The organism is Vibrio intestinalis (assembly GCF_025195085.2).
GTDB lineage: Bacteria > Pseudomonadota > Gammaproteobacteria > Enterobacterales > Vibrionaceae > Vibrio > Vibrio intestinalis.
In genome coordinates this window covers 114,590-201,657 of record NZ_JANAVY020000006.1, presented here as the reverse complement: position 1 = coordinate 201,657, position 87,068 = coordinate 114,590, and the positions used below count along the sequence as shown (strand labels likewise).

At 45.0% G+C, this 87,068-nt stretch carries 76 protein-coding genes; 35 read left to right on the top strand and 41 right to left on the bottom strand.

What is annotated here, in order from left to right; translation table 11 throughout:
- Positions 1-92: 92 nt before the first annotated feature.
- Complete coding sequence (locus MU515_RS11425) at positions 93-416, bottom strand: hypothetical protein (RefSeq protein ID WP_260260549.1); 324 nt, start codon at positions 414-416, stop codon at positions 93-95.
- 264 nt (positions 417-680) lie between these two features.
- Here MU515_RS11425 and MU515_RS11420 point away from each other — a divergent pair, with 264 nt between their 5' ends.
- The 5 genes from MU515_RS11420 (at position 681) to MU515_RS11400 (ending at position 4,601) form a co-directional block, all read left to right on the top strand.
- The gene (locus MU515_RS11420; RefSeq protein ID WP_260260548.1) at positions 681-1,262 is read left to right on the top strand and encodes an MptD family putative ECF transporter S component; all 582 of its coding nucleotides are present in this window, start codon (positions 681-683) and stop codon (positions 1,260-1,262) included.
- Between the two features lie 8 nt (positions 1,263-1,270).
- Positions 1,271-2,050, top strand: coding sequence for an energy-coupling factor transporter transmembrane component T (locus MU515_RS11415; RefSeq protein ID WP_260260547.1), 780 nt, complete (start codon positions 1,271-1,273; stop codon positions 2,048-2,050).
- Positions 2,047-3,549 (top strand): ABC transporter ATP-binding protein, encoded by a 1,503-nt coding sequence (locus MU515_RS11410; protein ID WP_260260546.1) that lies wholly within the window; start codon positions 2,047-2,049, stop codon positions 3,547-3,549. Before MU515_RS11415 ends, MU515_RS11410 begins: the two co-directional genes overlap by 4 nt.
- A gap of 102 nt (positions 3,550-3,651) precedes the next feature.
- Entirely contained in the window at positions 3,652-4,173 is a 522-nt protein-coding gene (locus MU515_RS11405; RefSeq protein ID WP_260260545.1) for a DUF2058 domain-containing protein, read from the top strand.
- Positions 4,174-4,361: 188 nt separating this feature from the next.
- Positions 4,362-4,601, top strand: a complete 240-nt coding sequence (locus MU515_RS11400) for an RNA recognition motif domain-containing protein (protein WP_260260544.1) — start codon at positions 4,362-4,364, stop codon at positions 4,599-4,601.
- Positions 4,602-4,690: 89 nt separating this feature from the next.
- Here MU515_RS11400 and MU515_RS11395 read toward each other — a convergent pair whose 3' ends face one another.
- The 5 genes from MU515_RS11395 to MU515_RS11375 all read right to left on the bottom strand — a co-directional run bounded on the left by MU515_RS11395 (position 4,691) and on the right by MU515_RS11375 (position 10,886).
- Positions 4,691-5,938 (bottom strand): quaternary amine ABC transporter ATP-binding protein, encoded by a 1,248-nt coding sequence (locus tag MU515_RS11395; protein ID WP_260260543.1) that lies wholly within the window; start codon positions 5,936-5,938, stop codon positions 4,691-4,693.
- On the bottom strand, positions 5,931-6,830 hold the full coding sequence (locus MU515_RS11390; RefSeq protein WP_260260542.1) for an ABC transporter permease: 900 nt from the start codon (positions 6,828-6,830) through the stop codon (positions 5,931-5,933). The genes MU515_RS11395 and MU515_RS11390 overlap by 8 nt, the downstream gene beginning before the upstream one ends.
- A 133-nt stretch (positions 6,831-6,963) precedes the next feature.
- Positions 6,964-7,953 (bottom strand): ABC transporter substrate-binding protein, encoded by a 990-nt coding sequence (locus MU515_RS11385; protein WP_260260541.1) that lies wholly within the window; start codon positions 7,951-7,953, stop codon positions 6,964-6,966.
- 280 nt (positions 7,954-8,233) lie between these two features.
- On the bottom strand, positions 8,234-10,000 hold the full coding sequence (locus MU515_RS11380; RefSeq protein ID WP_260260540.1) for an SgrR family transcriptional regulator: 1,767 nt from the start codon (positions 9,998-10,000) through the stop codon (positions 8,234-8,236).
- Between the two features lie 364 nt (positions 10,001-10,364).
- The gene (locus MU515_RS11375; RefSeq protein ID WP_260260539.1) at positions 10,365-10,886 is read right to left on the bottom strand and encodes an NADPH-dependent FMN reductase; all 522 of its coding nucleotides are present in this window, start codon (positions 10,884-10,886) and stop codon (positions 10,365-10,367) included.
- 124 nt (positions 10,887-11,010) lie between these two features.
- Between MU515_RS11375 and MU515_RS11370 the strand changes: the two genes are divergently transcribed.
- From MU515_RS11370 to MU515_RS11360, 3 genes are all read left to right on the top strand, one after another.
- Complete coding sequence (locus tag MU515_RS11370; protein WP_432816142.1) at positions 11,011-11,913, top strand: LysR family transcriptional regulator; 903 nt, start codon at positions 11,011-11,013, stop codon at positions 11,911-11,913.
- Positions 11,914-12,022: 109 nt separating this feature from the next.
- Positions 12,023-12,466, top strand: a complete 444-nt coding sequence (locus tag MU515_RS11365; RefSeq protein WP_260260538.1) for a hypothetical protein — start codon at positions 12,023-12,025, stop codon at positions 12,464-12,466.
- Positions 12,467-12,542: 76 nt separating this feature from the next.
- Positions 12,543-13,979 (top strand): coniferyl aldehyde dehydrogenase, encoded by a 1,437-nt coding sequence (locus tag MU515_RS11360; RefSeq protein WP_260260561.1) that lies wholly within the window; start codon positions 12,543-12,545, stop codon positions 13,977-13,979.
- Positions 13,980-14,077: 98 nt separating this feature from the next.
- Here MU515_RS11360 and secF read toward each other — a convergent pair whose 3' ends face one another.
- From secF to MU515_RS11340, 4 genes are all read right to left on the bottom strand, one after another.
- Positions 14,078-14,989: a protein translocase subunit SecF gene (secF, locus tag MU515_RS11355; RefSeq protein ID WP_260260560.1), complete on the bottom strand. Its 912-nt coding sequence runs from the start codon at positions 14,987-14,989 to the stop codon at positions 14,078-14,080.
- A gap of 2 nt (positions 14,990-14,991) precedes the next feature.
- On the bottom strand, positions 14,992-16,806 hold the full coding sequence (secD, locus tag MU515_RS11350) for a protein translocase subunit SecD (RefSeq protein ID WP_260260537.1): 1,815 nt from the start codon (positions 16,804-16,806) through the stop codon (positions 14,992-14,994).
- Between the two features lie 134 nt (positions 16,807-16,940).
- Positions 16,941-17,468 carry a hypothetical protein gene (locus tag MU515_RS11345; protein WP_260260536.1) on the bottom strand — a complete coding sequence of 176 codons (528 nt, stop codon included), beginning with the start codon at positions 17,466-17,468 and terminating at the stop codon, positions 16,941-16,943.
- Positions 17,469-17,579: 111 nt separating this feature from the next.
- On the bottom strand, positions 17,580-18,551 hold the full coding sequence (locus MU515_RS11340) for a GlxA family transcriptional regulator (protein ID WP_260260535.1): 972 nt from the start codon (positions 18,549-18,551) through the stop codon (positions 17,580-17,582).
- Between the two features lie 78 nt (positions 18,552-18,629).
- On the opposite strand from MU515_RS11340, the gene MU515_RS11335 reads away from it, so the two are divergent.
- Positions 18,630-19,148, top strand: coding sequence for a cysteine hydrolase family protein (locus MU515_RS11335; protein WP_260260534.1), 519 nt, complete (start codon positions 18,630-18,632; stop codon positions 19,146-19,148).
- A 171-nt stretch (positions 19,149-19,319) separates the two neighbouring features.
- Here MU515_RS11335 and MU515_RS11330 read toward each other — a convergent pair whose 3' ends face one another.
- From MU515_RS11330 to MU515_RS11320, 3 genes are all read right to left on the bottom strand, one after another.
- Positions 19,320-21,359, bottom strand: coding sequence for a type VI secretion system Vgr family protein (locus tag MU515_RS11330; RefSeq protein ID WP_260260533.1), 2,040 nt, complete (start codon positions 21,357-21,359; stop codon positions 19,320-19,322).
- A gap of 186 nt (positions 21,360-21,545) precedes the next feature.
- Positions 21,546-22,064 carry an Hcp family type VI secretion system effector gene (locus MU515_RS11325; RefSeq protein WP_260260532.1) on the bottom strand — a complete coding sequence of 173 codons (519 nt, stop codon included), beginning with the start codon at positions 22,062-22,064 and terminating at the stop codon, positions 21,546-21,548.
- Positions 22,065-22,274: 210 nt separating this feature from the next.
- Entirely contained in the window at positions 22,275-23,402 is a 1,128-nt protein-coding gene (locus tag MU515_RS11320; protein ID WP_260260531.1) for a permease, read from the bottom strand.
- 185 nt (positions 23,403-23,587) lie between these two features.
- Between MU515_RS11320 and MU515_RS11315 the strand changes: the two genes are divergently transcribed.
- From MU515_RS11315 to MU515_RS11305, 3 genes are all read left to right on the top strand, one after another.
- The gene (locus tag MU515_RS11315; protein WP_260260530.1) at positions 23,588-23,884 is read left to right on the top strand and encodes an ArsR/SmtB family transcription factor; all 297 of its coding nucleotides are present in this window, start codon (positions 23,588-23,590) and stop codon (positions 23,882-23,884) included.
- The gene (gene sigZ / locus MU515_RS11310; protein ID WP_260260529.1) at positions 23,868-24,437 is read left to right on the top strand and encodes an RNA polymerase sigma factor SigZ; all 570 of its coding nucleotides are present in this window, start codon (positions 23,868-23,870) and stop codon (positions 24,435-24,437) included. Before MU515_RS11315 ends, sigZ begins: the two co-directional genes overlap by 17 nt.
- Positions 24,438-24,559: 122 nt before the next feature.
- The gene (locus MU515_RS11305) at positions 24,560-25,252 is read left to right on the top strand and encodes a glutathione S-transferase family protein (RefSeq protein WP_260260528.1); all 693 of its coding nucleotides are present in this window, start codon (positions 24,560-24,562) and stop codon (positions 25,250-25,252) included.
- 120 nt (positions 25,253-25,372) lie between these two features.
- Here MU515_RS11305 and nhaD read toward each other — a convergent pair whose 3' ends face one another.
- The gene (nhaD, locus tag MU515_RS11300; RefSeq protein ID WP_260260527.1) at positions 25,373-26,815 is read right to left on the bottom strand and encodes a sodium:proton antiporter NhaD; all 1,443 of its coding nucleotides are present in this window, start codon (positions 26,813-26,815) and stop codon (positions 25,373-25,375) included.
- A gap of 684 nt (positions 26,816-27,499) precedes the next feature.
- Here nhaD and MU515_RS11295 point away from each other — a divergent pair.
- From MU515_RS11295 to MU515_RS11285, 3 genes are read left to right on the top strand one after another with little or no spacing between them, the layout of a single operon-like run.
- Positions 27,500-28,228 carry a nucleoside recognition domain-containing protein gene (locus tag MU515_RS11295; protein ID WP_260260526.1) on the top strand — a complete coding sequence of 243 codons (729 nt, stop codon included), beginning with the start codon at positions 27,500-27,502 and terminating at the stop codon, positions 28,226-28,228.
- Entirely contained in the window at positions 28,228-28,695 is a 468-nt protein-coding gene (locus MU515_RS11290) for a YjiG family protein (protein ID WP_260260525.1), read from the top strand. Before MU515_RS11295 ends, MU515_RS11290 begins: the two co-directional genes overlap by 1 nt.
- 9 nt (positions 28,696-28,704) lie before the next feature.
- The gene (locus tag MU515_RS11285; protein ID WP_260260524.1) at positions 28,705-29,829 is read left to right on the top strand and encodes a M20 family metallopeptidase; all 1,125 of its coding nucleotides are present in this window, start codon (positions 28,705-28,707) and stop codon (positions 29,827-29,829) included.
- Positions 29,830-29,928: 99 nt separating this feature from the next.
- Here MU515_RS11285 and MU515_RS11280 read toward each other — a convergent pair whose 3' ends face one another.
- From MU515_RS11280 to trhO, 3 genes are all read right to left on the bottom strand, one after another.
- Positions 29,929-30,456 carry a hypothetical protein gene (locus MU515_RS11280; RefSeq protein WP_260260523.1) on the bottom strand — a complete coding sequence of 176 codons (528 nt, stop codon included), beginning with the start codon at positions 30,454-30,456 and terminating at the stop codon, positions 29,929-29,931.
- Positions 30,457-30,554: 98 nt separating this feature from the next.
- Complete coding sequence (locus tag MU515_RS11275) at positions 30,555-34,703, bottom strand: DUF3859 domain-containing protein (protein WP_260260522.1); 4,149 nt, start codon at positions 34,701-34,703, stop codon at positions 30,555-30,557.
- Positions 34,704-34,831: 128 nt separating this feature from the next.
- On the bottom strand, positions 34,832-35,812 hold the full coding sequence (gene trhO / locus MU515_RS11270) for an oxygen-dependent tRNA uridine(34) hydroxylase TrhO (protein ID WP_260260521.1): 981 nt from the start codon (positions 35,810-35,812) through the stop codon (positions 34,832-34,834).
- Positions 35,813-36,289: 477 nt separating this feature from the next.
- Between trhO and MU515_RS11265 the strand changes: the two genes are divergently transcribed.
- From MU515_RS11265 to MU515_RS11255, 3 genes are read left to right on the top strand one after another with little or no spacing between them, the layout of a single operon-like run.
- Positions 36,290-38,548: a ribonucleoside-diphosphate reductase subunit alpha gene (locus tag MU515_RS11265; RefSeq protein WP_260260520.1), complete on the top strand. Its 2,259-nt coding sequence runs from the start codon at positions 36,290-36,292 to the stop codon at positions 38,546-38,548.
- A gap of 31 nt (positions 38,549-38,579) precedes the next feature.
- Positions 38,580-39,512 carry a ribonucleotide-diphosphate reductase subunit beta gene (locus tag MU515_RS11260; RefSeq protein WP_260260519.1) on the top strand — a complete coding sequence of 311 codons (933 nt, stop codon included), beginning with the start codon at positions 38,580-38,582 and terminating at the stop codon, positions 39,510-39,512.
- Between the two features lies 1 nt (position 39,513).
- Positions 39,514-39,756: a glutaredoxin family protein gene (locus MU515_RS11255; protein ID WP_260260518.1), complete on the top strand. Its 243-nt coding sequence runs from the start codon at positions 39,514-39,516 to the stop codon at positions 39,754-39,756.
- 68 nt (positions 39,757-39,824) lie between these two features.
- Here the strand turns inward: MU515_RS11255 and arfB are convergent, their stop codons facing one another.
- The 3 genes from arfB to MU515_RS11240 all read right to left on the bottom strand — a co-directional run bounded on the left by arfB (position 39,825) and on the right by MU515_RS11240 (position 43,542).
- A complete protein-coding gene (gene arfB, locus MU515_RS11250) occupies positions 39,825-40,238 on the bottom strand; it encodes an alternative ribosome rescue aminoacyl-tRNA hydrolase ArfB (RefSeq protein WP_260260517.1) in 414 nt (137 codons plus the stop codon).
- An 86-nt stretch (positions 40,239-40,324) separates the two neighbouring features.
- Positions 40,325-41,620 carry an alpha/beta hydrolase gene (locus MU515_RS11245; protein WP_260260516.1) on the bottom strand — a complete coding sequence of 432 codons (1,296 nt, stop codon included), beginning with the start codon at positions 41,618-41,620 and terminating at the stop codon, positions 40,325-40,327.
- A gap of 215 nt (positions 41,621-41,835) precedes the next feature.
- On the bottom strand, positions 41,836-43,542 hold the full coding sequence (locus MU515_RS11240) for an ankyrin repeat domain-containing protein (protein ID WP_260260515.1): 1,707 nt from the start codon (positions 43,540-43,542) through the stop codon (positions 41,836-41,838).
- Positions 43,543-43,858: 316 nt separating this feature from the next.
- Here MU515_RS11240 and MU515_RS11235 point away from each other — a divergent pair, with 316 nt between their 5' ends.
- Complete coding sequence (locus MU515_RS11235) at positions 43,859-44,629, top strand: ferredoxin--NADP reductase (RefSeq protein ID WP_260260514.1); 771 nt, start codon at positions 43,859-43,861, stop codon at positions 44,627-44,629.
- Between the two features lie 15 nt (positions 44,630-44,644).
- Here the strand turns inward: MU515_RS11235 and MU515_RS11230 are convergent, their stop codons facing one another.
- Positions 44,645-44,980: a hypothetical protein gene (locus MU515_RS11230; RefSeq protein WP_260260513.1), complete on the bottom strand. Its 336-nt coding sequence runs from the start codon at positions 44,978-44,980 to the stop codon at positions 44,645-44,647.
- 64 nt (positions 44,981-45,044) lie between these two features.
- Positions 45,045-45,929 (bottom strand): DMT family transporter, encoded by an 885-nt coding sequence (locus tag MU515_RS11225; protein WP_260260512.1) that lies wholly within the window; start codon positions 45,927-45,929, stop codon positions 45,045-45,047.
- 200 nt (positions 45,930-46,129) lie between these two features.
- Between MU515_RS11225 and MU515_RS11220 the strand changes: the two genes are divergently transcribed.
- Entirely contained in the window at positions 46,130-46,486 is a 357-nt protein-coding gene (locus tag MU515_RS11220; RefSeq protein WP_260260511.1) for an acyl-CoA synthetase, read from the top strand.
- Between the two features lie 53 nt (positions 46,487-46,539).
- On the opposite strand, the gene nagB is transcribed toward MU515_RS11220, so the two are convergent.
- Positions 46,540-47,340, bottom strand: a complete 801-nt coding sequence (nagB, locus tag MU515_RS11215) for a glucosamine-6-phosphate deaminase (protein ID WP_260260510.1) — start codon at positions 47,338-47,340, stop codon at positions 46,540-46,542.
- 344 nt (positions 47,341-47,684) lie between these two features.
- Between nagB and MU515_RS11210 the strand changes: the two genes are divergently transcribed.
- Positions 47,685-48,911, top strand: a complete 1,227-nt coding sequence (locus tag MU515_RS11210; protein WP_260260509.1) for a tetratricopeptide repeat protein — start codon at positions 47,685-47,687, stop codon at positions 48,909-48,911.
- Between the two features lie 78 nt (positions 48,912-48,989).
- Here MU515_RS11210 and sstT read toward each other — a convergent pair whose 3' ends face one another.
- The 6 genes from sstT to MU515_RS11180 all read right to left on the bottom strand — a co-directional run bounded on the left by sstT (position 48,990) and on the right by MU515_RS11180 (position 53,931).
- Positions 48,990-50,219, bottom strand: coding sequence for a serine/threonine transporter SstT (sstT, locus tag MU515_RS11205; protein ID WP_260260508.1), 1,230 nt, complete (start codon positions 50,217-50,219; stop codon positions 48,990-48,992).
- Positions 50,220-50,556: 337 nt separating this feature from the next.
- Positions 50,557-51,612, bottom strand: a complete 1,056-nt coding sequence (gene rsgA, locus MU515_RS11200; RefSeq protein ID WP_260260507.1) for a ribosome small subunit-dependent GTPase A — start codon at positions 51,610-51,612, stop codon at positions 50,557-50,559.
- Positions 51,613-51,837: 225 nt separating this feature from the next.
- On the bottom strand, positions 51,838-52,284 hold the full coding sequence (locus MU515_RS11195; protein WP_260260506.1) for a copper chaperone PCu(A)C: 447 nt from the start codon (positions 52,282-52,284) through the stop codon (positions 51,838-51,840).
- Between the two features lie 2 nt (positions 52,285-52,286).
- On the bottom strand, positions 52,287-52,877 hold the full coding sequence (locus MU515_RS11190) for an SCO family protein (protein ID WP_260260505.1): 591 nt from the start codon (positions 52,875-52,877) through the stop codon (positions 52,287-52,289).
- On the bottom strand, positions 52,874-53,296 hold the full coding sequence (locus MU515_RS11185) for a hypothetical protein (RefSeq protein WP_260260504.1): 423 nt from the start codon (positions 53,294-53,296) through the stop codon (positions 52,874-52,876). The genes MU515_RS11190 and MU515_RS11185 overlap by 4 nt, the downstream gene beginning before the upstream one ends.
- 158 nt (positions 53,297-53,454) lie before the next feature.
- Positions 53,455-53,931 carry a YgiW/YdeI family stress tolerance OB fold protein gene (locus tag MU515_RS11180; RefSeq protein WP_260260503.1) on the bottom strand — a complete coding sequence of 159 codons (477 nt, stop codon included), beginning with the start codon at positions 53,929-53,931 and terminating at the stop codon, positions 53,455-53,457.
- A 382-nt stretch (positions 53,932-54,313) separates the two neighbouring features.
- Here MU515_RS11180 and MU515_RS11175 point away from each other — a divergent pair, with 382 nt between their 5' ends.
- On the top strand, positions 54,314-56,842 hold the full coding sequence (locus tag MU515_RS11175) for a glycosyl hydrolase family 18 protein (RefSeq protein ID WP_432816141.1): 2,529 nt from the start codon (positions 54,314-54,316) through the stop codon (positions 56,840-56,842).
- 80 nt (positions 56,843-56,922) lie between these two features.
- Here MU515_RS11175 and MU515_RS11170 read toward each other — a convergent pair whose 3' ends face one another.
- From MU515_RS11170 to MU515_RS11155, 4 genes are read right to left on the bottom strand one after another with little or no spacing between them, the layout of a single operon-like run.
- On the bottom strand, positions 56,923-59,040 hold the full coding sequence (locus tag MU515_RS11170; protein WP_260260502.1) for a type I secretion system permease/ATPase: 2,118 nt from the start codon (positions 59,038-59,040) through the stop codon (positions 56,923-56,925).
- Positions 59,041-59,055: 15 nt separating this feature from the next.
- Positions 59,056-60,966, bottom strand: a complete 1,911-nt coding sequence (locus MU515_RS11165; protein WP_260260501.1) for a bifunctional diguanylate cyclase/phosphodiesterase — start codon at positions 60,964-60,966, stop codon at positions 59,056-59,058.
- A 5-nt stretch (positions 60,967-60,971) separates the two neighbouring features.
- Positions 60,972-61,634, bottom strand: a complete 663-nt coding sequence (locus MU515_RS11160; protein WP_260260558.1) for a transglutaminase-like cysteine peptidase — start codon at positions 61,632-61,634, stop codon at positions 60,972-60,974.
- A gap of 46 nt (positions 61,635-61,680) precedes the next feature.
- Entirely contained in the window at positions 61,681-63,072 is a 1,392-nt protein-coding gene (locus tag MU515_RS11155) for an HlyD family type I secretion periplasmic adaptor subunit (protein WP_260260500.1), read from the bottom strand.
- Positions 63,073-63,298: 226 nt separating this feature from the next.
- On the opposite strand from MU515_RS11155, the gene pdxH reads away from it, so the two are divergent.
- Positions 63,299-63,934, top strand: coding sequence for a pyridoxamine 5'-phosphate oxidase (gene pdxH, locus MU515_RS11150; RefSeq protein ID WP_260260499.1), 636 nt, complete (start codon positions 63,299-63,301; stop codon positions 63,932-63,934).
- A 76-nt stretch (positions 63,935-64,010) separates the two neighbouring features.
- Here the strand turns inward: pdxH and MU515_RS11145 are convergent, their stop codons facing one another.
- From MU515_RS11145 to MU515_RS11135, 3 genes are all read right to left on the bottom strand, one after another.
- The gene (locus MU515_RS11145; protein ID WP_260260498.1) at positions 64,011-64,721 is read right to left on the bottom strand and encodes a helix-turn-helix transcriptional regulator; all 711 of its coding nucleotides are present in this window, start codon (positions 64,719-64,721) and stop codon (positions 64,011-64,013) included.
- Positions 64,722-65,031: 310 nt separating this feature from the next.
- Positions 65,032-66,858: an SUMF1/EgtB/PvdO family nonheme iron enzyme gene (locus tag MU515_RS11140; protein WP_260260497.1), complete on the bottom strand. Its 1,827-nt coding sequence runs from the start codon at positions 66,856-66,858 to the stop codon at positions 65,032-65,034.
- 153 nt (positions 66,859-67,011) lie between these two features.
- Positions 67,012-68,118, bottom strand: a complete 1,107-nt coding sequence (locus MU515_RS11135; RefSeq protein WP_260260496.1) for a PEGA domain-containing protein — start codon at positions 68,116-68,118, stop codon at positions 67,012-67,014.
- 438 nt (positions 68,119-68,556) lie between these two features.
- Between MU515_RS11135 and MU515_RS11130 the strand changes: the two genes are divergently transcribed.
- From MU515_RS11130 to MU515_RS11105, 6 genes are all read left to right on the top strand, one after another.
- Positions 68,557-69,372, top strand: coding sequence for a helix-turn-helix domain-containing protein (locus MU515_RS11130; protein WP_260260495.1), 816 nt, complete (start codon positions 68,557-68,559; stop codon positions 69,370-69,372).
- Positions 69,373-69,559: 187 nt separating this feature from the next.
- Positions 69,560-72,691 carry a bifunctional proline dehydrogenase/L-glutamate gamma-semialdehyde dehydrogenase PutA gene (gene putA / locus MU515_RS11125; RefSeq protein ID WP_260260494.1) on the top strand — a complete coding sequence of 1,044 codons (3,132 nt, stop codon included), beginning with the start codon at positions 69,560-69,562 and terminating at the stop codon, positions 72,689-72,691.
- A 1-nt stretch (position 72,692) separates the two neighbouring features.
- Positions 72,693-73,391, top strand: coding sequence for a 1-pyrroline-5-carboxylate dehydrogenase (locus MU515_RS11120; protein ID WP_260260493.1), 699 nt, complete (start codon positions 72,693-72,695; stop codon positions 73,389-73,391).
- Positions 73,392-73,459: 68 nt separating this feature from the next.
- Entirely contained in the window at positions 73,460-74,950 is a 1,491-nt protein-coding gene (gene putP, locus MU515_RS11115; RefSeq protein WP_260260492.1) for a sodium/proline symporter PutP, read from the top strand.
- A gap of 166 nt (positions 74,951-75,116) precedes the next feature.
- Positions 75,117-75,344, top strand: coding sequence for a hypothetical protein (locus tag MU515_RS11110; RefSeq protein ID WP_260260491.1), 228 nt, complete (start codon positions 75,117-75,119; stop codon positions 75,342-75,344).
- A gap of 105 nt (positions 75,345-75,449) precedes the next feature.
- Positions 75,450-75,917 (top strand): Lrp/AsnC family transcriptional regulator, encoded by a 468-nt coding sequence (locus MU515_RS11105; RefSeq protein ID WP_260260490.1) that lies wholly within the window; start codon positions 75,450-75,452, stop codon positions 75,915-75,917.
- A 58-nt stretch (positions 75,918-75,975) separates the two neighbouring features.
- Here MU515_RS11105 and MU515_RS11100 read toward each other — a convergent pair whose 3' ends face one another.
- Positions 75,976-76,680, bottom strand: coding sequence for a DUF445 domain-containing protein (locus MU515_RS11100; RefSeq protein WP_260260489.1), 705 nt, complete (start codon positions 76,678-76,680; stop codon positions 75,976-75,978).
- Between the two features lie 209 nt (positions 76,681-76,889).
- Between MU515_RS11100 and MU515_RS11095 the strand changes: the two genes are divergently transcribed.
- From MU515_RS11095 to MU515_RS11070, 6 genes are all read left to right on the top strand, one after another.
- On the top strand, positions 76,890-77,717 hold the full coding sequence (locus tag MU515_RS11095) for a GNAT family N-acetyltransferase (RefSeq protein WP_260260488.1): 828 nt from the start codon (positions 76,890-76,892) through the stop codon (positions 77,715-77,717).
- Between the two features lie 101 nt (positions 77,718-77,818).
- Positions 77,819-78,652, top strand: a complete 834-nt coding sequence (locus tag MU515_RS11090; protein WP_260260487.1) for a helix-turn-helix domain-containing protein — start codon at positions 77,819-77,821, stop codon at positions 78,650-78,652.
- Positions 78,653-78,767: 115 nt separating this feature from the next.
- Complete coding sequence (locus MU515_RS11085) at positions 78,768-79,175, top strand: hypothetical protein (RefSeq protein WP_260260486.1); 408 nt, start codon at positions 78,768-78,770, stop codon at positions 79,173-79,175.
- Between the two features lie 207 nt (positions 79,176-79,382).
- On the top strand, positions 79,383-79,769 hold the full coding sequence (locus MU515_RS11080; protein WP_260260485.1) for a VOC family protein: 387 nt from the start codon (positions 79,383-79,385) through the stop codon (positions 79,767-79,769).
- 114 nt (positions 79,770-79,883) lie between these two features.
- Positions 79,884-80,282, top strand: a complete 399-nt coding sequence (locus tag MU515_RS11075; RefSeq protein WP_260260484.1) for a helix-turn-helix transcriptional regulator — start codon at positions 79,884-79,886, stop codon at positions 80,280-80,282.
- Between the two features lie 309 nt (positions 80,283-80,591).
- On the top strand, positions 80,592-81,383 hold the full coding sequence (locus MU515_RS11070) for an oxalate:formate antiporter (RefSeq protein WP_260260483.1): 792 nt from the start codon (positions 80,592-80,594) through the stop codon (positions 81,381-81,383).
- A gap of 201 nt (positions 81,384-81,584) precedes the next feature.
- Here the strand turns inward: MU515_RS11070 and MU515_RS11065 are convergent, their stop codons facing one another.
- From MU515_RS11065 to MU515_RS11050, 4 genes are all read right to left on the bottom strand, one after another.
- Positions 81,585-82,280: a VC0807 family protein gene (locus MU515_RS11065; RefSeq protein ID WP_260260482.1), complete on the bottom strand. Its 696-nt coding sequence runs from the start codon at positions 82,278-82,280 to the stop codon at positions 81,585-81,587.
- A gap of 236 nt (positions 82,281-82,516) precedes the next feature.
- Positions 82,517-83,656 carry an iron-containing alcohol dehydrogenase gene (locus MU515_RS11060; RefSeq protein ID WP_260260481.1) on the bottom strand — a complete coding sequence of 380 codons (1,140 nt, stop codon included), beginning with the start codon at positions 83,654-83,656 and terminating at the stop codon, positions 82,517-82,519.
- 314 nt (positions 83,657-83,970) lie between these two features.
- Positions 83,971-85,473: a glycosyltransferase family 2 protein gene (locus MU515_RS11055; protein ID WP_260260480.1), complete on the bottom strand. Its 1,503-nt coding sequence runs from the start codon at positions 85,471-85,473 to the stop codon at positions 83,971-83,973.
- Positions 85,470-87,029 carry a PilZ domain-containing protein gene (locus MU515_RS11050; protein WP_260260479.1) on the bottom strand — a complete coding sequence of 520 codons (1,560 nt, stop codon included), beginning with the start codon at positions 87,027-87,029 and terminating at the stop codon, positions 85,470-85,472. Before MU515_RS11050 ends, MU515_RS11055 begins: the two co-directional genes overlap by 4 nt.
- Positions 87,030-87,068: the final 39 nt, after the last annotated feature.

The window sequence follows — 87,068 nt, the reverse complement described above, 5'->3', positions numbered from 1 at the left end:
TCTTCAGGAAGTCAGAAGGGAGCGTGTCTGTACCAAGGAAGATGAATAAGGCTACGTGGGACAAAGATTATAGAGCAAAAGTTCTCTTTACATCAGCTTAACAAAGTACGTTCGCGCCCTTTACCGCGATAAACAAAATAAGCGGTATGGTTATCCGCTTTTAAATAGTTCATTCCGGGTGTGAGTTGAGCAATATCTGTCGTTTGTTTGATATTCAGCTCTTCTAAATCAGTATCAGAGTAAATATTTAACGAAGCGGGGATATCTTGTTTACTCTGTTCGATTTTTTGTGCCGAAACTATGATGGTTTCCATCACGCTAGCGTCAGGCTCAGCCGATGAGTGAGCGTAAGTTGTTGCTAGTAATAAGCTGATTGATATTGCTTGTGCGAGTCCTGTCTTGCGTAGATTGGTCACTTCTGATTCCCTCTTCACAGGCTAGTTCGGCCTGTATAACCACTGTTTAGGTGCATGTGTATGTGAAAATATTCTTTTCTAAATTCTCCAATAGGCGATGAATTGACGACTACCCCAAAACGGATATCAATACCCGCTTCGGAACTAATATTTATTTTGTCAACAAATAGGGTTCTTTTTATTCTTAGAAGTTAATAAGCTGCTGGAACTTAATATGTTGATAAAGGTAATTAATATTACCGATTAAATTACCAAGGAAATGGCATGACATTTAACTTGAGTGTGAAAGATCTGAGTACTGTGGCGATTTACTCAGTGTTATTTTTTGTATTAATGATTGCAATTGGTTTTGTAGGATTTATCCCAGTATTTATCCCTCTTTTAGCGGCTTTAGCTCCCCTGTTTGGCGGGGTGATCTTTATGCTGTTTCTCACACGGGTCGATAAGTTTGGCATGGTTGCACTATTAGGCTTTGTGAATGGCCTATTAATGTTTGTCGCGGGTATGGGGTATTGGGTAGTACTGACTGGTGCAGTGTTTGGTTTGCTGGCCGATTTATTATTAAAGAGTTCAGATTACCGAGAACTTAAGCGTGGTATCACCGCATACAGTGTCTTTAGTTTGTGGGTGATTGGAAACTTTTTACCTTTCTATCTTTCACGAGAAAGCTATTTTTCAATGATCTCCGAGGGCTATGGGCAAGAGTATGCTCAAAGCTTAAGTGTGTTGATGCCATATTGGCTTCTGCCTGTATTGGTTGTTGGGGCAATGGTTTGCGGCTTTATCGGTGCAAAGGTAGGCTCGCAACTACTTAACAAGCAGTTAAGCCGTGCAGGCGTGGTGTAGGTTTACCAATGGCTGAAATACCAACTTTAGAGCCAAGAGATAATCAACTTCCTCACTCAAAATCTGCTTTGGTTATACCGCAAGAGAAAAGTAGTCGAGTCGATCCCCGTAGTAAAATTTTGTTATTACTGTGTGTCAGTATCATCTTGGTGGGTGGGGCTGGTGGAGGCCAAGTGGCTAAAAGCGCTTATTTCTTATTAGCAGCACTGCCTATGTTGGTACTCATGTTAGAAGGCTACTGGAAGAGTGGCTTAATGCTATCGTTGCTATTTGGCTTTTTTGCGTGGATTGCAATCACAGTTGTGCCAAGTCTTGAAGGAGATAGCCAAATCGCCGTAATGGGTATGGTTGTGTTCTGTACTCGCATTTTGCCAGCCGTCGCTAGCTTTAGTTTATTGATGACCATCCCCGTTTCTGAACTGGTTTCAGCCTTGTATCGGTTTAGGTTACCTTCAGCTTTGATAGCTGTATTGGTCATCATATCGCGATTTTTCCCTTGTGTATTAAGTGAGTTTATCGCTATAGAGCGTAGTGTGCGCATGCGAGGCCTCGCGTTGGGTAATGGCAGTTTGAAAACGGCATTGCTTTGTCGATTAGTGCCTTTTCTTAACAATACTTTACGTATAGGTGATGAGCTTTCTGCTGCTGCGATCAGTCGTGGTTTAGGTGCGGAAAAGTGTCGTACTCATTATTACCAAACACGCTTTTCTTGGTTCGATTTACCTATCTTGGCTGTCATCGTGGCTAACGTAATATTGGCCATTCTATCGCTGTGGGTGATGCCATGAGTAAATTATGCTTTGAAAATTTCAGTTTTCGTTATGCGGAAAATTCAAATGGTAGTCCGACATTGCAAGCCATTACCTTGACCATATATTCAGGTGAATGCCTGCTGTTAACTGGCGGGTCTGGATCAGGAAAAAGCACTCTAATTCGAGCGATGAGTGGTCTTATTCCTAACTTTTACAATGGCGACACTGGTGGGCACCTTTATCTTGATGGTGAAGAGCTATCGAGTATTCCTGAAACCTCTTTATATCGGAAAATTGCAACGGTTTATCAAAATCCGCGTAGCCAGTTTTTTACTAATAAAATTGGTAGTGAACTGGTATTCAGTGCGGAAAACTTCGCAGTAGAGAGGGCAACAATAGAGAAACGGCTTCAACAAACCTTGGCGCATTTTCAGTTAGAAGGTCGGGAGCATAACAAGCTCGACTTATTATCGAGTGGAGAAAAGCAGCGCGTAGCTTGTGCGGGTGCCAGTTTGATGCGGCCAGAGATCATTTTGCTGGATGAGCCAAGCGCTAATTTAGATGCTAAGGCAGCCCACATGTTGGCTAAGGCCATTACATATTGGAAACAACAAGGTATGACGGTGATCGTGGCAGAGCATCGGAGTGCCTACTTAGATGGTTTAGTCGATAGGCAAGTTCACCTCGATAAGGGGCGAATTTCTGAGGTTACTAGCGATAGTTTTTATCAGGCTCCAGAATCAAATATGTTTATGGGCGAACGATCCAATAAGTTATCGGCTACTGGCTCGGCGTTTGTATCACCTGATGAGAACTGGTTGATTAGCCCTCGTACGAGTTTGTTTTCAAGAGTGTCGAAACAGGTTAAAGCTCATTGTATTGCCAAATCTGCCATCGTTGCTGTAGTCGGTGAAAATGGCGCCGGAAAAAGTAGCTTATTTCGTCAGTTGTGCGGCCTAGATAAAGGGGCATTTCAACTTGGGGATGAGCATGGTCTGCTGAAAGGTAAAGATCTTCGTCGTCGCTGCTTCTTCGTCGATCAGGAAGTAAATCGTCAACTGCTGTGTGATTCAGTGTTAGAGGAAGTGATGCTCAATATGCCCAGCGATGATGAATCGCAAGCGGTATCGATTTTAAACGAGTTGGACCTAGGTGATTTGTTAGAGGCTCATCCACTGGCTATTTCGGGTGGTCAAAAGCAGCGATTGGCATTAGCGATAGCCGTTGCAGCCAATCGAGAATTTACTGTTTTAGATGAACCAACCAGCGGGTTAGACAGAGCTAACGTAGCTAGGGTGATTAAGCAAATTGCTAAGCTACGTGAAAATGGCAGCACAGTAATCATCATCAGTCATGAGCCAGAATTATTGTTGAGATGTTGTGATTGGGCGATACATATCAGCAAGCGCAATATTGACCAAATCTATCGTCTTGATGACACTGGCAACAAGCGTTTATTGCGCTTTATGCAACGTGGCGAAACAGAAGAAACGGAAGGCATTCGAACGCACCAAAATGCTTTGGTTGTTAATTAATTCTTCTTGTTTTGCTGAGCAGGTCATTTTTGCACGCTGATTGCTTTATTTGCTTGGGTTGTCCCGATAAAATAAGCACAAATTTTTAAGATCGGAATCATCATGGCAAAACTAACACTGCAAGAGCAAATGCTAAAAGCGGGCTTGGTTAACGAGAAAAAGCTAAAGAAAGCCAAGAAAGGCTCTAAGAAATCACGTGTACAAGCGCGTGAAGTAAAGGCGGCGGTAGAAGAGAACAAGCGTCAGCAGCAAGAGCGTGACAAAGAGCTGAGCACGCAACAAAAAGAGCAGCGTTTGAGCAAAGAGATCAAAGCGCAAATCAAGCAGTTGATTGAGATGAACAAGATCGATCTGAAAGATGGTGAGATCAAATACAACTTTACCGACGGCACTTTGGTTAAAGCGCTGTATGTAGAAGAGTTAGTTCAGACTCAACTGGCAAAGGGTATCCTTTCGATTGCGCGTTACGAAGAAGGCTATGTGGTGATCCCTAGCGTAGTAGCGAATAAGATTTCCCAACGTGATGAAGAGACCATCATTGAGCTTAATACGTCATCTTCTGATGAGGTTGATGAAGACGATCCGTATGCAGATTTCGTCGTGCCTGATGACTTAATGTGGTAAATCATCTCAAATAGCGTAATGTCGTTTCAGACGTTCAAGGGCCTCCATTACTGGAGGCTTTTTTGATGGCCGTTTTGGGCTGCTGGAAATGGTCTCAAAGTGCCGTCACCGAAGTAATATAATATATTACTTGGTTTGTGGTTACTTACCTGACACACTTAGCGGGCATTTTAAATTAGGCAATCATTATGAAACTTTTAGTTCGCAATCTAGAGCGTGCAACGACAGAGCAAGATATTCGTGTTTTGTTCTCAACTTACGGCAAAGTGACCGAGTGCAACTTGGTGTTAGATCAAGAAACAGGCCTTTCAAAAGGCTTTGCATTTGTTGAAATGCCTGACGAAAATGAAGCAAAAGCTGCCGTTGAAGCGTTAAATTTATCAACGCTAGCTAAGAGCAAAATTCGAGTTAAATACGCTCAAAATTGATCGTATAGAGAAAGGGCAGATTCAATATTTTGAATCTGCCCTTTTTGATGTTGTGGGTCACTTAGTGAGCTAAGAGAGCTGCTTTTTGCCTAACTGACCTTTTCCAGCTTTCGCTCTTCTGCTTTCTCCTTTTGCTCATCGAATAAATCTTCACTACTCGATTCAGAGAAAATTTCAGCGACGGCGCTTCTTTCTAGCTCGCCTTGCAAGTTACCTTCATCATCGACCACTGGTAGAGAAAAGTCGCAAGACATGGTTTCAGTAAGGACTTCTTCAATCGCTGAGCTTGGCGATACCGCAGGCACTTCTTCGTAGATTTCATCAAATAAACCTTCGTGATCCGCTTCTTTAGCCGCGTCCAACAAGCCCTCTTTGGTAACAAGCCCTTGATAGCCATCTTCGGTGACGTGGTAGCCGTAATCTTGCTTAGAGCGTTTCATTTGCTGCAAAGCGTCATCGATGGTGAGTGCCGTAATACGAAGCGCTGGAGGCTGCATAACCGTCTCTACCGTTAAAGCGCGAGCACGATTGACGTCTTTGACGAACGCTTCGACATAATCATCCGCAGGATTAAGTAGAATCTCATCGGGCTTACCTTGCTGTACCAGTGCGCCATCTTTCAAGATCGCAATGCGATCGCCAAGGCGTAGAGCTTCATCTAAATCATGAGTGATGAAGATGATGGTTTTGTGCAAGGTCTCTTGTAGCTCGATCAATTGATCCTGCATTTCACTGCGAATAAGTGGGTCAAGTGCTGAGAAGGCTTCGTCCATCAGCAGTATTTCTGCATCTGTTGCCAAGGCCCGTGCTAAACCCACACGCTGTTGTTGGCCGCCAGATAGCTGGCTTGGGTATTGTTTTTCGTAGCCTTTTAGGCCAACAGTATTGAGCCATTCTGTAGCTTTTTCGTTGCGCTGCTCTTTCTCGATACCTTGTATTTCAAGGCCGTAGGCAACATTTTCTAGCACAGTTCGGTGAGGAAGAAGACCAAAACGTTGGAATACCATCGACATCTTATGGCGACGAAACTGTTCCAACTCGGTGTTAGACAGTTGCATAACGTCGATGCCTTCCACCATGATCTTACCTTCGGTTGGGTCAATCAAACGGTTGAAATGGCGAATCATGGTCGATTTACCAGAGCCAGATAAGCCCATGATAACGAAGATTTCACCTTGTTTGATGCTCAGGTTGATGTCTTTGAGGCCAACGGTATGCCCAGTTTCCTCTAAGACTTGTTCTTTACTCGCCCCTTGTTTGACTTGGTCCATCACTGAGTGCGGATTTGGGCCAAACACCTTATATAAGCCACTAATCTCAATTAAGGTATCAGTCATGCTTTAGTCCTCCAAGGTGCGCTTGAGTACGCTTTGCATACGCTTGTGAAGCGCGGTCGAATAGAATGGCTAGAGCGACAATAGCAAAGCCATTGAGAAGACCTAGGGTGAAATATTGGTTAGTGATGGATTTTAGTACCGGTTGGCCTAAGCCTTTTACGCCAATCATCGAAGCGATAACCACCATAGACAGTGCCATCATAATGGTTTGGTTGATACCTGCCATTATGGTTGGCATGGCTAGCGGTAGCTGCACACCGAACAATCTTTGTTTATTGCTGGCACCAAATGCGGTGGCAGCTTCAAGCACCTCTTTGTCTACCAAACGAATGCCAAGGTTGGTTAAGCGGATAACCGGAGGAATAGCGTAAATGACAACGGCAATTAGTCCTGGAATTTTACCGATACCTAATAGCATCACTACGGGGATCAGATAAACAAAAGCTGGCATGGTTTGCATCACATCAAGCAGAGGCGTGACGATTGATTGCACGCGGTTTGAGCGAGCCATAGCAATACCAATCGGGATGCCAAGAGCAATGGAGAGCAAAGTACAGACCGTGATGATACTTAAAGTCCGCATTGTGTCTTCCCACATGCCAAAGTAGCCGATCAGCAGCATCGATACCACGCAGCCTACAGTGAGCTTCCATGAGCGGCTTGCCACGTAAACCAATCCAGTACAGACAGCCAATACGATGAACCATGGGGTGGAGATGAGCAGTTTTTCAAACCAGACTAGAAATGAAAGCAGTGGGTCGAAAATGGATTCAATCAGCTCGCCATATTCGCGAGAGAAATTACGGTAGGCTCCGTCGAGGGTTTTTCTTATGGCTCGTAAGTCTGCGCGATCCATCTCTGGAAATTCGCTGAGCCAACTTAAGTCAGACATTATTACTTCCTTATCAATGCCAAAACTTTCGATGAGCTTTGGCCTACAACTTTGACGATTGAGTTGTTTGTCCTGAGTAGAGGTTGCGCACTACTACTCATAATAGTGTAGCAGCACGCAATAAAAGAGGTGATTACAAGGCTTTAGTTACTTTGTCAGCCACGTCTTGTGGAACCCATTGTTGCCAAATTTTTGGGTAGGTTTCGAGGAAGTAGTGCATCGCCTCTTCACCATCTGCTTGGTTATCTTCCATCCATGCAAGCAGTTGGTTCATATCTGCGTTGGTGAAACCACGTTTGGTGAAGTATTGGTAAGCCTCTGGAGCGCGACTAGCAAATTGTTCGGTAGTAATCGTGTGAACCGGTGATGGTGGGTACATTGTTGCTTTTGGTGATTCACATTCAGCTTGAGTGGTACAGTTAATGAATTCATCTACATCAATACCGCTGCCGAAATCGACTTTGACCATTTCATATTTACCTAATACAGCAGTTGGTGCCCAGTAGTAACCAAACCAAGCTTCTTCTCGCTCGTAAGCCTTGGCGATAGAGCCAGAAAGGCCTGCACTTGAGCCAGGGTCGACAACAGTGAATCCTGATTCATCTAGCTTCATGGCTTTGAATAGGTTGCCTGCGCTGATTTGACAGTTCCAACCCGCAGGGCAAGAGTAAAAGGCGGATTGGTCAGGGTCTTCTGGGTGGCTAAAGAGTTTAGCGTGCTTTTTGACCCCTTCAATGTTGGCTAATTCAGGGTATTTAGTGACCAAATATTTAGGTACCCAGAATCCTTCTTCACCGCCATCGACAAGGACTTTGCCTGCATAGCGTAGGCGTTTTTCCTCTACGCCTTTATCTAATGCATCTTTTAAGCTGTTGCTCCATAGTTCAGGTGCGATATCAGGTTGCCCTTTTTCGATCATCGAGGTGCCAGTTGGCATGGTATCGCCTGGTATTAATTCAGCTTCACAGCCGTAGCCGTGTTCGAGAATAAATTGGTCAACGTGCGCAATTAGGCTTGCAGAATTCCAGTTCATGTCTGCAATGGTGACCTCGCCACATTCATTCGCAGAAGCGTGAGTCGCGGTCGCACCAAGCAGTAAAAGCGCTGCTTTTTTGAGTTTCATCTCGATTTCCCTTTCTAATGAATACCTTATTAGGGTAGCGAAACAATATTTAGAGTTCAAATCAATCTACTGGGCTTATATCTAGCACAATTTCGATATTAAAGGGCATGACAATGAAATAAATACAATAAATAGCGTATTGTGTCAGGTTTGAGAGAAGGATTAGTGATTTTATGGAAGAATAGAATGTTTTGTTGTCTAAGCTTTTTGCTGCGCAACAAGAGGCATTGAGACCCTCTTGTTGCAGCAACATTAGCTAAAGCGCTGAGCTTCTATCGTACTAGTCGGCTGACCACACGTTGCGAATATCTGGCCATCCCCAGTTGGTTAGGGCGACATCTTTTAATACACCGTGGAATCGCAATGTTTGACGGTGGTGGAACAGAGGCAACAACCAGAACTGGTTGATAAGTGCCGAAGCGATGGGTTCAAGGGCTGATAAATACTGCTCGAGTGGGGTAACGCGGCGCATGTTTCGTAGCGCTTGGCTAAGCCATTGTTCGGCCTCTGCACCAATCGCGCCATGAAGAATTGAGTTATTGTACAGTGAATTAAAGGCCGAGGCGTGTCGGTTGTCATCAAGGTTGATGTTGGTGATCACTAAGGTTTCTTTGAGTTCATGATTGCGGGATAAATCATTTAGCTCTCTAAAGGCGTAACTGTTTACAGTGACGTTGATACCAAATTCTTCCAACTGTTTTTTTACTGCATTTGCGCAGTTCTTCAGCGCGGCATAGTCGTATACCGCAATGGATATTTCACTTGGAAGCGTTGTTGGTTCTCCTGCGGGCCTCATCACTGAATGCCACATCGGTAAGACGTTGTAAGCGTATTCACTGCCAAAGTTTTTGCCTTCATGCAGCAGTTGCTGGTGGACGCTTTCCGGCGTGACAAGGAAAGAAAAATAACGTTTTTGCTGCTCAGTAAGTGGGGACTCACTTCTTTGATTGAACAAAATGAACATACAACCATCTTCAATACGCGTTTGCTGAACATCCTGTTCTTCTTGGTCGTTTTCTTCTCCGGTTAGATAGTAATTGCACGACCTCTCACCCTTGTGCTCGGGGTGATTGGTCGCAATCTGGTTGGTATCGATTTGCTTGTTTCGCAGTCCGCCTTCATCCAGCTGCCAAATTGTGACCAAATCAGTCAGCGCGCGACAAGCGTAGTAGTGCTCAAAAGCGCGCAGGCCAAGCTTAGTATTGGAGTGCTCGCTTACTTCAAACACGCCACTGCCTATCACAGCGCCTTGATAATTGTCTTGCAGTTGCTGTAATGGCTGTATGGAGTATTTGATGCCAGAGAGTAAGCCGCCAAAGCCCAAATCAGGCTCTGAAAGATGGAATACGACCTTATTGGCCATTGGCGCTTCGGCTTTGGCTAAATGGCCGATTTCTCTTTGATAGTTAGGCAATTGTGCGAGGCGATTAAAGAGATCGGCGACACTACGTGCATCAATGGCTGAACCGTCGTGGAAAGTAATGCCAGGGCGTAAATAGAATGTCCATTCAGTGGCTTGCTCATTATGTTGCCAATGATGCGCTAATTGGGGTTCTAATTGCCCATGCCAGTCACTACTTACAAGGCAGCAGTATATTTGACGAATCAAATAGCGTTCACTTGAGCGGTGAAGTTGATGGGGTACTAAGCGCTGGAATGGACGTTTATAGGTTAGCTGAATGTGCAACCGACCTTCACGCATTGATGCACCTGAAGTGGATTGAAGCAGTTGGCCAAATACGCGCTGATCGTTATCGAGGATTGAGAGGGCTTTTTCGTATTTGCCTTGTTGAATACGCTCAGTGGCTAGCTGTGCTTTCAATTCGGACAACTCTAGATTGAGGATCAGAGTGGAGCGCTGATTTCGTCCTACTTTGGGTTGCCACTGTAGCCAACCGAGCTTTTGCATATCACCGAGTAAGTTTCGGGCATGACGTGCACTGGTAAACAGTAAGTCAGCCACATCGGACAGAGCCGTTTTTACTTCTTGTCTTACTCCAAGCGGAGTCAAACGAGCGTAGTAGCGTAACAGATTGAGATCAGACATTTATTTCCCTTATATCCGTGAAACTAAGCACTTTATGCAAAGTTGACTTCCGCATTTTAACCTATTGTGGTCGTAAAACGCTTAATTTCAATCAAATAAGTGGAATTAGGGAACAATAAAAATCTAATTGTTCAGTTTTTGTTTCCTTTCAAGTCAAGCAGAATAGATCATGGAGAACACATCCAAAGCGGCAGTAGATAGCACCCTGCTCCTGTCACCCCCGGAATTAAGCCGCTGTTTACTGCTGCTCTGCGTGTCTTCTTCACTGAGCTTTTCCAAGGTGATGTTTATCACCTTGGAAAAGGCTTGAATAACGAAGTTTGAGCGATGAATTCCAACGGGTGATTGTGAAAATTTGTGTTATTTACAGAGTTTCAATCACATTCAGTAGTTGGCTATTGAACTCTTCATTTGTCACTTTTTGCTCTGCCATATCGAAGTTATCGAAAAAGCTTGGTAGTGAAATACTGCCTTTTACATCTGCTGCAAAGTATGGCGCTGAGCCTGATGCCGCAGCGAGCACACTGCTTGCACCGCCTGGGCCAGGGGAAGTCGCTAGCATAATCACTGGCTTGTTTTGGAATACCTGCATGTTGATGCGCGATGTCCAGTCAAAGACGTTTTTATATGCAGCTGTATAAGAGCCGTTATGTTCAGCAAATGAGATGATCACTAAATCAGCTTCACCAATGGCCTTGTAGAATGCTTGAGCCTGTTCTGGTTGGCCTAGTTGCTTTTCGCGTTCATCGCTGAAAATCGGCATTTCTAGGCTATCAATATCTAACATTGTGATGTCAGCATTAGGTACTTGTTTCGCTGCGTATTGAGCAAGTTGCTGGTTGATAGATTGCTTGTTATTGCTGGCTCCAAAAGCGAGTACTTTCATGATTCATTCCTCAAATTCGTTTTTCATTTCAGTGGATGGGTATAGATTACTTTGATTCTATTTATTGATTAATAACCTATCTGTGTAATGATTGTTTCCATATGACTCTTAATAGGGCTAGGCAATGAGTGAGATGAATTTGTTGGATGGAATGGTGATCTTTGCCACTGTGGTGGATGAGGGGAGTTTTACCAATGCAGCAAACAGTACGGGGCATTCGACTTCTTACATCAGTAAAGAGATTTCTAAACTGGAAGAGCGTTTAGGGGTTCGATTACTTCACCGCACGACGCGCACGCTGAGTTTGACGCCAGAGGGTGAGCACTACTTTCGCCACTGTAAGCAAATTATCGAGAGTGCTCAAGAGCTAGAAGATGCAATAAATGGTAAGCAAAGTGAGCCGAAAGGTTTATTGCGGATTAGCTGTCCGGCAGGATTCGGCGCTGTGCAGCTAAGCCCAATTCTCGCTAAATATATGGACCAATACCCAAAAGTGAAACTGGAAGTCAATGCCAGCGATCATAAGGTGGATTTGATAGGTGAAGGCTACGACGTGGTATTGCGCTCTTCACATAAAGCCCAAGACTCGACATTGATCAGCCGCCGTGTTCAACGTTCATGTACTCGAACGGTTGCCTCGCCAGAGTATGTGGCAAAGCACGGTTTGCCAAAGCATCCCTGTGAGTTAGCCAATCACCGCACTATGAGTTACTCCAATCATAAGCAGCCTTTTGTTTGGGATTATATTGGTAAGCAAGGTGAGCAAATAAAAGTCGATTTAGACAGCGTTATTCTAACCAACAGCCCAGAGGTTGAACTGAGCTTGTGCTTGTTGGGTAAGGGCATTTGTCGTTTACCTGATGGTCATGTGAGAGAAGGGCTAGCCTCTGGCAAGTTGGTTGAACTATTTGCTGATTATCCTCGCCACGATATTGAGTTGTGTTTGGTTTATCCAAGCCGCAAGCATATGTCAGCCAAAGTACGAACCTTCATTGATTTTGTCGTGGAAGAGTTAGGCCAACATTAAGGTTAGCTTAATCTTTTGATGGATGAGTGGCGGATCACATCATAGGTTGCCAGTCATGGAAACTTACTTGTTAAAGTAATTAATACCGTTATTGAGCAAAAGGAATGGCATGAAAAAAGGTATGTTGGTTGGCTTAACTGTCGGCTTTGTTGTGTTCGTTGGAGTTGGCAGTAAATTACAGTGGTTTGGTTCGAATAACTCAGAGTCTTTCCCTAAGTTGCCGGCAGAACCCGGTTTTGCTGTTTCTACTGAGTTTGATGGCGAATGGGCGGGTAGGCGAGTCGATGTCACGAACAATAATTTGTGTGAGAAAACCACCATTACTGGCAAAGTTGTTGATGGATTCGTCACCCTCACCTTAACCTACAACGGCACTCCGTTAAGAGGCTGGATAGATGAGGCGGGTAATTTACGTCTATATGCGAATAATCGAATGTGGGATTACCGATTTACTGCGACAGCAAGTGGCCATCGTATTCAAGGGGATTGGTTCTTAACTAATGGGCCGTGCAAAGGGTCATGGCATGTAGACAAAGTGGATAGCGAACGTTAACGCTATTATTGTTCAACATATTTTGCCAACCTCTATATATACTTAGGTAACGCATATTTAGATGAGTGGTAACGAGATGGAAAAAGTGGTCGATTTAAATCTCTGGCACAAAGCGCACGTGAAATCTGCTGAGGAACTTCAGCAACTGTTTGAGCAAAAGGTAAAGCAGTTTCAATCTGAGCCAAACTCCAAAATAGAGTTACGTTTAGAGCGATTGGAGTTGCTAAAACAAGCTATCCTCCAATACAAAGATGAGCTTGTCGATGCCTTGGGTCAGGATTACGGATTTCGTAACTCATTTGAGAGCCTAATATGCGATATTGTCCCGTCTGTTGACCATATCAATTTCACTCAGAAACGCTTAAAAAAATGGGCTAAACCGAGTAAGCGTCAATCGGGTTTATTGCTCTCTCCTTCCAAAGTAAAAGTGGTCTACCAGCCGTTAGGGGTTGTTGGGGTGATTGTTCCTTGGAACTTCCCTGTTTTTTTAAGTCTTGGTCCTATTGTGACTGCATTGGCGGCCGGTAACCAAGTGATGGTTAAACTCAGTGAATACACCCCGCATACCAATCAAGTCTTGCGCGAGATATTTAACTGCTTAGCTAGCTATATCACGGTGGTTGAAGGTGATGTTGAGATTGCCCAGAGCTTTTCTGAGCTGCCATTTGATCATCTATTGTTTACTGGTTCAACGCAGGTTGGCGTGAAAGTCGCGCAAGCGGCGGCGAAAAACCTGACACCCGTAACGTTAGAATTGGGCGGTAAATCCCCAGTAATTATTGCTGATGACGCGAATTTTAATCGGGCAATTGACGCCATTTTATTTGGTAAAAGCAGTAATGCGGGGCAAATTTGTGTCGCGCCAGATTATGTATTGTTACCTAAAGGTCGCGAGCTTGAATTTATCCAACGTTACATTAGCCGCTTCCGCAAGGCGTATTTGAAAAAAGAGAGTGCGGACTCAGTCACTCATATTATCAATCAAGGGCAATATGACCGACTGCAGGGGTATTTGGATAACGCTAAGCAGCTAGGGGCTTCGGTTTATACCATTGATGAGGTTGCTACAAGCGATCAGCAAATGTTGCCTCATTTTCTGACTGGTGTGACAGATGAAATGGCGGTAATGCAAAACGAAATCTTTGGTCCTATTTTACCTGTCATTGGTTATCAAACCATGCAGGAAGCGCTGGATTATGTGACGAGCCGACCAAGGCCGTTGGCGCTGTATTTGATGAGTAAAGATAAGAAGTTACAGCAGCGAGTGTTAGAGGTAACCCACAGCGGCGGTGTTTGTTTCAATGATACCTTGTTCCACGTGACTGCTCATGATGCTCCATTTGGTGGCATTGGTAACTCGGGCATGGGTCATTATCATGGACAAGAGGGCTTTGCCACGTTTTCCAAAGCGCGAACGGTGTTATCCACCCCGACTTGGCTACCGAGATCTTGGTGGTTATCTAAACAAGCGAAGTGGCTCAAGCTAGCGATGTCGCGTTTATTTCTTCGCTAGTTTTACATTGTAAATTGACAAAAAGCTCGACCTTTATGGCCGAGCTTTGTTTTATGCACTTTTACTTATTTGAACAATCACTGTTTGAGTTAGTAGCGTTAAGGCGCTTCAGAGATAGGCTCAGGGGCGTAATGTTGTGGCCCCAGTTTGGTTATCTCTGGGATGATGGTAGCAATGGTCATAGTTGACCAAGTACCGGCAACAATACCGATGAACATTGTGACCGAGAAGCCATAGAGTGGCTCACCACCCAATAACCACAATGACGCTACTGAAATCAACGTAGTGCCTGATGTAATCAAGGTGCGCGAAAGCGTGGAGGTGATTGCTCGGTTGTTAAGCTCGGTAATCGGCAATTGAACATTCGCTTTTAATAGCTCTCGAATACGGTCTGAAATGATGATCGAGTCGTTAAGCGAGTAGCCAAGCACTGCCAATAACGCGGCAAGTACAGTTAGGTTGAACTCTAAACCAGTCAGCGAGAAGAAGCCGAGTAGCAATACCACATCGTGAATTAGTGCGAGTAGAGCACCAGATGCTAAGCGCCACTCAAAGCGGAAGCTCAAGTAACCAAGAATCACTAACAAGGTGATCAATACCGCTAGGCCACCTTGCTCAGCGAGTTCTTGCCCCACTTGCGGGCCCACTAAGCTGACGTTAATCATCTCAACTGTGTGAGAAAAGCTTTCTAACAGTGGTTTGATTTCTGGTTGTTGGTCTAGCTGTTCTGGCGCGCTGTAACGCAGTACCCATTGGCCTTCTTCCCCTGTAGAAACTACAGAGACAGATTGGTGCAGCGCAGCTTCCAAATTGGTTTGAATTTGTGGTGCAGTTAAGGTCGAATCCAACCTTACTTCACTGATCATACCGCCAGTGAAATCTAGGCCGTAGTTCAGCCCTTTAGTGAACAAAGAAAACAGTGAGGCCAAAATCAGCAGGCAAGAAATTAGGCTGCCTGCGTGGCGTAGCTTAGTCATGTGTTTTGCAGAAAAGCTTTGTGTAGTCGACATCATTATACTCTCACTCCACGGCGGGCATCTCGACCCCATATAACGTTGATAATTGCACGAGAGGCGAAGATACCTGTGAACATGCTGGTAAGTAGGCCAAGGCCTAGAGTTAGTGCGAAACCTTGAATCGGACCATTACCGATGGCGTAAAGAGTCGCGGCTGAGATTAACGTCGTAATGTTAGAATCGAGGATGGTGCTAAATGCGCTGCTAAAGCCGAGATCGATAGCTTGAGCAAGGCTTCGACCCTCACGCAGTTTCTCTTTGATTCGCTCAAAGATCAGTACGTTGGTATCTACCGCCATACCTATGGTCAATACAAGGCCTGCGATACCTGGAAGCGTCAATACTGCCCCCGGCAGTAGGGCGATTAAGCCAAGTAGCATCACCATGTTCACCACCAATGCAACGTTGGCTACCCAACCTAGTTTACGGTACCAAAGCGCCATAAATAGCAGTGTTAAACCCATACCCATAGCTAGAGCTGCAAAACCGTTTTGAATGTTTTCAGCACCCAAAGAAGGGCCAATTGTACGCTCTTCAACAATGGTTACTGGCGCGGTTAGCGAACCTGCACGTAGCAGTAATGCGAGATCTTGCGCGTCACTCAGTTGGCCTACACCTGTAATTCTGAAGTTGTTACCCAGTTGAGATTGAATAGTGGCAACACTGATGATGGTGTTGCTTTGTTCTACTTTACCTTGGCTATCTCGGCTGTATTCGCTGTAACCAGTCGCCATCGGCTTACCAATGTGCTTACCAGAGAAGTCGGCGATTTTTCTACCGCCAGCAGAATCAAGGCTGATGTTTACTTCTGGCATACCCATCTCGCCCATTCCAGCGCGTGCATCTACGATGTGCTCGCCCGTTAACACTGGCTTACGAGCGACATAAACCGGTTGACCTTGCTGATCGCGAATCATCATAGTGCCGCGGGTTGGATCGGTTTTGACCTCATAAAACGCAAGGCTTGCCGTTGCACCAATCACGTTTTTAGCGGCTGCTGGGTCTTGTACGCCCGGCAACTCGATACGGATGCGGTGCTGGCCTTGGCGCTGAACTGCCGCTTCGGTAATACCGAGCTCTTCAATTCGGCTGCGCATAGTTTGCAGGTTTTGCTGAACTGTAAGGCTGGTGAGTGTTTGCTGCTCAGATTCACTTAAACGTACCAGTAAACTCGTCTCGCTCTGTTTACTTACTTCCCATTGTGGGAACTGTTGGCGCAAGTGTGAACGCACTGAATCATAAGCCGCTTCGCTTGGTGCTCTAACGCTTAATTCGGTATCTGAAATCTCATTGATTTTGATGCCGCGTAGTTTGTTTTCTCGAGCAAACGTTTTCAGTGAATCACTGGTTTGTTGGGTATGTGAACGATAGACCTCTTGCATATCGACATCCAACAAGAACTGAACGCCGCCACGTAAATCTAAGCCGAGTTTGATCGGTTTAAAACCCATATCGAGCAGCCACATTGGTGCAGCAGGCACCATGGCAAGAGTCACGATGTCTTGTTTACGCGCCATATCCGCCATGATGTTTTTTGCTTGGTTTTGGTCGCTAGCATACTCAAGAACTAGGGTTGTTTGTTCGGTGGTTTGATCGATGCGTTTTACATCGATGTTGTGATTATCTAATTGCTGCTTCACGGTCACAACAGAGAGAGGCGACTCTTTGTGGCCGATGATGACGGCTGCATCTTCACCAAACCAAGAGGGTAAAGCGCTGAAAAGCATGATGATAACAGTGGTCACAAGTACCACGTATTTCCATGCTGAATAGTGATTCAGCACGGTCTTTCGTGTTGGTTTTTTTTGCATAACATTCTTCTTACTGGCTAGGCCAATAGGGTTACTAAACCAAAGAGGTTTTCTTTAGATTCAGTTAAATGGTGCATAGCTAATGCACGTAATTTGCCCAAGGGCATGGGTGAGGTTTCCCTCAAAGAAGCGTGTTATGCATCCGCTTGGCTGATGAATCGATATAAGATGTTCGATTCTTTCCAGCCGGAGACTCGGTGTAAAGTTGCAGGAGGGGTGAGCGTCCAGTCATGCCAATGATCAAGCGCGAGATAGACTCGCCATACAATAACTTGCTCGATGACTTCGTCGAGGTCAAAAACCAGCTCATAGCTTGGTTCAGCCTCGTTTAACCTTTCATAAGCGAATGAACCATTTCTTAATACCGAGCTTAGTGTAGGTATGATTGATTTAGCAGGAGCTCGCTGCTCTGCTTCAACTTTTTTCGATTGTGTATCGGTCTGATGGACGTGTTTGCTCGTTACAGCGTAAATAGCGGAGTGAACACTAGAGAGACCGGAAAGTTGATGGTTGTCAGAGGTAGTTGTATTGAGAGCCGTTGGCAGTGATAGCGTTGATGCGCTAGTCGGTTGAGCGCTGAATGCAGCATGCGCTGAAAAACACGCAAGCCAAAGCGCGAGCAAAATGCTCAACACGCGGCAGTGCTTTAACCAGTCTTTCATACAACTTAGCATCGGATGCTACTCAATTTATCAATCGAGCTTATCTTAATCCGACTCTTATAAATCGACAAGAAAACAATGTGCTGCAATGGAAAATAGTTCAGAGCATCGTTAACCGCGAGTAAAGCGTTGCCTAAATGCCCTAGGTGTTAAGCCCATGATTTTTATGAATACCTTTCGGCAAGCCGCACCGTCTTGATAGCCGACTAAGTGAGCGATGTGCTCAAAGGAGTGAGTGGTAGATTCAAGTAAATCACATGCTTTTTGTGTTCTGAGCTTTTGCAGATATTGATTTGGCGTATCGCCCGTCGCTTTACTAAATCGACGTTGTAATGTCCGCTCTGTAAGGTGAACGCTCTGTGCTAATTGAGCAATTGAAAGTGGCTGGGAGTAATTTAGGTTCATGCTATTTTGCACTTCAAGTACTGCTGAGTCTCCATGTTGTGTTGGTGCGACGAACTGCAAGTAGTAACGCTGTTCACGCGGAGCAGTATCGACCACCAAGATTTTACCCAGTTGCCTCATGATTGATGGACTTGCCAGTTTCGCAATCAGTTCGAAGCCAAGATCTAGCCAAGACATCATGCCGCCGGCACTAAGAATATCGCCATGATCGATCAGTATTTGATTGGTATCGAGAACTTGTTCGGGAAACTGCTGCTTCAGTGCCTGTTCAAGCCCCCAATGCGTTGTTACTGCGCGACTATTGAGACTTCGCGTTGCACTAAGAATAAATGCCCCCGCACAAGCTGATGCTAATAACGCACCTTGTTGATGTTGATTGTCTAACCAATCAATGAATGACTCCGATGGGTTGAGGTAGCTATCTAAAAGCGGGGTAGCGTGAGTCTCAGTGCTTTCTGAGCTGGAATGACTCGGCGGTAAGATAATCACATGCTGCGTAAGGTCAGCTAGATGCTCTGTGTTGATAATGCGGGTATTGAATCGAACATTCACTTGCTGCTCTTCACACAGTCGATTAGCGAGCTGAAACATCTCTTCCAATCCGTAGACTGCCGATCGCAATGCATTTGGATATTGAATGATGGCGATTGCTATATGTGCATGTGTCGTTTTTGCCATGTTTTATGTCATTTTAGACTCTAACTCTTCGAGTATATATGAACCATAATTACTCCATCAACGACAGAGGACAAAATTATGACTCAAGCACTATTGGTTATCGATTTACAAAACGACTACTTTCCACAAGGTAAATTCCCACTTTGGAACACGGAACAGACATTAAGTAACGTAGTAAACGCAATTGAATTGGCGAATCAGCGCGGAGTAAAGGTGATTCACATTCAGCACATTGCCGACCCTGCTGCGGGTATCTCGCCTTTCTTTAATCAAGGTTCAGAAGGTGCTGAGATCCACCCTCAAGTAATGGCCGCGGCTCCAGATGCAGATGTAGTAATTAAGCACTATGCAGATAGCTTCGAAGGGACGAACTTGCAACAAGTGTTAGAAGGTTATGGTGTTGATGAGCTTTTAGTATGCGGAATGATGACGCAAAACTGTGTTACTCACACTGCAATCTCAAAAGCGGCGGAGCAGTACAAAGTATCAATCTTAGCGGACGCCTGCACCACAGTAGACGAGATGATTCACAACATCGCCTTACATGCAGTTTTGACAAGAGTAGAACTGGCAAGTGTGAGTAGCGTGCTAGGTTAAAAGTATCTAGCCAGTTGGTTCCGAATTAAATGATTTAGCCACCTTGGAATAGGTGGCTATTTGGTTTGAAGTTATTGTTAGAGGAAAGTTACCTTGATGGCTAGGTATCAGCTATCAGTTTGATTTGAGCTTTAATCTCTATTGGTTTTTCATAGTGAGTTTAGTGCTTGGCTAAGACTGGGTTACTTTAGCTGCTTTAGTTGTAGTCACCGTCGAAGCTATATTAAGTTTGGTTATTTCCTCAGGTGCTTTTTGCTCCTCAACTGAATTCGGAAGAGCCGCGACTTGCCCGCTGTAGCCACAACCACTGCCAGCACCGCCGCCGGAGTTGAGGTTGATTGCTGGGCCAACCATGTGAACGCCTGCGGGGTCAATTTTTACGAAGCTGCCACCTGCGGAAATAGTGATTTCATTGCCGACATCAAGCACAACTTTATTGCCCGCTTTTAGGTGCACTTGTGTGCCAGCTTTGATCGCAACACTCTTGCCCACCTTATTATGAATAGAGCCAGTGACGTCTAATGTGGTGTCTTTGGTTACGTTGGTTCTGCTTTCGCCGTTGATGGTGGTGTGTTTATTGTTTTTCACTAACGCAAAGCTGTCGTTATCGACGGTTAAGTGCTTATCGTGCTTAATGTGGGTGGTGTGGTCGTTCTTGATTTCTGCATCTAAGTCTTTTTGGGCATGCAGATAGATTTGTTCTTGCCCGGCTTGGTCTTCAAAGCTGAGTTCGTTATAACCTTGGCCTTGGTGGGTTTCACTGCGCAAGATGGTTTTGGTTTTATGTTCAGGTAGGGCATAAGGCGGCGTGTTGGTTGCATGATAGGTGCGACCGGTAATAATCGGTTGGTCAGGGTCACCGTTTAAGAACGACACAATCACTTCATGGCCAATACGAGGAATGGCCATCATGCCGTATTGGCTACCTGCCCAACCTTGTGACACGCGCACCCAACATGAGCTTTGTTCATCAGCATTGGAGTATCGGTCCCATGGGAAGTGCAGTTTTACTCGGCCATGTTCATCACAGAAGATTTCTTCGCCTTCCGGGCCAACCACAAGGGCAATCATCGGGCCATCGACTAAAGGTTTTGGTGTGGGTGTTGCGCGCCAAGGCACAATGGCTGGTACTAAATGGAATTGGTTGGCGTAAGTGGTCGCGCCGCTGCCGCCTTCTTCTTCGAGGGCTTGTGGCTGGCTGCCTTGATGATGAATCTGGGCAATCAGCCAAGTTTGGTTATTGGTATCATCGAGGTGCTCACTGAGCGAGAAGCTGTGTCCTGCTTGCAGTTGTGGGTGATTACTTTTGCCTTGCGCGGTATGGGCGCTGCGGCGTAGATACTCTAAGCGAGTTTGGTTAAAGGCTTTACCACTGGCGTCGTCTTTAAAGCGTCCCGGGTAATCAAAGTGTTCGTATTGGTCTTGGCGTTGGTGCTCCATGCCCGTACCGACACTAGAGCCAGTGGCTTGATGGCTGAACGCATAATGGGGCTTTTTAAAGCTGTAATCATTGAGCTGAGAGTGGCTAGTTTGCGCTTGCTTAGTCACACTAAATTGCGACACATAGTTTTGCTCACTCATCCCGCCGGATAAGGCGTTATAAGGTAAGTCACCAATGTAATGCACACTGTCATTGCTGTCGGTAAAGAGTAAGGTGTGTTTACCCGGTTGATGGACAAAGCTGTAACGCAAACCTTCTTCAGCGGCTAAGCGTTCTAAGAACGCCAAGTCGGTTTCTCGGTACTGAACACAAAACTCACGGGGTAAGCAATCACGCTGCACGGCAAAGGCGTAATCTTCAATACCCATCTCTTGCAAAAGAACCGAGATAATCTCAGGCACCGTTTGTTGTTGGAAGATGCGGCTGTTTTGGCGCAGCGCCAAACGCTTGAGCGAAGGCACTAAGGTTAACGAATAGAAGCTGTGATGATGGCCGCTGTCGGCTTGGCTAAAACTGCTAGCAATGCCATGAATGGTTTTGACTAACTCACGGTTTTGGTAGATATCCAGTTGAACGGTTTTATCCACTACATCAGCGGCGGTTAAACTGGGTAATCGGCTGGCAAGTTCAACTTGGTAATGGTAGCCATGGCAATCAATACCATTAGCCATTGACGCACAAGAGATGGACTCTGTGCCGTGATAGTCATGCACGACAAAGGTCTCAGGGTCGAGGCCATCCACTTGCAGAGTAAAATTGAGAGTTACCATTACCGCTTCCTTTTGCTTAGCTCGCTGTGTGCGATGCCAACTGAGATAAACCTTGTGGGTTGAAATGAATTTGGTGACACAATGGCTTATCTAAATTGGCATAAAGCCCACTTCCGAAGAAATGGGCCAAGCCCTAAGTGATTCAACTCAATGAGGGCACTTAGGGAAGAGTCATATCGAGCGCGATTACGCTTCGATAGGCTTACGCCAGTCGTCTGCACCTGAAGTACCCGAGTTAACGTGGTCCCAAGTGATTTTACGGTATGATAGAGAAACGGTTAGGTTCTGAGTGAAGTCTGCGAATGCAGGGTCTTGACAGTGTGGCATCTCACATTGGATATCCACGATAGACGCGTTCTCTAGGCAAGTTGTGAAGAAGTTCTCTTGCTTACCTTCTACAGAAGTGCGGTACCATTTCAGTTCAACGGTTTTCATCTTCTCACCAGACGCCAGTGCGTTGTAAAGCAGAGGAACGGCTTTGTTTAGTGATACAGTGAATTTGAATGGCTTGTGCACACGTTGACCAGAAGGCTGACCAGATTGCGGGTCAGTAGGTACAGTCACAACGTGGTCGAAGAATTGCACTAGCATCTCATCTTCGTGGCCTTCAACGTAAGAGTCACCGATAGAGTCAGAAGTACATGCACCTGAAGTGATAAGGCCCTGAGTTTCGCCCTCGATAGCGATATAACATGGAGTTGGCATCTTAAAATCCTTAAGTATTAGTCCTATTAGCCACCCAGAGCGTGAGCCGGGCGGGGGAGTGATTAAATAATCGCTAGGGTTATTACAAGGTCGATGCCAAGTTTTTAAGTGAGTAAAAACAGGGGTTTATATTGAATAAAGCAACAACTTGCTTTGCTTTGGGCAAGTTGTTGCTTATTAGGTAAAGAATGGGCGGTCAATCGCTAAGGTTTAAGCGAAGATCGCGGTGTATAGGAATCCTGCGCCAATTGCCATGCTAAGGATCACTACTAGGAATGCTGCGATCATCTGATTTTTAAAGATAGATTTCAGTAAAATCACTTCCGTTAAGCTTGCGCCTGCACTACCGATAATCAGTGCCATTACAGAGCCCAAGGCCATACCTTTTTGTACTAATGCTGCGCTTAGAGGGATAACTGCTTCAGCGCGGATGTACAAAGGAATACCAATTACAGCAGCTACTGGAATCGCGTACCACTTACCTGCGCCAGCGTATTCCGCAATAAGCTCTGTTGGGATAAAGCCATAGATGAACGAGCCAATCGCGATACCCATCAATAAGTAAGGTAGAACTTGCTTAAAGTCTTTCCATGTTGAGTGCCAAATTTTCACCCAACGGCTTGGTTGTTTTACTTCTACTAATTCTGCGGTTGCTGTGCCGTCTGAAGAGCAGCAAGAAACAACAGGTTCTACTTTTTTCTCGCCGCAGCAGCTTGTTTTCGCTGCAACTGGAGCGGGTTCTTTGTCACCACAGCAACTTGTTTTTGCTGCTACAGGAGCTGAGTCAGAACAGTTTTTTGGTCCGCAACTTGGTGCTGGCTCTTTAGCTGCCTCTGGCTTGCTATCACCACAACTTGTGCCGCAGCTAGATGCTTCCGCTGTTTGGTACGCTTCAGGTTTTACATAACGCTCAAAGCCTAGTTTTTCTAAGATCATACCTGCGACTACTGAAACGAACAGTGCAATAGCAAAGTAGAACAGTGCGACTTTCCAGCCGAAGGTCACTACAAATAGACCAATGATGACTGGGTTAAGTAGCGGGCTAGCGAATAGGAACACCATCATAGGTCCAAAGCCAGCTCTTGCTCGCAGTAGCCCTTTTAAGAAAGGGATGGTTGAGCATGAACAAAATGGTGTGATTGAGCCTAATAGTGCAGCAACCACATAGCCTTTGCCGTTACGTGAACTCAAGATCGATTGGATCTTTTCAGGTGTTAAAAACTCTTGCAGTACGCCAACAATGTAGCTGATGGCTAAAAATAAGATGGTTAGTTCAACAGCGAGAAAAGCAAACATATCGAGTGCTTCTTTCGCCATTGTCATTAGTTCGTTACTCATGGTGGTTCTCCAAAAGGAAGTTATTTGTCATTTCGACTTTTCTCGAATTATAGAAATGAAAATTTAAAGATCAAGCTTTATTTCGATAAATATCGAAATAATTTTTGGAGTCGATTTGTGAGAGCGGATTGCAAAAAACAGATATTTCGATTATTTTGGAAATATACCAGTTAGAGGAAAGCGATATGCAATTAGAATTTGTCGCGAAAGCATTAAAAGAGTTGGGCCACACCACAAGGCTGTCAATTTACAAAACCGTCGTCAAAGCGGGTTATCAAGGCATCGCTGTGGGTGGATTACAAGAAACGCTCGGTATTCCGGGATCGACGCTTTCTCACCATATTTCGAGTTTGGCATCCGCAGGGTTGATAAGTCAGCGCCGCGAAGGAAGAACGCTCTATTGCGTTGCCGAGTATCAGTGCCTCGAAGGGGTAATCAGTTTTTTACAAGATGAGTGTTGTGTCGATGAGCAATGTAGCTGAACCCTTACAACTAAATCAAGTGTGGGAAAAATATCAGCGATCGCTGAAAGCATTCTTGCACTCTAAGGTAAATAACGAGGCGGATGTCGAAGACTTGCTGCAAGAGATTTTGATTAAAACCCATCAAAACCTATCAACTATTAAAGATCAAACCAGCGTCAAAGCGTGGTTGTTTCAGCTTGCCCATCGCACCATTGTCGATTTTTATCGTAAGCGTGCTCGTGTTCAACGTGACCAAGAGATCGATGCAGAAGAGCTTTGGTATCAGCAAGAGCCAGAAACCTTAGAGCAAGAGATGGCTAAGTGTATCGCGCCATTTATTCAAGCACTGCCGTCAGAAAATGCAGCCATGCTTTCAGCGGTGGAGTTAGAAGGTCAAAGCCAAAAAGAGCTCGCAGAAAAGCAAGGTGTTAGCTACTCCACGTTTAAGTCTCGGGTACAAAAAAGCCGTATGGAACTAAGAAAACTGTTCGAAAACTGTTGTGAGTTGCAACTTGATAAGCACGGTAATGTCGTTGATTACCATCAGAAAAATAAACAATGTGGCTGTTAGGAAAAATTATTTAAATCTTTTTCGTCTTCTTTGGAATCACCTCGTCTTATAGGTGTAAGCGAGATAAATCGCCCCTATTAATCTTCAGCGCGACAATGCTGAATCCAAACGAGAAGTGAAAAATGATTAAAGTAGTAAGTTTTAAAATCTGTCCATTTGTTCAACGTGTAACCGCGGCTCTAGAAGCGAAGCAAATTCCTTACGAAATTGAATACATCAGTCTGAGTAACAAGCCACAGTGGTTTTTAGATGTATCACCTAACGGTCAAGTACCACTGCTGATTACAGAGTCAGGCGCTGCGCTATTTGAATCTGATGCGATCATTGAATACATCCAAGATGAGTTTGGTCCACTAGAAGAAGGCATCGGTAACGAGCAGCGTGCTTTAGATCGTGCATGGAGCTACTTGGGTTCAAAACACTACCTTGCTCAATGCACGACAATGCGCAGCAGCAATGAAGAGCTATTGACTGAGCGCGTAGCGAACTTGGGTAAAGCATTCGCTAAAGTTGAGGCTCAATTGGTTGATGGCCCATTCTTCAAAGGTGAATCGCTCAGCAACGTGGATATGGCTTGGCTACCATTGCTGCACCGTGCTCACATCATTAAAGCGCACACTTGTTTTGATATGTTGGAAGGCTTCCCTAAAGTGCAAGCTTGGCAGCAAGCTCTGCTAGAGACTGGCTTAATGGAGAAGTCGGTAGCGGACGATTTTGAACAAGCATTTACAGGCTTTTATTTATCTGAGCAGACCTTCCTAGGCGCAGGTAAAGATTGCAGCGACAATGGCGGTTGCGGAACTAACTGCTGTTAATCGTTTGAGCTGCCATCATCTTGTGGATGGCAAGCTTATTGAGAGTAATAAATAAAAAGAGCTTACCGTACAATGCGGTAAGCTCTTTTTTGATGGTTAAGCGATTACTGATCTGAGTCGCTAGGTGAACAGACTGCTGTTCATCCATAAATGGGTCACAATGGCGGCCGCGTAGCCGATGCCAATCACAGGCGCCCATTTTAGATGGCCGAAGAAGGTATATTTACCGTGGGCTGCGCCCATTAGTGCTACCCCTGCTGCGGAACCAATCGACAACAAGCTACCACCAACACCTGCCGTTAAGGTGACTAACAACCAGTTACCCATAGACATGGTTGGCTCCATAGTGAGTACGGCGAACATCACCGGAATGTTATCGACAATCGCAGATAGAATCCCCACCATGATGTTGGCCCAAATAGGGTCCCACTGTAGGTACATCACTTCAGAGATCATGCCTAAGTAGCCAATCAAACTTAAACCACCCACGCACATCACAACGCCGTAGAAAAAGAGCAAGGTGTCCCATTCGGCATGAGAAACTCGGCGGAAGATATCAAACGGTACCACAGAGCCTAAACGCTTTAAGGCATAGTCATCACGGTTCGCAATGGCCATTTTGGCTTTATTTGCCAATGAGCGCTTGAGTGTGCGACGTAGATAGAAGCCAAAGAACTGCAAGTACGCCAAACCCATCATCATGCCAATTACTGGCGGGAAGTGAAGCACCGCGTGGAAGGCCACCGCAGTTGAAATAGTGAGTATGAACAACAACACAATTCGGCGCGCGCCGCGTTTTAATTCGACATGTTCATGGGTTACGTTTGGTTTACTGTTAGGTATAAACAGCGACATGATGACCGCGGGTATGACGTAGCTAACCACAGAAGGCACAAAAAGGGGCATGAATTCAGAGAAGGAGACATGGCCAGCTTGCCAAACCATCAAGGTGGTAATGTCACCAAATGGGCTAAACGCGCCGCCTGCGTTTGCTGCGACGACGATATTTATACAAGCAAGGTTAATGAAGCGCTTATTGTCTCCAGCGACTTTCATGACAACAGCGCACATGAGTAGGGCGGTGGTTAAGTTATCGGCAATAGGTGAAATAAAGAAGGAGAGAATACCGGTTAACCAAAATAGGGCGCGGAAGTTAAACCCTTTGCCGACCATCCAAGCTTGCAGCGCATCAAATAAACGCCGCTCTTCCATAGCGTTGATGTAGGTCATCGCTACCAATAGGAACAGCAGTAATTCCGCATACTCTAATAGGTTATGTTCCAACGCGGCATGGGCGACCTCTATGTAACCCTGTTGGGAGTACACATAACCCAGCATCGCCCAAATAAGGCCTGCGGCAAGTAGCACGGGTTTGGATTTACGTAGCTGTAAGTACTCCTCCAGCATTACCAAGGTGTAGGCAATGGCAAAGATGACTATGGCAACGTATCCGATGGTGGATTGGGTAAGGTCTAACGGGGGGGATTGGGCGCCGCTACTGGCGGCAAAAACAGAACAGGGCAACATTAACAGGGCTAAACAAACTGGCCACAGTCTCTTCATTACTTCAACTCCTTGAATATTAACAACTACATAGGCTTAAGTGTTAACACTCGAACGGATACTGAATGGCAGAGTTCGCAAAGCTAAACACTGTCAGATAGTAAAAGGTTATTGATGCAGTCCCACTGCTTGCTGCATGTTTTATTGTTGTTTGTTGGGTAGATATACCAACGCCATCCATGACGTTATCGAGCTGACGATTTACAGTTTTCCCTCTCACATGAACGCTTTTGCTGCGTTTCGCATCACGATCGTGGTTGCGAGAGCTTTTGCTGCACCATCACTAATGGTTTGGCCTAATACCCCAAATATTTGAATCTAGGCATAAATACTTGTCGTTCGAGCAAACTTATTCTAGTGGCCTTTGGCGAGATAGTTTGTGAGGCATGTGGAATAAGCCGACATACCTTAATATTTAACTAATTTTGATGATTTTATTAATACAGTTGATGTGCATTGTTATGAACTTTGACTAGCATTTTTTACTAATTATGCGTGTTATCACAAATTATGATATCAAGTTACGGCTTGTTAATAGTTTTAATTGCCAATTGATTCGGATCAGATTTCTAGCACAGTAATTCCCACAAAATGGATGAGGCTTTTGGTTTTTTCTCTATAAATTGATGGAAAAAGCACCATGGGCTCCCTTTTATTCTGTTCCTAATAATTAAGGTGATAACAATGTCCAATCCAATTCAAACAGGGCGTAAAGTGACATGGGGTTGCTATGTCGCGCTCGCTTTTGCGGTGGTATTTTTCTCTGGCTTGATGAAATCGAACGAGTGGTACGGTGTGCTCGATTTCACTACGCTAAATGGCTCTTTTGGTAAAGTCGCTTACGATGTAAAAGAGACGGCTGAAGGTGTTGAAGCGGCAACTACTTCTTTACGTGGTAAAGGCGGTAGCGGTGCTCGTGACGGTTTCATTTTTGCTCTAACTCTTATCCCAACTGTTATGTTCGCACTTGGTGTTATCAACGTTCTTGAACATTACGGCGCGCTAGATGCTGCTCGTAAGCTTCTTACTCCTCTACTTCGCCCATTAATGGGTATTCCTGGTAGTTCTGGTCTTGCTTTGATTGCTTCATTACAAAGTACCGATGCTGGTGCGGCGATGACGCGTCAATTGAAAGATGAAGGGCGTTTAACCAAGCGTGAAACTGATGTGTTTACTATGTTCCAGTTCACCGCTGGTGCGACTATCGTTAACTTCTTCTCTTCTGGTGCTGTGCTATTCACTCTGACCATGGCTGATGGTTCTCTGGCGGTTACGTCTTCAATCGGTTTAGCGGTAGCAATCATGTTTGTATTTAAATTTGTTGGTGCCAACTTATTCCGCATTTACCTAAACATTACTGAAGGCAAAGAAGATAAAAACCAAGATAAAAGCCTACAAGAGGAGACAGCATAATGAGCGAAGTTAAACAGAAAAAACCTATGGTGACAGACATCTTCGTTGAAGGCGCAAAGAAAGGCTGGGTTATTGCAACAACGTCTACTGTGCCTAACGTTCTTATGGCTTTCGTTATCATTAAAGCGCTGCAGATTACGGGTGCACTTGATTTGATGGGTACTGTGTTTTCGCCAATCATGGCTGTCTTTGGCCTACCGGGTGAAGCCGCAGCTGTACTTATTGGCGCGTGGATGTCGATGGGTGGTGCTGTTGGTGTTGTTATCACATTGTTTGACCAAGGTATTCTTAACGGTACTCACATTGCGATTCTTGCCCCTGCTATCTACCTAATGGGCTCGCAAGTTCAGTACATGGGCCGCATCATGGGTCCTATCGGTACTGAAGGCCGTTACATTCCTGTAATGATTGCTATCTCTGTATTGAACGCGTTTGGTGCAATGCTAGTCATGAACCTATTTGTGTAAGGGTAGAGAATGAATTTTTCACTGAATGAATACCTTGAAGAGCTGCGCCCACTGATTGATGTGGATTGTGGTACTTACACCGTTGAAGGTATTGAAGTTATCGCTGCTCAGTTTGAGCAAAAGTTCGCCCAGCTTGATGGTTGGAACGTAAAACGCATCGATTGTGGTAAAGCGGGTGTTGGTCTAGAAATTCGCAACAAACCAGAAGCGGATGCGATTGATGTGATGCTTATTGGTCACATGGATACGGTTTTCCCTGTGGGTACCGCCGCAGAGCGTCCAATGAGCATCGACGCAGAAAAAGCATACGGCCCGGGTGTTTCTGACATGAAATCGGGTTTGCTAAACATCGTATATGCGATGCGCAACCTTGATGCTGATGTGCTAAACAAACTGTCGATTGCGATCTGCATGAACCCAGATGAAGAGACTGGCTCGCTAGACTCAGTTGATTGGATTCAATCTGTAGCTAAGCAAGCGCGTCATGTATTAGTGGCGGAAGCGGCGCGTGCAGATGGTGGCCTAGTTAAAGCTCGTAAAGGCATGGCTCGCTACAAGTTTGACTTCAAAGGCGTAGCTGCACACGCAGGTAATGAGCCAGAAAATGGCCGCAGTGCTATCACTGAAATGGCGAACTGGATTTTAGCGATTAATGCGATGACCAACTTCGAGTCAGGCACGACGTTAAACGTTGGTATTGTCTCTGGCGGCGCGGGTGCAAACATTGTCCCTGAAGATGCCCAAGCGATTGTTGATGTGCGTTTTTGGAGCAATGAGGAATACGACGAAGTTGATACTAAGTTGAATGCACTTAAAGCTCAGCCATTTACACCTGATGTTGTGGTTGAAATGGAACGTGAAGCTTACAAGCCATCGATGGTAGCCAGTGAACAAACTCAGGCCTTGATGGCACTGGTTGAAGAATCAGCGCAAGAGCTAAACATCGACATCAACTGGAAAGAAGTGGGTGGCGGTTCTGATGCGAACAACACCGCGATTCTTGGCGTTCCAACATTGGATGGTCTAGGCCCAATTGGTGCAGGCTTCCACAGCGATCAAGAGTACTTGTTGCTTGAGTCGATTGAGCCACGTATTCGCATGTTGATGCGTGTACTAGAAAAGCTCGCCAAATAATTTAGTCAAAAACCTTACCCCTGATAAAGAGCCTAATTTAGGCTCTTTTTTTATGCTGCGTTTTCGGTTCGGTTTTGGTTTTTCAAACAGTTGTAATGGCTATGACTGATATTGAAATACAGCGGTCTCTAGCTGAATGTAGTCGATATCTTCATCTCTTGGGTCAATCATAAACACATCAAACTGCTCAGAGTGTTGGAATGAGTGGATGGCTTTCATTACTACATCAGATTTCACAACACTGGCGAGTTGTTTATATAGCTCATCATAAAACTGGTTGAGAGGGCCGTAATCAAGATCGTCTAAGTCATCCAGCTCTAGATACAGGGCTTCATTTAACTCGTCACTTTCATGGTCAGTAAAGTCTAGGTTGAACATGTGATACTTCCAATCCGTGGTGTAGTAGTCACCTTGTGGATCGGATTTCTCTTGCCATGCCTCTTCTCCCTCAACGAGAAAGCTAATGAGCAGTTGGAAGTCGTGATCCGGATTAAATTCAAAATCTACAGCACGGATTTTGTAATCACTGAAAAACGCATGTTGGTCGTTTAGATAGTCAGCAAGGGCTTTGCAAACACCTGATTTGTAATGTTCGATATCGTGTTTAAATTCGTTAATTGTTGGCATGGTACACTCAATAAAACAGGGATTAGATGATTTGGAAAAACCTAACTCAAAGCGAAGTATAAACTTGCTTTGAGTTAGGTAATTGATTTTCGTAAGCGTTAAAGTGCGGCTGGTACGCCTTGGCGTTCAACCGAGTCGCTAGCCAGTTTCGCTACCATATGCAGAAGGTAACGTTGCAACAGGCCGATTTTGATTGGTGCGATCAGAATACGGCACAAATCGCCTTCTCTGCTGTAGCCAAATAGAGTTCTAAAGCCCTTCTTCTTAAGGTGCAGGGCAATCAAGCTGTCCGCGTGGTCAGGATTTGGGCGAACAAACTTTACGGGTGTACTCGCACTTAGTCCTTGTTGCCAAATGCTAGGGTTAGCCAAGCCATGTTCAATCGCAGCGTTTGAACCAATCAGTAACTGCTTGCCTTTGACACGCTTTTCAATGAATGGACGGAGTTGGTTTGCCGCTCGATACCAATGTTTAGGCGTGCTTTCGTTTAGTCTTAATTCTAAAAACGCGAGATCGTTATTGTCGTGATGTTGGTAAACATTCACGACGTTATTAATCAATCGGTTAGCGATGTTTAAAGAATTACAATTGTTTTTCACATCGAGCATGTTTAGCACGTTATCGTGTACATTCATGCTGCCAACATGTTCTTGAGTTAACGAACCGTCTTGGTATTTCTCAATTAAGCTGTCGACCTGAAGAGGTCGTTTTTCAACCACGTGGAAAGTTTTACTTTCAATCACGTCGTCGCCTTTGACGATCTCTACTTTGTAGATGCCCGGTACACACAAAGATTTGTGTGAGAACGTCCAACCAATGTAGCAGCTAGTATCTACTTCCAGTTGGAAGTCCCACTCAGACAGGTAGCCACCATGGGTGTGAATGTAAGGGTGGTGAACTCGTGCTTTGAGTTTGATCTCTTCAGGTAGCTCATCCATTGGTGTGTCATCACTGAAGTAACCCACTCGCATACCAAATGAGCGACCCACTTCCGTTTCCACCAACAGGGTTTCTTTACGATGGTCTAACTGATGGATGGCAACGAACCCTTCATCTTCTTCCGTTTGAGCTTGCTTGGCTGCCTCTAGTTCTTCTGGTGTTCCGGCTTCAGCGTAGATGCCAAAGTGGACAACTTCGATTAAATTGAACTTATCTTTGTTGAACTTACCAGCCTGAATCTCAGCAACTAGATCTCGAATGCGGCGTGAGTGGTGATCGGCATGAGTATCAATCAGAGGTTGATAATCGCCACGTTTTGCCAGTTCGATAAGCAGATCATGCAGGTCTTCTACGCTGAGTTCATTGGTGAGAGAAGCTAGTTCTAGTTGATCTGGGAAAATGTCTAAACACTCTTCCCAGTGTTCATCCATGATGGTTTCAAACAGTTTGATTTTGTTGATACCCAATAAAAGTACGCGCTCACACAGCCAACGTTTTTGGCTTTCGTCATCGTCATCATGCAGCTTAGTGAAGTTCATCCCTGAGTGATGGATGTACACTTGTAACAGGTTATCTTTCAACACATCAGAAGCAAACCAGAATAGGAAATCCACTTCTGCAGCGCGGTAAGGGCCAATGAAATCTTCGATGTATTGAGACTTCATCATGGCAACCAGTTCATCTATTTGAGCCTGCGTCGCAGGTTGCTGAAGATGGACGTAATCCTCAATCAATTTCAGGGCATAAAGCTCTTCTTGATTAAAGTCGCGCTCTTCATGAATCGTGTTAAGTAAGCGCTGTTTTACGCGCAGCTGAACGATTCGACGCAGCTCAGTTTCAAAGTAATCAGGATCGATGGTTGGGTCATATTTGAATAGCTGACCCATGAAAATCTGCTTGTAATTCTGCGGGATCACGTTTAACGATTGATGCAACACCTGTTGCTCTGGCTCGTCAGTCTGTGCTTCTTGTTTGTACATCTCAAACATCGGCTTGAACACATCCTGATAGTCTTCACCAGAGCGTACTTCGCTGATGAGGTTTTCAGCAACAAACGCGCTCGCACCTACATCAGTAATGCCAACGATTTTCTCAGTTAGCGCAGCGTTTTGGCGTAGAAACTCTTCAGACTCGAAATCACCGTAGCGTGAAACGTTGTAGAAGTGGCCTAACATGCGGCAAGTTTTACACGGAGCAAGGCGAACCCACAGCTCAACAAAGCGCTCGCAGAAATCTTTGATTGGTGAGTTGTCTTGCTTAGAGATGACGTGTGCTGCAACCAACAGCTTCTGAGCTCTGTGGTCAAAGTCTCGCAAGAACTCATAGCGTTTTTGCTGGAAGAAGATGCTGTCATCATCACGATCGAGTTTCTGCTGTTTATCAAAGCATTGCGTTGCTTTATCAACATCATCATGTTTCGCATGTAAGTATTGTTCGACTACTTCCCAATCTTGATTGATCTGTTTTAGCACTTCTTCTTCTGGCTCGACATACTGCCAAGACGGTGTTTTTGGTCCGCAGACGAAGTGGCTGGTTTCGGAGGTTTGGTCTGTCAGTGCGCGAACTAACTGCTGATCAAGCAGGCTTAACACATATTGGTTTAAATCATCTTTAGTGCCGTTTTCTCGGTCAAAGTGGACGATGGCGGCACACATAGCCAAGATGGTCTCACGTGGTGGGCCTGACCTAAATTCATCGCAGATTTGTGGGTAGTCTTCATTTTCGATGATTTGCTTGAGCTCATCACGATGGTCTAAAGAGATTTGATACAGCGTTTTTGCTTCAGTGAGCGCGATATTGCTGCTGTAACCTGAGAATGAGTCGATGCAATGGAATAATAGTGTTTTCCAGTCGCCGTTATAGCGTGCAATAAATTCTTTATCCGAGATGAATTTGTACTCGTTAACCATCTCATCCATTAGATCGGCGTGGAAACTCTGTTTATCATTCCAACGATGCATTACATCAAGTAAGCGTAGAAGCTTAGGGCATTCTTCATACTCTTCATCTTCGTCGTCAGGTCTCCAATCGCAGATTACGTCGTTAAGGATGCTTGCCAGTTCACTGTGGAATGTTTCAAACATCCCCACGTAATAATCGATTTTTTCAGCAATCTTGTAGTTGCCATCAATCATCAGCTTAGGTGCGTCACAAGCTTCGATTTGGTCGAGAATCTCTGGGCCCTCACCGGTTAACACGTAGTCCCAAACTTGTTGGCCGTTGTCGAACTCTCCACAAATAAAGGCTTTCCACTGTTCTTCAGAGGTGCCTCTTGCGTAGTAGATGTCGCCCCACTCTTCTTCCTCATATTCTTTCGGTTCAACAATCGGGCGACCTAAGTACTCTTCGATTTCGATTTTGAGATCAGCGGCGGCATCATCGGCAACACTATCGATGAACATGGCTTCGCTCATAGATTCTTCTTTTTCATCAAAATCGTACCATTCCGTGCCAGCATCAGGAGAGACGATAGATAGAACCAGAGGGCGAATTGGATCGTCATTGTATTCGTGTGGACTTGAGGTGTACTGCAAGAAATCCATCGCCGCATAACGCTCTTTTAGCAGACGTTTAAAGGCTTCAAACTCTTCTGGCTGTTGGCGGAATACTTCAAGTAGAGGTTGGCGTCGCTGTTTACCTTGTACCTGTTGAATATTGATACGGCTCATCGCTTCTAAGGAGAACATTTTGGCGCGCGCCATGTAGTTATCACAGTAGCAAAATGCTTTGAGCATATGGTGGCTGTATCCGTGATGACTGACCACAATCGCCAATACTTCACCACCAAATGGGGCATGTTCCTCGTCCCAGTAAGGGACGATGTAGCTGGCAAGGTGATAGGTGTATTGCGGGTATTTGAGTGCCAGCATGAACAGCGGCAATAAACCCAGCACTTCTGTGTCTGAAACCCACATATCAGAAGAGTCGTTAATTCGACGAGATACCGCTGTTAACGTAATTGCGGTTTGTTCCAGTTCTGATTCAAGTTCAGCATGGTGAAGGGCACGGAGGAAAAATGCGGTCTCTTCTTCGTACACACAATTGCTGAGATTGGTTTCTGGTTTGATCTCTTCAAGTCTTGCTCCAGCAAACTTAATTAGCGTGCGAGTGATAGGGTCTTGAAGTAGTTTGCCAATGGTATCATCGCAGTTCTCTTCGACTTTAAACGTCACGTGACAGTAGAAGTCGTGGAAGGCATCTTCACGCTCAATATATTGGCGATAGAGTTTTAGACCTTGGCGCAGGGATTCCACATTTTGTGGGTCATAAGGAATGACAAGAGCGGTTGTTTCTTCTAATACAGACATAAATTAGACACAGCATTATAAAATTCGCTTAAGAATAGGATTGCACTGCGTCTATGTCATTGAAAATTTTAACTAACCGCTTCTTTTGTGATCATAAGCCAAAGAGAAAGCGATTGCTCATCTGTGGGCTACTTTTGCTTACGTTGTGCGGCTTTAGCGGCGAGCTTTTGTTGGCGTCTCTGCTGCATGTGCAGCTGGCTTTGACCACCCACATGCTCAATACCCCGCTCTTTCGCTAGCATGATCTGTTTTTCACGCTCTCGGAAGCGAGCGATTTGCTCTTCTGAGTGGCTGCCAAAACATTTAGGGCAGCTGACACCGTGTTCAAATTGTTCGGATTGCTTATCTTGTTCAGTTATCGGTAATCGACAGGCGTTACAAAGATTAAAGCTGCTTTTTTCGAGTTGGTGATTGACCGCCACTCGGCCATCAAATACGTAGCAGTCACCTTGCCAAAGGCTTTCTTCTTCCGGCACTTCTTCTAAGTATTTTAGAATGCCGCCTTCGAGGTGATACACCTCATCAAACCCTTGTTCTTTCAGGTAGGCGGTGGATTTTTCACAGCGGATACCACCGGTACAGAACATCGCGACCTTTTTGTGTTTCTCGGGATCAAGATTGTTCTCTACATATTCAGGGAATTCACGGAAAGTATCAGTATTCGGGTTTGCCGCATGTTTGAACGTACCAAGTTCAATTTCGTAATCGTTACGAGTGTCCACCACAAACACTTCTGGATCTGAGATGAGGTCGTTCCATTCATTTGGTTTAACGTAAGTGCCGACCACTTGTCGCGGGTCGATACCTTCCACACCCATGGTCACAATCTCTTTCTTCAGCTTGACCTTACTGCGATTAAAAGGCTGCTGTGAGTTTAATGACTCTTTGTAGACGATACCGGCTAAACGCGGTTCATTGTTAAGCCATGCGAGTAGGGTATCTATCCCTTCTCGGCTGCTTGCAACGGTGCCGTTGATGCCTTCTTTAGCCAAAAGTAATGTGCCTCGAATTTGGTGTTGCTGCATTAAATCTTGCAGGGGCTTACGCAATTCTTGGTAGTTATCCAATTGGACAAATTTGTACAGAGCGCAAACAACGAACTCACTCATGGTAATTCCTTAGTAGAAATGAGGTTTATTGAGAATTGTTCTCATTATATCTCTAACTAGTTTAGACAAATACCGACAGTTTTTAGGGGCAAAGGAGAGGATATTTACCGCATTGCGGCTTTAAATCATCTTAATGGTAAAAAATGGCCATTTTTGCTTCAAAAAGGGTAAGAAAAGTCTGATGGCTCTTTCGATGTTAATGTGATCTTGCTCTCTTTTTTGTTGATTAATCTAAATTTAGTTAAGTTGCTGATATTTATGGTTTTGTGCGTAAATTATTCGTTTGCACTTACTTCGCTCAACAGACAATAACCCCTTGGTGTATGGCGGTTTGTCAGCCATTGCGAATTTTGCAATCTGATTTTTTCTAGCGGGAATCCTAAATGTAAAATTACTTGTAATGATAATTGTTATCACTTAGATCTAAATGCATACATGTAGGGTCAACTTCTTAAATAAAACACAAGATATAGAATTATGGACGTAATAAAACGAGACGGACGTACCGAGAAAGCCAGCTTAGATAAAGTAACGAGACGTGCTGAGGCGCTCTCAGATGGCCTAAAAGTAGAACCTATCGCGGTTGCTCAACGCGTGGTAAGTGGTTTGTACGATGGTATCAAGGTGACTGAAATTGACGTTTTCCTAGCGGAAACGGCAGGCAGTATGGCGGCGGAACATCCAGATTACGCAAAGCTTGCAGCACGGGTCATGGTGAGTTCTTTGCAAAAAGAAACAGGCGGCCTTTGGGATGCGACGCAAAAGCTCGCCAAAATTGGTATTTTGTCTGATGAGTACGTAAGTTTCGTTGATACCCATAAACACGAACTTGAAGAGCTGATTGATTACCGCCGGGATTATCAGTTCGACTACTTCGGTTACAAAACACTAGAGCGTTCTTACTTGCTAAAAGTGAATGGCGAAATCGCTGAGCGCCCACAAGATATGTTTATGCGTGTGGCAATTGCTGTTGCTGGTAACGATTTAGATGAGATCAAAGAGCTGTATGACTTGCTAAGCCAAGGCTACTACACCCACGCAACGCCGACGCTATTCAATGCGGGCTGTAAAATGCAGCAGCTTTCTTCTTGTTTCCTATTGGCGATGCAAGACGATTCAATTTCAGGTATTTACGATACGTTGAAAGATTGTGCGTTGATTTCAAAATCAGCGGGCGGGATTGGTCTTCATATCCACAATATCCGAGCAACTGGTGCACCAATTATAGGGACCAACGGTATCTCTAACGGCATCGTGCCTATGCTGAAAGTATTCAACGAAACGGCGCGTTATGTTGATCAGGGCGGTGGTAAGCGCAAAGGCTCATTTGCGATTTACCTTGAACCATGGCATGCAGATATTGAGTCCTTCCTTGATTTGCGTAAGAACCACGGTAAAGAAGAGTTCCGAGCTCGTGACTTGTTCTTATCATTATGGGTGCCTGATTTGTTCATGCAGCGTGTGGAAGAAGATGGTGATTGGACACTGTTTAGTGAGCATTCTGCTAAAGGGCTATCAGATGTTTATGGTGATGATTTTGTACGTTTGTATGAACAGTACGAACAGCAAGGCTTAGGTGTTAAGACCATTAAAGCGCGTAGCTTGATGACACAAATTATTGAGTCGCAAGCTGAAACTGGCACACCTTACATGCTCTATAAAGACGCATGTAACGAGAAATCTAACCAGAAGAACCTAGGTACGATTAAGTCGAGTAACTTATGTGCAGAGATCATGGAAGTCTCGACGCCAGAAGAGACTGCAGCATGTAACTTAGCCTCTGTGGCTCTGCCTAAGTTTGTCACTCAAGATGGCTTTGATTTCGATGCTCTGCACCGCGTAACTAAGGTTGCGATTAAAAACCTAGATCGCGTGATTGATGTTAACTACCACCCAACGGATAAGATTGAAAAATCGAACCATGCTCACCGACCTGTAGGCTTGGGTATTCAAGGCTTAGCGGATGTGTTCTTTAAGATGCACCTTGCTTACGACAGTGAAGAAGCGCGCAAGCTCAACCGTGATATTGCAGAAACTATGTACCACGCGTCGCTAGAGGCGTCTTGTGAACAAGCGCAAGAGAAAGGTACATACGATAGTTACGATGGTTCGCCAATTAGCCAAGGTATCTTCCAGTTTGATTTATGGCAGGCAGAGCCAAGCAGCCGTTGGGATTGGCATAGCTTAAAACAGAATATATCTCAGCATGGCGTGCGCAACTCACTGCTAATTGCTCAGATGCCAACTGCGTCAACTGCGCAAATCTTAGGTAATACTGAAGCATTTGAAGCGCAGACCAGCAACATCTACAAACGTCAGACGCTTTCTGGTGAGTTCATTATTGTGAACAAACACCTAGTGTACGATTTGGAACAGCGCGGCCTTTGGACGACAGAGATCCGTGACAACATCATTCTTCATAATGGTTCAGTCCAAGATATCCCCGCGATCCCTGATGATCTCAAAGCGGTCTACCGCAACATTTGGGAAATATCGCAAAAAGCCATCATTGATATGTCAGCCGATCGTGGCCCATACGTTTGTCAGTCACAAAGCTTAAACCTATGGCTAGCTTCCCCAACCTTTGCACAAATTAACGCCATGCATTTCTACGCATGGAAGAAAGGTCTGAAGACTGGCATGTACTACCTGCGTTCTAAGCCATCGGCGAATGCAGTGAAAGTGACCGTTGGTGGTCAGCAACAAGATGAAGATTGCCTCAACTGTGGCGCCTAGTTCACATCAAACCGAGTAGAAAGGAAACGGTATGATCGTTAAAAACAAATTCAGCTTATTCCCAATTCAATATGAAGAAATCTGGGATGCTTACAAAACCCATGAAGCCGCTTTTTGGACCACAGAAGAGCTCGATTTTGCGCAAGATCTTGCGGATCTTAACAAGCTAGGAGAGGGCGAAAAACACTTTATTCGCCACGTGTTGGCTTTCTTCGCTCAAAGTGAAGGCATGATCAACGAAAACCTGCTGACTCGTTTCTATGGTGAAATCGAGATTGCAGAGGCGCGTTGTTTCTTAGCACTTCAAGCGTTTAACGAGGTGATTCACGCAGAAACATACGCACTGCAGCTTGAAACCTACATCCCTGATGTAGAAGAGCGTGAGCGTCTGTTCAATGCGATTGAAAACGTCCCAACGGTTAAGCGCAAAGCTCAGTGGGTAATGAAGTGGATTGGCTCAGATAAATCATTAGCCATGCGTTTGATAGCCTTTGGTTTGGTTGAAGGCTTGTTCTTTGCTGGTAGCTTCTGTGCAATTTACTACTTCCGTAAGCGTGGCCTGCTTGCTGGTCTTGCGGCAAGTAACGATTTGATTGCCCGTGATGAAGGCTTGCACTTTAGCTTCTCAGCCTTGCTGTTTAAGACATTAGGTCAAGGCCAAGTGACTCAAGCCGAGTTTGAAGAAATCTGTCGTGAAGCGGTTTCAATCGAGAAAGAGTTTGTAACCGAAGCATTGCCAGTTGACCTGATTGGTATGAATGCTGAGCTAATGTGCCAATACATCGAGCACACCGCAGACGTGATTGCCGATTTGTTTGGCTTTAAAACGGTATTTGGTGCTGAAAACCCATTTGATTATATGCGCTTACTTGATATGGAAGGCAAGACTAACTTCTTTGAGAAGCGTGTGACTGAGTATAAGCGACCATCGGATCGCCAACTAAGTTTTGATGCGGAGTTCTAATATGGAAATTGAAATGTTCAGCAAGGATAACTGCCCTCAGTGCGTGAGTGCCGAGCAGTGGTTAACTAACCAAGGGCTGTTTGTTGCGACACTGAAGCTGGATAAAGATTTTGATCGCGAAGCGCTGTTTGAACACTTCCCTCGTGCGCGTAGCTATCCTCAATTCAAACTTAATGGCACACCTGTTGGCGATTTCGCCACGCTGCAAGCGCGCATCGCGTTTGAGCAGGAATGCGCGTTTTAATCATCTTTTGAGTTAAGTTAAGAATTGCTCCAACCCAAGCCACTTCTAGATTATCTAAAGTGGCTTTTTTAGTCTTTGATTCTGCCGCGTAGCGACTTGGTTTTTGAGCGAATGTCTTTAGCTTTTAAACGTCTTTCTTTAGATGCGCGTGTTGGTTTAGTTGCTCTGCGTGCTTTTTGTATCACCATGGCTGATTGAATTAACTCGGCGAGCCGATTAAGTGCGTCTTCTTTATTTTGCTCTTGAGTGCGAAATTGCTGCGCTTTGATGGTGATTACGCCTTGCTTGGATATACGAGAGTCTTTTAGGGCTAGTAGACGCTCTTTGTAGATCGCAGGCAAGGTGGAGTGCTGAATATCAAATTGTAGGTGAATGGCTGAAGAGACCTTGTTGACGTTCTGCCCACCCGCGCCCTGCGCTCGAATGGCAGTCAGTTGGATTTCCCAGCTTTGCAGCGTCACAGTGTTTGAGATTTTCAGCATAATGTCTTTTTGAGGTTCGGTACTTGGTAAGTGATTGAAGGCTTATGGCGTGTTCAATAAGCCTTCTTGATATCGAAATATTGAGCTTAAATAAGCGTTGCAGCGGTTTGATTACCCATTGCGATCAGTTTATCTAAAATGTGCTCGCCATCCGCGCGTAAGCCATTGTGCTCGTATTCATTGGTGATCCATGCCTTAGCATTTGGCACCATCGCCAGTGTTTCACGGCTAAAGTCCATCTCAACAAACATATCATCGGCATAAACCGCGCAGCTTACTGGTACTTTGTTATTCGCAAGTTGGGCTGGGTCGTACAGCTGCGTCCAGTCAGATTTAGCAGCCAACAGTTCAGCGGCTTGTTTTAACGGCTGTAGGCAAGTGTATTGATCAAACATCCAAGGGAACACCATTTCGCCAGTAAAGTAGAACGGCTTACCGGATTGGTAATTAAATTCGTCATGCTCACCACGGACTCGGTGCGCGCTCCAGTTTGAAGCAAAACCTTGGCAGTAGATAGACTCATGCAAGATGGCGTAGAGCGGATTAGTTTGGAATGCTTGCTCTGCCAACATTGCATTGAGGAACTCGTAACGCAATGTCGCTTGGCCATCAATTTCTACCAAGGCATTTTCTAATTGGTAGTAAGTGGCAATAAAGCTGTCGCTCATGCCGAAGTTGATGCCAATTTGCTGAAATTGCTCAACGGTAAAACGTTGACCATTGGGTAATGTGACATCATTTTCGATCAGGTGGTTGGCAATCTTCTGGCAAAGTTCTTGAGCCGCTGGGAACTGAGCAAAGAAGGCTTTGTTCTTGTCCATGGTACGCTTAAATGTGGCGTTATAGACATCATCAGGATGGCGCAAAATCGACGGCACACCACCAGTAATATAGCTACGTAGCAAGCTTTGCGGGAACATGGATAAGTATGTCAGCGAGCAGAAGCCACCAAAGCTTTGACCTAAAATTGCCCACTGCTCAACGCCAAATTGCTCACGAATAAATTCAGCGTCACGCACGATGTTGTCGGCGCGGAAATGGCTTAGGTAATCGGCTTGTTGCTCTGGTGATAATGTTGCCAGTGTCTGGTGACTGATTACGCTGCTGTTACCTGTGCCGCGTTGGTCAAGTAGCAATACCCGGTATTCTTGTAATGCGCGTTTTGCCCAACCGCTGTTGCCAAGTGGTCTCATTGCAGGGAAGCCGGGACCTCCTTGGAAAAATACCAGCCAAGGTTTGTCAGCATTATCACCGACTAGGCTCATTTCTCGTGCGAAAATGGTCAACTCACCTTTACTTGCATCTGAATAGTCTAGAGGCACGGTGAAACTGTGGGGACGGTATTGGACACCCTCTTGGATAAAAGCTTGCGCATGTAACATTTAACGTTCCCTAATGTGGATTCATAGCGGTTTAAGTCGTTATTTTATCATTGGCTTGACGACTTGTTTACCCCGTAAGGTAAGCGTTCACCTTTTGGTGTTGAGCGTTAAAGAAAATGTTGGTGGATATGTGGGGAATGAATTAAAAAAAGAGCATTCCATTAGGAATGCTCGGTGTTGGTTTTATTCTTGGTGACGCTATGTATGCTAAGCGGTTAGTAGAACCTGCGCCTTACGATGGAGGAGTCTTTCGGTAGTGAAAGCATGGATTCTTTGTCCTTCATATAACGGTTTTCAAACGATGTTGTTCGATAACCGACAGGAGCAACTTCGACGATTTCTTTGACGATCTTTTGCACCTCAGGATCTGAAATGGCAACACCGCTTTCTAATAGCTCATGTAATTGAGGAACCAATTGTTCGTATCGGGCCATTTTTAATCTAAGTTTACTTTCTGGATTTCTGGCCATACTCATAGCTGTTGCACCATTATTGCTCTTGATGTCTAGCTCGGCACCGGCTTCGGTTAGTAGTGTAATAATCTTATATTCGCCTCTTTGACTTGCGATCATCAGGGCTGTTTCACCAGTCTCTTTGTTTTGCTCATTCACATCTACGCCGATGCTAATTAAGTATTTTACCGTGTTTGGAGATTGGAGGCTGGCGGTCATTAATGGGTTTAGTTTGTATCGACCGAGGGTATCCAGACTGGCATTGGCCGCGACTAAACGTTCAACTGTAGCTGCGTGGTCAGATAAGACCGCTTTCATTAGCGCGGTATCGCCCCATTTGTTTTTAGCTTCGATGTTGTTAGCGCCAGCTTTCAATAGTAGATCGACAACTTCTAATGAACCTTGTGAACTCGCAGTCATCAGTGCCGTACCACCATATTCTGCTTCGGCAGCGTTAACATCGGCTTTGGCTTTGATAAGCAACTGCGCAATCACAGGGTTTCGATTGGCCGCCGCCATCATCAATGCGGTATTACCATAACGGTTAACGAGGTTAGGGTTCGCACCTTCGTTCAGTAGTTTTTTGACGGTTTCGGCACAGTCGTTATCAATGGCATATAGCAGAGGTGCTTGCTCCTGCTGAGTCAAGGTTTGTTGACATAACGCTTGGTCTTTAGGAAGTGAAGAATAAGCCGGTGGTTGATATTGCTTAAGTAAGTTTACTATCTCGGCGTAACCACTTTCTTTGGCGTAATCCAATGGCGATTTACCAAAGTTGTCTCTGATATAGGTTCTTGGGTTGGCTTTGAGTAATTGCTTAACGACTTCTGTATGGCCTTTTTCACTGGCGTAGATGAGAGCTGTTTGAGCGTTATAGCCGTTGGTTGATTGAACATCCACAGCGGCATTCGCTGCCAGCAGTTTTTCAACTATCGTGGCGTTACCTTCCCAGCTTGCCATCATTAAAGCTGTAAAACCTCGCTGGTCAGCGAAATCAACGTTTGCGTTGGCCTTAAGTAACTCATCAACAACATCGGCATGGTTATTTTTGACAGCGTACATTAGTGCTGTCATCGCGTTTTTATCGATGATGTTTGGATTGGCTTTGGCGGTGATTAATTGCTTTGTCGCATAAGCGCTGCCATTTCTGGCTGCGACGATTAACGCGGTGAGTCCAAAATTGTTGGTCGCATCAATCTCAGCTTTTGCCTCAATCAGTTGGGCGGTGATTAACGACTGATCTTCTATAGCTGCGTAGATGAGTGGCGTCGCGTTGATATCGTCTGTCATGTTCGGATCGTCGCCCATTCTGAGCATTTCGCCGACTCTGATAGAACAGTGATGTTCTATTGCGTTGAATAGCCGATCCGGGGAATTAAAATCGAGGTTATCGCAAGGTTCTTGTTGGGCATAGGAGGACGTTGATATGCCTGCAGCGATGATAACAGCGAGCAGCGATTTTTTAGTCATAGTAATGCGTATCTCCGGCAAAGCAATGGAAAAAGGGAGTTAAGACAGGTAGTTCAGTCCAAAGCTGAAGAATCTAAATAAAAACAGTTGCTTATTCAAGTGTCTTGGTTTGTAGAGTTGCGATGTAGCCCATTTATTTCTTAGCCTAACGGTAATTTGTAAAAGATGGATAGTTCTAGTCGATTCATGTTATCCATTGCGGTTTTGTTGGGGAAATAATGAGACAACAGTTCATTAACATGAAGATCCGACAATAGAAAAGACCGGATAGTCTATATTTTAAACTGCGGATAACTCACTTTGGGCGAGGTAAGAGATGATAAAGAGTGAAATCGTAGGTTACTCTCAAGCGTTTGTTGAGAAACGAACGGACTGGACTGATGAAATTTTCAGCCTTCGTTTAACTGGCGCATCGCTGAAATTTAAAGCAGGGCAATTTACCAAACTCGCCTTACTTGATGAGCAAGGTGAACTGATTTCACGTGCCTATTCTTTGGTAAACGCACCTCTAATGACAAGCGACGTACTAGAGTTTTTATTAATCTCGAATTCAGATGGGAAACTCTCCCCGCGCTTACATCAACTCAAAGTGGGAGATGGACTCTACGTCGGTGAAAGCGCCCATGGGGATTTGATTTTTGATACCATTCCCAAATCATCGACCAATTTATGGTTGCTCTCGACAGGAACTGGGATCGGGCCATTTTTGTCGCTACTTGATGATCTTAACTTCCGCCCTAACTGTGACAAAGTGGTGCTAGTACATGGTGTTCGTCATCAAGCTGATCTTGTGTATCACTATTTGATAGAACAGTTGATTGAGCAATATGAAGGGCGATTGGTATACATTCCTATAGTGTCGCGTGAAATCAAGCAAGGAGCGTTGCATGGCCGAATTCCACAACTGATTGATGAAGGCCAGTTGATGGATGCCGCAGGAGTGAACTTTGACCCTGAAGGTAGCTTTGTTATGTTATGTGGCAACCCGGCGATGATAAAAGATACGACCAAAAGCTTGCTAAATCAGGGGTTAAGCCGTTTTCGCCATGCTGTGGGCGGCAATATTGTCTATGAGCGATATTGGTAACTGCGGGTCATTAGGTCAATGATCAAACGTGTTTTGGCCTAATGTCCACAGTTCGATCACATGTGGCGCGTCATGGCATTGGCCAAGTAAAATTTGATAGTTGGGCAAATAATCTTCACCGAGATACGTCGTTCGAATCAGCTCGCCAGTTTTTAAATCCACCTGAGTCACTACCCTTCCTTTAAAGTTCTGAAAGATGACAAATTGCTCGCTGCGATAGACCATTTGTTCGTAGTAAAACAAGAACTGATCGGGCGTTTCGAGCAGCGTACATTTGAGTGCTAGCGTGTTACTTGCTGCCGGCTGTACTGGTGTGGTGAGCAGCAGCATCGACAATAAAATTGAGCTCATATCTCATCCCTATTCTTAACGCGACTCTTTTAGTATAGGCATTAAGTTTAGCAAGGCGGTTGAGCTAGGGTTTTGGTTTGCTGAGTAATGATTTGAAAGAGAAACCGGTCACTAAGCTGGTGCCGAGTAATACCAAACTGGTCCCAATGATCGTGCTGACGCCAATCGGTTCATCGAGAAACAGGTAACCCCACAAAATACCAAAAGCGGGAATCAAGAAGGTGACCGACAACGTTGAGGCAGGCCCAATCTCAGACACTAAGCGGAAATAAAGTAAGTAAGCGGTCGCGGTGCAAAGTACACCGAGCGCGATCACTGAGCCAATTTCGACATCCGAAGGTGTGGTGCGCATAGGGATGAAGGGTAACAGAGGTAACAACCAAAGCACCGCCGCCCACATGTTGCCGTGAGCATTATCAAACGGCGCAATGTTTGGTGAGGTTTTGGTGTAGTTCGTGGCAATGCCGTAACTGCACGTCGCCATCAAACCCGCGAGTACCGGCCAAATCGCTTCTTGGCCAATTTTTAGTGCATCCCAGCCCACCAATACCGTCACACCTGCCACCCCAATCACTAACCCCATGATTGCTTTTTTGGTTAGAGGGGTTTTATGCCAAAACACGCCAATGACCGCCCCCCAGATCACTGCCGTAGAGTTAACTACAGATAAGGTTGAGGCGTTAAGTGTTTGCGCGGCAAAGGCCAATAAGACGAAAGGCAAAGCTGAGTTAAAAAGGCCGATGATCATAAAATGCTTAAGATGGGCTCGAAAGAGAAGGCTGCGCTTTAGATATAAGCTCACCAAAAATAAGCAAATAGCGGCAAATAGAACTCGAAACTCAATTAAATAAGCAGGGCCAAAGGCTGAGGCAGAAATGCGCATAAACAGGAATGAACCGCCCCAAATGGCAGCCAATAAGAGTAGGCGAAAAAAGCTAGCGGTGGTCATGGGCGTCCTGGTCAACTGAGTCTATCTGTCGCCAATGTGACTGAAATGCGCACCGCAATCAACCGTTTTGAGTTTTAGAGTTCCGAAACTGGCGATTATCATCGGGTGAGAATATCAGAGTATTCTTTGCTCGCTTTGTCTATCCTTTGCGCGCTACTTTGAGTGCTTGTTGTACCGTGACTGCCGTTTGGATGTGAAGAATGAATTTAATTGTGAATGTGCGTAAAGGCGTCAGAAAGCAAGGTTTTGAAATGGCGACACGACAAGCATGGAAGTGTGGCGTAAAGGCTAACTTGGTGAACCGCGTAATAGGGGTCGCTAAAGGTCAAATCGTGTGTGTGTTAGAGGGTGTGCGAGCCGAACTTTCTACCCCGCTGAATAACCCTTTGCATGATGATGAAAAACAGGGCCGATATATTTTTGTTGGCGGCGTGTGTTGGGAGCCAAACTCGATTTTAGCACCGGGCTTTCCGGAGTTTATGTTTATGCATGTACGTAATTTAAGTAACAAGCATAAATACATGACAGACGATGAGCTGTTCTTCAACTTAGCGTGAAAAACAAAAAGGAGGCCGAAGCCTCCTTTTTACATGTTCAATCATCAAGATGATTAGAAGCCTTTGATGTTCTCAGCTTCTAGCTCAGTGAAGTATTTAACTGTCTTCACTTTTAGCTCTTGAGTTGATGGCTCGTCACAAACGATCACTGATTTAGGATGTAGCTGAAGTGCAGATACAGTCCATAGGTGGTTTACGCTGCCTTCAACTGCTGCTTCTAGAGCTAGTGCTTTGTTGTGGCCAGTAACAAGAATCATGATCTCTTCAGCGTCAAGTAGAGTACCAACACCGATAGTTAGTGCGTACTTAGGAACCTGGTTGATGTCGCCGTCGAAGAAACGAGAGTTCGCGATACGAGTGTCTTCAGTTAGTGTCTTGATACGAGTACGTGAAGACAGAGAAGATGCTGGCTCGTTAAATGCGATGTGACCGTCGTTACCTACGCCGCCCATGAATAGGTTGATTTTGCCGTAAGACTTGATTTTGTCTTCGTAGCGTTTGCATTCAACTTCGTTGTCATCCGCGTTGCCATCAAGAAGGTTGATGTTCTCTTCTTGGATGTCGATGTGGTTGAAGAAGTTGTTGTACATGAAAGAGCGGTATGATTCTGGGTGATCCGCAGGGATACCGATGTACTCATCCATGTTGAAAGTTACTACGTGCTTAAAGCTAACTTCGCCAGCTTTGTGCAATTCGATAAGCGCTTTGTAAGTCGCTAGTGGAGTACCACCAGTAGGTAGACCTAGAACAAATGGACGCTCTGCAGTTGGGTTGAAGTCGTTAATGCGTTTAACGATGTGTGCTGCTGCCCATTTGCCTACTTGTGCTGCTTGGTTAAGCGGGATAAGTCTCATTTTCTGCCCCTGATTATTAGAATTCAATATGCTGTCTTAATTAATTTGCATTATAAAATAAGTGATCTTGATCTTCTATTGTTTTTGGTCAATTTTTGTCGTTTCTTTTTGTTTTGATAACGTTCATCGAAAAGCACACGTTTGCTTTGAGTGTTTTATCAATAGTTTTATAAAAGAATAATGGAGATAATTTCTTCAACGAAGTATCCACTTTGAGCCTCTAACGGTTCTCACAATCATCGAGTTAGCATATCCTGTGCCTAGCCAGAGTCGTTGATAAGCTCAATAATTTCGACGATTGGCCGATACTAATATTATCAACACAACATGTGACATAAATACGAATGAATATGATAGGGATCGCCATAGGGGCGACCGGACTGCTTTTACTTTTCTTGTTTGTGTGGATGCTTGCGCTATCCATTCGGAAAAAACGCGTAGAACAAGAACGCAGACAGCGAGAAATTGCGCTGAGAAAAGCGATGGAGCGTGACAGGAAAATGGAAGAAGAGCAGCGTGTGATGAAAGCTGAGGGTGGCGACATCACCATGATTCTCTATCTTGCTAAAGAAGCTGAACGAACCAACTTGCGCCAAGCTTTATATTGGTACCATAAGGCCGCTGAGCTAGACAATATCACGGGCATGTATGGCATTGTGCGTATTAGCGATCGGATGCGTGAAGACCTCGTTCTAAAAGAACAGGCCAAGTATTGGCGCACAGCCATTGATGCCCATGATGGTGTATTGCAAGCCAAGTTTGAAATGGCAGAATCGCTGATTCATGGCCGAGGTGTCGAGCCAAACCTTGAGAAAGGCATATTTGTGATGGAGCAAGCCGCTAAGCAGCGCCATCTTGAAGCGATTCTGTTTTTGGGTGATTGGTTTATCGCTCATAACAATCCAGATCCAAGTCCAAGCACTTCTACTGAGTGGTTTCGTAGAGCGACTGCGATGCGCAGCAATGAAGGCCGCATGAAGCTTGGTCTTAATTACATTCATGGTCTTGGTGTTGCAGCTGATCACGCGCAAGGCTGCTATTGGTTAGAGCGCGCTGCTGAAAAGGGTTATACCCCTGCGATGGTTCGACTGGGTGAGATTTGGGTTGACCATGGCGGTAGCGGGCGCTGCATTGCCTATATTTGGTTGTTCTTAGCTGGTCAACTTGGCAATGATGAAGCGCGTATGATGCGTGATAAAGTCGCGCTTAATATCGGTGTAGATACGGTTGTTGGTTTACAAGCTCTTTCAAAACCTATGCTTAAACGCATTCGAGAGAACAAGGTTAGCAAACACTCGCTGATTAAAGCGCTGAATAAGCTCTATAAGCGTGATATCCCTTACGATAAATTCGATATGAGCCCAGCAATGATGGCGGGCGAAGATATGGTTGTAGAGGGCGAAGCAGACTTGTTTGATAACTTGGAACAAGTTGACGTGATAGAAGCACCTATGATGGCAGAGCCGCAAGCTGAGGCCGCACCATTAGACTTTTCACAATCGAGCGTGTCACCATCGACCACCTCCTCTCAATCAATCACTTCCCCTTCATCAGATAAACCACAGCAGTAATTGGATAAAGAAAAGCCCCGCTCAATGACTTGAGCGGGGCTTTTTGTTTCTAGCGTATAGCGCTACAGAATTGTCGAATTAGCGTAGACGAACGTAGCCGCGCTGTTTCTGTTTTGCTTTACATACACATGCGGTGAAGATTACGTCAGTTGAACTGTTCAGCGCTGTTTCGGCTGAATCTTGAATTACACCAATGATGAAACCAACCGCAACCACTTGCATCGCGATTTCATTCGGGATACCAAACAGGCCACATGCCAGTGGGATAAGCAGTAATGAACCACCTGCTACGCCTGATGCGCCACATGCTGATACTGCAGCGACGATGCTGAGTAGTAGCGCTGTCATGATATCAACCGGCACTTCCATGGTGTGAACTGCAGCTAGAGTTAAGGTAGTAATCGTGATTGCCGCGCCAGCCATGTTGATGGTCGCGCCAAGCGGGATTGATACTGAGTAAGTATCTTCATCCAGTTTTAGCTTCTCACATAACGCCATGTTTACTGGGATGTTTGCAGCACTTGAACGAGTAAAGAATGCCGTTACGCCGCTTTCGTGTAAACATTGAAGAACCAGTGGGTATGGGTTTTCGCCTGTTTTCACCATCACGATGAGCGGGTTAACGACTAACGCGATGATGGCCATTGAACCTAGTAGAACGCCCAGTAGATGTGCGTAACCCATTAGCGCTTCGAAACCAGTCGTCGCTAACGTAGCTGACACTAAACCAAAGATACCAAATGGCGCTAGACGAATAATGAAGCGAACGATCTGTGATACGCCGTGGCTAAGATCTTCAAATACCGCTTTGGTTGTATCAGACGCATGGTGAAGCGCCAAACCAAGGCCAACGGCCCAAGCTAGAATACCGATGTAGTTCGCACTCATTAGTGCATTTACTGGGTTATCGACCAATTTGAATAGTAGTGTGTGCATCACTTCCGCAATACCTTGCGGCGGGGTCGTACCTTCAGCGCCTGAAACCAGTGTCAAAGTGGTAGGGAAAAGGAAACTCATGAGAACAGCAGTCAGTGCGGCTGTAAAGGTACCAAATAGGTAGAGTACGACGATAGGGCGCATGTAAGTGTGTTGGTTTTTCTTTTGGTTGGCGATAGACGCTGCCACCAAGATAAACACCAAAATTGGCGCGACAGCTTTTAATGCGCCAACAAATAGCTCACCCAACATGCCTACGCTTTTTGCGTGTTCAGGAGAGTAGGTGGCCAATGCTGCACCCAATAGGATACCGACTAAGATTTGCAGGACGAGATTGCCTCTAGCAAAGCGTGCTAAGAAAGAATATTGCATAGTATTACCTTGTATAGGTTTTGTTTTAATAGTGGTTTTGCTTTGTCAGGTGGCAGAGCACACTACCAACTTTGAAAGCGGTGATGCCCATCTCAATGTGTGATTGATTAATTTCTCTACTGGAAATGTAAACAGGTACTTATCTTGATGAGTATCGTCAGCGAACGGTTGCTGAACGAAACATACTAGCGGCTTGAGATATTGTGTCTATAAATAATTGGATTTTGGTATTAAAAATTACAAAATGTCACGAAGTGTGAATTTTATGTTGCTGTTAAACGTTTGCGGCGTGCAAAAGAAAAGGGGCTTATAGCCCCTTGGAATAAAGATGTCGAAATCAGTAACCGGTTTTTAAACTGCGGCTGTGTGATTGAGTGACTTTGCAGAATTTGGTGAACTCTTTGCTTTTTGCTCTTTGTTCGGCCAACGAGCTGCTATTGCGCTCTTGTTCACGCATTAGCTTTAGAAAGTTATTCACGCGTCGCTCATCGATGACCCCTTGCTCAAGCGCTTTGTTCACTGCGCAGCCTGGTTCGTTACTGTGTTGGCAATCAGAGAATCGACACTGCTCGACGAGCGCCTGTACATCAGAGAATGTTTGCTCCACTCCCTCAGCGCAGTCGTGAATTTGTAATTCACGCATTCCCGGAGTGTCGATTAACACACCGCCGCTGTTGAGTAGATGAATCGAACGACTGGTGGTGGTATGACGGCCTTTGCTGTCACTTTCACGAATGCCGCCAGTACTTTGAGCTTGTTCGCCGAGTAACGAGTTGACCAGCGTTGATTTGCCAACACCGGATGAACCCATAAAAGCGACGGTCCTACCTAGCCCACACCAAGCGTGTAATACTTGGCACTGGCTCGCATCTAGTGCGTTGACCATTTCAACCATGAGCATTGGGTCAAGCGCTTGTACTTGCGCCCGTTTGTCTTGGCTATCTTGACACAAATCGGCTTTGGTCAGCACGACAACTGGCTCGACTTGTGCTTCATGTGCGATGGCTAAGTAACGTTCAATGCGGCTTAGGTTAAAGTCGTCATTTAACGAACAAACGATAAATAGGGTTGAGACGTTGGCTGCGATCAACTGCTCTGCCACTTTGCTACCAGCGGCTTTGCGGCTAAACAGGGATTGCCTTTCTAACAGGCGTACAAACTGTTCATTTTCATCCAGTACCACCCAGTCACCTACCGTCATCTCAGGTAAGGATTTATGAATGGGTAATGAGCTTTCGCCGTTTTCACTCATTAGTTGATAACCGCTACGGTGATGAGCCGAAATTCGGGCAAAGTGATGCTGCTCTAGATCTTCTAGAGTAAGTTGTTGTTGAAATAAATTGTTCCAGCCAAGTTGATTAAGTGTATGTGGCTGAGAATTTTGAGTATTCATTGGTTACCCCAAGCATGCAGTTTTGTACTGCTATAAAGCTTTGTAGGGTCAGAATCGTAGACCCCGGTTGAGTATCACCGGGCAAAGAGGGAGGGAAGGAAAGTTTAAAGCGCCTTCGCTATTTTTGCCGGGTGGGTAAGTAATACAATCATGATGTTCCTCCATTAGGTTAATTGCGGCTAAATATAGCAAAAGAGATGGGGAAATGCCCATCTCTTTTTCGGATTAATGGTGGTGCTTCATACCACTCATTACTTTTTTGATTGGCGCAGAAAATATCTGCTTGTGGCCGTTAGCAAAGACTACCTCAACATCAATGCTGCCACCTTCAATCAGGGGCTTGTTTAGCTCAAACAGCATGATGTGAAGGCTACCTGGTTCAAGTGACGTTTTACTTTGAGCAGGTATTGTTATCTGTTTTACTTGGCGCATTTTCATCACATCGCCTTCATTGATGACGTCATGCAGTTCGACTTTTCCTGCTACAGGAGTAGAGGCTGAAACAATTGTTCGGTCGATATCAGTCGGGTTCATCAGTTCGACGAAAACGGCGCTGGTTGCAGCATTCGGTGGGGTTGCGCGTGCGTATGGGTGATGAGCCATAATATCCATACTGGCGTGCGCCAGCGGAGCGATAAGCGCCCCCAGTAGTATCAAAGTGTTGAGCTTCATTATTATTTTCCTTGATCAGTAATGGTTTGAATTGCGTGCAAGATTGGCGCAGGAGAAAGCGTGTGAGGCACTTTGGTAATCAGCGTGCCATCGGGTTTTAAAAAGTAGAAATAGGAGTTGTGATCAAGTGTGTATTTTAACTCCGATTCAGGCAGTTCGGTTTTCTTAAAGATCACCCCGTAACGGTTTGCGATAGATTCGGTGGTGGCCATATCAGCGGATAATCCATTCAGCGCAGGGTGAAAGTATTGTGCGTATTGATGAGCCAGTTCGCCACTGTCTCTATCTGGGTCTAAAGAGATAAAAATAGGGCTGAACTGTTCAATAATGTTGGGTTCGAGTTGGTTGAGCGCGCCTGCCAACATAGCAAGTGATGTTGGGCAAACATCGGGACAGCGGGTAAAACCGAAGTAGACAATACGAGTGCGGGAGTCTCGCTGATTGTACAGGTCAAAGGATTGATTTGTCCCTTGGCTAAATATAGCGCTGGTGTTTGTGGTTGCCTCGGTCTGTTCAGTGGTATTTAGGTAGAGTTTTAACCCCATACCAAGTGCGAAAGCCAGTAATAAAATCGTAATCCAACGTTTACTCATCGAGCCATCCTTAGAGAGATATAAACATGAGTCTGCCCATCGGTAACATAGCCTTGCCATGTCATATCTGTCGTGGTGCAGGCGGGCAGTAAAATTTCAGCTTGGTAGTGATTATCCGTTGTGGGTTTTAATTGGTATTTCACCGTTCCCATATCCATTTCGACACCATCTAAGGTCAAGTTTAGAGCAGTTGCGCGGCTATTTGGCCATTGTGCCGAAATAGTGAAAGGAACTAAGGGCTGGACGATATCGCGGTTGGAAGCGATAGTGATGTCACCCTGGATACAAGGTTGTGACGTCAGCGAGCAATATTGCACTGATGTGTCAGCGGAGGGTTTCATCGCCATGTAAATATCCTTGGCATAGAAACCAAGCGCTAAGGCAAAGATGGCGACCAATAGAGAGAAAAGCTTCTTCATAAAATGATATGGCTAATGAATGAAACCTAATCTTATCACTCCGGCAACAATTGGACTGTGCTTTATAACAAATGTGTGCCGTTTATCATGGTGTTAGTGTGCTATCGACATAAAAAAAGGAGAAGCAGTGCTTCTCCAAGGGCAGTGAAAAAGTAGTGTTATAAAACAGTCAGTGTTTTGACTTCGAACTGATCATTTTCAAACAGCTCTCTTTCGTATTCGCCAGAAATTCTCACCATGTCTTTGTCAGAAAAACTCACCGCTTGCTTCGCTTTCAATTCAATTTCGATTTCATCAGTTCCGTCTGAGAAGACGTAAGTTTTTGGGCTTATTTGTTTGATGATGTGGCCTTCGAGCGTGAATTTTTGATCGTCAAACCAACTTTGCTGCTCGAGCATATCTGCAATGGTTGTTGTAGCTACCGGCCCAGTGTATTGAATGGTGGATTTGGTCATTTTGTAGTGGTCATCTTGGCTGTTCTTACGATCCGCGCCATCATCAAAAGCAAATGCAGCACCTGTACTACCAATGATAAGTGCCGAGGCAATAGTAGAAGCAACAATGGCTTGTTTGTGATTAATACCGATGTGTGACATTTTTTGTTTAGCGTGAGCAACGATTGTTTGAATGTTCATAATGATTCCCTCTTCAGGCAGTAATTCTTGATTTCATGATTCAGTTTACGGATTGCATCTGAATGGGGAGTGAGTGCGCGGTTCATATTGAGTTAACCAAGAGGCGCGAAAAGGTGTTCTTTATTGCTTTTATAGCTCAGTTAGCCAATATCTTTTGGTGAAATATTTTGCAATCATTTGCCAAACTGAGATGTCGCATATTTGAACCAAGCACAAAATTTACGTGTAACCTTATGTTTGTTTATGAGGGCTGAATTTATAGACACTCGCAAACCAGTTTTAATCTCAGAAAATTTATAAATCTTGAACTAAACATGTTAGTTGATGCTCTTTTTTGAGCAGGATATTTCGTATAACTCTAAATATATATGGAAATAAACTCATGAGTTTAAAACTAACAACGGTCTATGCTGGCTGTGCTGCGGCTTTATTATCAGCACAAGTCATGGCGGCACCCGCGGTGCCAAGTATAGATATCAATGGCTCTAATAATTTACAATTTTCAAAAATCGAACTGGCGATGGAAACCACCGCTGGATACAACCAAATGGTCAAATATTATGACCAAGCGGACGTGGCGATAAAATTCAATCAGTGGAGTGGCACGCCTGGCGACACGTACAACATCTACTTTGATGGTGTAAACGTGGCGAGTGGCGCGATCACGGGAAGCACCACCACTGCAAACTTTAAGTATGGCACTGGCGGCCGCTATCAATTGGTTGTCGAAGCGTGTGATGCAACGGGTTGTACTCAAAGCCAACCCGCGACTCTTGTTGTTGCGGATACCGATGGTGCTCACCTTGACCCATTGACAATGAACATTGACCCTAACAACAAAACCTATAATACCGATCCAAATACGGTCGTCGGTACTTACTTTGTTGAATGGGGTATTTATGGCCGTGATTTCACGGTAGACAACATTCCGGCTGATAACTTAACGCACATTCTTTATGGCTTCATTCCAATCTGTGGTCCTAATGAATCGGTAAAGAGTGTCGGTGGCAACAGCTACAATGCATTGATGACGGCTTGTCAGGGTGTTCCTGATTATGAAGTCGTTATTCATGACCCTTGGGCGGCTTACCAAAAGTCATTCCCACAAGCAGGGCATGAGTACGCATCTCCTATCAAGGGTAACTATGCCATGTTGATGGCGCTGAAAAAGCGTAACCCTGATCTGAAAATTATCCCTTCAATTGGTGGCTGGACACTGTCTGACCCATTCTATGATTTCACTAACAAAGCCAACCGTGATGTGTTTGTCGCGTCGGTTAAGCGTTTCCTAAAAACATGGAAATTCTATGATGGTGTTGACATTGACTGGGAATTCCCTGGTGGTGGCGGTGCGGCACCTAACCTAGGCGACCCGGTGAATGATGGCCCAGCTTACATTGCCTTGATGCGCGAGCTGCGTGCAATGCTAGATACGTTGCAAGCAGAAACAGGCCGTACTTATGAGCTTACTTCTGCGATCGGTGTCGGTTACGATAAGATTGAAGACGTAAATTACGGTGAAGCGATCCAGTACATGGATTACATCTTCGCTATGACTTACGACTTCTATGGTGCGTGGAACAACGTATTAGGCCATCAAACCGCGATCAATTGCGGAACGTTTATGCGCCCTGGTCAGTGTGATGGCACAGGTGTGGATGAAAACGGTAAGCCGTATGAAGGGCCTGCCTATACGACCGACAATGGCATTCAGTTGCTGTTAGCTCAAGGTGTACCAGCGAATAAGTTGGTGGTAGGTACAGCAATGTACGGACGAGGCTGGGAAGGTGTAATGCCAGAGTCTCTAACCGTACCGGGCGACCCTATGACTGGTGTTGGTAACGGTAAGTTGAAAGGCTCAACTGCTCAAGGTGTTTGGGAAGATGGCGTTATCGATTACAAAGGTATTAAGGCGAATATGCTCGGAGCTAACAACACGGGTATTAATGGCTTTGAATACGGCTATGATGAGCAGGCTGAAGCGCCTTGGGTTTGGAACCGTTCGAACGGTAAGTTAATCACCTTCGATGATGATCGTTCGGTGAAAGCGAAAGGTGCTTATGTACGTAATCTTGGCCTAGCCGGTTTGTTCTCATGGGAAATTGATGCAGATAATGGCGACATATTAAATGCGATGCATGAAGGTCTCGCAAGTGCTCCTCCGGGCAACCGCGCGCCAATCGCTTCTGCTGGAGTCGATCAAACTGTCGTATCGGCAACAGCGGTGACTTTAGATGCCAGTGCATCTAAAGATAGCGACGGCACGATTGCTAGCTACCAATGGACCCAAGTTTCAGGTGAGCCAGTTGTGCTAACAGGAGCAACCACGGCACAAGCAAGCTTTGTTGCACCAACGGTTACACAGAATTCTGTATTGGTGTTTGAAGTGACAGTGACTGATAACGAAGCGGCATCAGCGACTGATCGCGTTACGGTGACGGTTGTGAGTGAACTGCCAGTGAACACGCCACCAGTAGCAGCTATCGTAGCTCCTGCGACAGCCAATGCGGGTGATACCGTTGTGGTCGATGCCTCTACTTCAACAGATGCGGATAATGACCCTCTTACTTACTCTTGGTCGATTCCTGCTGGTCTGAATGCGCAAATTAATGGTGCTCAGGTAACATTCATCGCGCCTGATTACACTGTTGATACCACGTTAGCGTTCGCGGTAGAAGTGAGTGATGGCCAAGCAGCTAGTACTGCAAATGTCAGTGTTCTAGTGAACAAGAAATCTGGTGGTGCGTGTACTGATCTTTGGGATGCAGCAACGGTTTATGTTGGTGGTGACCAAGTATCTTGGGACGGTAAGCGTTGGGAAGCCAAATGGTGGACTCAAGGTGAAGCACCAAGCACAGCCGGCTCTGGCGTATGGAAAGAGTTAGGTGTGGCGACGTGCCCGACTAATTAATTGGCTTTAGTTCAAATTTAATTAGCCTAAACAAAAAGCGCCAACCACTTATGGTTGGCGCTTTTAATTTCGAGTTTGTTTTAGGTGTTTACTGCTCTCACTTTGCCTTGCATAAGATTATTGAGAACTTCGGCTTTTGGCCCATCAGCTATGATGCAGCCTTTCTCCATCACTACCACGCGATCGACCACATCCAACATGGATGTTTTATGGGTGATCAGTATCAGCGTTTCACTTTCTTTCAATTGCGCTAGCTGCTGCTTAATGTGCATTTCTGAGCGGTTATCCATTGCGCTGGTGGGTTCGTCCATCAGTAGCACTGGCGGACGGCCTAACAGAGCGCGTGCAATTGACACCGCTTGTCGTTGACCACCTGAAAGCAATAGGCCGCCTTCACCTACTTGTCGCTCTAAGCCCGCTGGATCTTGTTGAGTAAATACAGTCACGCCTGCTCGGTTGGCTGCGTCCATTACATCGCGGTCATCCGCTAATGGGCGACCAAGCGTGATGTTGTCACGTATTGAACCGTAGAACAGATGATAGTCTTGCGGAACACAGCCGATATTGCGTCGGATATCCACATGATGAAGTTGGTCGATATCAGTTTCATCGATACGGACGTGGCCTTCGGTCGGCTTATATAAACCTAAAATCAAACGCTCTAAGGTTGTTTTACCAGAACCAATACGACCAATAATTGCGACCTTTTCACCCGGGTTAATGGTCAAGCTCAGGTTACGTATCGAGGCAATTGGCGAGTCAGGGTAGTGGAAAGTCACTTTATCCAACTCAATTTTACCTTGAACTATTGGACGGTGGATGTAGCGTTTGCCTTCTTCTTGCTCATCGGGCATTGCCATCACTTGCTCGATGATGGTCATTGACGATTTGGCCTGATTGTAGCGTGTAGAAAGCAATGACAGCTGAACCATAGGGCCAATCGCGCGGCCACTCAGCATAGTCGCTGCTATTAAGCCACCCATAGTCAGTTCACCTTCCGCGATGAGGTAAACACCAAGGATGATCATGCCGACATTAGAGGCTTGCTGTACAAATCCGGCGGTATTTTGAATACCATCTGTGATGCGGCGGCTTTTGATATTCCAGTTTGCCATGTGAGCGACGGCTTCTTCCCAGCGGTATTGGAATTGGCTTTGCGCACCAAACAGCTTCACGGTTTCTAAGCCTGATAAGCTTTCAATTAAGTTTGCGTACTTTTGCGACGCTAGGCGTGAGCCTTCTTCGATTGTCTGACGCAGTGGGCCTTGAATCAGTAACGAGTAAATCACAAGGATAAGCACACCTGCGATAGGTACCAATACAAGGTTGCCAGCCATTAGCCAAATTAACAGTAAGAAGAGAATCGCGAATGGTAAATCAATCAAAGAACCAATGGTTGCGGAGGTAAAGAACTCGCGAATCGATTCAAACTCTTGCAAGTGACGGGCAAAAGCGCCTACTGAAGGTGGGCGTGATTCCATGCGAATACCTAGCACTTTGCTAAACAGTTTGGATGAAATCAGGATGTCAGATTTTTTGCCTGCGACATCGATAAAGTAGCTGCGCATTAGCTTGAGAACTAAATCGAAGAGGAAGATGACAAAGATACCGCTTGCCAGTACCCAGAGGGTTTCGAAGGCTAAATTTGGTACCACTTTGTCATATACCAAACGAGTAAACATCGGTGCGGCTACAGCGAACAAGTTAATCAGAATTGAGGCAATCAACACGTCACGGTAAATGGACTTTGATTGCCAAATAGTACTCCAGAACCAATGACCTTCTTTGGTTTTTAATACTTCTGGAGATCGTTCGTCGTAACGAAACTGCTTTTTAACTAGGAAATAGCGCCCGGCATACTGCTCATTGAGTTCTTCAATCGGAATAGAAACGGGCACTAGGCCAGACTCACCGGTAACAATCTCTACTTCTTTCTGATCGGCGCTGAAACTGTTAAGAACGCAGGCATCACCGCCTTTGAGTAGCAGTACAACCGGCAGTACAAGCCCTGAAATACTATTTAGAGTGGCTCGATTCTCTTTCGCGACTAACCCCGCTCGTTCTGCTGAGCGAGGGAATAAGAATGGCGTAAGTTTGCCATCCGAAAGTGGCAGACCATTGATAAGCGCTTCTGGAGAATTCGCCAACCCGTAATAACGGCTAACGTAGATAAGCGAATTTAGTAGCGGATCCTGCATACACTAAGCCTTAGTCTATTTATCAACAATGAAGCCTTGGAAAACTTCGATAAAGTGCTCAGACAAGAAGTCTAACTGAGTTTGAGTCTCTACTCGCGAAGCAATGGTTTTGATGCCAAGGTTATGTGCGGTACGCGAGATCGACGTTAGAGTAAATTTCTGTTTTTCATCATCAAGGTGATGGGTGTACAGATAGTCAAGTTTTACATACGCCGGACGGAACTCGTTAATATAATCAAGTGATTGGAAGTTACGGCCGTAATTATCAACACCGAAATCCGCACCAGCGGCACGAACCGCATTACAGAACAGAGCGGTGTAATGAGGTGTGTGTACAAAGCAGTTTTCAGGGATTTCAAAATGGAGTAGGTGCGCAATTGATTTGTGCTTGGTAAGCAGTTGACTAACCCAGCGGATAAAGCTTGGCTGCGCAATACTTGATTGTGCAATGTTAATTGCTAATGGAGACTCAAATTCGCCTTGTTCAAGTTTGGTCGCCATTGCACCAATCACGTATTGGTCAAACAGATGGCTGGCATCCAGTTGTTCGAGAGCGAACAGGTATTGGTTGGCGCTGTAACGTTTGTCACCATGCTCAATCGCAGTGAACACTTCTGCGTGGTAAGTTTGTCCCCAACTGTTGTTGGCTGATTGCACTCGGAAGGTAAACCATTCGTTGCTGATGGCTTCATCCACCAAGGTCTTCCACTGCTGTTTACCCATAAGATCGCCAGATTGATCACTGGAGATATAGCCAAAGTGTTCTTCAGGATTACCTTTGGCAGACGCCAATGCATTATCAAGAATGGTCAAGATCTCAGAGCTAGTGTTGCCACTCTTATTATGTACAACGCCAAGGGCAAATTCAGGTGAGGCCATGCCGGTTGGGTCTGAGTTGAGATCTTGCACGTAAGTTACAATGCTGCCGGCGATCAGTTTAAGTTCACTGTCGTCCATGTTAGGCAAGATAAAACCAAACTCGTCAGAAGAGATGCGGGCTAGAATGATGTCAGGCGAGTTTAGAGACAACTTAATGTGATCCGCCAACTCGCGCACCATGTTGTCGCCACTTTCGTAGCCTTTTTCTTCGTACAAATCTTTGATGAATGTCGCTTCAAGCAGTGCCACACCACCGTAACCGCCTTCACCTAGCCATGCATTAAGCTGGCTCATGTAGTAAGCACGGTTACCCAAGTTTGATACGGTATCAATGTAGGCGCGCTCGCGAAGTTGCTGAGCTTCTCTTGCTTGATCTTTAAATGCCTGTTCAACCTGAGCCGACATGCTGTTGATGCCATCCACAACGCTGATTAGGTCAACGGTGTTTGGGCGTGGTAGCGGATCGCCAAATTGATTTTTGGCCACTTGCTCCATTTTTTTCACGATGTTTTGCAGTGGACGCAGTGCGCGCTGCAAGATAAATGAAATGGCAAATACACCGATTAAAAAGACTAAGCAGAAAACAATAACCAAGTCTTCGAAGGCTTTCCATAGCTGGGCATAGGCATCACCAGGGTGGCTAACAATTTCGACTTCTGCCAGTTGCATCCAACCGCTTGTGACTACGCGACTATCATGGATTTTGCTAAACAGTCCTAGATTGGTGAACCAAGATGGCACGTTATTCGGCTTGATAGGGTAGGTACGAACTATTTCGTCATCCGAATCTAGAAAGTGCAGGCGAACCACGGAGTAGCTACTGCCATCAAACAGAGCATTAATGACCGATTCGACCGCGACGGTATCTTTGTTCTGTAAATAGGGGGCGAGCGCTAAGCCAACAGTATTGATGGTGTTGTTTACCTCAGAGCGTTGCTGCTGCTCAAGGTTATTACGGGTGGTGTTAAATTCTATGACAAACACCGACACCATGAGCAGCATAAACACTGCAAGCATCCCCGCGATAAGTTGTTTATATAAAGTCATATTATCTACTCATCGAAATTTACAATTGGTTTGTTTAATTTGAGTGATTTCTCTCTGGCACGGAGGTCATTCCATAAACTGAGGCGTGATGACTTCCCTGCCAACTGTCCGTTTTTTGATTTCATAAGCCAAAGATTGCGACCATTAAAACTGTATATCGGTAGCAGATCGCGACGACTGGACGCGGTTTTTATCTCTGGGTTGATATTATCCAATATCACGGGCTCGGCACTGGGTGTTGAGTAATACGCTAGAACCATGTGGAACTGGTTCAAAGTGATCGCTTTAACATACACCAGACGGAGTTTCTTATCTGAGACTCCTAATTCCAATAAAGAGAAATACTTAGCAATAGTAAAGTCTTCACAATCTCCGGCGTTACTGCCCAAAAATTCCAGTGGTGTTGCCCAGTAGTCGTTTTTCCCCCACAGCCGATCGTCGTTGACGAAATTCAGCTGATTAAAAAATCGATTCACTTGGGTCAGTTTTTGTTTTTCTGACAAGCTTTTAAAGCGAGCCATTTCTGTTCGCCAAGTGGTGACTCGTTTGGCTGCGCGCTCTCCATAGACACGTCCAACCGCATCAACGAGTTGTTGTTCTTTACTGTTTAGCGCCATCGAAGCACCGGAGCTAAACAGGACTAAGCCAGCAATTGTCGCGTACTTCATTTGTTGGGCAATTCGCGACATAACAGGGTTGATCTTGGCGCCCAATTTACTCTTTAAGTGCATTGGTTTTGGCGCTAAGGATCGGTTTAAGAAGGTAATTCATCACTGTGCGTTTGCCGGTAATGATGTCAACTGATGCAGTCATACCGGGGATGATAGGTAGAGAATTATCTTCGCTTAAGCTGGTTTCAGAAGTGCGGACACGAACTAAGTAGAAGCTATTGCCTTCTTCATCGGTTGTTGTGTCGGCACTGATATGTTCAAGTACCCCTACAAGGCCGCCATATTTTGTGAAGTCGTAGGCGCTGAATTTTACGATGGCGTGTAATTCAGGGCGAAGGAAGGCGATATCTTGCGGGGCAATTTTGGCTTCAACTAATAGCGTGTCTTCACTTGGTACAATCTCAACAATGTCCATACCCGGCTGAATGACGCCACCGACTGTATTAATGTTGAGGGTTTTTACTGTGCCAGTCACGGGGGAGATAACCACAGTTCGGTTAACTCGGTCTTCTAAACCTACAGTGGACTCTGTCATTGCTGATAGGCGGTCTTGCGCTTCGTTGAGCTTTTCTTGTTGCTCAGAGCGGAATTTCTGCGCTGCATCGATACGGCTGAGCATGGACTCGCGAATAGCGGATTTCAGTACCGGGACTTTTAACTCACTCGAGGTCATCTCTCGGCGAGTATCGTTGACTTGGCGCTGTAGTTTGAGCAGTTCAATACGTGGTACGACCCCTTCTTCTGCGAGAGGGCGAGTGATGTCTAACTCTTTACGGGCGAAGTTATAGCTGCTGCGTAGGTTTCTTACGCGCGCTTGAATTTCAACTAAGTCTTGTTGTTTTTGTTTCACTTGCTGGTCGATAAGAGAAATCTGGTTTCTGAGGTTGTTAAGATCTTGGCGATATTCCGCTTGCTGACGCGCGACGAGCTGTGGTTTTTTCTCGGCAAACTCTAAAGGGAAGGCGAGTTTACTGTAATCTAGGATGACGTTTTTTTGCCAGTTGTCTGAATTAAAGTCTTCGTTAATCGTCACACTGGTAAGGGAAGCGGAGAGCTGTAATACATTGGCGGTTAAGTTGGCGACTTGTTGCTCGCGCTCGCGAAAGTCTGAGCGAAAACGAGTGTCATCGATGAGCAGTAATTGTTGACCTTTTTCGACCACTTCACCTTCACGGACGAGGATTTCTTTGACCAATCCGCCTTCTAAGTTTTGCACGACTTGAATTTGCGAAGAGGGAACAACTTTACCTTGCCCGACGGTTACTTTGTCGATCTCTGCCCAAGACGCCCAAGCCACTGCTATGATGAAAAAAAGTAGCATCAGCCAAAGCATGATACGTGCACTGCTTGGGGTATTTAAAAGTAAGGCGGCAGTCTTGTCATCTACGTAGTCTAGCTCGTTGTTGTCGAGACGGTCGTAACTGCTTTTACTCATTCGTCTATCCTATTAAATACGAAGGTATTTGATTGATTTTATTACCTTAACACATCCATGTTAAGAAGTTGCTATTAAAACGTTGTCCTGTAATTGAGACTTTAGAAAATTAAAGAGTGACGAGTTTCATAACCAATTAAGATAAGTTTAGACGCTAAATGAGAAAGGGTATTGAGTTATCAATAATATGCGCGCACAATCACCAAAAAAATGTGCAGGAGATGAGATGGAACTTGAAGATATTCGCCGCGAATACACCCAAGGCGGCTTGCGTCGTAAAGATTTGCAGAAAGATCCTATTGATCAGTTTAATTTTTGGTTACAGCAAGCAGTGGATGCGAAGCTGATGGACCCAACGGCCATGACTGTTGCGACTGTGGATGAAACAGGTCAACCTTACCAACGAATTGTATTGCTAAAGCACTGCGATGCTCGTGGGTTTGTTTTCTACACCAACTTAGGCAGTCGCAAAGCGCAACATATTGAGCACAACGCAAAAGTGAGCCTACATTTTCCTTGGCACAACTTAGAGCGACAAGTGAACGTGGTCGGTGTGGCAGAAAAGCTAAGCGCTGCTGAAAACATCAAATACTTTACTTCTCGTCCGAAAGAGAGCCAAATTGCGGCGATTGCCAGTAAGCAAAGCAGCCGAATTTCGGCGCGTGGTGTACTAGAGGGTAAGTTTCTAGAGCTGAAACAGAAGTTTGCTAAAGGCGAAATCCCTGTGCCATCTTTCTGGGGAGGATTCCGCATTCGACCGACTAGCATTGAGTTTTGGCAAGGAGGCGAGCATCGCCTTCATGACCGATTCTTATACTCTCACGATGATGACAAGTGGGATATCGACCGACTTGCGCCATAGAGCTAAACAATAGAAAACGCCGCTGAATAAGCGGCGTTTTTGTTTTATATAGAGTCACAATTACATTTAGCTGCGCTTAGTGATTCGGCTCGTTGTGTAAAATAACAGACAGCTGTCTTTTTAGCAGAGATTGCGGGATGATTGAGCCATAGCCTCTCTCTAGGGCAAGATCGATCAAATGCGCTTTACTGTGCGCGCCGAATTTGGCTCTTAATCGAGCGACATAGCTTTCTAACGTCTTAATCGAGATGTTCATCGCCGATGCAATATAAGTCGGCTTCTTACCGTAAAGCAGCAAAAATAGCGCTTCTCGTTCACGCTGGGTGAGTTTTTCTGTAGCGTGCTGCAGATGATCGCTGTTGGCCAGTTGGCAAATATCATCCAAACCTGTAGCGCGACATACCCAGTGTCCGACTTCAAGAATTGCCGTTTCCGTCAGGTCTTGCCCATAAAAGATGCTGCCTTGCACCTTTCCTTGCTCATCAAGCCATGGTTTTTTCGTAAAGATATGAGCTCGCCAACTGCCATCGGGGTAGGGGTGAATATCGAGCACTTTGAGTGAATGGCCGGTTGTAACCACGTATTGATCTTGTTGTTGAAAGTCTTTGGCGCAGTTCGAGGTTTGGCATGGAACATCGAAGTCCGCTTTGCCGATCAGCTGTTCTACAGAGTCAAAACCGACTAAATTTGCGTAGGCAAGGTTTGCGCACACAAAAACAGAATTGCGATCTTTACAGCCCCAGTAGCCGGGCAATTGGCTCATCAATGAAGAGAGGTTTTGGTCCATCCGATCGACTCTTTTTATAATAGTTATAGATATGACATCAGAGGCTTATAGTTTAAGGTATTCAAGGAGTTGAGGAAATAAAAAAAGCCAGATATCGGTTGGATATCTGGCAAAAACAAGAATAGTTCTTGTCGACGTGTAGAAGAGGTTCTATGACCCAGCGAGGGTATGCTGAGTATAGACGCACCAACAATCGATATTGGTACCGAGTTCTGATGCTTTCATTTCAGAACTCAGAACAAAGATTACCGAGAATCTCAGGATCAAAAAAGGGGGGAATTCCCCCCTAATTACTTAAAATGGTTCGGTTTTAGTTGATGTCTCGAACAACCCTAAAGCCGACGTAGTTCGCTGAACTCGAAGATGATAGATACAATCTTTCGTGCGCAACTGCTTTCGATGGCGAGAAGTTCCAAGCGCCACCTTTGGTGATCCCTTGTGAGCTATCTGTCCACTGCCAAACGTTACCTACTGTGTCGTAAATACCAAGAGGGTTCGCTTTAAACGCCGTTACTGGTGATGTACTTACATTTGACCACGGAGAGCTGCTCCAGCCAGTGTTAGCGTTGCCTGCTAAAAAGTTATTGCCCCACCAATAGTTGGCTTGGCTACCTGCACGAGCTGCAATTTCCCACTCATCTTCGCTTGGTAGACGGTAATGCGCGCCGGTTTGTTGGCTTAGCCATTTTACGTACGCTTGGGCGTCATTTTGGCTAATGCAGACTACAGGTGCGTGTGGCGATTGCTTAAAGCCTGGGTTACGCCAGTAGCTTTTCTCAACCGCAGTCACTTCTCCCGCAACAATAGCAGTACAGGTGTTTTTTAGCTCTGAGTCTGTTTGGTAGTCGGTTTGAGCAACGAACTGTTCAAACTGACTTACGGTAATTGGTGTCGCACCCATACCGAAAGCATGATCAAGGGTTACCTGATCGGAAGCGTGTTCACCAATTAAGTAACGACCTGGTAAAACTGTCACGACTTGCGGCGCTTTGTTGCCAGTTTTTAGTCGATCTGCGAAGCGATCGCCAGCGCGTAGCGGGTTGGCTTTTTGTTTGAGAACCGCTTTTAGATTATGGTCAGATTTGATGGTGAGATTTTGATCAAAACTGTTGTAGCCATCTTTGTGAATTTGAATATGGTGCTGACCTACTGGAAGCATCACTTCTACAGGTGTACTGCCGTATGCCACGCCATCAACAAACACTTTGTCGTTGTATTGGTTTGAGCGAACCGACAAGGTTACCCAAGCAATCTCTTTTTCATTGTCGAATTGGTCGCCAGAGGTATAACCCGGAGCGAAACAGTATTGCTTGTCGACACCCAATAAGTGACAAGCAGCCGTATCGTTCGGACGAGCTTCGAGTTCGACATCCATGATTGCGCGGTAACGCTCACCATCGTAAAAGCCTGATTGAGAGGTTGTGTGGCGCAGTACGTGAATGTTAAGAGGAGTTTTATTCGCGTTAGCGACGACCACTTCAGATTCGGTTGTTTGTGCAAGCAGTTCGCTTTGGAATTGCTTCACCGCTTTTTGCAGTGCGAGCTCTTTAGTTTGGCCATCACACTGCGATAGCGTCATGTTCGCTTGGCAACGGTTGGTAAAGCTAACGTTAACTTGTTTTGCTGGTTCAAGCTCATCATTTAAGCGAGCGACGCGAGCGCGAATTTTGACTTCATCAAATTCGGCGATGGTTTGCTCAAGAGCAGTAACAGCCGCTTTACGCTTAGTTAGCTCTAGTTGGCCTTCTTCTAGGCTCTGTGCTGCAGAAAGTTTATCTGACTGGCTGGTTTTCAGTGCATTCCATGCACCCTGGTAAACCGCTTGAGTAGTAGCAATATCGACGCTTGGGTCGTCAATCATGCGTTTGTAGTCAGAGTCGAGTTGTTTTTTGGCTGCGGCAAATTTATCGCTCAGTTCTGCGCTGATACTGTTGGTTTTTTCTAGCTCGGTAGTGAGGCGAGACACGGTAGTCTCTTGTTCGTTAAGAGCTTTGCGTGCTTCTTTCAGTTCAGTATGCTTGGTGAAGAGTTGATCATCAATCGCCACAACAGAGGGTGCTGTGTCTTCAGCAAACGCAGTCGTGCTCATGAGGCAAGGAGATAATGCCAGCAGGAGAGTGGATAAACTTGTTCGCATCTTAGTCTTTCTACATCTTAAATTGGGTTAATTGACCTATTCTAAACGAAAACGCCACTTTGTCTTAAGTTATCGTTGTAACTTAGAAGCAAAATGGCGTTTTCGTTCATCTTTGTGAATTGGCTCGTTTTTATCGCATAGGCTAGATTTGACTTAACCTTCAGATTTTGAGCGAAGTTTTACCCAAACGGTATCGTTTTGATTAATCGTTACTTCGCGGTTGTAGGTTTGATAGCCTTGCTTAGTAACAGTCACTTGATGGATACCTTTTGGCAGTAACACTTCAACCGGAGTGCTACCGTAATCAACACCGTTAATTGTCACGGAGTCGTTGTACTGATCCGAGCGTACTGTCACGCTCACCCAGTTTTTATCTTGCTTCTTTTCTTGTTGAGCCGAAGATGCGTCTTTTAGACAGTAACGGCTAGAAACGTTAAGAAGTTTACATGCTGCAGTCGCTTCTGGTTTTGCTTGAAGCTGTGCTTGCATCTCAGTGAAGTAGCTGTTGTTGCCTTCAAAACCTGAGCGCATGATTTGGCTGTCTTGTACGTGCACATTAAGCTGAACACCTTTCGCGTTTTGTTTCGCGATGTTCGATTCAGTTAGGCTATCCATTAACTTAGCTTTAAACGCTTTTACTGCTTTTTGCTTAGTTAGGTATTGGCCTTGGCTAGTACACTCACCCAAAGTCATGGTTGCAGAACAAGTCGTTTTGTAGTTTGTTTGCATCACGTCGCTTTCGCGCAGTTCAGCTTCAAGACGTTTGATTCGAGCTTCTACTTTTTGCTCTTCTAGGTATGAGAACTCAGAAGATAGGCGAGCTTGCTTTTGTTTCACTTGAGAAAGGCGGATTTCGCTTTCAGTGATAGATTGCTGGCTTTCAAGTAGAGCGGTTTGGTTTGCTTTTACTGCACTCCAAGCATCTTGGTAGGCTTTTTGGAAACTTACTAAATCAATATCTGGATCTTCTAAAAGACGGCTATATTGTTTGTCCAAAGCAGATTTAGCTCGATTACGTTTAGCGTTTAACTCGCTTTCATCGCGCTTAAGTTTGCCGTGCTCGTTTTGCAGTTGTTGGTAACGGTCAGCTTCTGCATCGTATTCTGCAGCAAGGTTACTCATTTCTGACTGTTTATTACTTAATTTTTTATCGATAGCAATTACAGGATCCGTTGAGTTTGCACTCTCTGCAACTACCGATGTCGATACCCAAAATGGGCTTAGCGCAAGCAAAAGCGCGGGGATGCGACGTGTTATCATAAGTCTCTACAACAATTAACGTTTAAATTCACTAAAGTAAGAACAATCACAGACAATTTTTTGACAGTCCATTGGTTTTCTGCCATCAGTAAGAGTCTACTATCCTTTTAGCACTCTGGACGATAAGACTATCATAACTTTATAAAAATAAATCCAAAGTACCACGCATTATTTTGGGGAGTTCACGGAAATAAGCAAGTAAAGAATGACATTTCCTATCAGGTAATGGGCTTAGGAGTGACATCAGCCGTAATTTATGTGCACTTGATCATTCTTCCGGCACTAAAATCTTCACTTTTGTCTCGATTTACAAAATAGATTTAAGCAGTTTGTTGAAGCAATTTATGCATTTTCATGCGCATTGCAGAAATTTTCGAGATCAAACGAGAATTGGTATACCATCAAACTTCTTCTCTATGATCGCCTAATAGGACGGCTATGAGCGACCCAAACACACCACCTATCAATCTTGATATGTCCAAAATTTTGTCACCCAAACCTGCGGAGTTGGTGACCTTGCCTTCTTATATGGATTGTCATGATCACAGCTATACCCAAATTGTGATTGGTTTGAAGGGGCAAGCGGAGTTTGAAGTCAGCGGCTATGGCAATTTAGTTGGGCCGGGACAAGGCTGTGTGGTGACCTCTGGCTCAGGGCATGCCTTTGGCGGTGTGGTCGGGCAGTCGGACATTTTGGTGCTGAACATGCCTATGCCCGATAACGATGACCCATTGATGTTGCAGCGTTTGAATGAACTCAATCAATCTGAGACTTACTTTCAGTTGGATGGTCAAATCCAGAAGTTGATTCAAATGCTGGTGGCAGAGATGCAAGCGAGTCCTAATGATCTGTTGTTAAGCCGTGCCTGTAACGACACAGTGATGGCATTACTGAATCGCCATATCTCCGCGTTATCAGCAAGGCAGAAAGAGTCACGCTTTGATTTAGAAGCCATCGATCGCTACATCGAACAGCATCTCACTCATAAAATCTCAGTTGCTCAGTTAGCGGGCAGTGTGTTCTTGGGCGAAAGTCAGTTTCATATGCTGTTTAAAGAGCATATGGGCATCACCCCTCACCAATATGTATTGAACAAGCGCATCGACAAAGCGAAAAAGCTTATAGAGCAAGGGCAGTTCACCTTGGGTAAAGTGGCAGAGCTGACTGGCTTTTCCGGTCAGAGCACTTTCACCCACAGTTTTTCTCGCTTACAAGGCGTATCGCCATCCCAGTACAAGAAACAATTTGGTTAAAAACGAAAACAAAACTAATCAATAATTTTGTTTGTTGTGATGTGATCATGTTTTTATTTTGTTAAATATCGAAGTTTTTAGCAAATAATCCGGAGTTTTTGACAAGTATTCCTCGTGCACTCAAAATACACTGCAAGCCATTGTAGGAAACCTGAACATTTGTCAGGTGTGAGATTGAGGAAAACGCATGTTTACAGCAACCGATGTGTTAAGTGCTGATTTTGTTGAACAGCCACTCGACCAACTTTGGGCGTTGATCTCTCCACTTTATATGGTGGATGAATCCCAATGGCTTAAACAATTACTCCCTTTGGCGGCGCCAAGTGATGCTGAAAAAACGCTAATCACAGATAAAACCACTCAGCTTATTCAAGCTATTCGTGCAGATAAAAAGTCGATTCAAATGATTGATGCCTTGTTACTTGAGTACAGTCTCGATACTCAAGAGGGCATTTTACTGATGTGTTTGGCAGAAGCTCTGATGCGTATCCCAGATGCGGCGACAGCGGATGCCCTGATTCGCGATAAATTAAGCGTCGCGGATTGGAAATCACACCTGAAGAATTCAGATTCAGTGTTTGTTAACGCATCGACTTGGGGCTTGATGCTCACAGGTAAAGTGGTTGGTCTATCGGAACAACAATCCCCAAGCCCGACGCAAGCGGTTAATCGCTTAGTCAATAAGATGTCTGAGCCTGTGATTCGCAAAGCCATGCATCAAGCAATGAAAATCATGGGCCACCAATTTGTATTGGGCCGAAGCATTGCTGAAGCGCAAAAGAACGGCAAAGCGATGCGAGACAAAGGGTTTACCTATTCTTATGACATGCTCGGTGAAGCCGCGCTGACCTCTGCTGATGCAAACAAATATTTCAAAGATTATTTGATGGCAATTGAAGCGGTCGGCCGTGATAAATATGGTTTGGAAATCAGCCCAGCGCCTTCTGTTTCGATTAAGTTATCTGCGCTGCATCCTCGCTATGAAGTGGCGAATGAAAAGCGCGTACTGACTGAGCTTTACGATACGGTATTACAGCTTCTCACTCGTGCAGTTGAACTTGATGTAGCAATTACTATCGATGCGGAAGAAGCGGATCGTTTGGAATTGTCACTGAAGTTATTCGAGAAGCTATATCGTAGCGATGTGGTGAAAGGTTGGGGCAAGTTTGGTTTAGTTGTACAAGCTTATTCAAAACGCGCGTTACCTGTGCTGGTATGGCTAAATGGTTTAGCGAAGCAGCAGGGCGATCTCATCCCGATGCGCTTAGTAAAAGGTGCTTATTGGGATAGTGAAATCAAATGGTCTCAGCAAGCCGGCTATGCGAATTATCCTGTGTATACGCGCAAAGAAGCGACCGACGTGGCATATTTGGCCTGTGCTCGCTTTCTACTGAGCGAACATGTGAAAGGCAATATTTTCCCTCAGTTTGCTTCTCATAATGCTCAAACGGTTACCTCTATTGCCGTGATGGCGACGCATAAAGAGTTTGAATTCCAGCGCCTGCATGGCATGGGAGATTCGCTTTACAACCACGTAATGGATATCTACCAGCAGTCAGTTCGTATTTATGCGCCAGTCGGCAGCCATAAAGATCTGCTGCCTTATCTGGTGCGTCGCTTGTTAGAAAACGGCGCGAACAGCTCATTCGTCCACCGTTTGGTTGATGCGCGTTGCCCAGTTGGCAGCTTAACTGTCCATCCGATTGATAGCTTGCTTGCCTATGAAAGCTTAAACAATCGCAGTATTCCTTTACCTCCTGATGTTTTCCCTGAGCGTAAAAATTCGGCAGGGGTGAACGTGGATATTGAAAGCGAAGCTCGTCCATTTGAAGCGCAGGTCGAAGCATGGCTCACTCGCCAATGGAATGCCGCGCCGATACTGAATGGTAAGCAAGACACCGAAAGCATGATCAAGGAAAGTCAGAATGTTGAAACGGTGACAGCCCCTTATGACCGACGTTTGCAAGTTGGGCGAGTTGCGATGGCAAACCTTGATCATGTTTCCGTAGCCATTAGTGGTGCGCAGTCAGCATTGAGCGACTGGCAGCAGACACCTTCTAGCGAGCGAGCCGGTAAACTGGACAAGCTGGCTGATTTGCTAGCAGCCAATTTGGCTGAATTGGTTGCCCTTTGCCACCAAGAAGCGGGTAAGACAATTCATGACAGTATTGATGAAGTGCGTGAAGCGGTCGATTTTTGTCGTTATTACGCCAAGCAAGCTGCTGGGCTAGGAGCATTTGCGGTCACTGGCTTTGACGGTCAGGTGCGTCAGGTATCACGCACTGGCCGTGGTGTGTTTGTTTGTATTAGCCCGTGGAACTTCCCACTCGCGATTTTCCTTGGTCAAGTGAGTGCGGCTTTAGTGGCGGGTAACACTGTGGTTGCAAAACCAGCAGAACAAACAAGCTTAATTGCCCACCGCGCGGTAGAGCTAATGTTAGAGGCTGGCTTTAATAACGGTGTCATTCAACTTCTACCGGGAATGGGTGCTGACATTGGTCATGCACTGACTTCTCACCCTGCGATTGCCGGCGTCGCGTTTACTGGCTCAACCGCCACTGCTCAGTTAATCAACAAAACTTTGGCTGAGCGTGACACTGCACCTGTGCCGTTTATCGCAGAAACTGGCGGTCAGAATGCCATGATTGTTGATAGTACCGCGCTGCCTGAACAAGTGGTGCGTGATGTGATTCGCTCGGCTTTTGCCTCGGCAGGCCAGCGTTGTAGTGCGCTACGTGTGCTGTATGTACAAGAAGACATCGCGGATCGAATCATTGCTTTGATTCAAGGCGCGATGTATGAGCTTTCAGTCGGTGTTCCACATCTTCATTCAACCGATGTTGGCCCTGTGATTGACCAAAAAGCGAAGCAGAAACTGCAAGCGCATATTGATCACATGGGGGCTACGCAGAAAACCATTACTCAACTTAACCTGCCAGAGACTTGCGCTCATGGTGACTATATCGCGCCTTCTGCATTCGAAATTGATGACATTTCTTGTCTGAAAGAAGAGCAGTTTGGGCCAATTTTGCATGTAGTTCGCTACAAGGCAAACCAACTAACTCAAGTGGTAGAGCAGATAAACCAAACTGGTTTTGGTTTAACCATGGGGGTTCATAGCCGTAATGAAACCACTTATCGCTGGATAGAAAAGCACGTACGGGTCGGTAACTGTTACATCAACCGTGACCAAGTGGGTGCGGTGGTTGGCGTGCAGCCATTTGGTGGCCAAGGTCTATCAGGTACCGGGCCTAAAGCGGGTGGCCCTCACTACTTGTATCGCTTTACTCAAGCAACTTATAACGCAGAGGAGAAATAATATGGTTCATCAAGTGATTCGTTTTTCTGATGCGTTTTCAGCTTGGGAAAATTGGAACTTAACTGACTTTGATTCGAAAACAGAAGCGTTGTTATCGCTCAAAAACATTTTGGCTCAGAGTCAGCCAACCTTGGACGCAGTTATAGGTTTTCATTTAGAACAAGCCTCAGCTCTATTGGCACAAACTCATCAACTTGTTGGGCCAACAGGTGAAACCAACGAGCTATATACAGCAGGCCGTGGTGTGGCTGCGATTATCGTCGAGCAGAGTTCTGAAAATGCTCAACTTGCGGCGATGGCGCAGATTACCGCAGCACTAGTCGCGGGAAATAGCGTCGTGATTTGTTCAGATGATCAGGACTTTACAGAAAACTTGGATGCTGCTTATCAGCAGTCTTCTTTGCCAACTAATCTCATGCAATTTACGGCTTTCGACGCCTTTCAACAGGTATTGGAATCGGATGTGCGTAGCGTGGGATGGGTTGGTTCAACTAAGGCGGAATTAAGCCTTAATCAACAATTGGCAACGCGCACTGGTGCGATTGTCAGTTTGGTTTCAGAAACGGATCTGGATGCGCTTAATGTCGCTCATGATCCGCATCTGTCGCTTCGGTTTATTACCGAGCGAACGAGAACAATAAATATAACAGCAGTGGGTGGTAATGCGACCTTGTTAGAACTTGGAAGTGATGCCCACTAACCCTGTTGTGGCGGTACCACGGAGGATACCGCCACGGTAGGTGATCTTTTTGCTAAGAGGAAAAACACATGGAAAATAGCTTTGCTATTACAACCACATTTATCGCTTACCTAATCATGATGTTGGCGATAGGTGTTATTGCGTACCAACGAACGAAAAACTCAGCCGACTATTTCTTAGGTGGGCGCTCACTTGGCCCTTGGCCAGCTGCGCTATCTGCCGGGGCATCGGACATGAGTGGTTGGCTGTTACTTGGCCTACCGGGTTACGCTTATGCAGCGGGTATCGAAGCCTTCTGGCTTGCGGGTGGTTTGCTTGTAGGTACATGGGCTAACTGGCTAATTAGTGCAAAACGTCTGCGTACTTACAGCATCACCACTGATGCTTTAACGCTACCAGAATTCTTGTCGCGCCGATTCAACGACAAATCAAAGCTGATTCAAACAATTTCTGCTTTCTTTATCCTTTTATTTTTCCTTTTCTATACCAGCTCAGGCTTGGTAGCAGGCGGTAAATTGTTTGAGACGGTATTTGGCCTTGATTACACCACTGCGGTGATCATCGGTACGGTTTGTGTGGTTTCATACACCTTGTTTGGTGGCTTCCTAGCCGTATCGTGGACCGACTTAGTGCAAGGTCTTCTAATGTCTGCTGCGCTTCTTATTGTACCGATCGTTGCGATGGACGGCGGTTTTAGTGATTTGAGTGCTAGCCTAGAGCGTATTAACCCAGAATTACTAACACTGTGGAACGACTCAACCGGTAAGCCATTGTCTGCGATTGCTATCATCTCTTTGGTTGCATGGGGTCTAGGCTACTTTGGTCAGCCACATATCTTGGCTCGTTTTAAAGCCTCTAGAACTAATAAAGATTTGACCACAGCTCGTCGCATCGCGGTTATTTGGACAGCCCTTTCTATGGTTGGCGCGATGTTAGTGGGTATTGTTGGTCTTATCTACGTAACCAATTCTGCCAATGTAACACTCGATGATGGTGAGAAAGTGTTCATGCTATTAGTGAACGCAATGTTCCACCCAGTGGTTGCGGGTATCCTATTGGCGGCGATTTTGGCTGCAATCATGAGTACTGCCGATTCACAATTATTGGTGTCTTCATCTGCACTGGCTGAGGACTTCTACAAGCAAGTGTTTAAGCAAGACGCAAGCTCTGAAGAGATCGTGATGGTTGGTCGAATTGCGGTAGTCGCTATCTCAATTGTGGCGCTGATTTTAGCAATGACACCTGATAGCTCGGTACTTGGCTTGGTATCTTACGCTTGGGCAGGCTTTGGTGCTGCGTTCGGTCCTGCAGTGGTTCTAAGTTTGTACTGGTCTAAGATGAACCGTAACGGTGCACTAGCGGGCATTATTATCGGTGGTGTGACGATTGTGGTTTGGAAACAGTTATCAGGCGGTTGGTTTGATGTGTATGAAATCGTACCGGGTATCATTCTATCGACTATCGCGATTGTGGCAGTAAGCCGCTTAACTGGCGAGCCAGAAGAAGCTGTTCAAGCTCAACACGAGAAGTTTGAGAAGCAGCTAACAGAACTTGACTAGCCCTTACCTGTGAATGATTTGAGCCCTGCATAGCAGGGCTTTTTTATTCTTCCACGGAAAATTAAATCCTGAGTCACACTTTTGATACACAAATTTCAATCATGGGAACCAAGTGTATATAAAAGAGTCAATTTCAAGGACTGATAAAAAACAGGGAGAAAACGTGATGCCACAAATGTACTGCGATTGCTGTCATAAGAAGACAGCTCACAAGATTGTAATGAAGCGCTGTGACCAAACGCATGATTCATTACTCAAAGCGTTTTTCTGTTTTGTTTCTACCGTAGTACAAGGCGACCATTACGTGAAAATGGAGAAGCAGTACTATTGCCGTGCGTGCAATCATCAGTCAGAACCACAACCTGCTATTTTGCCGAATGTAAAAGCGGCATAAACATTTTCTTACTGAATCTTACGCAATTACGTTTTTCTTGATCCCAATAGTGTGATTAACTGGTTTTATAAGCCGTTGTACTAATGACATTTATGGAAGTTGATCATGGAATTAGATCGAATTGATCGCGAAATTTTGCGTGTTCTGCATAACCAAGGAAGAATCGCTATTGTTGAGTTGGCGCGACATGTCAATCTCACGACCTCTCCCTGCTCTGATCGCGTCAAGCGATTGGAAAAAGAAGGCTATATTACCGGCTATCACGCCGAGTTGAACGCAGAAAAACTTGGCTTAGATGTGCAAGTGTTTATTCATGTTCGCCTTGATCAAAGCAACTTCTCTATTTTTGAAAAATTCGCCAAAGCCATTGAAGATATGCCGGAAATTGAATCTTGCTATTCACTTTCGGGAGACTTTGACACCATGATCAAAGTGCGCGTGCGCAATATGAAAGAGTATCAGCATTTTATGTCAAAGAAGTTAGGCAACCTGCCCGGTGTCATTCAAACTCGCAGCGAAGTGGTGATTGAAGAGCATAAAACCAGCTTTGGGGTCAGTGCCGCGCAGATATAACCAAGCCAGAATTGAAAAAGGAGCACATCACGTGCTCCTTTTACTTTAGGGGGATTGGCTAAGCGACGAAAGACGACGCGATACCAATCAAACCACCAAATACACCACCCCAAACCACAAGCCAGCCTAGGTGCTCTTTAATCATGGTTTGTACCATCTCTTTCACAAGCTGAGGTGTCAGCTCGTTTAAGCGTTGGTCTATGATGTTTTCTATGTTGGTTTTGATTTCATCCATCATCGCGGGCGATTCCAGCTGATCTTTAAGTGCGTTTTTCACGGTATCGCTTTGGCTGATTTCAATCACCGATTGCTGCATTTTTTCAACGAATGGCTGTTTGAGTGGCTGTAGTGCTTCAGTGCCGCCAAACATAGCTAACATGCCGCCAAACGAAGAGTTAGCGATCACTTCAACCAGCGAATCAAATGTTGGGTTAAAATCGACCTTAGCAATCACGGGCTCAAGGTTTAGCGTTTTTTCCCCAGCCATCTCTTTGCTTAAAAATTTATCGATGTTTTGTTCATTAAAGAACTGCTCCATCATTAGCTTTTTGATCGCTGCTTTGAACTCTTCAAAACGTGCAGGGATAACACCTGAGCCATATAAGCCGGGCACTTTTTCAAACAACATGTGAATAGCGAGCCAGTTGGTTATCGCGCCTGAAAATGCGAACAGACCTGCGTAAAAAGCAATTTGGTTATCCGCTTGATAGCCACCTGCCAACAGGGCAAGGGCGATAATGTTAGTGAGTAAACTCTTATTCATTGGGCAGTTATTTATCAAATGTTGAGGTTGAAACAAAGTGGGGCGAGTATATACCAACCAAGGGGTTGGATAGAAATTTTGTATTGTTTAGTCCTCTCTATTGATTCCAAGCAAGCGGTATGTTGTCGGTTTTGTTCAATATCTTTCAAACACAGTTTACTAATATTGAGTGCATACAAGTCGTCACGTACTTAAAAGAGAAATCTGAAATGTTAGAGATAATGAAAATCGACTCGGTTGAAACACTACAACCACTTAAAGCGCAATATTTTGCTCAAACAACCGCCCCCTTAGATGGTATGTGGCATTTTGGTTTTGTACCTATGTCGCAGCACTTTGGTTTCTACCAGAACCACGAGCTAGTGGGTTTTTGCTGCATCAATAATGATGGCTATTTATTGCAGTTTTACCTCTCCCAAAAAGCTAAGTCGCCGGCAGGCGAGCTATTTGCGTTAATAGCGCAAAACAATAGTAAGGTGATTAGTGAGGCAATAGGTGAGATTAAAGGCGCGTTTGTCAGCACTTGTGACCCTCAGTTTCTTGCCTTTAGCTTAGATAATGTAGGAACGCTAGCCGTCAATGCGTTGATGTATTGTGGTTTAAATGACGAGCGCGTTGAGCGTAACAATAAGGTTACTTTGGTTCATGCCAAGTCCAGTGATCTAAGTGAATTTGTAGCATTTGCCGCAGATGCTATTGGCGCGCCGACTGAGTGGTTGAGTGGTTATTTTAGCCAATTGATTGAGAAGCAAGAGCTATTAGGTTTTTGGCTTGACGGGCAACTGGTGGCTTCTGGCGAATGCCGTAAGTTCGCACAGTACCAACAAGACTATGCTGACCTTGGTATCATTGTTTCTCCTGAACATCGAGGACAAGGTATTGCTACAGACGTATTGGTTGCGCTAATTTCTCATGCCCAAGCACAGCGTTTGATTCCGATGTGTTCGACGGAGAAAGGCAATATCGGAGCACAAAAAGCCATTGCGAAAGCTGGACTTAAAACTGAGCATCGTCTTGTTCAAATTAATTTCAAATAAACAAATCGGGTGGTCTTGCGGTAGGGCGTCTTGAATATCGCACTAATCGAGAGAGTTTATCTGCTAGGATCACAAATCAATTAATGTAATGGAAAGAGCTAATGCTTCACTGGATATTTCCTGCTACGCGACAATGCAGCGAACTGATTGAGTGCTATTGGTTTATTGAGAAAACCACCTCGCAACGAGAGAGTTTTCCTAAATTGAACCCTGATCCTTGTGCGCATTTAATACTAGCACCGACGAGCGAGCCATATAGTTACACTTTTGATGGGGTTGTGTATTCTGGTTGTGGTAGCCATTTGCTGTTTGCTCATCAAGAAACCACGCAGCTGGATCACTCTAAGCCATTTGTGCATCTAGGAATTAAACTGCATCCAAGTGCTATCTATCGTTTGGCTTTGAAACCTGACAATGCTGAGGTATTAGATAACGTTAAAGAGATCGATATTTTATCCCTTCTGGGAGTTAGAGAATCGGTCTTGAAACGTTTGCTGAAATTAGCAAGGCATGAGCCTTTGCAATGCGTGAGTGAGTTAGAACATCACTTGGCATCTTGGGTTGTCAGTGCAAAACATGATCAGCACAGTAAGCTTACAGACAAGGTAGTGAGAGCTCTTGAGTCCACCCCGATTGCTAATTTAGATGCTACCTTGCACTGCTCGCAACGCACCATTGAGCGTAGTTTTCGAAGAGTGACTGATTTAACGTTGAAGCAATATCAAGCGATGACAAAGCTAGAGTTAATGTTGGAATACCTCTATCAGCGTCCTTCCAGTGAGATTGATTGGGTCGACGTGGCCTATCAGTTTGGTTTTAGCGATCAGCCGCACCTTATTCGATATCTGAAAAAGCAAATCGGTACAACACCACAGAAATATGTCTCTCAGCGCGGCTTTACCATTGATGTTTATGGTGGTGTGAGCTCGGAATAATGCGCGCTTAAGCCGACAAGTTTAGCTGCAACTTATCAGGGGCGGTTATTGGGTGTTGCAGATCTTGACGTATGAGCGATACCATAAGGGCAATTAATAGGTTAAAGATTTCATTATGTCAGATGAAGAACGCGCTCTAGAGTGGATGCGCCAACAAGTTCATAAAATTGTGCCTTACGCAGAAGAACCATCGTTTGATGATTGCGTAGAGCTGCTTAATCCTGCGTTTAAAAAAGGTAAAAGCGTTGCTCAACTGAGATTTTTGCTAGGCGAAGCCGATAGACGAGCAGGAGCGGCGGAGCGAAAACACGCAGCGCTTAAATACGCCAAAGAGAAAAGCCCGAATGCAGGCCAAATTTTACGCTTACAGAGTAAACTTCAGCAGGTTCAATTGGCGCTCAAGCTAGCCACTGGCGATAACAACATGACGATTTCTCAGTTCTGTGCTGAGTACGATGTGAGTAAGCGCGATGGCAATGAAGCTTGGCATGAAAAACTGCTGCAGCAGAGTAAGAAGAAGTAGTCTCCCCTTTTCCTCTCGAATCCTTTTTTGAATACTTGATGTTCGCTGCCCAGCGGGGCATCAAGTCCTTCCTGTTTGTCTGTGAATGATGCGTTGTGACTGGTATCGATTCATTACTCAATTCATTCCCAAGAGCAACGTAGAATAAGTACTTCTTTTCAACCTTGAGTATGATGGGTTTATTCCGACTAACAAAGGTAGTGTGTAATGAAAATCGTCGTAACAAGTGTCCCAGTAGAGGATCAAGATAAAGCACTCGCTTTCTACACCGATGTTTTAGGTTTTATCAAGAAAACGGAAGTTCCATTGGGTGAGTACAAGTGGTTAACCGTGGTCTCTCCTCAAGAGCAGTCAGGGGTTGAGTTACTGCTTGAACCAATGGCCTTTGAACCTGCAAAGGTTTACCAAGACTCACTCAAAACCGCGGGCATTCCGTGGACGTCGTTTGCAGTTGATGACGTTCAGCAAGAGTATGAAAGATTAGTGAGTCTTGGTGTGGAGTTTTCTATTACACCGAGAGAAGTAGGCAATGTGATGATCGCCGTACTGGATGATACATGTGGTAACTACATTCAACTGATGCAGATGTTGTAACACCAGTAAGTGGTCGCTATTTGGGTGGTATGTAGCGTGTCACCTATACAAGCTCATTCTGCGGTATGTGTGCTAGCATAACTAAATTGATTATTCTCCATAGCGGTTGATGTGATGCCTTCCTCTCCCAAGACACTCTATGAGCAAGAGCTCGATCGTTTGTATGACGATATATCGCTTCCTGCTAAGCAATACATGCTTATTAGGCAGTCTAAGCGGTTTATGGAGCAATACTATTCGCAACGCATTGAACTCAATGATCTTGCGAAAGCAGCGTTTATGTCGCGCTTCCATTATGCGCGAGTCTTTAAGTTACTCTACGGAGTAACACCAAGGAATTACTTACGGGATATGCGCATTGCAAAAGCGAAAGAATTGCTGAAAAGCGGGTACTCCATTACGGATGCTTGTTTGGAGGTTGGTTACGAAAGCTTAGCGACCTTTTCGACCACTTTTAAAAAGAGTACCGGTTATTCCCCTAGAGAGTTTCAAAGTCTGCATAAAACCCTCTAGGGTGATGAGGTTCTAGGATTGAGAGTGCGCGTGTAACCAACGAGTTTTAATTTGATTACGGCCTTGGAGTTTGGCTTCGTAAAGTGCCGCATCTGCCCTGTCCATGGCTGATCTAAAGCTGTCTTGCTCTGATTGAAATGTAGTTGACTTGATGCATATTGACGCCGGATTTTTAGCGAAATATGAGCGTGAACAAACTTGGTATATTTGTATTGCTTTAGTGATGATAGTTAGTGCATTCTATAATGCTGCGTAAATTTTACCGCACCAGCAGTTGCGATCGTCAACCATTATTCTTAAAGGTAAAATATGGAACTTCCAAAATCACTTCCTTCTTCACACCAGCCTCTTCTAGAGCGTATCGTTGATGTACTTTCTTTGGATTCGAGATTTATTGGCATTGGTTGCAGTGGCTCTTTCGCTTCTGACTCGATGGATCAATATAGTGACTTAGACATTGTCATTGCCGTAGACCCGGATCATTTTCATGAGGTTATGGAGCAAAGGTTTGAAATCTTGCAACAGTTCGATGATATGTTAGCGGCTTTTACTGGAGAGCATGTCGGTGAGCCGAGATTGATCGTTTCCGTTTTTGGTGGAGATGACCTGCTCCATGTTGATTTTAAGTTTGTCGCTCTACCAGATGCGGCAAAGCGTGTCGATGATACTCAAGTGCTATGGCAACGAGGGACGGCACTGAGTGATGTTTTTGCAACAGAGCAACCGCACTACCCACAACCCAACGCCCAGTGGATAGAAGATCGCATGTGGATATGGGTACATTACGCGGCTACGAAAATTGCTCGTGGTGAATACTTTGAAACTTTGGAGTTCATATCGTTTCTTAGATTCAATGCATTATCACCTCTGGCGTTGCAGCAAGCAGGTCTCACTCCATCTGGTGTTCGCACGATAGAAAAAAGACTGCCCGACTTTGCAGAGAAGCTGATGAAAACTGTCGCGATGCCTGAGAGAAACTCTCTTATCTCTGCATTAGAGCAATGCGTTAGTATTTATCTAGAGTTGCAAGCGAATGAGCGCGTTGTAATTAATACCGCTGCGCAACATGCCTGTATCGGTTATCTAAGAGATCTAAAGTAACACTGGCGATTGGAGAAAAGTTGTCACGAGCTTCTTCCTTTATCCTGTTTGAATGGACAAGACGCGCCATTCAAATAAGTGAACCGTTATCTGTCAGTAACGGGAAGTTTAGCTTTAGTGGCTAGCAGGGCAGAAAACTGGAGAGGTATCTGCGAGCCAGTCTGAATGGTCTGGCTCGCCGAGTGTGATGAAAGGAGTGGATTAGCTAGTGTGGAAAATTTGCTCAGTTTCGAGTGAGGTCATCGCGCGGATTTGACGCCATACATAGTAGAAAATGCCCAACATCATCAACATGCTTGGAATCGCGATGATTGGGTAGCTGTACAGAGTCATCTTACCTAACTCTTCGTTAAATGCAGCGGTACCAGCGGGGCTGGTGACAATCCAAGTCGCGAGAAAGTAATTCATTGCTGAGGAAAACGCGAAAGTGCTGGCGAAGAGGTAGTTCGAAGACATCAAGCAGCGGTCAAACGCTTCCATTTTGCCATTCTCTTTTAAACGCTCGGTGATTAACTTTAGGTTCAATACTGTGTCGTTCAAAATCATTTTTTGCATCAGCGGGTAACGAGTAAAGGTTGACCCCAATACACCTAAGCCAATTAAGCCCGGAATCAAGGCTTCTTTCAGCGCCAACCAACGTGTATCAAGCTCTAATAGGCCAATACCACCTGTTAGCAATACGCTGATAAAGCCCAGCGCAGAGATAAAGTTAAATTTCTTATTACGGATAAGATCCATACCGCCATACCCGATAGGGAAAAGTAGAGCGACCACTAGGGCCATTGCGGTTCCTAGGTGTTCATCGCCACTAAACTTCATCAAGATCATCGATGGGATAAATACGTTAAAGAGGATTTCTACTAAAGGGTTCGACTTTTTGGTGGTCGTGTTATTCATAATTAGGTACTGATTCTATTATGCCGGCTGCTATTTACTTTCGAGGGTGCAGTTTTCATCGGCTAGCGCGAGATGTAAAGGATTAATACGCCGAGTTGTGTAACTAATAGTGAAATAGTTCGCGGCTTTGTAGATGTGAGATGGTCACTTTGTTCGTTGGATGAGAGGGTTAGGGTGATATAACAACGCCACTGATTAGTCAGGGGCGTTGTTGAGTTTACCTGTCAGGTAAAAGATTACTCACCGTAGAATGCGCGGCGGTAGATTTCTTTTACATCAGCAACAGTTGGTGTGCCTGGGTTTGTTAGCGTACATGGATCGTCGAACGCGTTTTGGCTCATGCGATCAAGTACGGCTAAGAACTCATCTTCTTTGATGTCGACTTCAGTCACTTCTTTCAACGTGAGTGGAATATCCAGTTTGGTGTTGAGTTCACGTAGATCATTTTCAATGCACTCAATGCCTAGGTAACGCTCTATTTCAGCGTATTTGTCTGTCGACTTTTTGTTGTACTCGATGATGTAAGGCATCAAGATGGCGTTTGTTAAGCCGTGAGTGATACCGAATTCGCCGCCAATTTTATGCGCGAGTGAGTGGACAAGGCCAAGTGATACGTTTGAGAAAGCCATTCCAGCCAGCGTTGATGCGTTATGCATGTTGTCGCGAGCAGTCATGTCGTCGCCTTGTTTGTAGGCGGTTTCGATATTTTCAAACACCAGTTTGGTCGCGCGCATTGCAAGCGGATCTGAATAGTCGTTCGCCACTGTTGAAACAAAAGCTTCTAGCGCGTGAGCCATGACATCCATACCGGTGTTTGCAGTGATGTGTGCAGGCATTTTCGCAGGTAGTGCAGGGTCAATGATCGCAACGTCAGGCACGATATGAGAAGACACAATTGGGTATTTGATGTGGTTCTCAAGGTCGGTGATGACAGAGAATGCTGTGATTTCTGATGCGGTACCACTTGTGGATGGAATCGCGACAAATTTTGCTTTAGTACGCAGAGCTGGCATTGAGCCAACAGGAATAATATCTTCAAAGCCGAGTTTTGGATGTTCATAGAAACACCACATGATCTTAGCCGCATCCAGTGCTGAACCACCACCAATAGCGATGATCCAGTCTGGTTCGAAGTCGCGCATCGCTTGAGCGCCTTTAACCACTGTTTGTACTGATGGGTTTGGCTCTACACCATCAAATACAATTGAATCGATACCCGCTTCAGCAAGGTAACCTTGAGTTTGTGCAATAAAGCCAAACTTCTTCATTGAGCTACCACCAGTAACGATAACAGCTTTACGACCCTCTAAAGACTTCAAAGCATCCATAGCATTTTCGCCGAAATAAATGCTCTCAGGGATCTTAAACATATTCATTTAGATATTCCTTCAGTCAAAATTAATAGATAACTGACTGGAATCTTAACTCTAATATGTGCTGCAAAATTGATCAGAATCATGAGCGACCAAAGCATAAAATATGTCTAACATTTGAGATGTGAATTTAGGAGAGCAGTAACATAAATCATGCAAGTTTATGTAATCTTGTTGAATTTATTCGCTTTAAATCAGAGGGTTATTTTTGTGGGTTGGGTAAGTGTTGCGAAGGATAGGGTAATTTGATTAGAGCAGTGAGACTCTCTTGGGGAAATAGAGATAAATCATAGCGGCCAGAATGTGGCCGCTATGATTTAGAAGACGCTAGGAAGCTGTAAGATACCGTGCAATAGGGCCAAACCTAGGGCGAGCAAAACTAAGCTTGCGGTTGTTAGCATTCGGGGCATGATGCGCGAGACAAAAGCGTTTTCACTATGAGAAGTTTCAATTGACTGACGTGTCCATTTTTGGCGATCGAGGCGAAACATTACAATAACCTTAAGGAATGAACCTACGACTTGCTCATACCAGAGCAGTACAACAAATAGCGGGTGGAACTGTTTTGTCATTGACGCAACGATTAAGCAGTTAATACTGCGGCCGATGATTACCCAAACAAAATATGCAGCAATCACAATAGGGCTTACTGATGCTGCGACTAGAAGGACAAAAATAGGCCCCGTTAAAGCTGTCCAGATGCTAATTCTCTGATCTAGTAAACATAACCACAAGAAAAAACCACAATGCTTTGGCCCGAGCTTTAATGCTCGTCCATTGTTACGCAGCATATTTCCATACCAACGTCGCATTAAATTGATACTAGAAGTGAAGAAATTATCCTGAGGTGGATCTTCTAAGCAATTGATGATGACATCAGGTAGATAGAGCATTTTCCACTTATTAGACAGTAGCTCGAACCAAGTGGATTTATCATCTCCTGTGAGCATTTTTACTTTGCCTGTGCGCCAATGCTCTATGGTGTCATGTTCTAGGCGATGAATAAATTCGGGGTTGATTAGAATTGAAGCTTTAAACATAGAAAAGCGTCCAGTCAAAACCATTAGCTGATGGCTTAAACTTACAGAGTTCATGTAAAAATGGCGTTGCGACATTCGCTGACGATACCATTGGGTCACTATGCCCGAGCCATTAACAAGTGCGCGGTTATGAGTTGTAATGGCACCTAAGTCACGATACTTGACCAAGAAAGGACTACATTGCTCAAATACATCGTCACACAGCAGGCTATCACCATCCATCAGCACTAATTGAGCGTCTTCCGCATAACCTTGTCGGTAGAATAAACGTAAGGCTTCAGACATGGCTACACGTTTACCCTTACCATTTTGTGGCAAGTAGTCTATGCGAATATCATGGCCTGCTCTTGCTTTCTCTATGACATCTACATCATTTGGATCCGTAATGCAGGCTGCTACACGAGAGATGGCACCGTATTTAGTCAGTTCTTCAAACAGCTTTTTATAGACCATATAGTTGATCGATGGTTTGCTGCGAAAGCTCGGTACGATGACCAATATTTCACTGATTTTTCGTGTGCCTAAAGTTAGTGCTTTTAGTTTTGGGTAGCGAATATTTTGATAGTAGATGGCTCTAATCGCATGGATTGATTTCCATGTATAGCGCCACAAACCGATAATACCTATTGTTAGCCAAAGTGCTTGTTCTTCTGTATCGCTTGGGTAATTAACTACTAGCAGGGCACATATGATCGTTATGATGGCTAATACCGCAAACCAAAATAATGCTCCGTTGTTACTACTACTTCCTTGATAGGTGGAAGAGTTTACTTGAGTCACATTAGGTTCCTTGTTAAGCGACTAAATAAACCCAAACTTATGCTCACCAATACCGGTTCTTTATAGCTAACGTTTTCAATTGGCTCGTCTGGAATAATTTTGACTAATGTGTATTGCTGCATTCTTGGCAAAGAGTCAGGTAAGCCAGAATACGTTTCACCATTTCGACTATAGACAATGGGTTGGCTCGCACTGTAGTAGCTGATTTCATCGACGGTACCGGAGCGTGAATTTGACTCACTTGCCAGTTTGAATTTTGCAGGAGCCCCTTTGTATAACTTTTTATCACTTTCTAGGTCTACAAGAGCTAAAATCCATTTTGGATTTTCACTGCGTGGGCTTAGGTGCATGATAGTTTGACCGCTGGTCACAGGGCCGTTGGTTGCGTTAACTTCGACAATATCGCAATCGCATGGAGAGTGGGTGTTCATGCTGTCAAAAATGGATGCGATTTCTGTCTCAAGCAATGTTACGTAGTTCGTTTTGTAGTTAAGGAGGTCTTCGAGTTCATTTACTGTTGGCAAGCTAGAGACATCATCTCGCGCGAGTAAACCCTCTCGGGTCATATGCTTTTGATTTTTGGTGTTACTTAGCTCTTGCTCGAGTAGCATTAATGCGCGTTTTTTCTCAAACAATTGCAATAAAGCGTCATTTTTGGTGATTTCGTCAACAACACCAATAGCATGGTTACGTTCAAAAAGCTGGTATTGTTCTTTTTGTACCTTGATTTCAGCCTTGATTGCGCGAATGCGTTTTTCTAAGCCTTGGATGTTGGCGTCTAAACGAGATGAAAAGCTAGTTAGCAAAGATTTAGCATCTCGATAGCGGTTTTTTAGGTGCTCCACCTCGAGTGATGTTGCTGCTGCTTCACTTTTCTTTTGGCGTAAGCGCTCTTGATTTGTATCAGAAGCTATTGAAAATAAAGACTGCTTGGCTTTTATGCTGTCACCTAACTGTACAGAAATATCATCTAATACCCCGGTACTTGGTGCTTGAATACGAACCACACGTTGAGCGATTGCTGCGTGCTCTGATTTTATAACGTAGAGTTTTTGGTAAACTAAATAAAGAGCAAAAAACAGCAGCGCTGCGATAACAAAAGTGATGCTAGCGAATTTACCCCAGCTAGCCATCAAACGGGCTTGCTCAAACTCGAACAGCTTACCCTTAACGCCATTCTCTAAGGCTTGATCTAGGCTTATTTTCTCTCCAGAAAGGTAGCCTCCTACGATACTCTGCAGTGTACTTTGTATATGGTCCGGCAGTTCAATAAACTGAAAACCAACTGCAAACCCTTGATCATCACAACGAACTACGCTGATTTTTACATCGACTTCAACCTTCTTTTGAGGTAGCTCAAAGCGAAGGTTAGCTTCGTTAATTTCACTGATTAACTCTGTGGCTAGAACGCACTCAGTTGGTAAGGAAAATCCTCCTAAGCTCCACTCTATTACGTCAAATTCTTTATTATTAATGATTACAGTTGCGGGAAAATCGATGCGTGGATTTTGGCGTTGGCCAGCTTTAAACGCGTCTTGATCAAGGGAAGAGGGCATACAGATCTCCGAGTACAGCACATAAATCGAGTATGTATT

Bases quoted from the DNA above. Each gene is read 5' to 3' on its own strand.
- MU515_RS11420 (WP_260260548.1), top strand. From the start codon at position 681: ATGACATTTAACTTGAGTGTGAAAGATCTGAGTACTGTGGCGATTTAC.
- MU515_RS11415 (WP_260260547.1), top strand. From the start codon at position 1,271: ATGGCTGAAATACCAACTTTAGAGCCAAGAGATAATCAACTTCCTCAC.
- MU515_RS11410 (WP_260260546.1), top strand. From the start codon at position 2,047: ATGAGTAAATTATGCTTTGAAAATTTCAGTTTTCGTTATGCGGAAAAT.
- MU515_RS11405 (WP_260260545.1), top strand. From the start codon at position 3,652: ATGGCAAAACTAACACTGCAAGAGCAAATGCTAAAAGCGGGCTTGGTT.
- MU515_RS11400 (WP_260260544.1), top strand. From the start codon at position 4,362: ATGAAACTTTTAGTTCGCAATCTAGAGCGTGCAACGACAGAGCAAGAT.
- MU515_RS11395 (WP_260260543.1), bottom strand. From the start codon at position 5,938: ATGACTGATACCTTAATTGAGATTAGTGGCTTATATAAGGTGTTTGGC.
- MU515_RS11390 (WP_260260542.1), bottom strand. From the start codon at position 6,830: ATGTCTGACTTAAGTTGGCTCAGCGAATTTCCAGAGATGGATCGCGCA.
- MU515_RS11385 (WP_260260541.1), bottom strand. From the start codon at position 7,953: ATGAAACTCAAAAAAGCAGCGCTTTTACTGCTTGGTGCGACCGCGACT.
- MU515_RS11380 (WP_260260540.1), bottom strand. From the start codon at position 10,000: ATGTCTGATCTCAATCTGTTACGCTACTACGCTCGTTTGACTCCGCTT.
- MU515_RS11375 (WP_260260539.1), bottom strand. From the start codon at position 10,886: ATGAAAGTACTCGCTTTTGGAGCCAGCAATAACAAGCAATCTATCAAC.
- MU515_RS11370 (WP_432816142.1), top strand. From the start codon at position 11,011: ATGAGTGAGATGAATTTGTTGGATGGAATGGTGATCTTTGCCACTGTG.
- MU515_RS11365 (WP_260260538.1), top strand. From the start codon at position 12,023: ATGAAAAAAGGTATGTTGGTTGGCTTAACTGTCGGCTTTGTTGTGTTC.
- MU515_RS11360 (WP_260260561.1), top strand. From the start codon at position 12,543: ATGGAAAAAGTGGTCGATTTAAATCTCTGGCACAAAGCGCACGTGAAA.
- secF (WP_260260560.1), bottom strand. From the start codon at position 14,989: ATGTCGACTACACAAAGCTTTTCTGCAAAACACATGACTAAGCTACGC.
- secD (WP_260260537.1), bottom strand. From the start codon at position 16,806: ATGCAAAAAAAACCAACACGAAAGACCGTGCTGAATCACTATTCAGCA.
- MU515_RS11345 (WP_260260536.1), bottom strand. From the start codon at position 17,468: ATGAAAGACTGGTTAAAGCACTGCCGCGTGTTGAGCATTTTGCTCGCG.
- MU515_RS11340 (WP_260260535.1), bottom strand. From the start codon at position 18,551: ATGGCAAAAACGACACATGCACATATAGCAATCGCCATCATTCAATAT.
- MU515_RS11335 (WP_260260534.1), top strand. From the start codon at position 18,630: ATGACTCAAGCACTATTGGTTATCGATTTACAAAACGACTACTTTCCA.
- MU515_RS11330 (WP_260260533.1), bottom strand. From the start codon at position 21,359: ATGGTAACTCTCAATTTTACTCTGCAAGTGGATGGCCTCGACCCTGAG.
- MU515_RS11325 (WP_260260532.1), bottom strand. From the start codon at position 22,064: ATGCCAACTCCATGTTATATCGCTATCGAGGGCGAAACTCAGGGCCTT.
- MU515_RS11320 (WP_260260531.1), bottom strand. From the start codon at position 23,402: ATGAGTAACGAACTAATGACAATGGCGAAAGAAGCACTCGATATGTTT.
- MU515_RS11315 (WP_260260530.1), top strand. From the start codon at position 23,588: ATGCAATTAGAATTTGTCGCGAAAGCATTAAAAGAGTTGGGCCACACC.
- sigZ (WP_260260529.1), top strand. From the start codon at position 23,868: ATGAGCAATGTAGCTGAACCCTTACAACTAAATCAAGTGTGGGAAAAA.
- MU515_RS11305 (WP_260260528.1), top strand. From the start codon at position 24,560: ATGATTAAAGTAGTAAGTTTTAAAATCTGTCCATTTGTTCAACGTGTA.
- nhaD (WP_260260527.1), bottom strand. From the start codon at position 26,815: ATGAAGAGACTGTGGCCAGTTTGTTTAGCCCTGTTAATGTTGCCCTGT.
- MU515_RS11295 (WP_260260526.1), top strand. From the start codon at position 27,500: ATGTCCAATCCAATTCAAACAGGGCGTAAAGTGACATGGGGTTGCTAT.
- MU515_RS11290 (WP_260260525.1), top strand. From the start codon at position 28,228: ATGAGCGAAGTTAAACAGAAAAAACCTATGGTGACAGACATCTTCGTT.
- MU515_RS11285 (WP_260260524.1), top strand. From the start codon at position 28,705: ATGAATTTTTCACTGAATGAATACCTTGAAGAGCTGCGCCCACTGATT.
- MU515_RS11280 (WP_260260523.1), bottom strand. From the start codon at position 30,456: ATGCCAACAATTAACGAATTTAAACACGATATCGAACATTACAAATCA.
- MU515_RS11275 (WP_260260522.1), bottom strand. From the start codon at position 34,703: ATGTCTGTATTAGAAGAAACAACCGCTCTTGTCATTCCTTATGACCCA.
- trhO (WP_260260521.1), bottom strand. From the start codon at position 35,812: ATGAGTGAGTTCGTTGTTTGCGCTCTGTACAAATTTGTCCAATTGGAT.
- MU515_RS11265 (WP_260260520.1), top strand. From the start codon at position 36,290: ATGGACGTAATAAAACGAGACGGACGTACCGAGAAAGCCAGCTTAGAT.
- MU515_RS11260 (WP_260260519.1), top strand. From the start codon at position 38,580: ATGATCGTTAAAAACAAATTCAGCTTATTCCCAATTCAATATGAAGAA.
- MU515_RS11255 (WP_260260518.1), top strand. From the start codon at position 39,514: ATGGAAATTGAAATGTTCAGCAAGGATAACTGCCCTCAGTGCGTGAGT.
- arfB (WP_260260517.1), bottom strand. From the start codon at position 40,238: ATGCTGAAAATCTCAAACACTGTGACGCTGCAAAGCTGGGAAATCCAA.
- MU515_RS11245 (WP_260260516.1), bottom strand. From the start codon at position 41,620: ATGTTACATGCGCAAGCTTTTATCCAAGAGGGTGTCCAATACCGTCCC.
- MU515_RS11240 (WP_260260515.1), bottom strand. From the start codon at position 43,542: ATGACTAAAAAATCGCTGCTCGCTGTTATCATCGCTGCAGGCATATCA.
- MU515_RS11235 (WP_260260514.1), top strand. From the start codon at position 43,859: ATGATAAAGAGTGAAATCGTAGGTTACTCTCAAGCGTTTGTTGAGAAA.
- MU515_RS11230 (WP_260260513.1), bottom strand. From the start codon at position 44,980: ATGAGCTCAATTTTATTGTCGATGCTGCTGCTCACCACACCAGTACAG.
- MU515_RS11225 (WP_260260512.1), bottom strand. From the start codon at position 45,929: ATGACCACCGCTAGCTTTTTTCGCCTACTCTTATTGGCTGCCATTTGG.
- MU515_RS11220 (WP_260260511.1), top strand. From the start codon at position 46,130: ATGAATTTAATTGTGAATGTGCGTAAAGGCGTCAGAAAGCAAGGTTTT.
- nagB (WP_260260510.1), bottom strand. From the start codon at position 47,340: ATGAGACTTATCCCGCTTAACCAAGCAGCACAAGTAGGCAAATGGGCA.
- MU515_RS11210 (WP_260260509.1), top strand. From the start codon at position 47,685: ATGAATATGATAGGGATCGCCATAGGGGCGACCGGACTGCTTTTACTT.
- sstT (WP_260260508.1), bottom strand. From the start codon at position 50,219: ATGCAATATTCTTTCTTAGCACGCTTTGCTAGAGGCAATCTCGTCCTG.
- rsgA (WP_260260507.1), bottom strand. From the start codon at position 51,612: ATGAATACTCAAAATTCTCAGCCACATACACTTAATCAACTTGGCTGG.
- MU515_RS11195 (WP_260260506.1), bottom strand. From the start codon at position 52,284: ATGAAGCTCAACACTTTGATACTACTGGGGGCGCTTATCGCTCCGCTG.
- MU515_RS11190 (WP_260260505.1), bottom strand. From the start codon at position 52,877: ATGAGTAAACGTTGGATTACGATTTTATTACTGGCTTTCGCACTTGGT.
- MU515_RS11185 (WP_260260504.1), bottom strand. From the start codon at position 53,296: ATGAAGAAGCTTTTCTCTCTATTGGTCGCCATCTTTGCCTTAGCGCTT.
- MU515_RS11180 (WP_260260503.1), bottom strand. From the start codon at position 53,931: ATGAACATTCAAACAATCGTTGCTCACGCTAAACAAAAAATGTCACAC.
- MU515_RS11175 (WP_432816141.1), top strand. From the start codon at position 54,314: ATGAGTTTAAAACTAACAACGGTCTATGCTGGCTGTGCTGCGGCTTTA.
- MU515_RS11170 (WP_260260502.1), bottom strand. From the start codon at position 59,040: ATGCAGGATCCGCTACTAAATTCGCTTATCTACGTTAGCCGTTATTAC.
- MU515_RS11165 (WP_260260501.1), bottom strand. From the start codon at position 60,966: ATGACTTTATATAAACAACTTATCGCGGGGATGCTTGCAGTGTTTATG.
- MU515_RS11160 (WP_260260558.1), bottom strand. From the start codon at position 61,634: ATGAAGTACGCGACAATTGCTGGCTTAGTCCTGTTTAGCTCCGGTGCT.
- MU515_RS11155 (WP_260260500.1), bottom strand. From the start codon at position 63,072: ATGAGTAAAAGCAGTTACGACCGTCTCGACAACAACGAGCTAGACTAC.
- pdxH (WP_260260499.1), top strand. From the start codon at position 63,299: ATGGAACTTGAAGATATTCGCCGCGAATACACCCAAGGCGGCTTGCGT.
- MU515_RS11145 (WP_260260498.1), bottom strand. From the start codon at position 64,721: ATGGACCAAAACCTCTCTTCATTGATGAGCCAATTGCCCGGCTACTGG.
- MU515_RS11140 (WP_260260497.1), bottom strand. From the start codon at position 66,858: ATGCGAACAAGTTTATCCACTCTCCTGCTGGCATTATCTCCTTGCCTC.
- MU515_RS11135 (WP_260260496.1), bottom strand. From the start codon at position 68,118: ATGATAACACGTCGCATCCCCGCGCTTTTGCTTGCGCTAAGCCCATTT.
- MU515_RS11130 (WP_260260495.1), top strand. From the start codon at position 68,557: ATGAGCGACCCAAACACACCACCTATCAATCTTGATATGTCCAAAATT.
- putA (WP_260260494.1), top strand. From the start codon at position 69,560: ATGTTTACAGCAACCGATGTGTTAAGTGCTGATTTTGTTGAACAGCCA.
- MU515_RS11120 (WP_260260493.1), top strand. From the start codon at position 72,693: ATGGTTCATCAAGTGATTCGTTTTTCTGATGCGTTTTCAGCTTGGGAA.
- putP (WP_260260492.1), top strand. From the start codon at position 73,460: ATGGAAAATAGCTTTGCTATTACAACCACATTTATCGCTTACCTAATC.
- MU515_RS11110 (WP_260260491.1), top strand. From the start codon at position 75,117: ATGCCACAAATGTACTGCGATTGCTGTCATAAGAAGACAGCTCACAAG.
- MU515_RS11105 (WP_260260490.1), top strand. From the start codon at position 75,450: ATGGAATTAGATCGAATTGATCGCGAAATTTTGCGTGTTCTGCATAAC.
- MU515_RS11100 (WP_260260489.1), bottom strand. From the start codon at position 76,680: ATGAATAAGAGTTTACTCACTAACATTATCGCCCTTGCCCTGTTGGCA.
- MU515_RS11095 (WP_260260488.1), top strand. From the start codon at position 76,890: ATGTTAGAGATAATGAAAATCGACTCGGTTGAAACACTACAACCACTT.
- MU515_RS11090 (WP_260260487.1), top strand. From the start codon at position 77,819: ATGCTTCACTGGATATTTCCTGCTACGCGACAATGCAGCGAACTGATT.
- MU515_RS11085 (WP_260260486.1), top strand. From the start codon at position 78,768: ATGTCAGATGAAGAACGCGCTCTAGAGTGGATGCGCCAACAAGTTCAT.
- MU515_RS11080 (WP_260260485.1), top strand. From the start codon at position 79,383: ATGAAAATCGTCGTAACAAGTGTCCCAGTAGAGGATCAAGATAAAGCA.
- MU515_RS11075 (WP_260260484.1), top strand. From the start codon at position 79,884: ATGCCTTCCTCTCCCAAGACACTCTATGAGCAAGAGCTCGATCGTTTG.
- MU515_RS11070 (WP_260260483.1), top strand. From the start codon at position 80,592: ATGGAACTTCCAAAATCACTTCCTTCTTCACACCAGCCTCTTCTAGAG.
- MU515_RS11065 (WP_260260482.1), bottom strand. From the start codon at position 82,280: ATGAATAACACGACCACCAAAAAGTCGAACCCTTTAGTAGAAATCCTC.
- MU515_RS11060 (WP_260260481.1), bottom strand. From the start codon at position 83,656: ATGAATATGTTTAAGATCCCTGAGAGCATTTATTTCGGCGAAAATGCT.
- MU515_RS11050 (WP_260260479.1), bottom strand. From the start codon at position 87,029: ATGCCCTCTTCCCTTGATCAAGACGCGTTTAAAGCTGGCCAACGCCAA.